Here is a 110,489-nt window from a genome sequence, read left to right as displayed (position 1 = left end):
TGGTCCATCTTCCGACGCCAACACCAAGCCGAAGCCAAGATCAGCCACTACGCCCGACAAGCCCTCACCGAGCCCTGAAACGGATCTCCTGCTGGAGTACTAACTTTCCCCATTGGCCGGTGTTCCCGGGGCTACGCAAGAACCGCGATCGTGGAAGCACCACAAGCGATGTGTCTACGGCTTGGAGTGGGGTCATGCGGCGACAGGTTCGTGGCGGACTACCGACGACCCGAGGCGCGGGAGGAGCGGCATGGACGCCACGAGCGCAACGCTGATCGCCATCAACGCTACCGGGGTCCGTGTCGGCGCTGTACCGGAAGATCTGGTGCTCGTCCGGCGCTCCTGAGGCTCCTGCCCGCTGTCACTGCCGGGGAGGGCGTGGCGGCGGGCAGGCCGAACGTAGCGAGTTCTCCTTGGACGCCGTTCCAGGAAAGGCGGATCGATCCGCCAGCCAACGCGCCGGTAGCTGCGGGGGCTACCTGCCCACCCATCATCTCAGTCCCATTGGAGGTTGCCATGAACAGCCTGCTCGCCGTCAGCAACGACCCGTTCGAACTCGACGTACAGATCGTCACGGAGGGTCCGGTCGCCGCCGCTCTGCTGGGCGACACGGACGACGGCTGCGACACCGTGAGGGGCAGCGACTGCTGACCGAACATCCCCGCTGGTTCCGGCAGGCGATCCCCCGGTCCCTGCCGGAACCAGCACCCCCTATCCAGCCATGTCCTGCAGGCACGCCTCGCGACGGAAGGAGAGCGACTCATGCTTCGGTCGGTCGATGCCGCGACGATCCGCATTGCCGCTCACTCATGGCCCGACGGCCCGGTGCCTTGGCCGGACCGGAGTGATGCCTCCGGTATCGGGGACTGGTTGCAAGCAACGTGGCAGAAGGTCGGCCTGGCCGAGGCTGTCTGGGCCGCGAGCCCTGAGTTCGCTGCTCGCGTGGAAGCGGTCCTCGTCACGGGAGGCGCTACTCCGGACCGAGGGTGGCGGATGGTGCTGGCGTTGGCGCGGTACCTGGTCCGGGCGCAGCGGCGTGCGACGCCCTTCGGGTTGTTCTCGGGCGTGGGAGCCCTGCGGTTCGACACGGTGGCTGCGGTGGTGCGGGCGGGGCAGCCGGCGATCCGGGTACGGGCGGACGCGAGTTGGCTCGCGTCCCTGATCGCGCGCCTTGAAGCTGAGCCTGACGTGCGTCGCCGTCTGCCCTTGCAGGCGAACAATCTGGCGCTGGTGAACGGGCCTCGGATGGTCGTGGCCCGCCGGCCGCACGCCTCTGCATGTACGGAGTCGACCTCGGTCAGGAGCACCGCAGCGGTACGGCTGGCGGTGTCGCTCGCCCGTTCCCCGTTGCCATGGGCTGAGCTGGTCGACACGGTCGCCGCTGCGTTTCCAGGCTTCCCACGCGCGTCCGCTGACACGATGATCGCCGGCCTGGTGGACCACGGCGTGTTGATCTCCGCTTTCCGACCACCATCGACGTGCACAGACCCGATCAGGCATGTCCTGGAAGCCCTCGATGCGGTGTTTGACGGGGCTCCCGAGGGACAGCGAGCTCTTCGGGTCGAGCTGCGCTCGCTCCATGGTCGTCTCGGTGGTACCAGCGCTCGCAGCACGACGTACCTTCGTGGGCTCGCCGACCGCATGCACGGCGTGGCGACGGCCACCCAGCCGCTCGCGGTGGATCTTCAGCTCGCGGATCAGGTCGCCCTGCCGGATCAGGTCGCCGCCGAGATTGCCGCATCGGTGGAGGTGCTGCGACGGCTGACGCCGGATCCGGCGGGGCGGCCGGAGTGGCGTGCGTATCGTGCCCGGTTCGTCGACCGCTACGGGATGGCGGCGGTGGTGCCGCTGGATCGGCTGGTAGATCCGCTCGTCGGGTTGGGCTTCCCCGAGCACTTCGGCGCTGTGGCCGGCGCGCCTGCGGCACCATTGTCCGGCCGTGACGAGCGTCTGCTCGCGATGGCTCAGCAGGCGTTGATCGACGGTGCTCGTGAGGTGGTTCTCGACGACGCGGTCGTCGATTGGCTCGCCGGCCCTGGCGGAGTCGCCGGGCCTGTCAGCCCTCATGTCGACGTCTCGGCGGAGGTCCGCGCGGTGTCGCTGGAGGCGCTGACACAGGGATTGTTCACTGTCGCGCTGACCGGCATGAACCGCTCGGCGATGGCGACGAGCGGGCGTTTCCTCGACGGGCTGCCCTACGCCGATCGGGAGTTGATGTGCCGGGAGTTCGCCCGCCTTCCGGTCGCGGTGGCCGGGGCCATGCCAGCGCAACTGAGCTTCCCGCCGCGCAAGCTACACAGCCAGAACGTGCTCAACTCCCGGCAGGTACTCCCGTGGCTGATCAGCCTGGCCGAGCACCGATCCGTGGCCGAGAAGGTGCTGGGCCTCGACGACCTCGGTGTGACCGCCGGCCGCGATCGGCTGGTGCTGGTGTCGATGTCGCAGCGGCGGGTGGTGGAGCCGACAGTGGCGCACGCCGCCGCCGTACACACGATGCCGCTGCTCGGCCGGTTCCTCCTGGAGTTGCCGCGAGCCACGGATGCCCGGCTGAAACCGTTCGACTGGGGTGCGGCTTCCTGCCTGCCGTTTCGACCCGCGCTGAAGTACGGCCGCGTCCTTCTGACGGCGGCCAGGTGGCGCGTCGATCCGACGGCCCTGCCCGACGCGAACGCAGGCGATGGCGAATGGTTGACCGCCTGGGAGGCGCTGCGGACGAGGCTGCGGCTGCCGGCATGGGTGCAGGTCGGCAACGGTGACCAGCGGCTTCGGCTCAACCTCGATCAGTCCATGGATCGTGCCCTGCTGCGTGCCCACCTGGACGCCAGCGCCGGACCGGTAACCGTCGTGGACGCGGCGAGTCCGGAGGATTTCGGTTGGCTCTCCGGCCGCGCCCACGAGATCGTCGTGCCAGTCGCCTCGACGGTTGCGCCCGCTGCCGCGCCGGCTGCGGTTGGCGCGCGAGGCGCATGGCCTCCGCCCGTTCCCCCCGAGCCGGTCATACCGGGTGCCACTGGCCTGCTGTCCGCTTCGGTAGCCGTCGATCCTTCGACGATGGAGCTGGTCTTGACGCGAGGGCTGCCCGCGCTGTTCGCCGACTGGCCCGAGCCGCCGCTGTGGTGGTTCGTGCGCCTGCGACGCCCCACCCCGCATCTTCGACTACGACTGCACACCGATGACTACGGCGACGCGGCGGTACGGGTCGGGCGGTGGGTCGCCGGGCTCCGACAGCAGCGCCTGGTCGGCGATTGGAGCCTGGACACCTACCATCCCGAGTCCGGTCGCTACGGCTGCGGCACCGCGCTGGCAGCGGCCGAGAAGTTGTTCGCCGCCGACTCCATCGCAGCCCTGGCACAGCTGTTAGCGCTGCCCGAGTCTGGGATCGATCGGCAGGCACTGACCGCCCTGAGCATGGTCGACCTGGCCGCCTCGATGCTCGGCAGCCGCACCAACGGATGCGAGTGGCTGGTGGCGCGCCCCGAGCAGACCGGGCAGGCACCGGTCCAGCGAGACGTGCTGCGCCAAGCGGCCACGCTCGACCCGAGCGAACTTCCGGCGCCCATCCAGCAGGCATGGCAGGAGCGTTCCATGGCCGCAGCCCGGTACGCGGCCGAGCTGTCCGCCATCGCCGGCCCGCTCACCCCCGCTTCGGTGCTCGCGTCCCTGATGCACCTGCACGTCGTTCGCGCTCTCGGCCCGGACGAAGACGCCGAGCAGCTCACGTATCGGTTGGCCCGCCATGTCGCGCTGGCGGCGGTGCGCCGCCGGGTGCGTGCCGTAGGAGGAGCATCCCGATGACCGCAGCACCGCTGAGAACACCGTTGCTGCGGGCAGCAGAGGCGATGGCCGCGTGCATCACCGACACCCTGACCGAGCCGCCATCCCCGGATTTCGCAGCGGACGACTACGGGCCACGCAGCACCCGCTGGTACGCCCAGTCGCTGTCCCGGGGTGCCGCCGGGGTGGCACTCCTGCACGGGGTGCGAGCGCAGACAGGACACGGTGGGTGGGGACCGGTCCATGAATGGCTGCGACGCGCGACCGCTGACCCGCTGAACAGCGGCAGCGGAGCCGGACTCTGGTTCGGCGCACCCGCCGTCACCCACGCGCTGACCATGGCCATGCCGCACTCCCGCCCAGCAGCCCTGGACGCGCTTGATCATGCCTTCGATGACCTGGTGGAACGCCGCCTGGCCGATGCCACGGCACGCCTCGCGGCGCGTGCCCGGCCTTCGCTTTCGGAGTTCGACCTCGTACGTGGGCTGACCGGCCTGGGAGCCCACCTGCTGCGCCGCACCCCGGACGGACCTCTGCTCCGGCGGGTGCTGGCGTACCTGGTCCGGCTCACCGAGCCGGTGCACACCGACGATGAGGCGGGCCGGTTCGCGCCGGGGTGGTGGAGCGCAGACCCCGCCGACCGCGAAGGTTCGGAGCAGGGCGGGCATGCCAACGTCGGCATGGCGCACGGCATCGCCGGCCCAATGGCCCTCCTGGCTCTGGCGATGCGGCAGGACATCCGGGTACCGGGGCACGCGGAGGCGATCCGCCGGATCTGCACGTGGCTCGACCGCTGGCAGCAGACAGGCCCTGCGGGACCGTGGTGGCCGGAGAAGATCACCGTCGCGGAGTTGCACGCCGGGAAACCCTCCTGAGCGGACCGGCAAGGCCGTCCTGGTGCTACGGCACCCCTGGTGTCGCCCGCGCCCAGCAGCTGGCCGGGATCGCTCTCGACGACGCCGCCCGGCAAGAGGCGGCGGAAGAGGCCCTGACCTCCTGCCTGGCCGATCCCCGCCAACTCCGTCGGATCGTCGATCCGTCGCTGTGTCACGGCTGGGCAGGGCTTGCCGCTACGGCCTGGTATGCCGCCGCCGACGCCCGCACCACCAGCCTCCAGAAACAGCTACCCCAAATCGTGCGCCTGCTGATCCAGCACGCCACGGACACCACCCCGGCACGATCCGGCTTGATCACAGGCCCCGCCGGAATCGCCCTAACCCTGCACACCGTCGCGACCGGCACCGACCTCCTCTGGGCCACCAGCCTGCTGATCAACTAGACAAGGAGAGCGTCGTGGATCTCGATTCCGAACCCGACACCGAGCCACCAGGTGTGGCGCCGGTAAGTCGATGGCGCCAGATGAACCTGACCTTCTCGGACTGGCAGACCGCTGAGCAGTTCGCCGCAACGCGGCTCGCCCCCGAGCTCACCGCTGCGGACGACCACCGCGCGATCACAGCCTTCTGGTTCATCCGCAAGAGCGAGACGTGGCGGTTGCGGCTACTGCCGGGCGAACGGCTCGCCCAGGTCTACGCCCTCCTCGCCGCCATCACCGACGACGACCGCATCCGCGGTGTCACCGAGCCCGTCTACCGCCCCGAGGCGTACGCCTTCGGCGGGGACCAGGCCATGACGATCGCCCACACCCTCTTCCACACGGACAGCCGCCGCATCCTCGGCCATCTCGCCACCGCCGGCGGCACCCATCGGCGGGAACTCGGCGTCCTGCTCGCCACTCGCCTCATGCGTGCCGCCGGACTGGAGTTCTCCGAGCAGGGCGACGTCTGGCGGCTTCTCGCCTCGCGCCGGCACCAGCCGAACGCCCCCGCGCCGAGCCCACGGCTCATCGCGGCGGTGCAGCGCCTGCTCACCGCAGCCGAGGACACGGCCGCAAGCCCACTGGCCGTCACCCCGCAATGGCCGAAAGCCCACGAGCAGGCAGGCGCGGACCTCAGCTTCCTCGACCGGGGCCGTCAGCAGCTGTTCTCCTCGCCGGCACCAAGATCGAGGGCCCGTGGGAGCAAGCGGTGCATGGGCTCCTCAAGACCTGGCAGGAGTTGGCCGTGAGGACGGCCGCCGTCGACCACGCTGACCTCATCAATCAGGTGTCAGCCGTACCGCGAACTCCCGGGCTTGCAGTGTTCCGCGTTCGCCTCGGACTGACGGTCCTGGACCTCTCGGTGGGCTTGCCAACCGATGTCGTAGACGACCTGACCAAACAGCTGGTGGCAGATGCGATCCACGACGAGGACGCCAACGCGGCACGTGACCTCATCAACCACCCGGTTGTCACGGACGAACAGCAAGGGACGCTACGCCCGTTGCTGAAGGCGAGCTGGTTAGACCAGGGCTACCTGCCAGCTACGGCGAATGATCCGCTTTCCGTGGCGCTCGATCTGGCCGGGGCCGTAATCGCTATGCGACGTGATCGAGGTCGGGGAGCAGGACTACATGCACGGACGCAGTGATCTGACTCGACAAGTCACCCGTGTCGATGATCAGGCCCGGATGCCCGGCCACGGGTCGTTGAACGGGGAAGTTCTGGCGCTACGGGTAGACGACACGCCGCTCGACCCAAGCTCTCGTCCGGCACTCGTTCAGATGCTCGCCTTGCGCGTTACGCCATCGTCGAGGTCGTTGTGAGCACGACCTATCTCGCGTGACGGTGGGCAGCCCCAGACCACCTACCGCCACGGATGACGCTGCCCCGCCGACGACGGCGGGGCAGCGACCGTTTGCAGTCCTGTGGCACGCACGCCGGGGGCACCACAAGCACAGTCGTGATGAGGTCTATCTCTCCGCGCTCCGCTCGGCAGACGACCGCGACCGGATGCTCAGAGAAGGTCGCGGACCTTGCTGGCGAACGCCCTCGGGTGGGTCAGGTTGCCGTTGTGCCCGCCCGGAAACCGTTCCGCCACGACACCGAGATGCTCCGCGAGGGCGAGCCCGGCCAGATAGTCGAACCCGTCCGGCGGACTGGTCCGCCCGACCACCGGGATGATGCGCGCGTCCGGCGCGACGTCGGCCAGGGTGAGCGTGTCGCGGAGGATGGCGTCGAGGTCGTTCGCGAGGAAGAACTCGAAGTTGGCGGCTCGCTGGTCGGTGAACGGGAACGCGGTGATCCCCGGCTCGACCTGCTGGTCGTGCGGGTTGATCCCGAGCACCCGCGCGACCTGCGCGGCGGCGGCACGCCAGCCGCTGTCCCGGTGCACCTCGACGACGCCGGCCAGTTCCCCACGGGTGGTGGCCGCGTCGCCGGCGTCGAGGAACCCCAGCGCGATCGGCTCGTGGGCGATAAGCGTGCCGACCACGCCCGGGTGCTCGGCCAGCATGTGCAGGCCGATCGCCGCGCCCAGGCTGAGCCCCAGCATCGCCGCCGGCTGGTCGGTGACCTGCCGTAGGACCGCGACCGCGTCGGCCGCGTGCTGCCGCAGGGACACCGGCGCGGAGGGCTCGTCGATGACGCTGCGCGACAGCCCTCGCCTGTCGTAGGTGACGACGGTGAACCGGTCGTCGAGGTGTCCGGCGAGGTCGACCGTGCGGTCCGCGTCGCCCTCCCCGCTCTGCGAGATGAACAGGATCGGCCCCGATCCCTGCATCCGGTAGTGGATGCGGGCGCCGTCGGTCTTCACACATTGCTCCATGCGGACGACTCTAAAGCATCATTTCTGATGCATCAAGTGTGATGTATCGTGTAACCCATGGGACCCGTCGAACTGATCCTGCTGGGCCGCACGCTCATGAAGATCGGTGAGCAGGCGCTGCCGGCTCCCGACTCGGGTGCGCCCCTGGGCGGCGAGCGCACGGTGGTGATCGTCATGGCCGACATCTACGAACACGCCGACACGACGGTCACCGAGGTGTCCCGCCGCACCGGCCTGCCGCAGAGCGCCGTGTCCGGTGCGGTGGCTCGGCTTCGAGAGGCCGGGTCCGTGCTGGCCGTGGCGGACCCCGCCGACCGTCGCCGGCAACTGCTGCGCCGCGATCCGCAAGTGACCCCGCGGCGCCGGAAGGTCGCCGAGGCGGCGATCGGCGAGGCGGTCGCCGCCGCGCTCGGCGCGGACGCACAACCGGCGTTGGACCAGGTGCTGGCGGCGTTGGAACTGCTCAACGGCCACCTCAACCCCGAATCCGTCACCCGGTTGCGAGCCCAGGGAGACAGGTGATGCCGCACCGCGGCGCGTCGGCTCAGCCGGCCTCCCGGCGAGCCCGGGCGCGGCGCTTGCCCTCGTGCATCGCCTGCACCCGCGCCACCGGGATCCCCCGCCCCTCGTCCACCAGCTCCGCCGGCAGCCGCTGCGGCGCGGGCAACGCCTCCGCCCACGGATCCCGGTCCCCCAGCAGCGCGGGCACGGTCCGCACGGTGAAGTCGGCGGGCGTCGCCGATTCCAGGCCATCCCAGCCGATCGGATACGACACAGGCGTGCCGGGCCGGATCCGGGGGCTGTACGCGGCCACCACCGTCGCCCCGTACGCCCGGGTGGAGTCGACGAAGACCCGGCCCCCGCGGTCGGCCACGATGAACGCGGTGGTCGCAAGCGTCGGGTCGAGCCGTTCGGCTCGGGCCGCGAGCGCCCGGGTCGCGGCGGCGGCCTCCTCGGCCGTGGTCGCCGGCTCCACCGGCACGATCACGTGCAGGCCCTTCGCCCCGCTGGTCTTGACCGCTCCGGCCAGCCCGGCGTCGGTGAGCGCCTGCCGCACCAGCAGCGCCACCCGCACCACCGCGCCGAACGCGTCCCCCTCCGGCGGGTCCAGGTCGAGCACCAGGTGGCTCGGGTGTTCCGGCCGACCGGCGTGGGCCAGTGGGGCGTGGTATTCCACCGCCCGCTGGTTGGCGAACCAGAGCAGCGTGCGCCGGTCGTCGCAGAGGGCGTACGAGATGGTCCGGTGCGACGCCTCCGCCCAGACCTCGGCGCGGCGCACCCAGTCCGGCGTGTACTTCGGCAGGTTCTTCTGCATGAACGGCGCCTGGCCGGGCCGGACCCGCAGCACCGACAGCGGCCGGTCGCGCAGCTCCGGCAGGATCCGCCCGTGCAGCGCGTCGAGATAGTCGACCAGGTCGCGCTTGGTCGCGCCGGCGGAGTCGAACAGCGGCTGGTCGAGGTTGGTAAGCGAGACCCCGTCCCGGGTCTCGTCAGCGGCGCCCATCCGCCCACCTTCCCGGCCCGGGCGCGTCCCGGCAACCCCGACACGGCGGTGTACGCCGATGGCGGATGATGGCCACCGTCGGTGGTCGAGCGGAGGAGGCGCGGTGACGTCCGAGGACAACCGGTGCGCGTCCGACCCGGGGGACGCGGCGCGGGCCTGCACGGTCCGGGAGGCGTTGGACCGGGTCGGCGGCAAGTGGAGCATCGGCATCCTGATCGCCGCCTCGGCCGGTCCGGTCCGCTTCACCGAGCTGGAACGGCGGGTGGAGGGGATCAGCCGGCGGATGCTCACGCTGACGCTGCGCCACCTGGAGCGCGACGGGCTGCTGGTCCGGCACGTGTACGCCACCGTGCCGCCGAGGGTGGAGTACACCGCGACCCCGATGGCCCGTGAGCTGTACGAGTCGCTCGTCGCGCTCACCCACTGGGCCGAACGGCATCGCGAGGCGATAAGCGCGGCCCGGGCGGCGTACGACCGAAACCACGCCGGCCCTGTGGCGAAGCCCACGGAATCCTTCTGACCGATCGGTCAGGCACTGACCGATCGGTCAGGCATGCTTGGGGACATGGCACGAGCCACCCCCGCCACCCACGACGAGCTGCTCACCGCGGCGGCCCGTCGGTTCGCCGTCACCGGCTACAAGGGCACCTCACTCCAGGACATCGCCCGCGAGGTGGGCTGTTCCAAGGCCACCGTGCTCTACCACTTCGCCAGCAAGGACGCCCTGCTCTGCGAACTGATGGCCCCCGCCATCACGGTGCTTGAGGAGCTCGACGCCCGGCTCGCCGGCCTCACCGGCGCGCCCGCCCAACAGACCGCCGCCGAGGGCTTCGTCGACCTGGCCGTCCGGTTCCGCCGGGAGATCGCGCTGCTCCGGGGCGAGTTCCCGGACCTGCTCCAGCAGCCGGCGTTCGCGCACATCCAACAGATCTCCGAACGGCTGGTCGCCGCCTTCGCCGGCTTCTCCGACCGGCCGGCGGCCCGCGTCGCCGCGCTCGTCGTGCTCGCCGGCATCGCCGAGACCTGCGGCGAGTTCCTGGACATCAGCGACGAGGAGCTGCGACCCGCGCTGCTCGCCGTCGCGCACCGCGCGCTCGAACCCACCACCTGATCCCACTGTCGCAATCCCGAGGACGAAGGAAGGTCCATGGCGACCCTGCTGTACCGGCTCGGCCGGGCATCCCTGCGCCGGCGGCGACTCGTCGCCGTCATCTGGCTCGTCGTACTCGTCGGTCTCGGCCTGGCCGCGGCCACCCTGAGGGGCCCGACGGCGAGCAACTTCACCATGCCGGGCACCGAGTCGCAGCAGGCGATCGACCTGCTCGCCGACCGGTTCCCGGCCGCCAGCGGCGCCACCGGCACCATCGCCCTGAAGGCACCGCAGGACGGCGCCCTCACCACGCCGGCCGGCCAGGCGGTGGTCAAGCAGGTGACCCAGGAGGCGGCCACGCTGCCCGGGGTGGTCGGCGCGGTCGACCCGTACCAGGCGCAGGCGATCACGCCGGACGGCCGGTACGCGCTGATCCAGGTGCAGTTCGCCGGCCGCGCGGACGACGTCACGACCGAGCAGCGCGACGCGTACGAGAAGGTCGGTCAGCAGGCCGGGGCGCAGGGCTGGCAGATCGCCCCCGGCGGTGAGGTCCTCAACGGCGAGCCGGAGGTCGGCTCGACCGAGGCGCTCGGTGTGCTTGTCGCGGCGATCGTCCTGGTCATCACGTTCGGTTCGCTGGTGGCCGCCGGCATGACCATGCTGAACGCGCTGATCGGCGTCGGCGTCGGCATGGCCGGCCTGTTCGCGCTCAGCGGCGCGGTCGAACTGACAAGCACCGCGCCGATCCTGGCGCTGATGCTCGGCCTCGCGGTCGGCATCGACTACTCCCTGTTCATCACCTCCCGACACCGGCAGAACCTGCTCGACGGGCTCTCCCCCGAGGAGGCGGTCGGCCGCGCGGTCGGCACCGCCGGCTCCGCCGTGGTCTTCGCCGGCGCCACCGTGGTGGTGGCGCTCGCCGGCCTGGCCGTGGTGGGCATCCCGTTCCTCACCGTGATGGGCCTGGCCGCCGCCGGCACCGTCAGCGTGGCCGTGCTGGTGGCGATCACGCTGGCCCCGGCGCTGCTCGGCTTCGCCGGCCGTAAGGTGCTGCCGCGCAAGCTGCGCAACCGCGAGGCGGTCGAGGACTCGGCCGTCGGCTCGGAGGACCGTTCCGGCTTCGGCTTCCGCTGGGCGCGCCTGGTGACCCGCTTCCGGATCCCGGTCATCCTGGTCGGCCTGCTCGGCCTCGGCCTGCTCGCCATCCCGTCCCAGGACATGCGCCTGGCGCTGCCGGACGCCGGCACCGCCGCCGAGGGCAGCCCGGCCCGGGTCAGCAACGACCTGATCCAGGAGGGCTTCGGCCCCGGCTTCACCGGCCGGCTCGCGGTCGTCGTCACCGCCGACTCGCCGCAGGCCACCCAGGCCGCCGTGCCGCAGGTCGTCGCGCTGATCCAGAAGACCGACGGGGTGTTGGCGGTCGCCCCGCCGCAGCTCGACCCGTCCGGCCGGACCGCGCTGCTCGGGGTGATCCCGAAGACCGGGCCGACCGACGAGAAGACCGAGGAGCTGGTGCACGACATCCGCCGGCAGGTCGGCGACGTCCAGAACGCCGAGGTGATGCTCACCGGTGTCACCGCGATCGGCATCGACGTGTCGGAGAAGCTCTCCGACGCCCTGCCGGTCTATCTGCTGCTTGTGGTGGGCCTGTCCGTGCTGCTGCTGATGCTTGTGTTCCGGTCGATCCTGGTGCCGGTCAAGGCGGCCCTCGGCTTCCTGCTCACCGTCGCGGCCACGTTCGGCATCACGGTGGCGGTGTTCCAGCAGGGGCACCTGGCCGGGCTGCTCGGCGTGGACACGCCGGCACCGCTTGTCAGCTTCCTGCCGATCCTGCTCATCGGCATCCTGTTCGGCCTGGCCATGGACTACGAGGTCTTCCTGGTCTCGCGGATGCGGGAGGACTTCGTACACGGCGAAACCGCCCGCGACGCCACCATCAGCGGCATGGGACACGGCGCACGGGTGGTCACCGCCGCGGCGCTCATCATGATCTCGGTGTTCGGCGGCTTCGTCTTCCTGGAGGACCCGATCATCAAGTCGATGGGCTTCGCGCTGGCGATCGGCGTCGCCATCGACGCCTTCGTGGTCCGGATGACGATCGTCCCGGCGGTGATGTCGCTGCTGAACAACGCCGCGTGGTGGCTGCCCCGCTGGCTGAACAAGGCGCTGCCCAACGTGGACGTGGAGGGCGAGGGCCTCCGAGCCCACCTCGCCGAGCGCGAGCCCGCCCAGGTCTGAGGTGTAAGGAGGGGCCCCCGCTTAACGCCTTCTGCATAGGCGGGGGCCCCGCTTAACACCCGGGCTCACACCCCGGCCGGGTACGTCTCCATCTCGCCCGGGGTGACCAGCGCCGGCAGCGGGTGCAGCGCGGTCGTCTCGTCGCACCAGACGAACGCGTCGTACCGCTCCCCCAGCCGCGTCGGCACGTAGTTCCCCCAGGACTCGAAGCTCGGGTCGTACACCACCCCGATGGCCCGGTGGTCCACCTCGCCGGTCACCCACTCCGGCTCGTCCGGGCCGCCGAAGACCAGCACCGCCCGCTCCGGCATCAGCTCGTGCAGCCGGCGCTCGACCGACCCTTCGCGGGCCGGCGGCACCACCATCGCCTCCGCCGGGGAGCCCCAGCGCGGGGCGGCGACCACGGTGCCCCGGTAGCTGCCGAAGCCGATCAACGCCACCGCGTCACGCCCGTACCGCTCCCGGCCGAGCTGACCGATGTTCACCATGCCGTCCGCCGCCATCTCGGTGGCCCGCGCGTCCCCGACGTGCGTGTTGTGCGCCCACACGACGCCCCGCGCGTCCGGCCCGTAGCGGTCCAGCAACCGGTCCAGCGTGTCGGCCATGTGGATGTCGCGCACGTTCCACGAGTCCGGACCGCCGCCGACCATGGCCCGGTAGTACCGCTCCGCGCCGGCCACCACCTCCGCGTTCTGCCAGGCCGAGAAACGGTCCGGGCCGTCGGCGGCGGCCTGTTCCCGGGTACGCGCCAACAGCCGGACCACCTCCTCCTCGCACCGGGCGGAGACGAACCGGCTGGCCATCCCGTACTCCTCGACCCGCTTGCCGTAGGGCTCGAAGCAGCGGTACGCCTCCTGGGCCGCCTCCAGCGAGGCCGGGTCCTCCTCACCCAGGTAGTCGAAGATGGCCTGCATCGACTCCCAGAGGGAGTAGACGTCGAGGCCGTGGAAGCCCGAGCGTTCGGCCTCGGGACGTTCCAGGTTCCAGGCGCGCAGCCAGCGGCAGAAGCGGGCCACCTCGGCGTTCGCCCACATCCAGGTGGGCCAGCGTTCGAACCGTTCCAGCGCGACGAGCGGATCGGCCAGCCCGCCCGGGGCGCCCACCACACTGCGGTGCACCCGGTCGCAGTCCGGCCAGTCCCCCTCCACCGCGACGAAGTCGAAACCCTGTTCGGCGATGAGTCGCCGGGTCAACTGCTCCCGCAGCCGGTAGTAGTCGTAGCTGCCGTGCGTCGCCTCGCCGATCATCACGATGCGGGCGTCCCGAACGCGCTCCAGCAGCGGGTCGAAGTCGCTCGGCGCGCCGAGCCGCTGAACCAGCATGTGCGCGGCTACCCGGGACCCGCCGTGGCAAACCGCAGCCGTACGGGCATGCCCGGGGGCGCAGCGGGTAGCCGCGCGGCATGACCGTCACCGGCGCGCAGTTGCAGGAGTTCCTGGCCGGGCTCGACTATCCGGTCTCCCGGGAGGATCTGGTCCGTTGGGGACAGGAGAACGGTGCCAGCACCGAGGCGCTCCAACGGCTCCGCACGTTACCGGCCGAGGAGTTCGACACCCCGGCCGAGCTCGGCGAGGCCCTGGTCGTCCTGAACGGTTGAGCGGGACCCCGCCCCCATGCCACGTGTTAAGCGGGGCCCCCTCCTCTACCGAATGCGTTAAGCGGGGCCCCCGCCTTTCACCTCAGGTGAGCGCGAACGCCACGAGCGGCGTCATCGTCGGTTGCGCCGAACCGCTCGCCGGCTCCTCGGTCACGCCGAACAGGCCCTTGCCACGCACGCCCGAGAGCAGCTTCGTGCCGCCGCCCTGACCGGCCGGCAACACCCCGGCCGAGGTGGCCGTGGTGCCCTCGATCAGCCAGAGCTGGTAGGCCCGGCCCGGCCCCGGCGCGGCCAGCCCGTCCACCAGGGCCACCCCCTCGTCCCGGCTCGCCGACGCCACCACGGTCACCCGGCCACCGGCCGGCGCGGCGCCGCTGCGCACCACCGCGTCCGGGGCGGCCAGCACCGCCCGGATCCGGCCCGCCTCGTCCCGAGCCGCGCCCGCCTCGGTGCGCGCGTCGCGTACCCGCTGCTCCTGGGTCACCCAGGTGGCCGCGCCCGCGCCGCCGGCCAGCAGCACGGCGGCGGCAGCGACGGCCAGCCGACGCCGCCAGGCCCCGGCCGCGGCGGGCCCGGCGCGGCCCGCGGAACCGCGCCGTTCCTGCCGGGTACGCCGGATCTCCGCCAACACCGCCGTGCGCAGCGCGGGCGGGGGTACGGACCAGGTCGAGTCGGCCAGTCGCGCGGCCGTCTCACGCAGCTCGGCCAGCTCCAGCCCGCAGCTCTCGCAGTCGTCCAGGTGCCTGGCGAACGCGGCCCGCTCGACGTCGTCCACCGCGTCGAGCACGTACGCCCCGGCGAGCGCGTGGATGTCGGTCATCGGGTCAGCTCCACTCCCAGACAGTCGCGCAGACGGATCAACCCGTCCCGCATGCGGCTCTTGACGGTCGGTAGCGCGGTGTCCAGCAGGCCGGCCACCTCGCGGTAGCTGTGCCCGCCGTAGTAGGCGAGCGTGATCGCCTCGCGCTGCACCTCGGTGAGCGCGTCCAGGCAGTGGCGTACCTGCTGCCGTTCCAGCCGGGCCGCCGCCTCCTCGGCCACCTCGTCGTACGGCGTCTCGGCGGATCCGGCGGCGACCCGGCGGGTGCGTTCGGCGCCGGCCTGCTCGGACCGGACCCGGTCCACCGCACGGCGGTGGGCGATGGTGAAGACCCAGGCGGTGGCGGAGCCCTTGGAAGGGTCGAACCGGGCGGCGGTGCGCCACACCTCGACCAGCACCTCCTGGGCGACCTCCTCGGCCTGGGCCGGGTCGCGCAGCACCCGCCGCACCAGCCCGTAGACGCGCGGCGAGACGAGACCGTAGAGCCGCTCGAACGCCGCCTCGTCACCGCGCGCCACCGCCCGCAGCAGGTCGTCGGTCTCCGACCGCTGGTCCCCGGCGGCCGGGGGCACGGCGTGCAACCTCGACCGCCCCGGCACGTCACCGACGCTGTCGGCGTGGGTCATCCGGTCCCGCCTTCCGTCGGCTCCCTCTGCCAGCACGGTAGGCATTCGGAGCCGGCGCCGGCCCGGATGGCCGCGATTTTCCGCCCGCGCGGTTCGACTACACCTCGACCGTGCGCCCCTGCGCCCGGGCGGTCTCCGCGGCGTCGAGCACGGCCACCACCTCCCGGCCGAACCGGACGTCGCAGCGGTGGTCGCGGGTGCCCGCGTCGACCTCCGCCAGCAACTGGTCCAGCGCCGCGCCGAACGCCTGGAGCACACTGCCGTCGCCGGGCGGGACGCTCTCGGTGCCGTTCTCGCCGAAGAAGACGAAGTCGCGGGTGACCGCCTCGGCCGGCGCGTCGAGGGTGAGCGAGAGCGAGCTGGTCGCGCCGCCGTCGTGGGTGAGCAGCAGGTGCACCAGGCCGCTCGGCCCGTCCATCGCGGCGACCCGGGTGACCCGGCCGAGCACCGGCAGGATCAGCGACAGCGCGTGCGGGCCGATGTCCCACAGCGCGCCCCGGTCGCGCCGCCACCGCGAGTCGCCGTACGGGTTCCCGGGCTGGTAGATCGAGGCGAACATGGTGCCCCGGGCGTGCTGCCAGCCGCCGGCCGCCGCGGCCGAGGCGAGGGAGCCGGTGAGGTTCGGGTGGAAGCGCTGGGTGAAGAAGACCACCGAGGCCACCCCGGCGGCCCGGGCGGCGTCGACCACCCGGTCGGCGTCGGCGAGGCCGAGCGCCAGCGGCTTGTCGAGCAGCAGGTGCCGCCCGGCGGTGGCGGCCCGGACGGCGATGTCGGCCTGCACGTCCGGGGGGAGCGCCACGGCGACCGCGTCGCACGCCTCGATCAGCGCGTCCACGTCGGTGAAGGCCGGCACGCCGTGCCGGGTCGCGAGCGCCTCCGCCTTCGCCGGGTCCCGCCCCCACACGCCGGCCAGTTGGGCCCGAGGGTGGGCGTCGATGCCCGCGGCGTGCGTCTGCGCCGCCCAGTGACCGGTGCCGAACAACCCGAACCGCACCCCGGACCCCCTGCCGTCGTCGCCGGCCACCGGCGTACGCCGGGACCGTGATCCACGCTAGTCGCCCGGCCCGGCCGGCGTGCCCCGACCCGGCCGGCGAGCCGCTACTACGCCGGTTAGTAGGCTGGGCGGGTGAACGACACTGCGTCGATGACCAGCGCGGCGGCGGCCGGTTCGCCGGTGGACGGGTTCCTCGCCACGATCGCGATCGTGCTGTCGCTGGCGGTCGCGGTCTGGGCCCTGGTCGCGGCCGTGCGGCAGCGTTCGCCGGACCGGGTCCAGTTCGCCGGCCTGGCCGTGGTGGAGCTGGCGCTGCTGGCGTTGACCGTGGCGGCCCTCGTCGCGCTCGGCGGCGGCGACCGGCCGGGCGAGCCGGGTGCGTTCTTCGGCTATCTGGTGACGCTTGTCTGCCTGCCGCCGCTGGCCTGGGTGCTGGCCCGGATGGAGCCGACCCGCTGGGGCTCGGCCATCGTCTGCGCGGTCTGCCTGGTCACCCCGGTCGTGGTGGTGCGGCTCCAGCAGACCTGGGAGGTCGTCGGTGGCTGAGACCGCCACGCCGGAGCGTGCCACCAACCGCGGGCCGGGCCGGCTGCTGATCGCGGTCTACATTCTCTTCGCCATCGCCGCGACGTCGCGGGCCGGATTGCAGATCGCCACGAAGTTCGACGAGGCGCCGGTGGCGTACCTGCTCTCCGCGCTTGCCGCGCTGATCTACATCGTGGCGGCGGTGGGGTTGGCCCGGGCCGGGCACACCGGCCGTCGGGTCGCGCTCGCGTGCTGCTCGGTCGAGCTGGTCGGGGTGCTCGCGGTCGGGGTGCTGAGCATCGCCGACCGCGAGCTGTTCCCGGACGAGACGGTCTGGTCCGGCTTCGGCAGCGGCTACGGCTACATCCCCCTGGTGCTGCCACTCCTGGGCCTGTTCTGGCTCCACCGCACCCGCCGCACCCGCACCTAGACTGCGGGGCGGGTCAGGACTTCGGGCCGCCGGCTACGTAGATGACCTGGCCGGAGACGAAGGACGCGCCCTCGCTGGCCAGGAACGAGATGGTGTGCGCGACGTCCTCCGGGCGGCCGGTGCGGCGTACCGCGATCTCGGCGGCGGCGTGTTCCTGGAGCGCGGCGAAGTCGACCTTCATCCGGGCCGCGGTGGCCGCGGTCATGTCGGTGACGATGAAGCCGGGCGCGACGGCGTTGACTGTCACCCCGTACGGGCCCAGCTCGATGGCGAGCGTCTTGGTGAAGCCCTGGAGTCCGGCCTTGGCGGCGGAGTAGTTCGCCTGCCCCCGGTTGCCGAGCGCCGAGGTGCTGGAGAGGTTGACGATCCGGCCCCACTTCCGCTCGACCATGTGCTTCTGCGCTGCCTGGCTGAACAGGAACGCGCCGCGCAGGTGCACGGCCAGGACCGTGTCCCAGTCGGCGTCGGCCATCTTGAACAGCAGGTTGTCGCGGAGCACACCGGCGTTGTTGACGAGCACGGTGGGCGCGCCCAGGTCGGCGGCGACCCGCTCGACGGCCGCCTCCACCTGGGCCCGGTCGGCCACGTCGGCGCCGACGCCGAGCGCCCGGCCGCCGGCGGCGGTGATGGCGTCGACGGTCCCGCCGGTCGCGGACTCGTCGATGTCGACCACGGCGACGGCCATGCCGTCGACGGCCAGCCGGCGGGCGGTGGCCGCCCCGATGCCGCGCGCGGCTCCGGTCACGATGGCGACGCGGGGCTCCTCCGACATGATTACCTCCCGGTAACTTGAGCTGATCGAAGGAGCCTAACCCGCCGTCGTGACCGTCAGCGGGCCACTCCCCGGCACAGCCGGATCCACCGGTAGCCGTGACCGGCCAGCTTGAGCCGGTCGAGCTTGCCCACGTCCTCGTAGTTGCGGTCGCTCAACACGTCGATCGGCAGGTCGGCCTCCGGCGCCAGCGTGCTGAGGTCGATTTCCACGTCCTCGGTGCCGAGGTTGTGCAGGAAGACCATGGTCCCGGTCGACCCGTCGGCGCGGTGCGCGAGCACGCCGGCCGGCATCGGCACGTCGATGTGGGTGGTGCTGCCCGAGCCGATCTCCGGGGCCTCCCGCAGGGTGCGGATCATCCGCTCGAACCAGCCCAGCAGCGAGCGCGGGTCCTTGCGCTGCGCGGTGACGTTCACGTGCTGATAACCGTACTCGCCCTTGTCGATCACCGGGCGGATCAGCTTCTCCGGCTCGGCGGTGGAGAAGCCGGCGTTGTCCTTGTAGGACCACTGCATCGGGGTACGGATCGCGTCGCGCCCGTCGAGCGACAGGTCCTCCCCCATCCCGATCTCCTCGCCGTAGCGCAGCACCGGCGTGCCGCGCAGCGAGAACTGCACCGCGTACGCCAGCTCGATGTGCCGGCGGTCGTTGCCGAGCATCGGGGCGAGCCGGCGGCGGATGCCCCGGCCGTAGAGCTGCATGTTCTCGTCCGGGCCGAACTTCGCCAGCACGTCGTTGCGCTGGTCGGCGGTGAGCCGGGACAGGTCGATCTCGTCGTGGTTGCGCAGGAACGTGGCCCACTGGCCGCCGGTGGGCAGCTTCGGGGTGTCCCGCAGCGCGTCGATGATCGCCTCCGGGTCCTCGCGGGCGAACGCGAGCATCAGGCGACCGTTGAGCATGAAGTCGAAGAGCATGTGGATGCGGTTGCCCGAGCCGCCGCCGTCGCCGAAGTAGACGGGCAACTGGTCCGGCTCGACGTTCGCCTCGGCCAGCAGGACCGCGTCGCCGCGCCGCCACTGCACGTGTTGGCGCAGGTCGGTGAGGAACTCGAAGTCCTTTGTCGCGTTCGGGTTGCCCGGCTCGGTCTTCTCGATGATGAACGGCACGGCGTCCATCCGGAACCCGGCGACGCCGAGCTGGAGCCAGAACGAGGTGATCTTCTTGATCTCCGCCCGGACCTTCGGGTTCTCGATGTTGAGGTCCGGCTGGAACTTGTAGAAGCGGTGGTAGAACCATGCCTTGGCGGTCCGGTCGTAGGTCCAGGTCTCGTGCTGCTCGCCCGGGAAGACCATGCCCTGGTGCCGGTCCGTCGGCTCGTGGTCGGCCCAGACGTACCAGTCGCGGTACGGCGAGTCGGGCGAGGACCGGGCGGACTGGAACCACGGGTGCTGGTCCGAGGTGTGGTTGACCACCAGGTCGATGATCACCCGGATGCCGTGGTTCTGCGCCTGGTGCAGCAGCTCCGCGAAGTCGCCGAGGGTTCCCAGTCGCGGGTCGACGTTGTAGAAGTCGGTGGCGTCGTACCCGTCGTCCTGGTTGGGCGAGGGGTGGATCGGGTTGAGCCAGAGGCAGGTCACCCCGAGCCGGGCCAGATAGTCGAGCCGGCCGATCAGCCCCTGGAAGTCACCCACCCCGTCGCCGTCGGAGTCCGCGTACGAGTCCACGTCGAGGCAGTAGACGACCGCCTCCTGATACCACCTGTCACCCATGCGACAACTACTTCTCCGAACACGAGATCCGGCAAACCCGGTACGGTGCCGGGGTGAGCGAGAAGGCTTCCGACTGGTCCGGCGGCGCCTGGCTGAACCCGCCCGAGCGGGCCGAGGCCGTCGACGGCGCCCTGCTTGTCGAGCCGCGGGGCGGCAGCGACTTCTGGCGGCGCACCAGCTACGGCTTCGTGCACGACGACGGCTCCGCGCTGCTCGCGCCGTTCGCGGTGGACAGCGCCGTCGAGGTGTCCTTCCGGCTCGACTACTCCGCCCAGTTCGACCAGGCCGGCGTGCTGGTGCGGGTGGACGAGCGGCGGTGGACCAAGGCCGGGGTCGAGGTGAGCGACGGCTCACCGCAGGTCGGCGCCGTGGTGACAGACGAGTTCTCCGACTGGTCGGTGGCGCCGGTGCCGGAGTGGGTGGGACGGGACGTGACGGTCCGGGTGAGCCGGGCCGGGGACGCGTTGACCGTCCGGGCCCGGGCCGACGACGAGCCGTGGCGGTTGGTGCGGGTCGCGCCGCTCGACCCGGCGGCGGAGGCGACGGCCGGGCCGTACTGCTGCTCGCCCAGCCACGGCGGCCTGCTGGTCCGCTTCACCGGCTGGCGGCGTGGGCCGGCGGACGCGGCGCTGCACCCGGACGGTTAGCCAGGTCACCGGCGGGTGTGAGCCGGACCGGCCCGGGTACTACCTGCGGATCTCCGGCACCCGTGTGGAAGGACCCCCATGGCCCTGGCCCAAGACGTCGATCCGAACCGGTTCACCGGGCTGACCGGCTGGGTGGCGAGCGTGATCGACTCGATGGGCGCGGTCGGCGTCGCGCTGCTGGTGGCGCTGGAGAGCATCATCCCGCCGATCCCGAGCGAGATCGTGCTGGCGATGGCCGGCTACCTCTCCGCCGAGGGCCGGTTCAACGTGGTGGTGATCGTGCTGGCCGCGACCGTCGGCTCGCTGCTCGGCGCGCTTGTGCTCTACTGGCTCGGCGCGGCGCTCGGCGAGGACCGGCTCAAACGGTGGCTTGACCACATCCCGCTCGTCGACCTGGAGGACCTGGAGAAGGCGGACCGCTGGTTCGAGCGGCACGGCCGCTGGGCGGTGCTGATCGGCCGGCTGGTGCCTGTGGTGCGCAGCCTGGTCTCCGTCCCGGCCGGCGCGAACCGCATGCCGATGGGCGAGTTCGTCCTGTTCACCACGCTCGGTAGCGCGGTGTGGAACGGGTTGATCGTCGGCGCGGGTTTCGCCCTGGGCTCGCGCTGGGAGGACGTCGACCGCTACAGCCACTGGTTCAACTACGCGATCTTCGCGATCTTCGGCGTGATGATCGTGAGCTGGGCGGTGAAGAAGGTACGCCGGCGGCGCGCCCGGCAGTCGGTGAGGTGTTAAGCGGGGCCCCCGCCACATCCGAATGCGTTAAGCGGGGCCCCCGCCTTACACCCTCAGCGGCGGAAGGTGAACCAGTTGAGGTTGACGAAGTCCGATGGCTGGCCGCTGCTGAACGTGAGGTAGACGGTGTGCCGGCCGGTCACCGCGCCGACGTTTCCGGGCACCGACCGCCAGGTCTGCCAGCCGCCGGTGTTGCCGACCGCGAAACTGCCGATCGGCGTCGCGGTCGGGCTGTCCACCCGGACCTCCACCAGGCCGCTCACCCCGGACGCCGCGCCGGAGGCGACCCGGGCCACGAAGTCACGCGGCGCTGTCGAACCGAAGTCCACGTTGTCGTAGCGGGCCCAGTCACCGTTGGCCAGGTAGCCGATGTCCTGACCACCTTCGGTGCACGTCTCCACCTGCACGCCGTTCTGCGCGTTGAACGACTCCGCCTCGATGGTGGCGTACGCGTTGCGCACGCCACCCGGCGGCGGCGTGGTCGGGGTCGGCGACGGGTTGCCGCCACCGCCCCGGGAGTAGACCGCCACGTAGTCCACAAGCATCGGCCGGCCGGACACGGTCGCCGAGGTCGGCGTGGCCGAGCCGGCGACCCCGTCCGGGAAGCCGCCGCCCATGGCCACGTTGAGCAGCATGAAGTAGCCGTTGTGGTTGGTCATCTGGCTCCAGTACGGCTCGCCCACCTGGCTCTGGGTGACGGTGTGGAAGAGCTGGCCGTCGACGTACCAGCGCAGTTGCTGCGGGCTCACCGAGGCATCCCACTCGAACCGGTAGGTGTGGAACGCCGACTGGCAGGAGCTGCCCGGGCAGGCCCGGGACGCGCCGCGGCCGTTGAACTCGTCGCACGGGCCGCCCGGCGCGACGCCGCAGTGCAGCACGCCCCAGACCGAGTTGATCCCGTTGACGTTCTCCATCACGTCGAACTCGCCGATGCCCGGCCAGTTCTGGTAGTTGCCCCGGTAGGGCGAGCCGAGCGCCCAGAACGCCGGCCAGTAGCCGGCCGCCGCCGCGCCTGTGACGTTCGGCATCTGGATCCGGCCCTCCATGGCCAGCACGCCGCCGGACGGCGGCTTGAAGTTCGACCGGACCGTCTCGATCCGGGCCGACGTCCAGCGGCCGGCGGAGTCGCGCAGCGGGGTGATGCGCAGGTTGCCCGACCCGTCCTGGGACAGGTTCGCGGTGTTCGAGGTGTAGGTCTGTTTCTCACCGGTGCCCCAGTTGGCGGGACCGCCCGGGTAGCTGGTGCCGGTGTCGACGATCCAGTTGGCCGACGACGGCAGCGTGCCGGCCGCGCCGGTGAAGTCGTCGCTCCACACCAGGTTCCAGCCCGACGGCGGGGACGGGACGGCGGCATGCGCGGTCATCGAGACGGCCGCGAGCGCGGTGGTGCTGGCGACCACGGCGGCGGCCAGCGCGAGCCGGCGGCGGATCCGGGGCACGGTGGAGGAGGCGGCGGGGGCCGCCGATGTCGGGTTCATCCGGGTTGCCTCTCTGCGGGGACGGGGGCGGAGAGCGCTCTCTGAGAGCGAGTTCTACGCGCCCGTCCCCGCCTTTGTCAACGCTTGTCGATGGCGGCAGCCTGCGGTCGCCGGAGCACCCCCTGCTCCAGCGCGGTCCACGCGGTGGTGGTGACCAGGTAGAGCACCGCCGCGAGCGGCACCACGAGCGCCACCAGCACGGTGCCGAACGGCAGCAGCGGCATCAGCCGTCCGAGCACCGCCGCGCCCGCGCCGTCGGCCGGCGTGCCGCCGCCGGTACCAGCGGTGGCGGCGGCCAGCCGGCGTGCCCGCCGGGACGACCACCAGGCAAGCGCCAGCAGCGCGGCCAGCAGCACGCCGAACACTGCCGGCACCGGGCCGGCCAGCCCGTCGGCGAGATGCCACCCCAGCGGTACGCCGGCCAGCCGCTCCCCCAGCAGCTCCGGCGCGCCGTCGCCGGTGGCGAAGAGGCGGTACATGACCATGAAGAACGGCGCCTGCAACAACGCCGGCAGGCAGCCCGCGACCGGGCTGGCCCCGGCGCGCCGGTAGAGCGCGAACAGCTCGCTCTGGAGGCGGGTCGGATCGTCGGCGTACCGGCGCTGGAGATCGCGGACCTCCGGGGCGAGCGCCGCGCGACGCCGCTCCCCGCGAACCTGGGCCAGGGTGAGCGGTGAGATCAGCAGCCGGACCCCGACGGTGAACAGGACGATGGCGGCGGCCGTCGCGGCGCCGCCGGAGAGCGGGGCGAGCGCGTCGGCGAGCCAGGTGACGACGGTCGCGGCGGCCGAGGCCGCGGTGTGCAACGGTGCGAAGGCAAGCATGGGTAGACCCCTCGGTCCGATTCCGGATGCCCTGGGCGCGCGAACGCGCGCCGGAGGACGGATGACGACGGAATCGGCCGCGCAGCCACGCCGGCGGACGCCGGTGCGGTCGGGGGCGTGGCTAGGCGGCCGAGGGACGCCGCCCGGGCGCGCGGGGACGCGGACGACCAGGCGCGTCCGGATCGACCTGCCGGGGCACCTGACGGCTCCGGGCGCGGGCGCGCAGGGCGGCGGCGTGCCGGGTGCCGGGCGGCGTGGGCAGCGCCCGCACCCGCAGCGCGATCATCGTGGCCAGCAGCAGCGTGGCGACCACCGCCGCACCGGCCAGCAACCCGGCCGGCCGGTCCGCGACTAGGGCGAGGGCGTACGCCCACGGCCCGCTCAGCAGCGCCAGCATCCCTGCCACCCGCTCACCCTAGAACGTCGTGTCACCTCCGGCGGCGCGCCCGCAGGCGCCGGAACATGTCCGACACGCCGTCCGGCGCGTTTCCGAGCGCCGACACGGTGGGTAACAGGGCGTCGACCACACGGCACGGTGCCGTGCCCGGTCGGAAGGAGACGGTGGTGGCGATGAGCGGCTCAGTGGCGGAGCGGGAACGGGACGCCGCGCCGGACGGCCGGACCGACCTGCTGACGGTCGGCGTCGAGGAGGAGTTCCTGCTCGCCGACCCGCACACCGGCACCGCCGTACCCGCCGTCGAACTGGTGATGGAGCAGGTGCCGGCCGAGCTGCGGGGCCAGGTGGAGCGCGAGTTCCAGACCAGCCAGATCGAGATCGGCAGTCCGCCGGGGCTGGAGCTGTCCTCGATCCGGCACTCGCTGTCGATGCTGCGCGCCGAGCTGGCCGACGCCGCCGAGCGGGCCGGCGTACGGCTGTTGGCGATCGGCACCGGGCCGGTCGACGGGCCGGTCCCGGCGGTGGTGGACAAGCCCCGCTTCGACCGGATGATCGAGCGCTTCCGGCTGCTGGTGCCCGGCCCCGGCAACAACGGCATGCACGTGCACGTCGGCGTACCGGACCCGGACACCGGCGTGCGGGTGCTCAACCACGTCCGGCCCTGGCTGCCGATCCTCCAGGCGGTCACCGTCAACTCCCCGTTCGCGCGCAGCGCGGACACCGGCTACGCGAGCTGGCGCTCGATCGAGTGGGAACGCTGGCCGTCCGTCGCGCCCACCCCCTACCTGGAGTCGCACGAGCACTACAAGCGACTGATCCGGCAGCTCATCGCCAGCGGCGTGATGCTGGACGAGGGAATGCTCTACTGGTATGCCCGGCTCTCCGCCAAGTACCCGACCGTGGAGATCAGGATCGGTGACGTCTGCCCGTCCGTGGACGACGCGATCCTGGTGGCCGCGCTGGTGCGCGGGCTCGTCGCGACCGCGCTCACCGACATCGCCGCCGGTCGGCCGGCCGTCAACACCGACCACCACCTGCTGGTGGCGGCGCACTGGCGGGCCGCCCACGACGGGCTGGAGGGCGAGGGCGTCGACCTGCACGACGGCGAGCTGCGGCCGGCCTGGGAGCTGCTGGACCGGATGGTCGACCGGATCCGCCCGGAGTTGGAGCGGCACGGCGACCTCGACCGGGTGACCGAACTGCTGGGCGGGCTGCGCCAGCACGGCACCGGCGCGGCCCGGCAGCGGGAGGTGTTCGCGCGTACCGGCAACCTGGCCGACGTGGTCGCGGACGTGGCCCGGCAGACCCGTGGTTGAGCCGGCCCGCGGCGCGGGCCGGGCGTGACAGGATGAGCGGCGTGGCGGAACGGATGATCGTCATCGGCGGCGACGCCGCCGGCATGTCGGCGGCGTCGCAGGCGCGACGCCGCCGCGGCCGGGCCGACCTGGAGATCACCGCCTTCGAGCGGGGGCACTTCACCTCCTACTCGGCCTGCGGCATCCCCTACTGGATCGGCGGCCTGGTCCCGGAGCGTGACCAACTCGTCGCCCGCACCCCGGCGGCCTTCCACGACGAGTACGACATCGACGTCCGGATGCGCCACGAGGTGACCGCCATCGACCTGGGCCGCCGCGAGGTGGTCGCCCGGGACCTGGACGGCGGCGGCGAGGTCCGCGCCGGCTTCGACACCCTGGTGTACGCCACCGGCGCCACCCCGGTGCAGCCGGAGTGGGCGCGCGACGACGTGGCCGGGGTGTTCGGCGTGCAGACCCTCGACGACGGCGAGGCGGTGCGCGACTGGCTGGAACGCGAGCCCCGGCCGCGGCACGCGGTGGTGGTCGGCGGCGGCTACGTCGGCGTCGAGATGGCCGAGGCGCTCGTCTACCGCGGGCTCTCCGTCCAACTGGTCGAGCAGGCCGCGCAGCCGATGGCCACCGTCGACCCGGACATGGGCGAGCTGGTGGCCGAGGCGATGCGCGGCACCGGCATCGGCATCCGCACCGGGCTGACCGTCACCGGCCTGACCGAACGGGACGGGCGGATCGCCGCGGTGGTCACCGACGAGGGGCCGATCCCGGCCGACATCGTGGTGCTGGGTCTCGGCGTACGCCCCAACACCGCGCTCGCCGAGGCCGCCGGGCTGCCGCTCGGGCCGTCCGGCGGGATCCGGGTGGACCGGCGGATGCGGGTGCCCGGGGTGCCCGGCGTGTGGGCGGCCGGCGACTGCGTGGAGAGCCTGCACCGGGTCAGCGGCATGCCCGTGCACATCCCGCTCGGCACGCACGCGAACAAGCAGGGCCGCGTCGCGGGGATCAACATCGGCGGCGGTTACGCCACCTTCCCCGGTGTGATCGGCACCGCGGTCACCAAGGTCTGCGAGCTGGAGGTGGGGCGCACCGGGCTGCGGGAGCGGGACGCCGCCGAGGCCGGTTTCGAGTTCGTCACCGTGCTTGCCGAGTCGACGAACCGGGCCGGCTACTACCCGGGCGCGCGGCAGATGACCGTGAAGCTGATCGCCGAGCGGCCCAGCGGGCGGCTGCTCGGGGCGCAGATCGTCGGCTGGTCCGAGGCGGCCAAGCGGATCGACGCGCTGGCCGTGGCGTTGTGGAACGGCATGACTGTGGACGAGATGACCGCGCTCGACCTGGGTTACGCGCCCCCGTACGCCCCGGTCTGGGATCCGGTGCTGATCGCCGCCCGCAAGGCCGTCGACGCCCTCGCCGGCTCGTAAGGCGGGGCCCCCTGTTAACGCCTCCGGTATAGGCGGGGCCCCCGCTTAACACCCGCTCGACGGTTCGGGTTCAGGCGACAGAAGTGCTGTCGCCGGGCCGGGTCCGGCACCTGCTGGTGAGCGGTCGCTGGCACCGGGTGTGCCGCGGGATCCTGCGAGCCGCGCCGGGCGGCCCGTACACCCGGGAACAGCAGTGGTGGGTCGCGGTGCTGGCGGCGGGCGACGGCGCGGTGCTCGCCGGCCTGGCCGCGGCGCGGGCCGGCGGGCTGCGCGGCGCATGGCGGTACGACGCGGTGGACGTCCTGGTGCCGCACCAGCGCCGCGCGGTCGGCCTGATCCGCCGGCTGCCGCTGGGCCTGCCTGCGGTACGGGTCCGCCGGGCGCGTCACCTGTCCGCCACCGACCGGCAGGTGGGCCGGCCGGATCGTACGAGCATGGCGCGCTCGCTTGTGGACGCGGCCGGCTGGGCGCGTACCGACGACGAGGCGCAGGCGATCGTGGCGGCCGGCTGCCAGCAGCGGCGCGCATCACATGGACGTGCGGCACTGGGCGGCGGACCTGCGCCGGCAGAACCAGGTCTGGATCGAGGGCGACCGCATCCTGCGCTTCACCGCGTTCGACGTCCGGCACCGCCCGGCCGAGGTGGTCGCCCAGCTCCGCGCCGCCCTGACCGCCTCCGGCTGGCACCCCTGACCGCCGCCGGCCGGCGCCGCCCCTCGCCTTTGGGTGCGGTTGTTGCTGCCCTGACGACAACAACTGCACCCAAAGCCGATCGGGCAGGATGGGCGGGTGCGATGGGAGATCCCGGCGGGGCTGCGGTGGACCGAGCGGACAGCGGTGGGGCGGGGGTGGCTGGCGGAGCTGCCCGACCGGCTGGCGGAGTGCGTGGCGCGGTGGGAGCTGACCGCCGTCGGGCCGCCGTTCGACTACGCGTACGCCTCGCTCGCCCTGCCGGCGCAGCTCCCGGACGGCACCCGGGCGGTGCTGAAGTTGCAGTACCCGGACGGCGACAGCGTCCACGAGGCGACCGCGCTGGCGCACTGGGCCGGGCGGGGCGCGATCCGGCTGCTCGCCCACGACGCCGACCGGCGGGCGCTCCTGGTCGAGCGCTGCGACCCGGGCACCCCGCTGCACGCGCTGCCGCTCGATGCCGCGCTCGACGCGGCGGTCGGCCTGCTACCCCGCCTGGGGGTGCCGGCCGGCCCGCCGTTCACGTCGCTCGCCGAGGAGGCCGCCGGCTGGGCCGAACGGATGCCGGTCAAGTGGCGTCGGGCCAACCGCCCGTACGAGCGGAGGCTGCTCGACGCGGCGCTCGGGATGCTCGCCGACCTCGCGCCGGGCCAGGGCGAGCAGGTGCTCGTGAACCAGGACCTACACGCCGGCAACGTGCTGGCCGCCAGGCGCGAGCCGTGGCTGGCCATCGACCCGAAGCCGCTTGTCGGCGAGCGGGAGTTCGCGGTCGTGCCGCTGGTTCGCGGCGCCGAGCTGGGCCACTCCCCGGCGGCGGTGCGGCATCGGCTCGACCGGCTCACCGCCGGGCTGGGCCTGGACCGGGAGCGGGTACGCGGCTGGGCGATCGGGCAGACGCTGGCCTGGAGCATCGACGCCGACCGGGTCTTCCCCGGCAACGTCGAGGCGGCCGGCTGGCTGCTCGACGAGGGGTGAGTCAGCCGGCCTGGCAGGTGGGGCACCAGTAGAGGTTCCGCCCGGCGAGCGAGCCCCGGCTCACCTCGGTTCCGCAGAGGTGGCAGGGCGCGCCCGCTCGCCGGTAGACGTACACCTCGCCGCCGTGCCTGTCGACCCGGGGCGACCGGCCGGTCGCCTCCGGCAGGTCCGCGTCGCGCACGGTGTCGATCCGGCCGCGCTCGACCGCCCGGGCCATCAGCGCCACCAGGTCCGCCCAGAGTTCCGCCCAGCCGGCCGGGGTCAGCTCCCGTCCGGGCAGCAGCGGGGGCACCCCGGCGCGGAACAACGCCTCGGTCACGAAGATCAGGCCGGTGCCGGCCACCACGGACTGGTCCAGCAGCAACGCGGCCAGCGGGGTCGGGCTGCGCCGGATCCGCGCGTACGCCCGGTCCGGGTCGGCGTCGCCGCGTAGCGGGTCGGGGCCGAGCCGGCCGCGCAGCGCCGCCACCTCGGGCGGGGTGAGCAGCTCGCAGGCGGTGGGTCCGCGCAGCTCCAGCCAGTTGCGGTCGCTGTGCAGGCGCAGCCGCACCTGCCCGACCGGGGGCGGCGGCTCCCCCGCCCCGTCCGCGAACTTCCCGTACAACCCCAGGTGTACGTGCAACGTCAGCTCGCCGGCGTAGTGGTGCAGCAGGTGCTTGCCGTACGCCTCGGTGTGGTCCAGGACGGTGCCGGTGAGCCGGGCGGCGCCCTCGGCGAAGCGGCCCTGCGGGCTGTCGGCGTGCACCTTGTCGCCGGCGAACAGCTCGGCGTGCCGGGCGGCGAGCCGGTGGATGGTGTGTCCCTCTGGCACAGGTGCCAAGCATAGACACCAGTGGTCAGACATGCCGACTGGCCTGCGAGAACGTGACCGCCGTCAACCGGTGGCCAGACCTGGCATCTCGTGCCGATGTGGGGCCGATGTGGGGCCGGGTTCGAGGATGGGTCCACTTCCCTCGCGCGCTTGGTTCGGCCAGGTGGGGCCAGGTACGCTCGGTGCCAGCAACACCCCGAGGCTCTGGGACTGCCCTCGGCACGCTGACCTCCCCGCACGGCGGGACGGAACGGCGGCATGAGGCACCGGCACGTCAGAGCCCGCTCGGTTGAGCCGCACCGGGATAGAACGCGGACGAGTTCCGGCGGCAGGTCGTACGCCGTAGGAAGGCCGCGCAGGCTACCGAGTAGCGGTCGCGCGTAACGGTCGATTCGGGGCCGCCTGCCTTGCCGGTGGGCGGCCCCGCGTTGATGGGCAGTGGGAGCCCTCTCATCCGCCGGTGATGGCCTTGACGACCTCCGCCGTGCTCGCGGCCGTAGCGGCGATGGCCTCCGCTCCCTGCGCATGCTCGCCCAGCTTCCCCCACAGCCGGCTGAGCCAGCCGCCGACCTGGGCGCGCTCCTCGCTGTCCGGCTTGGTTGCCCGCACCGCGCCGAACGTCAAGGCGTCCATGGCCTTCTCGACGTTGGCGTATCCGCCGATGCGGACGCTGAGCAGCGCTGTCTCTACGCCCCTCAGACGGTCCACCAGGAGTTCCTTGAGGCCTTCCGGTAGATCGCTGGCGACCACGGCATCAATGACGGATCTGACATCCTCCACGAGTTGGTTGGAGGAGTCCTCGGAGATCATCGGTTCCGCGTGGCCGTTGCGCCGCAACGCTCGCGCGCAGACGCCAACGCTGTAGATCATCTCTCCTGTTACTTGATCGACAAAGTGATTCATATGGACGCTGCCGACGTACAAGAGTCCATCAACAACGTTGCGGATCTGGGGAAGAAACGCCAGAAGATGATCCGGGTCCTCATCCTCCGGTAGAGCGCGGACCTCCGCCTCCATTTGATCAACAAGCCTGGCCAAGTCGGCTGAGCTCTGGAGCACGCCGAGACGGTCAGGCACGCCAAAGATCTCCATCCAGACCTCGATGGCGGCCCTCTTGGGCTGTTGCCTCACCTGCTCCAGGATCACTGCCAGCCTGCTTGCCGAGTTGTCCGCCGCCACGCCCGAGCCCTCTCGTTCAATCCTGACAGCGGAGTCTATGACGGTGAAGCACCTACTGACGCACAGAAGGTGAGGACTACTCCGCTACCGTCTGGAGGATGTCTCCGTGCTCGTACCGGAGCTGCGTCAGTAGCAGGCTCCCGAGGCCGAGCACGCCGAGGGCGTACCGCTTGGCGTCGTCCCGGGTCTGAATCCGGTGCCGGTCGACATTGCTGAGCGCCTGGGCGAAGCCCATCCCGAGGTACCGCCAGCCCTCGCGCTCGCTGGCCTGTCGGCCAAGACGGTAGTCACTGGCGTCGCCGAACACCTCCAGGTAGAGAGCCTTTCCGACGAGGTTGTTGCCGTTCCGATCCTTCGGGTTACCCGCCCACGTCCGGATGTGGTTCTCCACGAAGATGGCCGTCTGGCTGGCGAGCTTGCCCCACTCCCCGTCTTCTACCTCGGTCTTGACGTGCGCCCAGAGGTCGGGGTCGTACGCGTGCTCGTCCACTGGCTCGTCACCGCCCATGAGGCCTAGTTCGTAGATGGCGGCATCGATCAGTGCGACAGCTTGGTTAACTCCACCTCGGAGGGTTTCATCGAAGACAGAGTCCGGCATCCCGCCCCACATCACGCTGGGCGAGTACTGGACTCTGTCGAAACTCTCCACGATGTGGTTGCCCTCGCCGAGAGCGCGAACGAAGATCGTCCGAACTCGGGGCTTCCATGAGTCCAGTCCGGCGGGCTGGCGGAAGAGATCGGCGGTTTGAGCCTCCGCCTTGAGCTTCGTCAGCTCATCGATGGCACGAGCAGGGCGCATGAACGCGAGCCTACTTCTCCCCTGCGACATAGACCCCGCGCCCCGGCTGCCCCACGACAAGATCCCGGTCGTGCAGGAGCGAGACGGCACGGTATGCGGTGGCCACGCTGACGCCGAACTGATCGGCAAGCTCGCTCGTGCTGGGCAGCTTCGTCCCAGGCGTGAGCTCGCCGCTCTTGATCTTCGTGGTCAGTTCGTCGGCAATGCGTCGATATTCAGCAGGTGCAGAGGGCATGGCTTCGTTCCCTTGGTTCGGCCCTGCCATCTGACCATGCGCCAACCATCGTCAGCAAGTGATGCAAGAGAGTCACGCGCTGTGGCTTTACCTACGTCAGATAGTGACGTAGTTTGCTCTGTGGCTGCCCTTGGTTCGGCAAACGAAGGTCAGCCCCGTCAGGGCGGCGTGGATCCCGTCGTCCTGACGGTCCACCGTGGCCTGACCGCCGGGAGTTCTGATGAACCGGATCCGCTATGACGACTACCTGATAGCTACCGCGATGACGCTGGCTCGCCGGCACCGACCGGTCTGGAGTTGGAAGCGTTGGCGCAGGGTGTGCCGCTGCGGCGGGGAACTGCCCTGCCGAGCCCGCCACCGCATCCCGATCAACCGTGGGCACTGGCCGGGTGGTGAGTTGTGATCGAGAGCCGCCAGGTGCCGTTCCTGGTCGAGGTGGCCTGGTTCGTAATCGCTGACTACCGAGTAAAGACCTGTCACCGCTGTTGCCCGGACGGTTGGTGCCCGCGCTACGCGGCAGCGCGTGGCCGGCTGCTGGCTTGGCGGCTGGCCGGTGATCCGCGATGAGCCCGCAGCTACCGAAGGCCGGCGACCTGGTGTACGTGACCCGCGCGGCCAGCGTGCAGTTCATCAAGCCGATCATGTGCCGAGTCATCCGGGTGCTCGACTGGATCACCTACGACGGCTGGTGCTGGCTCGACGTGTACCAACTGAACGACAAGGGCGACGCGGTGGCCCGCCGGTCGATCTTCGTGCAGCCGGCCGGGCTACAGGTACAGCGCCCCGCCCCCACGCCCCGCAAGCCGACGCGGTCGGCTGCCATCCCGAACGTGCGCCAAGATCGCCGCTCCGCCGGGGTGCCGGCCACCCCGCAGCGCCGGGCGACGCAGGCTCGACGTACGGCTGACCACGGGTGAGCACGGGTGTGCACGGGTGGCCAATGTGGGCCCGAGGTGGGGCCGGGCGCGGTCAGCGGCTACAGCCAACGGCCGTTTCTCCTGCTAGACAGCCGATTGTCGGTCCGCATACCGCCTTCTACAGACGGATGGTGTGTCCCTCTGGCACGGACCAAGCGTAGTCAGCCGTCGTCACGCCCGCCGGGCGACCGCCGCCAGGTCGAGCAGGCGGGCCAGGCGGTACCGCAGCACCCGCGCCTGCTCGACCGACAGCAGCAGGCCGGCCTCCGCGCCGCGCAGGCTCACCATCGGCTCGGCGGTGGGATGCAGCGCCCGCACCAGCCCCACCCCTACCCTGAGCGCCGCCGGCTGGTCGGGGCCCGTCCGGCGGGTACGGGAGCGGTGCTGGCCCCGGAGCCGGCAACCGTCCCGGTCGCACCAGCGCGGGTGGTCCAGGTCGTCGGCGAGGGCACCGGTCGGATAGACGTACACGTGCCCGCAGGGCCGCGACACCCCGGGCTCCAGACCCGCCGGGTACGCGGCCAGCCCGGCTCCGCCGAACGCGGCGACGGCGGGCGCGGCATGCGCGTCGCAGGTATACGCGCAGCCGTCCAGGGAGTCCGCCGTGTACAGCTCGATCCGGACGGCCGCCGGGTCCCCGCAGTCGGACAGGGTGGGTAGGGTGAGGTCGTTTCTGACTTGGCCAGTGAGATCATCTAGGGTATGGCCAACCGACTGGCGGATGCGGTACGCGCGTTTCACCTGGCGCAGGCCACCGCCGCTGCCTCTGCCCAGCGCGCAGCCGAAGATCGGGAGAAGGTCGGCGCGGCCCGCGAGCAACTCGCGATAGCCATCGCGGAGGCATCCAGGAGCGGCATGCGGCAGGTCGACATCGTGCGGGTGACCGGCTACACGCGCGAACGCGTGCGTCAGATCCTCCGCTCCCACGGCATCGCGCCCGACTAGCCGCCCAGCACCACCTCTCGCCTCACATCCCCCGCAGGCCACGCCGTGGGACTCCGTTGAATCGACGCCTGTCGAATGACAGACTGACTCCAGTCGCGCTCGGGAGCCGGTGCGAGCCGCTCGATCCAGCAGGAGAGTGACGCGCGGGGTGGTGCGCCACCCGGCGCCGGGCAGTCCCTCTCCGGCAGTCCGCCGTGCCGCCATTCCCGCCGATCACGCCGCGGGGCGGGGCTCTCAGTGCAGGAGAAACAGATGCTTCGTACGCTCGGCGCGGCTCTGGCCGCCGCGCTCACCCTGACCGGCCTGGCCACCTCGGCCGGGGCCGTCCAGCCGCCGACCGTCCAGCCGCCCGCCGTCGCGGCGGCGACGCCGACTCCCGGCGCGACGCCGACGCCCGGCCCGACGCTGACGTGCCCGCCGGCACTGCCGGTCGGCGGCCGGGTGAGCGGTGCCACCATGACCAGCCTCACCATCACCTACTCGCTGATTCTCTTCCCGCCCTGCGGCTACGACGCGCCGATGCTCGTCACCCTCTTCGCCAGCCGGGAGGACGCCACCGCGTGGCGCGATCCGGTGGCCGAGGCCGTCTCCGGGCCGGAGCGCTCCGGGGACGTGACCATCGACGGGCTGACGCCCGGCACCGACTACTGGTTCCGGTTCAGCGACACGCACGGCACGCGGGATCCGTACTTTATCGGCGGCCCGGGCCGGACGCTGTCGACGTGCGCCGCGTCGGCCACGATCGACAATCAGTGGTACGGCGGTTTCATCGCCACGGTCACCGTGCGGAACACCGGGACCGAGCCGACCCGCGGCTGGCTCGTGTCGTGGCGGTGGTCCGGTGACGAGCGCATCCAGACGGTCTGGGGCGGGGTGGCGGAGGGCAGCGGTCAGAACGTCGCGGTCCGCAACGCCTCCTGGAACGGGACGCTGGCCCCGGGCGCCTCGACGTCGTTCGGCCTGTACGTGGCGTCAAGCACGGCGCCCACCGCCATCACGCCGGTCTGCGGCAGGTGACCGGCATGCGGGCGCTACCCAATGCCGGGGACGGTCGGATGAGCAGAAGGGGACGGCTCCTGGCGGTCGGCGTGGCGCTGGCCGTGGCCGTGGCGACGGTGGTCGGGCCACCCACGGGCGCGCTGGCGGCGCCGGTGACCGTCACCAACGGCACGCAGTTCACCGACACGAGCGGCGCCGTGGTGCACGCCCACGGCGGCGGCGTCCTCAAGGTCGACAACTACTACTACTGGTTCGGCGAGAACCGTAATCCGGACAACACCTTCCGGGCGGTGTCCGTCTACCGCTCCACCGACCTGCGCACCTGGGAGTTCCGCAACAACGTCCTCACCCAGTCGTCGGCCACCGAGCTGCAACGATCCAACATCGAGCGGCCGAAGGTCATCTACAACGCGAGCACCGGCCGGTTCGTGATGTGGATGCACAAGGAGAACGGGTCTGACTACAACGAGGCGCGGGCGGCCGTCGCCTCGTCGGCCACGGTGGACGGCAACTACACCTACCACGGCAGCTTCCGGCCGCTCGGGCAGCACATGTCGCGGGACATCACGCTCTACAACGACAACGGCACCGCGTACATGATCTCGGCCGCCAACGAGAACCGCGATCTGCACATCTACCGGCTCACCTCGGACTATCTCAACGTCGCCGGCCTGGTGGGCAACTTCTGGGCCGGCGCGACCCGCGAGGCGCCGGCGATGTTCAAGCGGGGCAGCACCTACTTCCTGCTGACGTCGGCGGCGACCGGCTGGAGCCCGAACCAGGCCAGGTACGCCACCGCGACGAGCATCTCGGGACCGTGGAGCGGCTGGACCGACGTGGGCAACAACACCACCTTCAGCTCCCAGCCGGCCTTCGTGCTGCCGATCCAGGGCACCTCCACCACCAGCTACCTCTATCTGGGTGACAGATGGGCGGGGGCCTGGGGCGGGCCGGCCAACGACTCGCAGTACGTGTGGCTGCCGATCAGCTTCCCGACCGCCACCAGCATGAGCCTGACCTGGTATCCGTCCGTCACGACCGACACGGCCGCCGGGACGGTCACCGGCAGCGCGCCCACCTCCTACCGCGTCACCGCCCGGCACAGCGGCCGGGTGCTGGACGTGATGGACAACTCCACCGCGAACAACGCCGAGGTCAAGCAGTGGGCGTGGAACGGCGGCGGCAACCAGCGGTGGGAGTTCCAGGACGCCGGCGGCGGCTGGTTCCGCCTCGTCAACGCCAACAGTGGCAAGTGTCTCGACGTCGCCAACGCGTCCACCGCCGACGGCGCCAACATCATCCAGTACACCTGCGGCAGCGGCGCCAACCAGCAGTGGCAGTGGGCCGCGCTCGGCAGTTGGTTCCAGCTCCGGGCCCGGCACAGCGGCAAGTGCCTGGACGTGGTCAACTCCGCCACCGGCGACGGCGCGGACGTCCAGCAGTACACCTGTGGGAGCGGCACCAACCAGCAGTGGTCCCGCACCCAGTCCTGACGCTCGGCGGGAGTCGGCACCCGTCCGGGTGTCGACTTCCGCGCGCCGGGGTACCTCCTTTCTGTCATGCGCGGCCGCCGCGCCTGGACAAGGAGGTGCCACCATGAAGATCCTGTCCCGCCGGAACGGCTCGGCGCGAGACGACGTGAACGGCGACGGCGTGGTCGACGACCGCGACCGGACCGCCGACGAGACGACGGCCGGCCCCCCGGTCGCCACCGATCGCGACGCGGAGCGGACCACGTACCGCAGCGCGGCCACGGCCAGCGAGGGCGAGCGCGCCCGGGACGCCGCGACGATGACCGACGACGCACGCACCGCCGCCCCGGCGACGGCGAGCGAGCCGGACGACGACGCGCGGCGGCGCGCGGCCGACCGGGGCGCCGCGGCCCGCGCGCTCACCGGCCACCGCCCGGACACCGACACCCGGACCCCAGGCCCGGCGACCGACAGCCGGACCGAGCGCGCCGACGCCCGCGACGCCGGGACGGTGACCGACACCCGGACCGCCGGGGCCGACACCCGGACCGCCGGAACCGACACCCGGACCACCGGAGCGATGACCGACACCCGGACCGCCGGATCCGACACCCGCGACGCCGGGACAGTGACCGACACCCGGACCGCCGGGGCCGACACCCGGACCGCCGGTACGGTGACCCAGCCGGCCGCGGACCGCACCCTGGACCTGAACCGGGACGGCAGGCCGGACCGTCCGGTCGACCGGGAACCCGGGTTGGACCGGCCGGAGCCGTACACCACCAAGCGACCGCGGGCCAGCCTGCTCGCCACGCTCGGCCTGATCGTGTCCGTGGCCGGTGCGCTCTTCGTGCTCTCCGGCACCCTGGCCGGCTACGGCATCGGGCTCGGCGCGGTCGGCGCGGTGCTCGCCGTGCTGGGTCTGATCGCCACCCGGCGCCGGCACGTGGCCGGCAAGACCGACGCGTTGATCGGCATCGTGGTCGGCCTGGCCGCCGTGGTGCTCGGCGTGGTGGCGATGACCGGGCAGTTCGACTGGCCGACCACGGACGGCGAGTGGGTGAGTCGGTTCCGCGAGTGGCTTGACTCACAGTTTGCCGATCGATTCTGACGGGCACTGTTGCGATCACCGGCAGCGCCGGCAGCCCGACCAACTCCGGTGGTTCACCGGCCGGGCAACACATCTTTCGGGGGCGGCGGTTCGCCGCCCCCGAAGTGTGTCTCCGCCCCACCCGGCTCGCGGCTCGCGGCTCGCGGCTCGCGGCTCGCGGCTCGCGGGAGATCTTGGAAGCGAGCGGCCCCCAGAGGGGCACAATTCTTCCAAGATCTCCGACCATCTCAGCAAGCGGAACAATCATCTCTGCTGGTGGGAGTTTGAGGCGTGGGCGCCAGTTCGCCGGAGTGGCGGCAACCAGAGCGGTCTGATGCCGCCACCTCGCCGAAGTGGCGAGGCCCAACGGGCCCAACCGGCTCGACAAGCGGCGCGAGCCCAGCCAGCCCAACAAGCGGCGCGAGCCCAACCGGCTCGACAAGCGCCGCGAGCCAGCCAGCCCAGCGCGCAGGCCAGCGAGCCAGCCAGCCAGCGAGCCAGCCCAGCGAGCGTAGACGCAATGAACCGTTGGGGCTGGACCCGCACACGCAACGATTCGCTGCTCTACGCAAGTTCTCGCGGTGGATGTCGTCGCACCGGGGCGCATACGGTTGAGCCACGGCGCCAGCCCGTGGGCCGACCGTGGCCGGGCGCGCCCGACCCTGGGAGCACCACATGACGATGGACGCCACCCGCCAGCGCTTTCTGATGTGCCGGCCGACGTACTTCGCCGTCGACTACGCGATCAACCCCTGGATGGATCCCACCGCCCCGGTCGACGCCGCCCTGGCGATCCGGCAGTGGGAGCAGCTCCGGCAGACGTACGTCGACCTGGGCCACGAGGTCGAACTGATCGAACCGGTCGCCGGCCTGCCAGACATGGTCTTCGCGGCCAACGGCGGCACGGTCATCGACGAGAAGGCGATGGCGGTGCAGTTCCGCGACCCGCAGCGCGCCGACGAGGCCCCCGCCTACCGGGCCTGGTTCGAGACCGCCGGCTTCGAGATGTACGACCCGAAGCACGTCAACGAGGGTGAGGGCGACGTCCTGCTGGTCGGTGAGCACCTGCTCGCCGGCACCGGGTTCCGCACCGCGCACGCCTCGCACGCGCAGCTCCAGGAGGTCTTCGGCTATCCGGTGGTGACCATGCAGTTGGTGGACCCCCGCTTCTACCACCTGGACACCGCGCTCACCGTGCTCGACGAGCGGACCGTGGCGTACCTGCCGGAGGCGTTCTCCGCGGGCAGCCGGGCGGTGCTGCGCCGGCTCTTCCCGGACGCCATCCACGCCACCCTTGCCGACGCCGAGGTGCTCGGCCTGAACGCGGTGAGCGACGGCCGGCACGTGGTGCTGCCGGCGCAGGCCACCGACCTGGCCGCGAAGCTGCGTGACCGGGGTTACGAGACGATCGGGATCGACCTGTCCGAGCTGCGTAAGGCCGGCGGCGGACCGAAGTGCTGCACGTTGCGACTCCGTCAGGGAAAGGCGATCAAGTGATCATCGACGACATGCTGCGGACGCCCTCGGCGGTCCGGGACGCGGAGCGCCACACGGCGCACAACTACCACCCGCTGCCCGTGGTGATCTCGTCGGCCGAGGGCGCCTGGCTCACCGACGTGGACGGCCGCCGCTACCTGGACTGCCTGGCCGGCTACTCGGCGCTGAACTTCGGTCACCGGCACCCGACGCTGATCGGGGCCGCGCACGCGCAGCTCGACCGGCTCACGCTTACGAGCCGCGCGTTCATCCACGACCAGTTCGCCGACTTCTGCCGGGAACTCGCCGCGCTCTGCGGCAAGGAGCTGGTGCTGCCGATGAACACCGGCGCCGAGGCGGTGGAGACCGGCATCAAGGTCGCCCGCAAGTGGGGCTACCAGGTCAAGGGCGTCGCCCCGGGCCGGGCCAACATCGTGGTGGCGGAGGGGAACTTCCACGGCCGCACCACCACCATCGTCAGCTTCTCCACCGATGAGGACGCCCGCGCCGACTTCGGGCCGTACACGCCGGGCTTCACCGTGGTTCCCTACGGCGACCTGGCCGCGTTGACGGCGGCGATCGACGAGAACACGGTGGCCGTGCTGCTGGAGCCGATCCAGGGCGAGCAGGGCGTCGTGGTGCCGCCGGCGGGCTACCTGCCCGGCGTGCGCGAGGTCTGCACCGAACGCGACGTGCTGTTCGTCGCCGACGAGATCCAGTCCGGCCTGGGCCGGACCGGCACGACGTTCGCCTGCGACCTGGAGGGCGTCGTCCCGGACATGTACCTGCTGGGCAAGGCGCTCGGCGGCGGCATCGTGCCGGTCTCGGCGGTCGCCGCGAACGCCGACGTGCTCGGGGTGCTCCAGCCGGGCCAGCACGGCTCGACGTTCGGCGGCAACCCGCTCGCGTGCGCGGTCGCCACCGAGGTGGTCCGGCTGCTCGCCACCGGCGAGTTCCAGCGGCGCTCCGCCGAGCTGGGCGAGCGGCTGCGGACCGGCCTGGACGGGCTGCTCGGCAAGGGCCTCGTCGCCGTCCGGGTGCGCGGCCTCTGGGCCGGCGTCGACATCGACCCGGCGCTGATGACCGGCCGGCAGGCGTGCGAGCGGCTGATGGAGCGCGGTGTGCTCGCCAAGGACACCCACGGCTCGACCATCCGGCTCGCTCCGCCGCTGGTGATCACCGCCGACGAGATCGACCACGCGGTGGCGCAGCTCGCCGCCGTCCTGGCCGGCTGATCCCCGTACCTCGAAAAAGGGCGCCGGGACCACGACGGTCCCGGCGCCCTTCGCATCGGGGTCAGGGGCGCGGCAGCCGCATCGCCATGGTCGGCGCCTCGGCCATCACCGAGTTCGGGGCGTACGTCGCGTCGCTCGTCGTCTCGGCGGCCCGGCCCACCTGCACGCCCGGGTAGAGCTCGATCAGGTCGCCCTCGCCGAGCGTCCGGGACTGCTGCGGGGGCAGCGCGATGCGGTCCGTCTCGACCATGGACCCGCCCGGCCGGATGCCGGAGCCGTTGGTGCTGGTGTCGGTGACCACCACCTCGCCTGCGCGCCCCAGGTCGAATCGGACGTGGCTGCGGCTGATCCAGCGCCGGGCCTCGTCGTTGAGCCACTGGCCGAGCTGCACCCCACCGGGGCCGTCAGGCGCCCGCCCGACCGCCACCGGGTCGGCTTCGGTGAGCACGAACCGCTTGCGCACCAGCCCGCCGATCCGCACCGCCAGCACCTCGCTGCGCGGGCGCTGCCCGGCGTCGGAGAGGCGGCTGCCGTGCCGGGGGCAGGTCGGCGCGCCGGTGCGCAGCGTGGGCGGCGGCTGCTCGGACGGGACCCGGTCGATCGCGGCCAGGTCGGCGAAGGCGCCGCCGCCCCCACCGAACAACGCGCACCCCGGCTCGGGGCAGCGCCACTTGCGGGAGAGCAGTTTCACCCCGGCCGGCGAGCGGCTGCCGGTGCTCGGATCCTGGCCGCCGCCGACGTGCGCGATGAACACCGGCCCGCCGGCGCCGGGCACCGGGGCGAGCACCCGGCCGGCCTGGCCGAGCCACGGGTACCTGCCGACGAGCCCGTCCAGCCGGGCCCGGGTCAGCACCGGCAGGCCGAGCAGGTCAGCCACCTCAAGCATCCGGTCCCCGGGCTGGTCGAGCACCTCGACCAGGCCGTCGTCGGCCCAGCGGCGGACCACCATCCGCTCGTTTGAGGTCAGGTCGGCGTCGGACAGCAGCGCCCGGTGCACGATCGCGTAGACCTGGACGCTGTCCTCACCGATCTGCCGGGACAGCGCGTCGATCACCATCCCGAGCCGCAGCAGGCTGGCCGGCCGGCCGCCGTCCAGGTTCTGCCACCGGATCACCTCGGCCAGGTCGACCACGGCCCGGGCCAGCGCGGGATCGGTGCAGACCCGCCCTTCGATGGCGTCAAGCACCTTGCTGATCTCGAATCTCATGCCGCGCTCCGCACCATGTCACGCCCGTCCACCATGCGACGACCCTACCGGCCTGCGCCCACACCGGGCGGGGGTCGTCCCACCGACGCCCCGCCCGGCCCGCCGGGCTCAGCCCGCGCGCAGCGGTCGCCCCACGTCGTGCAGGTGCGCCAACCCCTGCCGGTACGACTCGACGAGCCCGGTCTCCGTGTAGGGGATGCCCTGCTCGGCGCAGTACGCCCGGACCAGCGGCTGGGCCCGGCGCAGGTTGGCCCGGGGCATGTTCGGGAACAGGTGGTGCTCGATCTGGTAGTTCAGGCCGCCGAGCGCCAGGTCGACGAACCGGCCGCCACGTACGTTGCGCGCCGTGAGCACCTGCTTGCGCAGGTAGTCGAGGTCGTCGTCGGCGGTGGGCATCGGCATGCCCTTGTGGTTGGGGGCGAACGCGCAACCCATGTAGAGGCCCCAGAGCCCTTGGTGGACGGCGGCGAAAAGCAGGGCCTTGCCCGGGGACATGACCGCCAGCAGCAGGCCGACGTAGCCGATGCCGTGCGCCACGAGCAGCAGCGCCTCGACGGCCCGGTGCCGCACCGGGACCCGCCACCGGCCGTCCGACTCCCGGCCGGTGAGCGCCCGGACGCTCGCCACGTGCAGCGCCAGCCCTTCCAGCAGGAGCAGCGGGAAGAACAGCCACGCCTGCCGCCGGGCCATCCACCGGCTCAGGCCCCGGGTCGCCGCCGCCTGCTCGTACGTCCAGACAAGCGCGCCGGCGCCGACGTCGGGGTCCTCGTCGGCGTGGTTGGGGTTGGCGTGGTGCCGGTTGTGCTTGTCCACCCACCAGCCGTAGCTGAGCCCCACGGCGAGGTTGCCGGCGACCAGGCCGGCCACTTCGCTGGGCCCGCGCCGACGGAACATCTGCCGGTGCCCCGCGTCGTGCCCGAGGAACGCGACCTGGGTGGTGGCCACCGCCATCACGGCCGCCAGCGGTAGCTGCCACCAGGTGTCGCCGAGCGCCGCCACTAGCGCCCAGCCGGCCAGGAAGGCACCGAGGGTGCCGACGATGCGGACCGCGTACCGGCCGGGGCGTCTGTCGAACAGCCCCGCCTCGGCGACCCGGCGGGACAGGCGCGCGTAGTCGCTGCCCCGCCGGGTGGCCGATGCCGTCAACGTCGAAGAACTCATCCGATGTCGCCCTCCGGTGCCGTGGGTCACACCCGGTGCGCGACCCTCCGTGACCAATCTTGGTACATTCGGTAGCTCTGGGTAATCCCGCCAGCCCCCGGGTCGGGGGTGGTGCTACCCCTACCGGATCGGTCACGATCGGTCAGGACGCCTGCCGGACCCGCATGTCGGCAAGCCACACGTCGGCCAGGTCGCCGAGGGGGACGTCGAGGGCCCGGCTGAGGCAGACCACCGTGCCGAACGCCGGCGCGGGCAGGCGACCCGCCTCGATCTTGCGCAGCGTCTCGGGGGAGATACCGGCCGCCAGGGCCACCTCGACCAGGCTGCGGCCGGCTCGCGCGGACCGGAGGGCGACGCCGAGGCGCTGGCCTGCGGCGACCTGTTCGGCGGTGAGTGGCTGGCGCACCATGGCAGCAGGATAGCCCGCTCCGGGCGGCACGAACGGACGTGGTATAAAAATACCGTGATCGAGCTCAAGTCCACCGATGAGATCGCCCGAATGGCGGTGACCGGCCAGTTCGTCGGCGAACTGCTCGCCGAACTGAGTGGCGTCGCGGCGGTCGGCGTCAACCTGATGGACCTCGAACACCACGCCCGCCGCCGGATCGCCGAGCGCGGCGCCGAGTCCTGCTACTGGGACTACTCCCCCTCGTTCGGCCGCGGCCCGTTCCGCAACGTGCTGTGCCTGTCGGTCAACGACGCGGTCCTGCACGGCCTGCCGCACGACTACGTGCTGCGCGACGGTGACCTGCTCAGCTTCGACATGGCGGTGACCATCAACGGCTGGGCGGCCGACTCCGCGCTCTCGATCGTCGTCGGCACCCCCGACCCGGCCGACCTGAGGCTGATCGAGGCCACCGAGGTCGCCCTGGCGGCCGGCATCGCCGCCGCCCAGCCCGGCGGCCGACTCGGCGACGTCTCCGCCGCGATCGGCGAGGTCGCACACTCCTACGGCTACCGGGTCAACGGCGAGTTCGGCGGCCACGGCATCGGGCGCACCATGCACGAGGCTCCGCACGTGGCGAACAGCGGCCGACCCGGCCGCGGCCTGAAGCTCAGCCCAGGCCTCGCCATCGCCATCGAGCCCTGGCTCTGCCGCACCACCGACGAGATCCGGGTCGACGAGGACGGCTGGACGATCCGCTCCGCCGACGGCTCCCGCACCGCCCACTCCGAACACACGGTCGCCGTCACGGAAGCCGGCCCGCGGGTGCTGACCCGTCGCCCGGCCCTCGCCGACCGCACCGACCGGCCGGTGGCGACCGCGCCCTGAGCGATCCCCGCCCGGCGCGGGGATCCACCGGCCGACCGACGTCAGCCCAGCCGCGCCACCGCCGCACGCAGCCGGGTCAGGTCGCGCCGACGCCGCTCGTACGTGGCCGCCAGGCCGATCAGCAGCAACCCACCGAGCCCGAGGAAGATCCACCGGGGCAGCAGGTCCCATCCGCGGGCCAGCTCGTGCAACGCCAGCGGCACAAGCGTCGCCGCGCCCAGCACCACAGGCGCCTGCCAGCGCCGAACCGCCCCGCCGCACACGGCGCCGAGCGCCGCCACGCCGAGCAGCAGCCGGCGTAGCGGTTGCGGGTCGGGCGCGGCAAGCACCGAGACGAGGCTCGGCAGCAGCGCCGCGCCGAGCCCCGGCCCGAGCGCCAGCCAACTGGTCAACCCGGGTCGGTGCCGCAGCGCCACCAGGCCGGCGCCGAGGGCCAGCGCCGCCGCCGGCACCGTGTACGCCTCCAGCACCGCCACCCCACCGGCGGCCAGCAGCAGCCAACCGCCGAGCAGCTCACTGCCGGCCGCGACCGCCGCGAGCCGGCGCCGCCCGGCCGGCGTCTCCCCCCGGCGCAGCGCCCGCACCGCCACCACCGCGCCCCACAGCACGCAGACCGCCGCCGCGTACCGCAGCGCCCCGCCGGCGAGCAGCAGCGCAAGCAGCGCCACCCCGTGCGCCGCCGCCTCCACCCCCCGCTCCGCCCGCCGCTCCGTCGATCTTGGAGTTGTGGCGCCTGCGATGTCGGGATAGCGAGTTCTGCGAACGACCACAAGTCCAAGATCGACGAGCCGCGGGGTGGCCCGCAGCGCCGGCGCCGCGTGCAGGGTCGCCGCCGCGACGGCCAGCACCGTGAACCCGGCGGTACGCAGCGGCAGGCCGGCGGCCAGCGGCGCGATGACCGCGAAGCCGGTGGCCGCGACCACGGCGCCCAGCCAGCCGGCGAGCCGGACCACGGCCGGGTGGCCGGCCACCCCCACCACGACGCCGGCCACCACAAGCGCCCCCAGCGCGGCAAGCGTCCCGGCGCGGGTGGCCAGCAGCCCAGCGAACCCGAACCCGCCGAGCACCGCCCCCAGCGGCAGCAGCACCGCCGGGACCACCGGGCGGGCCCCGGTCACCGCGGCCGTCAGCACCGCGGCCAACCCGGCCGCGAACGCCGCCGCCGGCACCGCAGGCCAGGGCGTGCCGGCCGCCGCGAGCAGCACCGGCAGGGCCACCGCGACGAACGGCAGCCCGGCCAGCGCCGGCAGCCACCGGCCGACCACCGGAGCGCCGCCCGCCGCCCGCGCGCGGTCCGCCCCGACCTGGGCGTGGCCCGCCGGGACACCGGCCGCCAACCGGGTGTACGCCGCGGCGGCGGCGCCCAGGAGCAGCAACGCCAACCCGGCCCGCGCCGTCTCCGTCGGAGCCGCCGTGCCGGCGGGCGCTCCGGACCAGGGCCGCACCACAAGGCTCCCCAGCACCGCAAGCGCGGCCGGGGCGACGGCCAGCAGCGCCAGGCCGGCCAGCGCGCCGCCGACCGCCCGCACGACGACGGCCGGCCGGGCCCCGCCACCGGCGGCAAGCGCCAGCCACACTCCCGCCACGGCGTAGAGCCCGAGCGGCTCCCGGCCCGCCACGACCAGCGGCCCGAGTCCGATCCCGGCGAGCGCCACCGCGAGCCCCGTCGAGGCGTACCCGCTCAGGTCGGCCCACCGGCGGCGGACCGCGACGACGGCGGCCACCGGCAGCACGACGGCGGCGGCCCCGCCCCGAAGCTGCCACCAGGGCGGCGCGCCCAGGCCGAGCAGCGCGACGACAAGCACCGCCGGTACGGCGAGCAGCGCCACGGCCAGCGCGACCCCGGCGACGACCGGCTGCGCACCCGACCCGCGCCGGCCCAGCCCGGCCACCGTTGCGCCGAGTACGGCGGTCACCGCGAGCGCCGCGCCGGCCCCGGCCGGCGCGGCGCAGCCGACAAGCAGCGCGTGCCCGACCAGCAGCGCGGCGATCGACGCGGCCACCGGCACGGTGACCCACCCCCGGCGCGGCCGGACCACGACGCCCAGCAGCAACGCGGCGGCCACCGCCAGATCGGCCACAAGCACCGCCGGCCAGGGCGTGGTCGCCACCGCCGGCGCGGCGAGGACGGCCAGCCCGGCGGCCACCACCCCGACCAGCGGCCGGGCGGCCCGGGGCACCAGCACCGCCACCGCGCCGGCGACGAGCAGCAGTGCCGGCGACAGTTGCCAGCCCCAGGACGGGACCGGCCAGTCCCGGCCGCCCTGCCAGGCCGGGAACGAGGAGGTCACGCTGGCCGCGCCGACCACGCCGGTCAGCAGCACGGCGATCGGGCCGAAGCCGGCGGCCACCGCCAGGGCGCCCACCCGGGGGCCGGTCCGCACCCGCGTCGGCACCACGCGCACCGCTCCGGCAAGCGCCGCCACCACCAATCCGGCCGCGAGCAGCAGCAGCCCCGGACGGACGGCGGCGACAGGTCGCAGCAACGCGACGGCGAGCACCGGTACCAGCAGCCCGGTGGCCACCGCGCGCAGCACCCGGCCGCCCGCCGCGAACGCGCCCGTGACCAGGACGAGCGCCACCACCAGCAGCGGACCACCGGCCAGCACCGTGGCGCCGGCCGCCCGGCCGACGGCCAGCGGCACCAGCGCGCAGCCGGCCGCCAGGGCCAGCGCCACGCCGTGCCCGAACCAGCCGAGCACCACCCCGGCCCGTGCCGCGGCATCCGCCGCCACGCCACCGGGCCGCGACACCGCACCGGCGATCCGTCGGCGCAGGGCCACCACCACCGCGAGGTCGCCGAGCGCCACCGCGGTCAGGACCATCGCCCAGCCGGCCGCCGACGGCCTCGCCGCCACCGCGGCCAGCGGCAGCACCGGCTGCGCGACAAGCCACGCCGCGAACCACGGCGCGGTGAGCCGGCCGAGCCGCCCGTACCCGGCCGCCACCGCCGCGCTCACCGCCCCGACCAGCGCGGCATACCGGCTGCCCGGCCAGCCGGCCACGCCGAACAGGTTCACCGACCAGGCCGCGTACCCGTCGAGGAGCACCAGGAGCAGCCCGACCGCGGCGATCGTCTCGGCGGTGCCGCGCAGCCCGCGCGCCCGGGCCAGCAGCGGCGCGGCGAGCGCCAGCGCGGTGACGGCCAGCAGGATCAGTGCCCGGCCGGCCACGCCGAACGCGGCCCAGGCGACCGCGGTGAAGACCACCGCGGCGGTGCCGAGCAGCAGTCCACCGAGGACGAAGAGCAGACCCTGCACCGCCCGGGTGGAGGTCTCCGCGCCGCCGGGGCGGACCGGCACGGCGGCGGGCGGCACCTGCCGCACCTGCGGCATCGGTACGGCCGTGGCCGCCGGGCGCGGCGCGGGGATCTCCAGGCGGATCCGGGCGGCAAGCGCCGCCCGCCGCTGCCGGGCCGTGGACAGGTGGCCAGCCAACTCCTGGTACGCGAGGCGGGCCGCGTCCACCCGCGGCGTCAGCGCGGCGATCTCCCGGTCCAGCCGGACCACCTCGGCCGCGGGCGGATAGGGCGGACGGCCGCAGGCGCGGCATCCGGCGACGAGGTCGGCCGGGGCGCCGCAACCGGGACAGGGGTAGCCGGTGATCTCCACCCCGCCAGCTTCGTGCACGGCGGGACGGGCGGACAGAGTAGGCGTACCTAGGGTCGGGTGTGTTCGCGCGCCCACGCGGTGTAGTCGGGGTTGCCGCTGTCCTCCCGGCTCACCAGGATCTCCGGCACCTCGTACGGATGACTGGCGCGGAGCTGGTCGACGAGCGCGTCCACCCGGTCCGGCATGGTCTTGAACCGCACCCACCACTCGGCGGTGGTCTGGATCGCCGACTGCCACCAGTAGGTGCTGTCCACCGGCCCGCCGACCTGGGCACACGCCGCCAGGCGCCCGGCGACGGCCGCAGCCGCCAACACGTCCGCCACCCGACGGGCGTCCACCACCGTCGTCACCACGCAGATCTGGTCCACCAGCGCACCCTACGCGGCGCTCGGGCCGCTCGGCCGGAAGCAGTCGGGAAAGCCGCTCAGGCGTCTGCCGCGCCGTCCCGGTTCGCCGCGATCCACCTGTCGATCCGGGCCCACCAGTCGAACAGCCAGTCGATGCGTTCCTGCTTGCCGGCGGGGATCTCCTCGGGCGGCACGGACCAGAACCGCATCACGATCCGCTTGTCCATCGGCAGTTCCCGCCACACGTCCGCGACCGTCAGCATCTGGTCCAGGCCGGTGTGCGCCACGAAGATCACCCCGGCGTCCGGCGCGGCGTCGAGCGCGGCGAGCAGCCCACCCGGTTGGGGTGCCAGCACGTGCTGCATCCGTTCGGCGCGCAGCGCCATCCGTTCCAGGCCGAGCCGGCGCAGCCGGGCGATCGCGCGCAGCCGGCGGGACGGGGTGAAGTTGCCTCCCTCCGGGAAGATCACGAAGGCGTCGTCGTCGTCGAGGCCGGTGGCCAGGTGCCCGATCTGCCGCACCACCGAGTCCCGACCGTCCGGGCCGGGCGCGATGAACCGGTTGGGCAGCCGGTTGAGCAGCACGTCGATGGCCGGGTCCCACTGGAGGCTCTCCTTGAGCACGATCCGGGGCTCCCGGTGGAACCAGTTCACAAGCGCGTGGATCAGGATGAACGAGTCACCGGGGCCGGCGTGCCGGCAGAGCACCAGCTCGGGGCGGCCGGGCAGCGCGGTGTCCGGGTCGGTGCCGACCACGTCGATGCTCAGCCGCAGCGTCCACCGGGCCTGCCAGAACAGCACCCGCAGGAAGCGGCCGGCGACCACGTAGTGCGCCCGCTGGAAGGCCGGGGACCGTTTGTGCCGGCCGAAGCCGGAGGCCAGCCAGAGCAGGAAGAGGGCGAGCAGGGCCGCGGCGTCCCAGACCAGGTAGACGGTGCCGATCCAGAGCAGCCGCAGCGGACGCAGCCGCCCCGGCACCAGCGGCGAGGCGGCCAGCGCCAGCAGCGCCCAGCCGGGCAGCGTGGTCACCACGGCAACGGCGAGGAGCACGACGCCCGGCGCGAGCAGCAGCCGACGGATCCAGCGGGGTGGCAGTGACATCAGCGCTCCAGCGCGGTGTCCAGGTAGCGGCGGGAGGCGGTGTACGCCCGGCTGATCCGCCGCCCCACCGCCGCCATGTCCCGGTATGCCCACGGGCTGTCGTCGCGCGGATCCAGCCCGCCGGTCGGCAGCACGTGCACCTCGACGCCGTCGGGCAGCGCCGCCATCTCGCGGGCGAACCGGTGCCGGCGGGCGACCTCGAACGCGACCTGGGCGACCTCCCAGGGCCGGCGGGGCGGGCTCAGATCGCGTTCGATCCGGCCCACCTGGAGGACGAAGATCTGCCTCGCCCCGGCCGCCACCGCCTCGCCGACCGGGATCGAGTTGACCACCCCGCCGTCGATGTAGTGCTGCCCGGCGATCTGGGCGGGCGGCAGCAGCCCGGGCACCGAGGCGGACGCGATCACCGCCGGCACCACCGGCCCGGCGGAGAACCAGTGTTCGGCGGCGCGCTCGATGTTGGCGGCGCAGCAGCGGAACGGCACCGTCAGGTCGGCGAACGTGGTCGCCTCGCCCAGCTCGCTCTCCAGCAGCCGGCGCAGCGGGCGCGGCGAGTGCAGGTGGGTACGCGCGGCGAAGCGGCGCAGTTGCCGGGCGACCGAGTCGCCGTACACCTCGCCGGCCTCCGGGGAGGCCCAGAGCCGGACCAGCCGATCGGTGACCGCTTCGGTCGGGTCGGCGGCCACCAGGGCGCCGTTGACCGCGCCGATCGACGTGCCGAGCACCAGGTCGGGCCGGATCCGGGCGCGGAACAGGGCACGCAGCATGCCCACCTCCACCGCCCCCAGCACTCCCCCGCCGCCGAGCACGAACGCCACCGGACCGCCTGCCATGCCGCTCATCCTGGCATGCGGCCGGCCGGACCGCCCGCGTCGTCGGTGCCCGCCACCTCGGTCACGCCTCGCCATTGCGGGCACGCGGGGTGTGACGGCAGTCGGACGCCCGTTGACAGCCCGGACACATTCCCGCAACCTGATAGCGCTCCCGAGCCCAGGCAGGTGCGAGGTGATGGCGACACTCCAGGCCGGCCGCCTGCTGGCCCGGCGTTACCGGCTCATCGACCGGATCGGCGCCGGCGGCATGTCGGTGATCTGGCGGGCCCGCGACGAGGTGCTCGACCGGGTGGTGGCGGTGAAGGTCCTAGCCCCCTCGCTCGCCGCCGACGCCCGGTTCCGCGACATGGTGCGCGAGGAGGCCCGCTCGGCCGCCCAGCTCGACCATCCGCACGTCACAGCCGTGCACGACTACGGCGAGACGGTGGCGCCGGACGGTTCGATCACCTCGTTCGTGGTGATGGAGCTGCTCAGCGGCGAGGAGCTGGAGCACCGGCTGACCGAGGGCCCGCTGCCCTGGCCGGCCGCGGTGGAGACGGGCGCCCAGGTGGCCGAGGCGCTGGCCGCGGCGCACCGGCTCGGCATCGTGCACCGGGACGTCACCCCGGCCAACGTGATGATGACCGGCGTCGGGGCGAAGGTGCTCGACTTCGGCATCGCCACCCGGGTCGGGGCGCCGGACGAGGACGAGGACGGCGGCACGTTCGGCACTCCGGCGTACGTGGCGCCGGAACGCCTCGACGGGGCGCCGGCCCAGCCGGCCACCGACGTCTACTCGTTGGGCGTGCTGCTCTTCGAGACGCTCACCGGCCAGCCGCCGTACCCGGCGGAGACCTGGGAGCAGCTCAGCGCCGCGCTCGCGGAGAGCGCGCCGCCCAGGCTCGACGGCGTACCGGGGCTGCCCCGGCCGGTCGCGGAGATCTGCCTACGCTGCCTGGCCCGCGACCCGCGGCGCCGGCCCACCGCGCACCGGGTGGCGGCCGTGCTCCGCGACCAGCTACTGCCCGCCGACCCGCAGGCCGCCACCATGCTGGCGCCGACCATGACGCTGCCCGCGCTGCCACCCCAGGCGGCCTCGACGCAGCCGGCCCCGCCGCCGCAGTCCGGCCCACCACCGTCCGGCCCAGCGCCGTCCGGCCCAGCGCCGTCCGGCCCACCGCCGTCCGGCCCACCGCCGTCCGGCCCACCGCCGTCCGGCCCACCGCCGTCCGGCCCACCGCCGTCCGGTCCGCCGCCGTCCGAGGCGGGCGCGCCGGGCCGGCGGCGGGTCCTCGCGCTGGCCGGTGCCGGCGTGGTGCTTGTCGCCGCCGCCGCGTTGCTGGTGCCGCTGCTGACACCGGACGAGCCGGTCGCCCCGCGGGTGCTGCCGACCGTCGGGCCGGCGGAGGCGCCCACCACCGCGTCGCCCGAGCCCGAGGCGCCGGCCCCCACGCCGCCGCCCGAGCCGACCGGCCGGCCCACCACCGGCGGCCCGACCGCGCCGGCCGGCGAGCCGGCCGACGCGGCCGAGCGGGTGGACGGGCTGATCGAGGCCGGGCTGACCGACGGTGAGATCCGCAGCGACGTCGGGGTGGACCTGCGCAACCTGCTGCGCAACGCGGTGGCCGCGAGCGACGAGGGCGAGGTGACCGCCGCGGTGGAACGGCTCCGCGGCAAGATCGCCGAACGTCGGCGCGAGGGCAGCATCAGCCCCGGGTACGCGCGGCAGCTCGATGCCGCCGCGGCGACGCTCGTGGCCGGCCGCACCTGACCTGTCACCCGGCGACGAGTCGGGCGACCGCCCGGGGGCCCTCCGCCGTAGCCCGCCCGGCCAGGAAGCCCCGGTACACCGCCTCGTGGTCGACGGCCATCCGCTCCACCGAGAAGCTCTCCGCGACGTGCGCGACACAGTCGGCCGGGTCCAGGTCGGCCGCCGCGCGCAGCGCCGCCGGCAACTCCTCGGCGCGGTCGCAGATGAGCCCGGTGACCCCGGGGCGGACCAGTTCCGGCACCGCGCCCCGGCGCAGCGCCACCACCGGGGTGCCGGTCGCCATGGCCTCCACCATCACCATGCCGAACGGCTCCGCCCACTGGATCGGCATGATCAGGCACCTGGCGTCGAGCAGCAGTCGCAGCACCGCCCCGCGGCCCGCGTTCACCACCAGGCTGACGTCGTCGCCCAACAGCGGCTCCACCACCTGTTCCAGATAGCGGCGCTCGGCCGGCTCGTTGCACTTGCCGGCCAGGGTGAGCGGCAGCCCGGCCGCCCGGCAGGCCCGGATCGCCACGTCGGGGCCCTTGTCCGGGCTGAACCGGGCGAGCCAGAGCACCGGCCCGGCCCCCGGCTCCCGCTTGTGCGGGAAGTCCCGCAGCGGCATCGCGTTGTGCACCGTGCCGACCCAGGGCAGGCCGGGGTTCGCCAGGCGCTGGGCGTGCGAGATCGCGATCAGGCCCACCCCCCGGTCGGTGTTGCTGAGCACCGCCCCGTACTCGCCGACGGGGTTGCCGTGCACGGTGGCCACCGTGGGGACCCGACGCCGGCCGGCCACCATCGGACCGATGGTGCTGTGATCGTGTACGAGGTCGAAGTCGGCCGGGTCCACCAGGCGGTCGACGTGCGCCAGGTGGGCCAACTCGGGCAACGACTCGCCCATCCGGTCGTACTGCAACTCGGGGCCGGTGGAGACGAACTCGGCGGCGGTGCCGTGCTCCGTGCCGGCGCCGAACAGCGTCACCGCGTGACCGCGCTCGACAAGCGCGTCGACCAGGCCGGCCACCACGTTCTCCAGCCCGCCGTAGCCGGGCGGCGGCACCGACAGCCACGGCGGCACCACCATCGCGATCCGGAGGGGTCCGGCTCGCGTGCGCTCCGACGGCGGCTGGTTCACGGTTGCCCGTCCCTCCCCGTTGGTCCCCGGCGTACCCGGCCGGCGACGCGTTCCCGAGCCGGCACCAGGTAAACGGCGGGTGAGTCGTCCCTCACCCGCACCGGGTGAGAAACGAGGAGGGGCGGCGGGCGACGGAGCCAACCCCCTTGGCTCTGTCGCCCGCCGCCCGGGAGGGAGGCAGGTCTTCGGAACTATGACGTTTCGGCGAGCGTCACGGTTGCAGTCTCGTCGGATCCGTTTCGCTTGAACTGGATGTCGACCCGGTCGCCGACCTTGCCGGCCTGCACGGCGCCGACCAGATCGTTGGAGTCGTTGATCGCCTTGTCGCCGAACTTGGTGATCACGTCGCCCCGCTGGAGCCCGGCCTTCTCGGCGGCGCTGCCCGGGGTGACCGCGGCGACAAGCGCGCCGCCGTCCTCGGCGGCGTTCACGCTGACGCCGAGCGACGGGTGGCTGACCTTCTCGCCGCGCTGGAGCTTCTCCGCCACGTCCTTGGCCTTGTTGCTCGGGATGGCGAAGCCGACACCGATGTTGCCGTTGCTGCCCTGACCGGCGGTGGCGATCGCGGTGTTGATGCCGATCACCTCGCCCCGGGTGTTGACGAGCGCGCCGCCGGAGTTGCCCGGGTTGATCGGGGCGTCGGTCTGCAACAGGCCCGAGATCGAGCTGGCGCCCTGCTGCGGGGCCTGCTGCTGGCCGCCCTCGCCGGCGGAGATGGTGCGGTCGCGGGCGCTGAGGATGCCTGCGGTCACCGAGCCCTGAAGGCCGAGCGGGCTGCCGAGCGCGAGCACCTGGTCGCCGACCTGCATGCCGTCACTGTCGCCGAACTTCGCCGCCTTCAGGCCGCTCACGCCGCTGGCCTGGACCACGGCGAGGTCGGTCTTCGGGTCGGTCCCGACGATCTTCGCCGGGGCGTTCTTGCCGTCGGCGAAGACCACCTTCACCGTGTCGCCGCTGGCGGAGGCGACCACGTGGTTGTTTGTCAGCACGTATCCGTCGGCGCTGAGGATCACCCCGGAGCCCTCACCGCTGTCCGTCATGATCGTGACGATGCTGTCCTGTACGGACGCCGCGATCTTGGGCAGGTCGGCGCTGTCGATCACCGGGGCGGCGGAGTAGGTGCGGGTGACGCCGCCGCCGTCGTCGATGGCGAGCGCGAGCGCGCCACCGGCCACGCCGGAACCGAGCATCAGCGCCAGCGCCAGCGCGCCCGCGCCGATGAACTTGCCGGCCCGGCTCGGCCGCGCCGGCTGCTGCGGCTGGCCCCACGGCGGGACCGGCTGCCCGGCCTGGTGCTGGTGCTGCTGCTGATACGGCTGGTGCCCGGGCTGGGCCTGGTAGGTCGGCACGGGCCCGCCGGAGTGCGGCTGCGACGGATAGCCGGTGCCGCCTGCGTGCTGCGGCGACTGGTAGCCGGTGCCGCCCTGCTGCGCCCAGCCGCCGTGCTGCTGCCCCCCGTACCAGGGGTGCTGGCCGGTCGTCGGGTACTGCGGGGCGTACGGGCTGGCCGGTGTCGCGGCGGGCTGGGCGTACGGGCCGGCCGAGGACCCGGACGGCGTCGCGTACGGGCTGGCCGGGGAGTCGGCGTGGGCGTTGGTTCCGGCGGCCGGGGAGTCGGCCGGAACCGACGCGGCGGCCGGGGAGTCGGCCGGAACCGACGCGGCGGCCGGGGTGGAGTCCGATGTCCCGCTCTGGACGCGGGGCAGCTCGGCGGTGTGGTGCGACGGCTCGGCGTCGGCAGGTGCCGGCGACCGCTGCGGCTCGGTCTCGTGGTCGGTCATGCCTACAGCTTTCCCCGTGGCACTGTCACCAGCCTGGAATCCACCTGAATGTTTTCTGTAAGTCACTCGCCCGGCTCGGGCGCCTCGGGCAGCAGCGGCAGCTTCACCCGGAACGTCGCCCCGCCGCCAGGTGTCTCGGCCACCTCCACCGTGCCGTGGTGCGCCGCGACGAGCGCGGCGACGATGGCCAGGCCGAGCCCGGTGCTGATCGGTCCGCCGGCCCGGCGGGTCCGCGCCGCGTCCACCCGGTAGAACCGCTCGAAGACCCGTTCGGCCTGCTCCGGGGTGAGGCCGGGACCACTGTCCGCCACCTCCACGACGGCGAGGTTCCCCGGCTCCGATCGCAGCCGCAGCGTCACCGCGGCGTCCGGCGGGGTGTGGGTGAGCGCGTTCGTCATCAGGTTGCCGATCACCTGCCGCAGCCGGGCGTCGTCACCGAGCACCACGAGCGGGCCCGCGCCCGGCTCCCGCTCCAGCTCGATCCGCCGGTCCGGGTCGACCACCCGGGCCGCCTCCACCGCGTCCGAGGCCAGCACCGGCAACTCCACAGGCGCCAGCGCGATCGGCCGCTCCCGGTCCATCCGCGCCAGCAACAGCAGGTCCTCGACCAGCAGCCCCATCCGGGACGCCTCGTCCTCGATGCGGCGCAGCAGGTCGGCGGTCTGCTCCGGAGCCCGCGCCGCGCCCTGCCGGAACAGCTCCGCGAAGCCCCGGATGGTGGTCAGCGGCGTCCGCAGCTCGTGCGAGGCGTCCGCGATGAACTGCCGCATCCGCTCCTCGGACCGGCGGGCCCGCGCCTCGGACGCCTGCGCGTACGCGGCGGCGTCCCGGGCGCCCGCCTCGGCGCTGCGCGCCGCCGCCTCCGAGGCGGCCCGGGCGGTGAACGCGGCCTCGATCTGCGCCAGCATCGCGTTCAGCGCCCGGGAGAGCCGGCCCAGCTCCGAGTTCGGGCACGGCCGCCCCTCCTCCGGGTCGGGCACCCGCCGGGTCAGGTCACCGCCGGCGATGGCCGCCGCGGTCCGCTCGATCTCCACCAACGGCTTGAGACTGGTACGCACGATGCCCGCGCCCACCGACGCCAGGATGATCAGCACCGCCCCGCCCACCAGAAGGTCGATCCAGAGCAACTGCCGCACAGAAAGATCGACATCGGTGAGGTTCTGCCCGATCACCCGGTACGAGTCCTCGCTGTCCTGCCGGACCATCAGCCGCCAGCGGACCCGCTTGTCGGCGCCCTCCTCGGTGAACGCCTCGCCGTTGGCGTGCCTGTCGTACCAGGACTGGTCCTCGATGCCGGCCGGCAGGTCCTGGTCCTGCAGCGCCTCGTCGCGGAGCGCGGCGCCGCGCTGGGCGGAGCTGCTCCACAGCGCCACCATGTAGTCGGTCGGCAGCGTGGTCGAGTTCTTCTGGCTCACCGTCACGCCGCGGTCGAGCTGGTCGCTCAGCTCGCCGTCGATCCGGCCCACCAGATAGTTGTGCAGGAAGTAGGCGGTGGAGACGCTGATCACGAGCAGGGCGCCGGCCACCAGAGCCAGCACGGCGGTGACCAGCTTCAGCCGGAGCGGAACGCTGCGCACCCACCCCTTCGCGTCGTGGACGGCGTTCACGCCGCCGGCTTGCGCAGCACGTACCCGACCCCGCGCAGGGTGTGGATCAGCCGGGGCTGGGTGTTGTCGACCTTGCGTCGCAGGTAGGAGATGTAGGACTCGACGATGTTGTCGTCACCGCGGAAGTCGTAGTTCCACACGTGGTCGAGGATCTGCGCCTTGCTGAGCACCCGGTTGGCGTTGAGCATCAGATAGCGCAGCAGCTTGAACTCGGTCGGCGAGAGCTGCACCCGCTGGCCGGCCCGGTGCACCTCGTGGGTCTCCTCGTCCAGCTCCAGGTCGGCGAACGTGAGCCGGGACGGGGCCTGCTCGCCGGTCGCGGTGCGCCGCAGCACGGCCCGGATCCGGGCGGTCAGCTCCTCCAGGCTGAACGGCTTGGTGACGTAGTCGTCGCCGCCCAGGGTGAGCCCCCGGATCTTGTCGTCGGTGGCGTCCCGCGCGGTCAGGAACACCACCGGGGTACGCGTACCGCCCTCGCGGAGCATCCGGATGACCTCGAAGCCGTCGAGGTCGGGCAGCATCACGTCGAGCACCACCAGGTCGGGCCGGTGGTCCTTGGCGGCGTGCAGCGCGGCGCTGCCACTTGTCGCGGTGGCCACGTCGAAGCCCGCGAACCGCAGGCTCGCGGAGAGCAGTTCGAGGATGTTGGGATCGTCCTCGACGACGAGCAGTCGGGCCTCGGTCTGGGTAGCCGCCATGGCACCCATCATCCGTGCTCCGGCTGCGGTCACGCTGGGCGGTAGCTGGAAACAACCTGTGAGGCTCAGCGGAGCAGTCGTTGCAGCCCGTCGAGCGCGCCGTCGAGCAGCCGGATCGCGGTGCGGAGCTGGTTGTCGCTGAGCCGTCCGGCCCGGACCAGCGCGCCGACCTCGACGGTGAACGCGGCCAGCCGCTTTTCGAACTCCGCGATCAGCGGCGACTCGGCCGGACGGGCCGCGCCCGCACCGCTCCCACCGCCCCCCTGCCCCCGGTGGCCACCGGGCCGGGTGGTCGGCGGCGTCCAGCGGCCCTGCCGGGTCTGCAGGGTCACCTCGCGCAGCTCCCGCTTCAAGTCGCGGACCGACCCCTTCACCTCGGTGCGGATCTCACCGGCAAGCGCGGAGAGATCCTCGACGGAGGCGCTGATGTCGGCCTCCAGGGTGACCAGTTCCTCGGCTCGCTGCCGCAGCTCGGCGCGGCCCGCCTCGGTGATCTCGTAGACCTTCCGCCCGCCCGCCGCCGTGTGGGTGACCAACTCCTCCACCTCAAGCCGTTGCAGGCGCGGGTAGATGGTGCCGGCGCTCGGCGCGTAGAGCCCGAGGAAGCGCTCCTCCAGCAGGCGGATCAGCTCGTAGCCGTGCTTGGGCCCGTCGTCGAGGAGCTTGAGCAGGTAGAGCCGGAGCCGCCCGTGGCTGAACACGGCGGTCACGGCAGGTCCTCCACGTGGTCGGCGTCCGCGACCGGGCGTGCCAGCAGCGCGATGCTGCCGGACGTCGCGGACGCCCAGAGCTTACCCGCGCCCCCACCGAGCACGCCGTGGCTGTCCTTCACCGCGCCGAAGCCACGCTGCCCAGCGCCGACCTGCGGGAAGCCGCTGGTGATCCGGCCGGAGGTGGTGTGCAGGTGCACGCTGAGGTCGCTGTCCTCGCGGACCCGGACGGTGATGCTGCCGGAGATGGCGCTGAGCCGGATCTCGCTGCCGCGCGGGTTGTCCAGGTCGCAGGTGATCGACCCGGAGACCGCGTGGGCGCGGACCCGGTCGGGCGCGCTGTCGGCCAGGATCAGCTCACCGGAGACCGTCTCCAGGTCGAGGTCGCCGCCGATGCCCATCGCCTCCACCGGGCCGGAGACGACCTTGGCGGTGGTGCGACCGCGCAGCCCCATCAGGGTCACCTGGCCGGAGGTGACGTCGACCCGGGTGTCCCGGCGCAGTCCGGAGGCGACAAGCGTGCCGTCCACCAGGCGCAGGTCGGCCGACGCCTGGGCCGGCACGGCGACTGACACCTCGGCACGGAACCGGCGGTGGAGCTGGCCCAGCCACCAGAGCACGCCAGGCCAGCGGACGGCCCGGTCGTGCCGGACGGTCAGCCGGCCGTCGTGCAGCTCGACCACGAGTGGCCGGCGGCTGACCCGGGTGACGTCGACCCGGGCCGGGCCGTCGGTGCCCACCACGTTGAGCCGGCCGCTGACGAGCCGGACATCCAGCCGGGTGACCGGCTCGTCCAACGTGATCCGCTGCGGGCTGTCGACAGTCCAACCGGCCATGGCGTCCTCCCCTCGATGGCGTGCCGCCGCGGCACGCCGGATAGCACGAGGAGCATAACGCGATACATCGCGACTGAACAAGACTGTGTCGCGTCTCCACCCTCCTGGCCCGACCCCACGCCCTACCCAACCCCACCCCAAGGCGGTGATCATGAAGTTAGCCGGCCGGAGAGCGCTTCCCCGAACCGCCAACTTCATGATCACCGATGAGGACGTGGGGGTTGGCGGGAGTGGGGGTGGGGGTAGGGGTGGGGGTGGGGGTGGGGCGGGCCGGTCAGGCGGCCAGGTCGAGTGTTGGGCCGGTCGGGGACGGCGGCGGGATCGGGAAGCGGTGGGGCGGGGCGCGGTGGGGCGGGGCGCGGTGGATCGCGGCCTCGGCGGCGCGGGCCAGCAGCCGACGGTCCGCCCCGCCGGCCGGGTGCAGGGCGGCGGCCACGGTCACCGCCGCGGTCAGGTCCCGGGCGGCCAGCACCCGGCGGACCGAGGCCCAGAGCGTCTCCTCGCCGAGGAAGGCGGGAAGCGTGCTCGGATCGCCCGCGTACCGGTAGCCGACGCTCAACGGCACCACAGGCGCGCCGGCGGTCACCGCGGCCTCGAACACCGCCGGGCGGAAGCCGCGGGCGGGGCGGCAGTCGGTCGCCGCGCCGCACCAGGTCGTGCCCTCCGGGAACACCGCCACCGGATGCCCGGCACGCAGCGTGTCGGCCACCCGGGCGACCGTGGCCGGCAGGTCGCGTGGCCGGGAGCGGTCCACGAAGACGGTGCCCGCCGCGGCGGCCAGCACGCCCACCACCGGCCAGCTCCGGACCTCCCGCTTGGCGAGCATCCGGGCCGGCGACACCGCGAGCACGGCGAGGATGTCCAGCCAGGAGACGTGGTTGGCGACAAGCAGCGCGCGACGGCGTGGCGGCCGGCCCCGGACCACAAGCCGTACGCCGAAGGCGCGGAGCGTCAAGCGCGCCCAGCCCCGCAGCGCGGCCTGCCGGTCGGCCGCCGGCAGCACCGGCAGCAGCGCGGCCATCCCGGCCCCGACCAGGAGCATTCCGAGTACGCCGAGCAGCCGGCCGGCCCGGCGCGGCAGCGCCACGTCCGGGGCGGCCCGGGGCGGCAGGCACGTCGGGCCGCAGCCGGAGGCGGGCCGCCACAGGCCCTCACCGTGCGGCCGGCGGGCACCGTCGAGCGTCGTCACGGTCCCACCTCACCGAGGAAGTGCCGCAGGTGGCGGGGGTTCATCCGGTCCAGCGAGAAGAGCACGTAGAAGTCGGCGCAGCCGAAGTCCGGGTCGTACGCCGGCTCGCCGGCGACCCAGGCGCCGAGTCGCAGGTAACCGCGGAGCAGCGGCGGCACCAGCGCCCGACGTCGCGCCGGGGTGAGCGCGGCGGGTACGGCGGTGACCGGCGCCTCGGCGAACCAGGGCCGGCGGGGGGTCACCCGCAGCGGCGGCGGGGCGAGGTGCCGGGCGGCGACCTGCGTCCACACCTCGGCGGCGGCGGTCCCGCCGTCGCTGACCGGCACCGAGGCGCAGCCGCCGAGCCAGCGCGAGCCGCGCAGGTGCAGGTAGCGGCAGATGCCCGCCCACATCAGGTTGATCACGGCGCCGGTGCGGTGGTCCGGGTGCACGCACGAGCGGCCGGCCTCGACCAGGTCGCCGCGGAGCGGGTCCAGCGGTCCGAGGTCGAACTCGCCGTCGGCGTACCGGCGGTCGGTGCGGCCGGGCGGCAGCAGGCGGTAGGTGCCGACCACCTCGTCGGTGCCTTCGCGGAGCACCACCAGGTGGTCGCAGTGTGCGTCGAACTCGTCGGTGTCGAGCCCGGCGGTCCCCGGCGTCAGGGTGGCGCCGAGTTCGCCGGCGAACACGTCGTGGCGCAGGCGTTGCGCGGCTGCGACAAGGGTCGGGTCGTCGGCGATCAGCAGGGTGTAACCGCTGGTCGTGAGGGGTGCGCCAGCGGCGTGCAGAACGGCCATGGCTCCTGTGTAGGTGCCCCGGGTTGCCGTACCCGGTGGTGAGGGGTGTCGATCGGGTGAACGCCTGCCGGCGGTGGCGTGCGGGCCGGGGCGGCGCGTGTGCGAGGCTGCCGGACGACCACCGGCGACGGCGTCGGCGTCAGTGGAACCAGGAGGCGCACATGCTTGTCGAGGGCCGCTTCCACGGGCCGGACGGTTCGGGCAACGGCGGCTGGAGCGCCGGGATCTTCGCCGCGCTCGTCGACGACCGCGGCCCGGTGGAGGTCACGCTGCGCCGGCCGCCGCCGCTCGACACCCCGCTGACCGCCGCCGACGGCGAGGTGCGTGATCCGGAGGGCCGGCTGGTCGCCCAGGTACACCGGGTCGAGCCGGTGGACGCGGTGGTGCCGCCGGTGGACCGGGCGACCGCCGAGGTGGCCGCGCGGGCGTACCCCGGTCTGGTGGACCACCCGTTCCCCCGCTGCTACGTCTGCGGCCCGGAACACCCGGATGGCCTGCGGATCTTTCCCGGCCGGCTGCCGGACGGGCGGACCGCCGCGCCGTTCCGCGCCCCGGCCGAGGTGGTGCCCGCGACGGTCTGGGCGGCGCTTGACTGCCCCGGCGGATGGGCGGTGCTCTCCGCCGGCCGCCCGTACGTGCTGGGCCGGATCGCCGCGCAGGTCACGGCGCTGCCGCGCCCCGGCGACGAGTGCGTGGTCACAGGCGTCGCGGTGGGTGTCGAGGGGCGTAGGGCCGAGGTGCACACAAGCCTGTACGGTTCGGACGGCGCGCTTCTGGGTTGGGCGCGGGCCACCTGGGTCGCGCTGCCGACCGCCTGATCTCCTCCCTGAGGAGGACGGCGTGTACGCATCCCGCCTGATTGACCCCCTTGCGCCGGGTTGGAAGGCTGTGCGGGGCGCCCCCGCAACGGCGTCCCACCGGCGTGCGTCAAGCGCGCCGGGGCAGGAGAGGAGAATGATGTCCGACGGGCAGCCACGCCCCAGTGCCGGGACCGGCCAGATCATCGTGTCCGGCTTGACCAAGCAATACAAGAACGTCCGCGCGGTCGACGATCTGTCGTTCACCGTCGAGCCGGGCCGGGTCACCGGCTTCCTCGGCCCGAACGGCGCCGGTAAGACGACCACGCTGCGCATGCTGCTCAACCTGGTCACGCCGACCGCCGGCACGGCCACCATCGGCGGCCACAGGTACGCCGACCTTCCCGATCCGCTGCGCACGGTGGGCGCGGTGCTGGAGGCGTCGAGCGCGCACAAGGGCCGCACCGGGATCAACCACCTGCGGGTGATCTGCGCGGCGGCCGGGCTGCCGAAGGAGCGGGCGGACGAGGCGCTCGCCCTGGTCGGGCTCTCCCCGGCGGCGAAGCGCAAGTTCAAGGGCTACTCGCTGGGCATGAAGCAGCGCCTCGGGATCGCCGCCGCGATGCTCGGCAACCCGCAGGTGCTGATCCTGGACGAGCCGGCCAACGGCCTGGACCCGGAGGGCATCCGCTGGATGCGGGGCTTCCTCAAGGGCCTGGCCGCCGAGGGTCGTACCGTGCTGGTCTCCAGCCACCTGCTCTCCGAGATGCAGCTTCTCGCCGACGACGTGGTGATCATCGCGGCCGGCAAGCTGGTCCGGCAGGGGCCGGTCGACCAGGTGATGGGCTCGATGACGCACGGCGCCCGGGTGCGGGTGCAGACCCCGCAGGCGGACGAGTTGGCCGCGGTGTTGCGGGAGCAGTCCGCCACGGTCGACGCCCAGCCGAACGGCGTGCTGCTCGTCGACGGCGTGGACGCGCCGACGGTGGGCCGGCTCGCGCTGGCCTCGAAGGTCGAGCTGCACGAGCTGACCACCGAACGTCCCGACCTCGAAGGGGTCTTCCTGGAGCTGACGGCCGGAAAGGCGGAGATCCGATGACGCTTGTCCGATCCGAACTGCTCAAGATCCGCACCACGAGCACTTGGTGGATCTTCGGGTTGATCAGCCTGCCGCTGTGGGCGCTCGCGCTGGGCTTCAACTGGTTGCAGACCGATGCCCTGGCCAGCGGCAACGTGGGCGATGTGCCGGCCGACCAGGCCGACCAGATCCAGGCGGTGTCGAGCGCCGCCAGCATCGCCGCCAATCTCTACACGAACGGCCAGTTCTTCGGCCTGCTCATCGTGATGCTGCTCGGCATCGTGGTGGTGACGAGCGAGTTCTTCCACCAGACGGTGACCACCACGTTCCTCACCGCGCCGCACCGCACCGCGGTGATGCTGGCCAAGCTGGCCGCGGCCGGCGTGCTGGCGCTGCTGTTCTGGATCGTCACCACGGCGCTGAACCTGATCTTCGCGCCGCTGATCCTGAACGCCACGGACGTCGACACGCAGCTCGGCAGCGGGGCGGTGTGGCGCGCGGTGGCCCTGAACGGGCTGGCCTACCTGCTCTGGTCGGTGCTCGGCGTCGGGCTCGGCGTGCTGATCCGCAGCCAGATCGGCGCGACCGTGACCGGCATCCTGCTCTACCTGGGTGGCACCATCGGCGCGGCCATCGCCATCGGGCTGTTGGCGTCGCGGTTCGGCGACTGGATCAACGAACTCCAGTTGCTGGTGCCGTCGCTTGCTTCCACGCTGATGGTGAGCGGCGTCGACATCCCGGGCAACCCGCCGCGTTGGGCGGGCGCCGCGGTGTTGATCGGGTACGCGGTGGTGACCGGCGCGATCGGCGTGGCCACCATCCGGCGGCGCGACATCTCCTGACCCACCCCGCTCGACAAGGCTCCGGCCGGTGACTCCGTGTCACCGGCCGGAGCCTTCTCGATAGACGGGTTCTCGCTTACAGAAGTCGGCGGAACACGCTGCGTTTGCCCAACTTGTGGCATCTTCTGTGAAACGGGCCACCAGGCGGAGGCGAGAATGCCTGTGGCAACCGCACGGCGTAGCCTGGGATCCGATCCCTGTGCTCCCGGCGAACCGGGCGCGGGGGCCCACCGCGTGACATTCACAACCGCGTGAAAGAGGCGATTAGCGGCCGTGTCGACCCAGCAGACATCGCAGGAGAACCCACTGGCGGGTTTCGGCCCGAACGAGTGGATCGTCGAGGAGATGTACCAGCGTTACCTCGCCGACCCATCGAGCGTCGACTCGGCCTGGCACGACTTCTTCGCCGACTACCGGCCGGCGCCGGGCGCCGCCACGCCGCGCCCGGACGCGCCGGCCAAGCCGGCCGCCAAGCCGGAGCCGGCCGAACAGCAGGAGGCCGTCGCCACGGTCACCGAGCAGGCCGCCCCGGCCAAGGCCGCGCCCGCGAAGACCAAGCCGGCGGAGAAGCCCGCCACCAGGCCGGCGGCGAAGGCGTCCGAGCCGGCCCCGGCGAAGAAGGCCGCCCCGGCCAAGCCGGCCGCCAAGGCACCGGCGGCGAGCGCCGCGGGCACCACCCCGCTGCGTGGCGTCGCCGCCAAGATCGTCCAGAACATGGACGCCTCGCTCGCCGTCCCGACCGCCACGAGCGTGCGCGCGGTCCCCGCGAAGCTGCTCGTCGACAACCGCATCGTGATCAACAACCACCTGGCCCGCGGTCGCGGCGGCAAGGTCAGCTTCACCCACCTGATCGGGTACGCGATGGTCCGGGCGCTGATCGAGCACCCGGAGATGAACAACTCCTTCGCCGAGGTCGACGGCAAGCCGGCGATGCTCCGCCCGGAGCACGTCAACCTGGGCATCGCCATCGACCTGGCCAAGCCGGACGGTTCCCGCAACCTGGTGGTGCCCTCCATCAAGGGCTGCGAGCAGATGGACTTCCGGCAGTTCTGGCAGGCGTACGAGGACGTGGTCCGGCGCGCCCGCCGCAACGAGCTGACCATGGAGGACTACTCCGGCACCACCATCTCGCTCACCAACCCGGGCGGCATCGGCACGGTGCACTCGATCCCGCGCCTGATGCAGGGGCAGAGCGCCATCATCGGCGTCGGCGCGATGGAATACCCGGCGCCCTACCAGGGCATGAGCGAGGCCACCCTGGCCGAGAACGCGGTCAGCAAGGTCATCACGCTGACCAGCACGTACGACCACCGGATCATCCAGGGCGCCCAGTCCGGCGAGTTCCTGAAGGTCATGCACGAGCTGATGCTCGGCGAGCGCGGCTTCTACGACGAGATCTTCACCTCGCTGCGCATCCCGTACGAGCCGGTGCGCTGGATGCGGGACGTGGCCGTCGACAGCGAAGGCCAGATCAACAAGACCGCGCGGGTGCACGAGCTGATCCACGCCTACCGGGTGCGCGGCCACCTGATGGCCGACACCGACCCGCTCGAGTTCGAGATCCGCAAGCACCCCGACCTGGACGTGCTCCAGCACGGCCTGACGCTGTGGGACCTGGACCGGGTCTTCCCGGTCAACGGCTTCGCCGGCCAGCAGCGGATGAAGCTGCGCTCGATCCTCGGCGTGCTGCGTGACTCCTACTGCCGCCGGGTCGGCATCGAGTACATGCACATCCAGGACCCGGAGGAGCGGCGCTGGATCCAGGAGCGGGTCGAGCGCAAGTACGAGAAGCCGGGCACCGACGAGCAGAAGCACGTGCTCAACCGGCTCAACGCGGCCGAGGCGTTCGAGACGTTCCTCCAGACGAAATACGTGGGCCAGAAGCGCTTCTCGCTTGAGGGCGGCGAGTCGCTGATCCCGTTGCTCGGCGAGGTGCTGGAATCCTCCGCCGAGGCCGGGCTGGACGAGGTCGTCATCGGCATGGCCCACCGTGGCCGGCTCAACGTGCTGGCGAACATCGTCGGCAAGCCGTACGAGAAAATCTTCTCCGAGTTCGAGGGGCACCTCGACCCGCGGTCCACGCAGGGCTCGGGCGACGTGAAATACCACCTCGGCCAGAACGGCAAGTTCACCACCCCGGACGGCGAGCACGCGGTCAAGGTGTCGGTGGTGGCGAACCCGTCGCACCTGGAGGCCGTGGACCCGGTGCTGGAGGGCATCGTCCGGGCCAAGCAGGACCGGATCGACCTCAAGCTGGAGGGCTACACCGTGCTGCCGCTCGCGGTGCACGGCGACGCCGCCTTCGCCGGGCAGGGCGTGGTCGCCGAGACGCTCAACCTGTCCCAGCTACGCGGCTACCGCACCGGCGGCACCGTGCACGTGGTGGTCAACAACCAGGTCGGCTTCACCACCGCCCCGGAATACAGCCGGTCCAGCCTCTACAGCACCGACGTGGCCCGGATGATCCAGGCGCCGATCTTCCACGTGAACGGCGACGACCCGGAGGCGGTCGTGCGGGTGGCCCGGCTCGCCTTCGAATACCGTCAGGCGTTCAACAAGGACGTCGTGATCGACCTGGTCTGCTACCGCCGGCGCGGGCACAACGAGGGCGACGACCCGTCGATGTCCAACCCGCAGATGTACAAGATCATTGACTCGAAGCGGTCGGTCCGCAAGCTCTACACCGAGGAGCTGATCGGGCGCGGCGACATCACCGTGGAGGACGCCGAGGAGCTGCTGCGCGACTACCAGGCGCAGCTCGAACGGGTCTTCAAGGCCACCCGGGACGCGGCCACCACGCCGCGCCAGCTCGGCCGGCCGAAGCGCGCGGACGAGCCCGAGCCGCAGGTCGACACCGCCACCGACGCCGCAGTGGTCAAGGCGATCGGCGAGGCGCACGTCAACCTGCCGGAGGGCTTCACCCCGCACAAGCGGATCCAGCAGTTGCTGGAGCGGCGCCGGAAGATGTCCGTCGAGGGCAACATCGACTGGGGCTTCGGCGAGATCATCGCGTTCGGCGCGCTGCTGCACGACGGCGTGACCGTCCGGCTCGCCGGGCAGGACTCGCGCCGTGGCACGTTCGTCCAGCGGCACGCCTCGGTGGTCGACGCCCGCACCGGCGACGACTACCTGCCGCTGAAGACGTTCACCGCCGACGGCGAGCGGTCCCGCTTCTTCGTCCACGACTCGCTGCTCTCCGAATACGCGGCGATGGGCTTCGAGTACGGCTACTCGGTGGAGAACGTCAACGCGCTCGTGGCCTGGGAGGCCCAGTTCGGTGACTTCGTCAACGGCGCCCAGTCGGTGATCGACGAGTTCATCTCCTCCGGCGAGGTGAAGTGGGGCCAGCGCTCCGCGGTCACCCTGCTGCTGCCGCACGGTCACGAGGGCCAGGGGCCGGACCACACCTCCGGCCGCCCGGAGCGGTTCCTCCAGCTCTGCGCCGAGGACAACATGCGGGTGGCCATCCCGACCACCCCGGCGAGCTACTTCCACCTCCTGCGCCGCCAGGCGCTGTCGCCCAAGCGCAAGCCGCTCGTGGTGTTCACGCCGAAGTCGCTGCTGCGGCACAAGCTCTGCGTCTCGCCGGTGGAGGACTTCACCACGGGCACCTTCCAGCCGGTGCTCGCCGACACCGGCGCCCCGGCGCCGGAGCAGGTCAAGCGGGTGCTGCTCTGCTCGGGCAAGGTCTACTACGACCTGTTCCAGGCCCGGCAGGAGCGGGGCGTCACCGACACCGTGATCCTGCGGATGGAGCAGCTCTACCCGCTGCCCGTCGAGGAGGTCCGGTCCGCGCTTGCGCAGTACCCGAACGCCGAGGACTTCGCCTGGGTCCAGGAGGAGCCGGCCAACCAGGGCGCCTGGTCGTTCGTGGCGCTCAACCTGCTGGAGCACCTGCCCGAGGTGCGGCTGCGTCGCATCTCCCGCCCGTCCGCCGCCGCCCCGGCGGTCGGCTCGGCGAAGATGCACGAGGTCGAGCAGAACGCGCTGATCGAGGCGGCGCTGCCCCGCCCGTGACACCACCGGCAGCGGCCCGTCCCGGCATCGGGGCGGGCCGCTGCCGTCCGACGAGAGGATGAGGCGTGTACTTCACCGACCGTGGCATCGAGGAACTTGTCGAGCGCCGGGGCGACGAGCAGGTAAGCCTGGAGTGGCTGGGTGAGCGCCTGCGCGACTTCGTCGACCTGAACCCGGAGTTCGAGACCCCGGTCGAGCGGTTCGCCACCTGGCTGGCCCGCCTCGACGACGAGGATGACGAGTGACCTGCGTGATCGGCCGTCAGGCGACGCCGCGCTGCGCGGCCACGTCGAGATTTCCGGTACGCCGCAGCTTCTGCCAGCCGAGCCGGCCCCCGGTCAACGCGGTGACCACCGACTGGAGCAGAACCAGGTACATCAACTGCCGGTAGACGAACTGCTGGAGGGGCAGCACCCAGAGCACCCCGAGCTTCTCCCGGTCCAGCCGGAAGGCCACCACCGCGGTGACGAACTGCACCGCGAGCATCGCCAGCCAGGCCACCACCGTCTCCGTCCGGTCGAGGAAGAACAACCCGTACAGGGCCAGCAGGTCGATCACCGGGGCGGCAAGCGGCAGCAGCACGCCGAACAGGGTCAGGAAGGCGAGGCAGCGGCGGGTGAACCGGCCGGACGAGCCACTGTCGAGGACCGCCCGCCGGTGCTTCCACATCGCCTGCATGGTGCCGTAGCTCCACCGGTACCGCTGCTTCCAGAGCTGGCCGAGCGTGGCGGGGGCCTCGGTCCAGGCGCGGGCGCTCTCCTCGTACACGATGTGCCAGCCGGCCCGGCCCAGCGCCATGGTGATGTCGGTGTCCTCGGCGAGGGTCTCGTCGGTCATCCCGCCCACCTGGGCCAGTGCCTCCCGGCGGAACCCGCCGATCGCCCCGGGCACGGTGGGCATGCAGTGCAACGTCTCGTAGAGGCGGCGGTCCAGGTTGAAGCCGATGACGTACTCGATGTGCTGCCACTTGGCGATCAGGCTCCGGCGGTTGCCGACCTTGACGTTGCCGGCGACCACGCCCACCCGCGGGTCCGCGAAGGGCTGGACCAGGCGGCGGACCGCGTCGGACTCGAAGACCGTGTCACCGTCGACCATGACGATGAGTTCGTGCCGGGCCAGCGCGACGCCTGTGTTCAACGCGCTCGGCTTGCCGCCGTTGGGCTTGCGCACCACCCGGACGTTCGGCAGGCCGAGCGCCGCCACGATGTCGGCGGTGCCGTCGGTGGAACCGTCGTCGACGACCACCACCTCGATGCCGCCGGGGTGGTCGCCGCCGGCGAGGGAACGGACGGCCGCGGCGATGCCCTCCTTCTCGTTGTACGCCGGCACGATCACCGAGACCGGATCGGTGACAGGTGGACCCCAGGACCAGTCGGAGCGGCGACGGCGGGCCGCGTGCCGCAGGGCCAGCACGAAGAGCAGCAGGGCGCGGCCGATGGTGAGCGCCCCGACGAGGATGAAGAAGACGCCGAACACTTCGAACATGTGGTCGGCCACGCTCACCGCGCCGACGAGCACGGCGCCCCGCCACCTGTCGGCGCGCGGAGCGGCCACCTGCGCACCCGACGGGCCTGTCACTCCGGCCGCGGCGAAGGTGCGGTTGAGTCCCTCGCTGATCGTGGTGAAGGTGTACCCGCGCTGCTGCATCATCGGGATGTACCGGTCCAGCGCGGCCACGGTGCCGGACCGGTCGCCGCCCGCGTCGTGCCACAACGCGACGGTGCCGGCTTCGCCGGCCGGGGTGGCGTTGGCGAGCATCTTGTCGATCGTGGGCTTTTCCCAGTCCCGGCTGTCGACGTCGTTCACCACGGTCAGGTAGCCCAGCTCACCGGCCTGCCGGAGCAACGGCCAGTCCCGGTCGGTGTAGGCGTCGGCGCTCGACGAGTACGGGAAGCGCAGCAGCGACGTCCGGATCCCGGTGGCGCTGGCGATGGCGAGTTGGGTCTGCGCGTACTCCAGCTCCCGCCGCCATCCGGGCAGGACCGCGAGGTCGGGGTGGGTGAACGTGTGCACACCCAGCTCATGGCCCTCGGTCACCATGCGGTTGGCCAGTTCGCGGTTGCGCACCACCTGCGTGCCGATGACGAAGAAGGTCGCCTTCACCTGGTATTTCTCAAGCACCCGCAGCACCTCGGGCGTCCATCGCGAGTCCGGGCCGTCGTCGAAGGTGAGCGCGACGGTACGCGGCGGCAGCGCGTGCGACTGGGTCCGGCCCTCCGCGCCGACGTTGACGATCGGGCCGCCCTCGATCACCGAGGTGGGCACCTCCCGCTGGGTGCCCGGCGCGGTGCGTTCGCCGGGCACGAACGCGGAGTTGGCGTACGCCTCGACGAAGAGCAGGCCGCCCAGGATGACGAAGACCATCGTGAGGACCAGCCAGCTCGGTCGCGGCACGATGCGCCGGCTGCGGGACCGGCGGGCGACGGCGATCTGCCGGGCGTCCAGGGCGACGGTCGGCGCGGTCCGGGCGGCGGACGACCGTCGCCCGGCGCGCTGCCGGCGGGCGGCGGCGACGCGCCGCGGGTCCAGTCGGGTGGTGGGGTCCTCACTCACCGGCGGTCCGGCCCGGCTCGGTGAGCAGGCCGGGCAGGTCGGGCAGGTCGATCAAGGGGGGTGGACCGGTGGTGGTCGGCGGGGTGGTGGTCGGCGTCGACGTGGGTGGCGCGGTGGTGGCCGGTGGCCTGGTCGTCCGCGACGGCGAAGGGCTCACGGTCGGCCGGGGGGACGCGGTGGCGCTGCGGCTGGCGCTGCTGGACGCGCCGCCGGGGGTGGCCGAGGTGGCCGCCGGCCGCGACGGAGCGGGACGGGCGGGAGGTGGCGCGACCGTCACCGCCGTCGTGGGCGGCGGGACCGCTGTCGTCGTCGGTGGCGCCGGCGGGGTGGACGGCGGCTGCTCCTCCTCCGCGGACGCCTCGACGAACGGGATGACGGACTCGGGGGCGACCGGCCCGCCGGCGAAGCTGACCCCCACCAACACGGTGTAGAGCACCCCGGCCGCGCCGGCGCAGTAGGCGAGCCGACGCAGCCGCCGACGCCTCCGGCCGGTCGAGTCGACGAAGACGGGAGGCGGCTCGGGGGCGACGGGAATGAGTTCGGTCGGGCCTTCCACCTGGATTATTGTAGATAAGAAAAAAATAAGCTTCACCTCCGGGGGTGGACCTGACCAGCCACAATAGAACCCAGCGCTCTAATGATCTTGGGCATTCGGGCCCGGGTCGAAGGACCCGGGCGGGGTTTCGGGCGATCTTGTAGCGTGAGGTCGTGGCGCGCAGCGTGTACCTCACCGGAGTGGGGTCGGGCGGGGGAAAATCGACCGTGGCACTCGGCCTGGCCGAGTTGCTCTCCCGGCAGGTCGAGCGGATCGGCGTGTTCCGGCCGCTCGTCGCCGGCGACGGCCCGGACCCGATCCTGGCCCTGCTCACCGAGCGCTACCGGGTGGAGTCGCCGGTCGACGAGCTGCACGGCGCCACGTACGCCGAGGCCACCGAACTGGTCGCGAACGGCCGGCGGGAAGAACTGATCTCGACGATCGTGGCCCGCTACCGGGAGGTGGAGCGGCGCTGCCCCGCCGTCGTGGTGGTGGGCAGCGACTTCGCCGACGGCGACGGCGCCGGCCCACGCGAGCTGGCCTTCAATGCCCGCCTGGCGACCGAGTTCGGAAGCGTCGTGGTGCCCGTGGTGGACGGGTTCGGGCAGCCGCCCGAGGCGATCGCGGCGGCGATGCGTGGCGCGTACCACGACCTGGCCGACCTCGGCACGACAGTGGTGGCGGTGGTCGCCAACCGGGTGCCCGGGCCGATGACGCTGCCCGAGCTGCCGGTCCCCGCGTACGCGATCCCGGAGGTGCCGACCGTGTCGGCGCCGACGGTGGCCGAGGTGGCGGCGGCCCTGGGCGCCACCCGACTCACCGGCGACCCGGCCGCGCTGGACCGCGACGTGCTCGACTACGTGGTCGGCGCGGCACACGTGCCGACCCTGCTCGACCATCTCACCGACGGCGCCCTGGTGATCACCCCCGGAGACCGGGCCGACCTGCTGGTGGCGGCCGGCGCCGCGCACGTGGCCGGGCAGGTGTCACTGGCCGGGTTGGTGCTCACCCTCGGCGAGCAGCCCGACCCGCGGGCCATGCGGCTCGTCGAACGGATGAACACCGGGCTGGCCGTGCTGTCGGTGACAAGCGACAGCTACGACACGGTCGAGGCGTCCAGCCGGATCGAGGGCCGCCCCAGCACCGCCAACCCCCGCAAGGTCGAGGCCGCGCTCGGCGCGTTCGAACGCTGCGTGGACACCGACGACCTGGCCCGCCGGCTCCGGGTCACCCGCTCCGCGCGGGTCACCCCGCTGATGTTCTCCAACGACCTGATCGACCGCGCCCGGGCCCGCCGCCGCCGGCTGGTGCTGCCCGAAGGCACCGAGGAACGGATCCTGCGCGCGGCGGAAGTCCTGCTGCGCCGCGGCGTCGCCGAGCTGACCCTGCTCGGACGCCCGGACGAGGTCGTCCGGCGCAGCCGGGAGCTGGGCCTCGACGTCGGCGACGCCCAGGTGGTCGACCCGGCGACGAGCGAGTGGCGGGACGAGTTCGCCGCCGAGTACGCGAAACTGCGCGCGCACCGGGGCATGACGACCGAGCTGGCGCACGACACCATGGCACAACCCAACTACTTCGGCACGATGATGGTGCGGGCCGGCCGAGCCGACGGGATGGTCTCCGGGGCCACCCACACCACGGCCGCCACCATCCGCCCCGCCTTCGAGATCATCCGCACCGTGCCCGGCGTCTCGGTCGCGTCAAGCGTCTTCTTCATGCTGCTCGCCGACCGGGTGCTGGTCTACGGCGACTGCGCGGTGAACCCCGACCCGGACGCCGCCCAACTCGCCGACATCGCCATCTCGTCGGCCGACACCGCGGCCCGGTTCGGCATCGAGCCACGGGTGGCGATGCTGTCGTACTCGACCGGCAGCTCCGGCGCCGGCACCGACGTGGAGAAGGTCGCGGCGGCCACCGCGCTCGTCCGCGAGCGCCGGCCGGACCTGCTCGTCGAAGGGCCGATCCAGTACGACGCGGCGATCGACCCGCAGGTCGCGGCCACCAAGCTGCCGGACAGCCCGGTGGCGGGACGGGCCACCGTGTTCATCTTCCCGGACCTGAACACCGGCAACAACACGTACAAGGCGGTGCAACGCTCGGCCGGCGCGGTGGCGGTCGGCCCGGTCATGCAGGGCCTACGCCGGCCGGTGAACGACCTGTCCCGAGGAGCCACCGTGCCGGACATCGTCAACACGGTGGCGATCACCGCCATCCAGGCCGCCGCGGAGGCGTCGGAATGAGCCGCATCCTGGTCCTCAACAGCGGATCCTCGTCCGTCAAATACCTGCTGTACGACGGCGACCAGGTCCTCGACAAGGGCACCGTCGAGCGGATCGGTGAGCCGGGCGGCGGGCCGGCCGACCACGAGAGCGCCGTCCGGGAGATCCTCGACCGGCTCGACCTCACCGGGCTCGCCGGCGTCGGGCACCGGGTGGTGCACGGCGGGCGACGGTTCAGCACCCCGGTGCGCATCGACGACGCCGTCGTCACCGCGATCGAGGAACTCGTCCCGCTCGCCCCGCTGCACAACCCGGCCAACCTCGCCGGCATCCGGGTCGCCCGGGAGGCGCTGCCGGACACCCCGCAGGTCGCGGTCTTCGACACCGCGTTCCACCACACGCTGCCCGAGGCCGCCGCCACCTACGCCATCGACCGGGCCACCGCCGACCGCTACGACATCCGCCGGTACGGCTTCCACGGCACCTCGCACGCGTACGTGTCGCGGCGTACCGCCGAACTGCTCGGCCGGCCGTACGCCGAGCTGAACACCATCACGCTGCACCTGGGCAACGGGGCGAGCGCGTGCGCGGTGCGGGGCGGCCGGAGCGTGGCCACCTCGATGGGCATGTCCCCACTGGAAGGGTTGGTGATGGGCACCCGCAGCGGCGACCTCGACCCGACGATCATCTTCCACCTGCGCCGCGAGGGCGGAATGGGCGTGGACGAGATCGACGACCTGCTCAACCACCGCAGCGGCCTGCTCGGGCTGACCGGCGTCAACGACATGCGGGAGGTGCTGGCCCGCCGGGACGCCGGCGACCCGGACGCGGCGCTGGCGTTCGATGTCTACTGCCGCCGGATCACCGGCTACGTGGGCGCGTACTACGCGCTGCTCGGCCGGGTCGACGCGGTCGCCTTCACCGCCGGGGTCGGCGAACACGCCGCGGCGGTGCGGGCCACGTCGTTGGCCGGGCTCGACCGGCTCGGCATCGCGGTCGATCCGGCCCGCAACGACGGTACGGGCGACCGGGTCGTCTCCCCCGCCGGCGCGGAGGTCACCGTGCTGGTGGTCGGCACCGACGAGGAGCGCGAGATCGCCCGCGAGACCCGCGACGTGCTCGCCGCCTGACTCTGCGTGACCGAACCGTTCCGCCGGGGTGGCGGACGCCGCCCGGCTTGATCGGCGCGTTCCGCCCGGCGTGATCGGCACGTTCCGCCCGGCGTGATCGACACCACTTCGCCGACCTGGCGGTATCGCTGCCGGGCCGATGCCGCCACCTCGGCGTACCGGTGTGGGTCGAGACGGTCCCGGGGCTCAGCCGAACGCGAGCCAGGCGACCAGGGCGACGACGACCACGACGGCCACGCCGAGGCCGGCGAACAGCGGCAGCCGCGACGGTGCCGGCGCCGGGGCGGCCGACTCGGGCGCGTCCACGAAGGCGCGGAACTGCGCGGTGTTGCCGCTCGGATCGGTGTAGTTCTCAGCCATGCGCGTGACCCTAGCGAAACCGCGCTACCGGCAGCGACCCACCCGGCCGGCGTCGAACCACCCCGTTCTCCGGTTCCGGCGAAACCCGCCCGGCCGGTGGAGACGCGCGCCGTCCGGACGGCGGGCGCGGGTTGCCCGCTCGGTCACCTACCGTGCAGAGGTGAGGGGGATGCGGCAGGTCGCCGTGCTGATGGCGGCGGCGGCGATGTTGGCCGGCTGCGGCTCGGACGTCGCCACGACCGACCCGGTTCCGGCCGGTATGCGCCCCGCGCCCCACCAGCCGTACGCGGTAGGCGTGCGGCACTTCACCGTCGACCCGGACGGCCTCCGGCCGCTGCCGGTCACCGTCTGGTATCCGGTCGACCCAGGGCCGTTGGTCAACGACTCGGCCGTCTCCCCTAGCCCCGCGACCGCCTCCCTCAGCCCCGCCACGGCCCGACCGGCGACGACACCCGGCCCCGCACTCGCGGCGGAGCCCGGGACCACCGGGCCGGTGATCCGCCCCGGTGCGCCGGTGGCCGCCGGCCGGTTCCCGGTGGTCGTACACAGCCACGGGCTGCGCAGCCTGCCCGCGCTGCACGCCCCGCTGACCAGCCGATGGGCCGCCGCCGGATTCGTGGTGGTGGCGCCCACCTATCCGCGTACCAATCTGCGCGCCCGGAACTTCACCCGCGACGACGTCCGCAACCAGCCGGCCGATGCCTGGCGGCTGATCCGATACCTGGTGCGCCTGGGCGCCCGGCCCCGGGATCCGCTCGGCGCGCACCTGGCCGTGGACCGGTTCGCCGCCACCGGGCATTCGGCCGGCGGCTACACCACGTGGGGCATGTTCACCTCGGGTCACCCGGCCCGGCTGCGCGGCGGCATCGTGATCGCCGGCGGCCGGCTTACCGGCAGTTTCGCCCGGCCGCTCGCCCCGCTGCTGTTCGTGCACGGCGCCGCCGACCCGATCGTCCCGGAGTCGGTGGGCCGGGCCGCGTACGCCCGCTGCCTCGGGCCGGCCGCCTTCCTCGGCCTGCCCGGCCAGGGCCACGGCGAATACCTGAATCCCGGCCGGCCCGGATTCGCTCAGGTGCTCGCCACCACGACCGACTTCCTGCGCTGGACGCTCTACGCCGACCGGGCCGCCCTACGCCGCCTCCCCGCCGACGCCGCCGTCCCCGGCCTCACCACCTTCGCGACCCGCGACTTCCCCACCTGATCCACCCCACCCGCCCCCGCCCGCCCGCCACCCGCCACCCCGCCACCCACGGCGTTAGGCGGGGCCCCCGCTTAACAGGTGGGTGTTAAGCGGGGCCCCCGCCTCTACCGCAGGCGTTAAGAGGGGCCCCCGCCTTACCCCCATCGAGCGGTAGCGTTGGCCCGGTGGACGGGCTGGAGCAGCGGCAACTGGGTGCGATCCGGGAGGTCGTGGAGCTGGCCGGTGCGGCCGGGATTCAGGTATGGCTGCGGGGCGGCTGGGCGATGGACTTCCACCTCGGCACGGTGAGCCGCCCCCACGTCGACGTCGACTGGTACTGCTGGCGGCATGACGCCGACCGGTTGGCCGTCCAGCTCGGCGGGCAGGGCTGGCGCCCCGACCCACGGATGCCGGCGACCAAGCAGCTTGACCTGCTTCGCGGCGACATCGAGCTTAGCTTCGCCTACCTGGACCAGGATCCGGCCGGCCGGGTGGTCGTCGGCGCCGGGCCGTGGGCGGGCACGCCCCTGCCGGACGGGATGCTCGACGCGCCGCCGGGCCGGATCGGGTCACTCGTGGCGCCGGTGATCAGTGTCACCGCGCAGATCGAGTTCAAGGAGATGTTCCCGGTCTGGATGCCCGAGCGCTCTCGACGCGCCAAGGATGCCGCCGACCTGGCCCGCCTCCGGTCCTCGATCGGCGACCGCCCGACGGGCTGACCCGCCCCACCGCACCACCACCCCGCCGCCCGCCCAGGGTGTTAATAGGGGGCCCCGCCTCTACCGCAGGCGTTAACAGGGGCCCCTCCTTAAACCGCGAGGCACAATCGGGTTCATGCGCCGTCGTCCCGTTGCCCTGGTCACCGCCGCCCTGCTCGGCGCCGGTCTGTCCGGCTGTTCGGAGCCGACCGCCCCGACCGGGCGGCCCGCCCCCGATGCCCCACCGCAGGCCACCACGCCCGCGCCGCGGGTCGCCGCCGGCAAGGCGCCCACGAAGAGCTTCGCGGTCGGCGTACGCCAGCTGAAGCTGAACCGCGACGGCGAGCGGCCGTTGCCGGTGACGCTCTGGTATCCGGCGACGGGCGCGGCCGGCGGCACCGCCGAGCGGTCCGCCCGCGCGGCCGACGGGCGGTTTCCGGTGGTGCTGTTCAGCCACGGCCTCAATGCCCGGCCGGAGGACTACCAGGTGTTGCTGACGCGCTGGGCGGCGGCCGGGTTCGTGGTGGCCGCGCCGCGGTTCCCGCACACCGCGCGGGGTGGTGACGGCAACCCGCTGGACGTGCTCAACCAGCCGGCCGACGTGTCGTACGTGTTGACCCGGCTGCTCGCGCTCGGCGAAACGGCGGGCGATCCGCTGCACGGCCGGTTGGATCCGGAGCGGGTGGCCGCGACCGGGCACAGCGCCGGTGGCGTGACCACCATCGGGCTGTTCACCACCGGCCGGGACGAGCGGCTGGACGCCGGGATCGTGTTCGCCGGTACGGCGCTCGGCGTGGGCACCGGGTTCGCCGGCGCCGCCGCGCCGCAGTTGTTCGTGCACGGCGAGGCGGACGAGGTGGTGTCGTACGCGGCGGGCCGGGCGGTGTTCGACGCGGTGCCGTGGCCGAAGGCGATGCTCAGCCTGCCGAAGGGTGATCACGGCCGGGCGCTGCTCGGTGACGGGAAGGCGTTGCGGGTGGTCGCCGACACCACTGTCGAGTTCCTCCGCTGGTCGCTCTACGGCGACCCGTCGGCGAAGACCCGCCTCCCCACCGACGCCGCCCGGGGTGGCATCGCCACCCTCGACGACCACCTGTAAGGCGGGGTCCCCGCTTAACGCCTGCGGTAGAGGAGGGGCCCCGCTTAACACGCCGGCCTCACGCCGTGTGGTCGACGACCACCTTGCCGAAGACCTCGCCCGAGTGCAGCCGGGCGAACGCATCGGGGATGCGGCTGAACGGCACGATCCGGTCCACCACCGGCCGGACCCTGTGCTCGGCGCAGAACGCCAGCAGTTCGGCAAGCTCGCCCGGGGTGCCCATGGAGGTGCCGAGGATCTCCAGTTGCATGGCGAAGATCCGGCGCAGGTTGATCTTGGGCTCGTGCCCGGCGGTCGCGCCGGAGACCACGATCCGGGCCATCGGCGCGGCGGACTTCAGCGAGTGGTCGAACGTGGCCGCGCCGACCGTCTCGACCACCACGTCGACCCGCTCCGGCAGGCGTGCGCCGGGCTCCAGCGCGGTGGCGCCGAGCTCGGCGATCCGCTCCCGTTTGGCGGCGTCGCGGCTGGTCGCGTACACCCGTTTGCCGAGCGCGACGCCGAGCGCGACCGCCGCGGTGGCCACGCCGCCGCCGGCGCCCTGGACCAGCACCGACTCGCCGTCGGCGACCCGACCCCGGGTGGTGAGCATCCGCCACGCGGTGAGCCAGGCCGTGGGCAGGCACGCCGCGTCGGTGGCCGACAGGCCGTCGGGCAGCGGCAGCAGGTTCATCCGGGGTACGGCGACCAGCTCGGCGAACGTGCCCGGGAAGCGCTCGGAAAGGATGGAGACCCCGCGGGGGTCGCCCGGGGTGGGCACCACCGGGTAGATGACCACCTCGTTGCCGTCCGGGCCGGTGCCGACCGCGTCGCAGCCGAGGATCATCGGGAGTTGGTCGGCGGTCAGGCCGACGCCGCGCAGCGACCAGAGGTCGTGGTGGTTGAGCGAGCTGGCCCGCACCCGCACGGTCACCCAGTCGTCCTGCGGGTGGGTCGGCTCGGGCCGGTCGCCGACGGTGAGCGCGGCGAGCGGGTTGTCGGCGTCGAAGGCCGAGGCATAGGCAGCACGCATGATCCGCACGGTAACAAGCTGAGCGGCCGTTAAGAAGGGGCCCTTCCTATGCAAAAGGCGATAAGAAGGGCCCCCTCCTTACACCCTCAGCGGCGCGCTACCCCGTCGCGGCGGGCGGCTTCGGCGACCGCTTCCGCCACCGCGGGGGCGACCCGCGGGTCGAGCGGCGACGGCACGATCGCGTCCGCGGTCAGCGACTCGGCCACCACGCCGGCGATGGCATCGGCGGCGGCCACCTTCATCCCCTCGGTGATCCGGGTGGCGCCGGCGTCGAGCGCGCCGCGGAACACGCCCGGGAAGGCGAGCACGTTGTTGATCTGGTTCGGGTAGTCGCTGCGCCCGGTGGCGACCACCGCGACGTGCCGGGCGGCCACCTCGGGGTGCACCTCCGGAGTGGGGTTGGCAAGCGCGAAGACGATGCCGCCGGGGGCCATGCCGGCCACCGCCGTCTCGGGGATCTGGCCGCCGGAGACGCCGACGAGCACGTCCGCGCCGCGCAGCGCCTCGGTGACGTCACCCTGGCGACCTTCGGCGTTCGTGAGTTCGGCCAGTTCGGCCTTGGTGCCGGTGAGGTCGCGGTGTCGGCCGATGATGCCGCGTGAGTCGCACACCACCACCCGGGCCGGGTCGACGCCCCCGGCGATCAGCATCTTGGTGACCGCCACCCCGGCCGCGCCGGCCCCGCTGACCGCCACCCGCAGGTCACCGAGCTTGCGGTTGAGCAACGTCGCGGCGTTGCGCAGCGCGGCCAGCACCACGATCGCGGTGCCGTGCTGGTCGTCGTGGAAGACCGGGATGGGCAGCGCCTCGTCCAGCCGACGCTCCACCTCGAAGCAGCGTGGCGCGCTGATGTCCTCCAGGTTGATCCCGCCGAACGAGGGCGCGATCGCCCGTACCGCCGCGACGATCTCGTCCACGTCCTGGGTGTCCAGGCAGACCGGCACCGCGTCCACGCCGGCGAACTGCTTGAACAGCACCGCCTTGCCCTCCATCACGGGCAGCGCGGCGCGTGGGCCGATGTTGCCCAGACCGAGTACGGCGGAGCCGTCGGTGACCACGGCGACGGTGTGCGACACCCACGTGTAGGTGTCGGCGAGGTCGGGATCGGCGGCGATCGCCTCGCAGACCCGGGCAACCCCCGGGGTGTACGCGAGGGAGAGATCTTCCCGGCTGGTCAGCGGCACGGTCGAGGCGACTGCCATCTTGCCGCCGACGTGCAGTCGGAAGACGGGATCAGCGGGGTCCGGGGTGGACGCAGACATGGTGACTCCAGGATCTGTCGAGCAGACGGACCGGCCGGCGCGGTCGGCGATGGTCAGCGACCGGCGGGGCGGCGGTGCGGGGGGTCACCCGGGCACTTTCCGAGCATAGTCACGCGCCCACTCCCACGATGTGAGCGGGGTCATATCCATCGTCACCCCTGCCGACCTCTGATCCGACCGGGTCGGGGCCACCAGCGGGCCACCACCCGGCCGCGCACGTCGGCCACCCCGTACGCCCGGGAGTCGTCGGTGACCAGGGCATTGTCGCCGCGCAGCCACCAGCCGCCGTCGCGCGGCTCGACCGCGCGCTTCACCACGAGCAGGTCGGGGCGGCTGCGGAAGACCGCGACCACCACGTCGCCGGGACGGATCGGGCGGCCACCGGTGCGGACCAGCACCGCGTCGCCGTGCCGCAGCGTCGGGGACATGGACGGGCCGGTTATCAGGACGGGCTCCACGGGTTTCACCTCCCGCCCGCTGGAAAGCATCTCCAGGAGTAATGTCGTCTTCGATCATCGCAAACATCCCATGGAGGACCCTGATGCGCCTTCCTCGCATCCTCACGCCCCGGGTGACCGCCAGCGCCCACTGTGACCTGCCCTGCGGCGTCTACGACCCGGCCCAGGCCCGGATCGAGGCCGAGTCCGTCAAAATGATCTGCGAGAAATACCAGGCGAACACCGACCCGGAGTTCCGCACCCGCGCCATCCTGATCAAGGAGCAGCGGGCCGACCTGGTCAAGCACCACCTGTGGGTGCTCTGGACGGACTACTTCAAGCCGCCGCACTTCGAGAAGTACCCGCACCTGCACCAGCTCTTCAACGAGGCCACCAAGCTGGCCGGCGCGGCCGGCGCCAAGGGCGGGACCGACCCGGCCAAGGCCGACGAGCTGCTCTCGAAGATCGACGAGATCTCCAAGATTTTCTGGGAGACCAAGCAGGCGTGACCTCGCCCGTCACGGCGCCGACGATCCGGCCGGTACGTCCCGAGGACGTGCCGGCCGTCGTCGCCATGGTGCACGAACTCGCCGCGTACGAGCGCGCCCCGGAGCAGTGCCACCTCACCGCCGAGCAGCTCGACGCGGCGCTCTTCGCGACTGTTCCAGGTCGCGGCGCGGCGTCAGACGCGCCGAGCTGGAGCGGTCGACAGGCCACGCCGGCGCTGTTCGGGCACGTAGCGGTGGATGCGGCGGGCGAGCCGGTGGGCTTCGCCCTCTGGTTCCTCAACTTCTCCACCTGGGCCGGCGTGCACGGCATCTACCTGGAGGATCTCTACGTCCGGCCGGACGCCCGGGGCACCGGCGCCGGCCGGCTGCTGCTTGCCGCCCTGGCCGCGATCTGCGTCGAGCGTGGCTACCAGCGGCTCGAATGGTGGATGATCAACTGGAACCCGGCGGCCCGCTTCTACGCCGCGATCGGCGCCACGCCGATGGACGAGTGGACGCCGTACCGGCTGGCCGGGGCCGCGTTGGGCGATCTTGCCACGCGGGCGACGACCGTACCCACCCGTTCGACCGACCGACCGGGTAGAGTCCCGCACCGGGGGGATGAGGCGTGACTCAACTGACCGGGCATCCGACGACGGACGACGACGTCGTGCACCTCACCGTGCCCGCCGACGGCGGTTACCTCGGTGTGCTCCGCACCGCCACGGCCGGGCTGGCGGCCCGGCTCCAGTTCGCGCTCGACGAGATCGAGGATCTGCGCATCGCGGTCGACGAGGCGTGCGCCATGCTGCTCGCCATCGCCACCCGCGACGCCGAGCTGGAGTGCCGCTTCGCGGTCACCGAGGACGCGCTCACCGTCGAGGTGACAGTGCCGACCGTGCGGGGCGCCACGCTCCCGTCCGAGTCGTCCTTCGCCTGGAAGGTGCTCACCGCGTTGACCACCGGGGCCGGCGCGCGGGCCGCCGACGGCCGGGCCACCATCTCGCTGCTGACCCGCCGCTCCGGCGGCTTCTGACCGGTCCGGGTCGCGCGTCGCGCGACACCGGCGAACGGGCCGGCGACTACCGGCCGGCCGGGTCGCCGAAGCCGAGCGCCCGGTTGGTCGGGCCGCTGACCAGCAGCCCGACGACGCCGATCCCGAGCGCCATCAGCGGCAGCCCGAGCCAGCCCATGCCGCCGGAGAACATGTACCACCCGATGGGCAGCAGCATGAGTTGGAGCACGATCGCCGGCGCGCGGGCGCCCGACCGCCGCCGGGACAGCGCGCCGCCGAGCGCCCAGAGCGCGACCGCCCCGGCGACCGCGAAGGCGGTCACCAGCAGCGCCGAGGTCAGGTCGGCGCGCTCGGCGGTGAGGTCGGACCAGATCAGCCACAGCGCGACAAGTCCGAGCGCCACCGCCTCGGCGCGCAGCACGAGCACCGCCGCGCGGAGCGGGACGGGGACCGGGTCCGAGTCGATCGTCACGGGCGCCACGATACCGGTGGGTAGGCGCGGTATTGTGCCGCCCATGCGGGCCGTCCTGGTGGTCAATCCGAAGGCCACCACCACAAGCGAGCGCAGCCGGGACGTGCTGGTCCGGGCCCTGCGCAGTGAAGTCGACCTCTCGGTGCGCTACACCCGCCGACGGGGCCATGCCATGGATCTGGCGCGGGAGGCGGCCCAGGAGGGCGTCGACCTGGTCGTCACGCTCGGCGGCGACGGCACGGTCAACGAGGTGGTCAACGGGCTGATGGCGGCCGAGCCGCCGACGTTCCGCACCGGGCCGACCTCGGCCGAGCGGCTGCCGGCGCTTGCCACCGTGCCGGGTGGCTCGACGAACGTCTTCGCCCGGGCGCTCGGGTTGCCGCGGGAGTGGCCGGACGGCACCAGCATGATCCTTGAGGGGCTGCGCCTGGGGCGGTCGCGCACGATCGGGCTGGGCCGGGCGGACGACAGGTACTTCACGTTCTGCGCCGGCTTCGGGCTCGACGCGGCGGTCATCCGCCGGGTGGAGCAGGCCCGCAAGCGGGGCCGGGTGTCCACCCCGGCCCTCTACTTCCGGTCCACGGCCAGCCAGTACTTCGTGGGCTCGGACCGCCGCCATCCGCCGATCACGTTGGAGCGCCCGGGTGAGGCGCCGGCGACCGAGCTGGCCACCGCGATCATCCAGAACACCGCGCCCTGGACCTATCTCGGTGACCGGGAGATCAACCCGAACCCGGAGGCGTCGTTCGATCTCGGGCTCGATGTGCTCGCCATCCGGCAGCTCAAGGTGGCCAGCACCGCACGGACAGTGACCCAGTTCTTCTCCCGGAAGCCCGATCCGCACGGCAAGCAGGTGCTCCGACTGCACGATGTGGAGGAGTTCACGCTGGTCGCGGCCCGCCCGCTGCCGTTCCAGCTGGATGGGGACTATCTCGGCGAGCGGGAAAAAGTCAGATTCACATCCGTACCCGCCGCACTGAGAGTAATCTGCTAGGTCTCGGGTATCCCCGTCGGTTGACGCGGACCCCCGCCCGCACAGGGGTGAGTGGCCGCCACGCCGAGGAAGGGTGCCGGAAATGTCAGCATCGTCACGCAGACCGTACTATATTGATCCTCGACTGTGGCACGCCGGGTAACGAGAGCCCTCGCAAACCGGGACAAATGGGTGGTGAGCCCGCTCACTGTTCGGAGTTTTTCCGAGCGTCACCCTTGACATCGCTGTAGTTCGTGAAAGTATTCACAAGCGAACTCGTGTTACCGGGACATCGCCTGGATATGCTCGTCCGGTTGAGCTGTTCCAGCAGGTCCACGGGCCCACAGCCTGCTCACGCAGCGCCGAATTGATGGAAGCTGACCGTCACCTTTCGGCAATGCGGATGCATATAGGAATAGCAACAAAGCGTTATCTGGCCATCCACTAAAATGAGGAGTGTTGCCGCCATGGACTGGCGCCACGATTCGGTCTGCCGCGACGAGGACCCGGAGCTGTTCTTCCCGATCGGGACGTCCGGTCCGGCCCTCCTGCAGGTGGAGCAGGCGAAGGCCGTCTGCCGGCGCTGCCCCGTGACCGACCAGTGCCTGCAGTGGGCGCTGGAGTCCGGTCAGGACGCCGGCGTCTGGGGCGGGATGAGCGAGGAGGAACGCCGCGCGGTGAAGCGCCGCGGCGGTCTCCGGGTGTTGCGCGCTCACTCCGCCTGACCCACACACACGCGGAACGCCCCGGCCGGGATCCCGGCCGGGGCGTTCCGCTGTCCGGACCGTGGTCAGCCCGCCGCCGCGTCCACCCGTCGGCGCACCAGATCGGCGAGTTCCGGCAGGTCGGTGAGCGGGTCGGCGACCGCCACCGCGCCGGCCGAGCGGGCCGCCGCGCGTACCCCGTCGTGGAACCGGCCCGGTGCCAGGAAGTAGGCGGCCACCGCGACCCGGCGGGCGCCCGTCGCGCGCAGCCGCGCCACCGCGCCACCGACCTCCGGAGGCGCGGCCGAGGCGTACGAGACCCGGCAGCGCACGCCCAGTCCGGCGCCGAGCGCCGCGGCGACCCGGCCCACCGAGGCACGCGCGGCGGGATCACGGGTGCCGGCCGCGGCCAGCACCACGGCGTCCGCGTCCTCCCCGGCGGCCTCGGCCAGCCGGCGCCGCAGGGCGGCCAGCAACCGCCCGTCCACCGCGCCGCCGGTCGGCCCCAGCACCTCCGTCACCCGCACGTCGAGGTCCGCGCCGGCCGCCGCGACCGCCGCCGGGATGTCCACCTTCCGGTGGTACGCGGCGGTCAGCAACAACGGCACCAGCACCACCCGCCGGTGCCCGGCGGCGGCCAACTGCCGCAGCACGTCAGCCGGCCCGGGCTCGGTGTGGTCGAGCCAGCTCGGCAGCACCGGCCGGCCCGGACCGGTGGCCGCCACCGCCCGGGCCAACGCCCGCGTCGCCTCGGCCGCCCGCGGATCACGACTGCCGTGCGCCACAAGCACCACCGGCGCGCCGCCCGTCAGAGGTGCAGGCCGCACTCGGTCTTCTCGAACATCGCCCAGCGACCGGCCCGCGGGTCCTCCCCCGCCTTCGTCCGGCGGGTGCACGGCCAGCAGCCGATCGAGCCGTAACCCCGGGCGAACAGCTCGTTGACCGGGATGTCGTGGCGGGCCACGTACGCGTCCACCTCGCGCTGCGTCCAGGCGGCGATCGGGTTCACCTTGACCTTGCCGCGCCGCGCGTCGAAGCCCACCACAGGCGTGTTGGCCCGGGTCGGCGACTCGTCCCGGCGCAGCCCGGCAGCCCACGCGTCGTAGCCGGCGAGCGCCCGCTCCAACGGCTCCACCTTGCGTAGCTGGCAGCACTCGTCCGGGGACCTGTTGAACAGGCGCGGCCCGTACTGGCCGTCCTGCTGGCCGACAGTCATCCGGGGGCGGATCGAGCGGACCCGCACCGGCATCCGCCGGGCCACCTCGTCGCGGACCCGCAGCGTCTCCGGGAAGTGCAGGCCGGTGTCCAGGAACACCACGTCGACGCCGCGCGCGACCCGGGAGACCAGGTGCGCCACCACGCCGTCGGCCATCGAGCTGGTCACGCAGAACCGTTCGCCGAACGTCTCCGCCGCCCACCTGGCGATCTCCAGCGCGGGCGCGTCCGCCAACTCCCGCCCGGCCTCCTCGGCCAGCGCCCGCAACTCCTCCGGATCCCGCCGGGCCGGGTCCGCCGGGCTGGCCTCGCCGGCGCCGACCAGACCCAGGCCGGCGGCGGAGAGCAGGCCGGTCATCGGTTCACCGCCCGGCTGAGCAGGCCGGTGAACTTCACCGAGAACACCCGCGCGCAGGCGTGGCACTCCCAGGCGCCGTGCCCGGCCTCGTGCGGTCGCAGGTCCTCCTCGCCGCAGTACGGGCAGTAGAGAGGCGCAGATCGAGCGTCACTCATCGAAGCTCCTCCTCATCGACTCTGATCACCCAGTTGGCGAAGCTCTCGCCGTCGGTCCGGCCGGCCAGGTAGCGGCGGGCCAGCCGTTCCACGTACTCCGGAAGCGCGTCAGCGGTGGTCTTCAGGCCGCGCAGCTTGCGGCCGAAGCCGGCGGTCTGCCCCGCGGCCATGCCGAGGCCGCCGCCGAGGTGCACCTGGAAGCCCTCGACCTGCCGGCCGTCCGGGCCGACCACGAGCTGGCCCTTGAGCCCGATGTCCGCGACCTGGGTGCGGGCGCAGGCGTTCGGGCAGCCGTTGAGGTGGATGGAGATGTCCGCGTCGAAGTCGCGCAGCCGCTCCTCCAGCCGCGCGACAAGCTCCTCGCCGCGCCGCTTGGTCTCCACGATGGCAAGCTTGCAGAACTCGATGCCGGTGCAGGCCATCGTGCTGCGCCGCCAGGCCGACGGCCTGGCCTCCAGGCCGATCTCGCGCAACGCGGTCACCAGCTCCTCGGTCCGCTCCGGCGCCACATCCAGAACCAGGAGCTTCTGGTACGGCGTGAGCCGCACCCGGTCGCTGCCGTGCGCCTCGGCCACGTCCGCCAACCGGGCGAGCTGGGTGCCGGACACGCGGCCCACCACCGGGGCCGCACCCACATAGTTGGCGCCGTCGCGCTGCGGGTGCACGCCGATGTGGTCGACCGGCTTCGCCGGCAGCTCCGCGGCCGGCCCGTCGAGCAGCGTCCGGCCCAGGTATTCCTTCTCCAGCACCTCCCGGAAGCGCTCCACGCCCCAGTCGGCGACCAGGAACTTCAGCCGGGCCCGGTTACGCAGCCGGCGGTAGCCGTAGTCGCGGAAGATGCCCACCACGCCGGCCCACACGTCCGGCACCTCGTGCAACGGCACCCAGACACCGAGCCGCTTGGCAAGCATCGGGTTGGTGGAGAGCCCGCCGCCCACCCAGACGTCGAAGCCGGGGCCGTGCTCCGGGTGCTCGACGCCGAGCAACGCGATGTCGTTCGCCTCGTACGGGGTGTCGACAAGCCAGGAGATCGAGGTCTTGAACTTGCGGGGCAGGTTCGAGAACTGCTTGTCGCCGACGTACCGGCGGACGATCTCGTCGATCGCCGGGGTGGGATCGACGACCTCGTCCCGGGCCACCCCGGCGACCGGGCTGCCGAGCACGATCCGCGGACAGTCGCCGCACGCCTCGGTGGTCTGCAGGCCGACCGCCTCCAGCCGGCGCCAGATCTCCGGCATGTCCTCGACCCGGATCCAGTGGTACTGGATGTTCTGCCGGTCGGTGATGTCGGCGGTGTCCCGGGCGAACTCCCGGGAGATCTCCGCGACGACCCGGAGCTGGGCCAGGCTGAGCTGACCGCCGTCGACCCGGACCCGGAGCATGAAGAACTCGTCCTCCAGCTCGTGCGGCTCCAGCACGGCGGTGCGCCCGCCGTCGATGCCGGCCTTACGCTGGGTGTAGAGGCCCCACCAGCGGAACCGGCCACGCAGGTCCTGCGGGTCGATCGAGGCGAAGCCCCGGTGGGCGTAGATGTTCTCGATCCGGTCCCGCACGTTCAGCGGATCGTCGTCCTTCTTGATCCGCTCGTTGGGGTTGAGCGGCTCACGGTGCCCGAGCGCCCACTGGCCCTCGCCACGCGGCCGACGGGGCGCCCGGGCGGCGGGAGCCGGCTGGTCCGAGCGGGTCGGGGTGCTACTGACCGCCATCGCGGCGTCCTCCGTTTGTCTGCTGCGGTGCCTGGGAGCGCGGGCGCGGCCGGCCCTTCAGGAGGGCCGAGGACGGCGGTGTCGATGACGGCCGGCGCGGAACGCGCCCGAGACGGATGGGTCGGGCGTCGTCAGTGGGCCGGACAGATCGCGCTGCGCACGCGGCCGTAGTCGACGTGGCGGCGGGCCACGAAGCGGCGGACGACAGCGGCGGTCATGTGCCTCATGCTGCCACATCACTGGGTCCCCGGCCACCGAGCGGCACTGTGATCCCACATCACGGGCCTCCCGCCGAGATCGACGTCCATCCACCCCCCACCTTTTGTGACCTGCCCCACCCCGCCCCGGTGTCCGGGTGAGGCGGAATGCCGCCGACAACGCGGGTACGCCGCCCCGTGGTCGAGGCCGGCCGTCTGCCACGTGGCACGACCCTCGCCCGCCCGGCGCTCCCCGACCCACCCTCGTCCGACCGGACCGGACCGGACACCAAGCCCATCCCAGCGACAAGCTCAGGGCACGGCCGTGATCAAGGGGTCAACGAAAGCCCCCCACCCCCACCGCCGACGCAAACCCTTGATCAACCCACGTCGCAGGGAGATCTTGGTACCAATTGGCCCCTCCAGGGGCGGAACTCTTCCAAGATCTCCCGGACGCCCCGTCGATCATGAGGTTGGCGGCGACAAAGCGGAGTGTCAGTGCCGCCAACCTCATGATCGACGGGTGAGAGGGGAGCTAGGGGCGGGCCGGGGCGGGGGAAGTTGGCGGAGCGGGGTGGGAGGGTGGGGGTGGCGTGTGAGGCTGCGAAGTGTGAGCGCGCCTGCCGAGCCTGCGCCGTCCCGCGTCCGGGGGTGGGCGGTCTGGGCGGTCCCCGGCCTCCTCACGCTTGTGGTCACGCTGGTTGGGATCGGGCACGCGCAGCCGTGGCGGGACGAACTGGCGACCTGGAGCGCCGCCACCCGCCCGCTGCCGGACCTGGTCCGGCTGACCCACACCATCGACGCCGCCACCGGACCGTACTACCTGCTCATGCACGGTTGGACCGCGCTGGCCGGCACCTCGCCGGCGGCGCTGCGGCTGCCCTCGGCGCTGGCCATGGCAGCCACCGCCGCGCTGACCGCACGCCTCGGCGCCCGGTTGCTGGGCCACCGGCCCGGACTGCTGGCCGGCCTGCTGTTCGCCGTGCTGCCGAGCACCTCGCGCTACGGCCAGGAGGCCCGCCCGTACGCGCTCGCGACGCTGCTCGCCGTGCTCGCCACACTGCTGCTGGTCGAGACGCTGCGTCGGCCGACGTGGCGGCGGTGGGCCGGGTACGCCGTCGTCGTCGCCGCGCTCGGACTGCTCCATCTGATCGCGCTCACCATCCTCGCCGCGCACGCCATCGCGGTGCTGCTGACCGCCGCGCACGGCCCGGCCGCCGCCGGCGTCGACCCGCCCGGCACACCCCGGCCCGACGCACCCCGATCGGGCGCATCCCGATCCGGCGCGCTTGACGAGCCCCCGCCCGGCGAGCCTGAAGCAGAACGGAGGGGGGCAGCCGGCGAGGGTCGGGCGGTGCCGGCGCCAGGGCGGGTGCTCGCGCGGTGGCTTGTGGCACTGGTGCCGGCCATCGTGCTCGTCACCCCGCTGGCGCTGGTCGCCCGGGGGCAGCGCGGCCGGCAACTCGACTGGGTGGACCCGGCCCGACTGGCGGATCTGGCGTCGGTGCCCGGTGGGCTGGCGCAGAGCGCGGTGGTGGGTGGGTTCGTGCTGGCGCTCGCGGCGCTCGGCGCGGCCCGGCTCGGCCGGTGGGCGGTGCTGCCCGGGGCCGCGGTGCTGCTGCCGGTGCTGCTGCTCTTCGTCGCCGGCATGGTGGTGCCGCTCTGGGTGACCCGCTACCTGATCTTCACGGTGCCGTTCGCCTGCCTGCTGGCCGGCGCGGCCCTGACCCGACCAACGCCAGCCCCGACCCGACCGACCCCGACCCCGACCGGACCAACGCCGGCAACGGCAGCGTCGGCCGCGAGCGCACCGGACAAACCCACACCGGACAGAACCGCACCGGGCAGGACCACACCAACGGGGGTACGGCTCGGGCCGGCGCTGGCCGTGGTGGTCCTGGCCGGGTTGCTCGGGCTGCCCGACCAGGCGGCGCTGCGCCGGACCCACGAGTGGCCCCGCAGCGCCCCGGTCGACTACGCGGGCGTGGCCGGGATCATCGCCGCCGGACAGCGGCCGGGCGACGCGGTCGTCTACTCACCCCGGGACGGCTGGCTCTTTCCCGATCTCGGCCTGGCGTACCACCTGGGGTCGCGGCTGCCGCGTGACGTGCTCGCGGTCCGCGACCAGCGGGCGGACGCGAGCCTCTGGGCCGTCGAGTGCGGCGACCCGGCCCGCTGCCTGGCCGGCGTGGACCGGATCTGGCTCGTGGTCGCCGGACGCCGGACGGATCCGCTGGCGAAGGTGCCCGGCGCCAAGGGCGAGGCGCTGCGCGACGGCTTCACGGTCCGTCAGGTGTGGCCCCGCCCGGGCCTCACGGTGGCCCTGCTCGCCCGGTGAGGCGGTCGGTGGTGCCTCGGGCCAGTGGTACGACGAGGACCGCCTCGGTGCCGCCGGCTGTCCCGTTGCGCAGTTCGATGGTGCCGCGCAGTTCGCCGGTGACCAACGCCCGGACGATCTGGAGACCGAGGTTGCCGCCGCGGTCGGCGTCGAACTGCCCGGGCAGGCCGCGGCCGTTGTCGGCGACCGAGACGTGCAACTGCTTGCGGAGCCGGTGCACCGAGACGACCACTTCGGGTCGCGGCGTGTCCGCCGGGGTGGGGATGGTTTCCTCGTCGACAGGTGGGAAGCCGTGTTCCACGGCGTTGAGCAGCAGCTCGTTGAGGACCATGACGAGCGAGGTGGCGATCTCGGCCGGCAGGATGCCGAAGCTGCCCCGGCGACGCATGCCGACGGTTACCTCGGTGGCGGCCACCTCGGTCGCGGCGCTTGCCACCCGGTCCACGATGCCGTCGAACTCGACCGCCTCGTCGCTCGACAGCGAGAGCGTCTCGTGCACGAGCGCGATCGAGGCGACCCGGCGTACCGACTCCTCGAGCGCGACCCGGGCCTCCGGCATGGACACCCGGCGGGCCTGGAGGCGCAGCAGCGCGGCGACTGTCTGCAGGTTGTTCTTCACCCGGTGGTGGATCTCCCGGATGGTGGCGTCCTTGGTGATCAGGGCGCGGTCGCGGCGGCGTACCTCGGTGATGTCGCGGACCAGCACCAGCGCGCCGATCGGCACGCCGGCGGGCATCAGCGGAAGCGCCCGGGTCAGCATGGTGGCGCCCCGGGCGTCGATCTCCCGCCGGGGTGGGGCCTCGCCGCGCAGCGCGGCGAGCACCGCGTTGCCCGCGTCGGTGCCTTCGAGGGGGTCTCCGGCGAGCCTGCGGTGCAGCTTGGCCAGGTCCTCGCCGACCAGGTGGGAGGCGTAGCCGAGCCGGCGGTACGCGGACTGCGCGTTGGGGCTGGCGTAGGTGACCTTGCCGTTGGCGTCGAGCCGCACCAGGCCGTCGCCGACCCGGGGCGCCGAGGTGGTCTCGCCCGGGTGCCGGGGCGGTGGGAAGGTGCCGTCGGCGATCATCTGGGCCAGGTCGTCGGCGGTGGTGAGGTAGTTCAGTTCGAGCTGGCTCGGGGTGCGCGCGGTGGAGAGGTTGGTGTCCCGTCCGACCACGGCGATGACCTCGCCGTGCTCCCCGTCCCCGGTGCGCAGCCGCACCGGGATGGCCTCGTGCCGGGCCGGTACGTCGCCGTACCAGACCGGGTCGCCCTCCCGCCAGATCCGGCCCTGCCGGTGCGCGACCTCCAGGTGCGCCACCTCGGGACCGCCGACGATGCGGCCTACCTGGTCGTCCAGGTAGGCGGTCGGGGCGGTGGTCGGGCGGACCTGGGCGACGCAGAGGAACGTGCCGTCGCCGTCCACCGGCACCCAGAGCAGCAGGTCGGCGAAGGACAGGTCGGAGAGGAGCTGCCAGTCACCGGCGACCCGGTGGAGGTGGTCGATGTCGGCCGGCCGGAGCGCGGTGTGCTCCTCGGCGAGGTCACGGAGGGTGGACACGCCCCACAGCGTGCCACGCCTGGCTCACATCGTCGCCGTGACCTTCTTCAAACCACGTGGCGCGTCCGGGTTCTCGCCACGGGCCAGGGCCAGCGCCAGGGCCAGTCGTTGCAGCGGCAGGATGTCGAGCAGCGGCGCGTACCGCTCGTCGACCTCCGGCACCGCCATCCGGGTGCCGCCGACGTCTGCGGAGCCGACCACCACCACGTCGGCCCGGCGTTCGCCGAGCCGGGGCAGCACCTCGCGCATCGACGTGCCGCCGGGGCCGGAGCCGACCACGGCGAGCACCGGCACGTCCGGGTCGGTCATGGCGAGCGGGCCGTGCAGCAGGTCGGCGCCGGAGAAGGCGAGCGCCGGCAGGTAGGACGTCTCCATCAGCTTCAGCGCCGCTTCCCGGGCCGTCGGGTACGCGTAGCCCCGGCCGGTGGTGACGAGCTGGGCGGCGAACCGGTAGCGCGGGGCGAGCCGGGCCGGGGTGTCGTCGGCGAGCGTCCGCGCGGCCAGCTCGGGCAGGCGGGCCAGCGCGTCCCGCTCCGGCGCGGGCAGCACGCCGCCGCCGGCGCGTACCCCCTCGACAAGCATGAGCAGCGCGAGCAGCTCGGCGGTGTAGGTCTTGGTGGCGGCGACCGCCCGCTCGTGGCCGGCGGCCACGTCGACGCTCAGCTCGGCGGTTTCCACGAGCGGCGAGTCGGGGTTGTTGGTGACCGCCAGGGTGAGCGCGCCGGAGGCCCGGGCCACCCGGAGCACCTCGGTCAGGTCGGGTGAGCCGCCGCTCTGGCTGACGCCGACGACAAGCGCGTCGGAGAGGTCGGGGCGGGCGCCGAAGACGGTGATCGCGCTGGGTGAGGCCAGCCCGGCGGGGAGGCCGAGGCGGATCTCGGTGAGGTAGGCCGCGTAGAGCGCGGCGTGGTCGGAGGTGCCCCGGGCGGTGAAGACCACGTGGCGGGGTCGCCGCTCCGCGACGACGGCCGCTACCTGGGCGATCGCGGTGGCGTGCGCGGTGGAGAGCAGGCGCTCGTAGCCGGCCGGCTGCTCGTCGATGTCGGCGGCCATCCCGGCCCCTGGTCGCGTCACCACGCACCCCCTTCTGCGCGATTGCCGCGCGTTCGATGCTCAGTCTTGCACGTTTGGGCCGGAATCAACAATGCAACGAGCAGCAGTGCGCACCGGATCACCACACGGCGGCAAGATCCCCTAGGCTTGCCCGGCTGACCGACCGACCAGCCCGGCGAGGGAAGGATGACGTGCCCGAGGACGACGCCGCGCTCTCCGCGGAGGAGGAACTCGCGCTGGCCCGGCTGGCGCTGGGCGAGGGCGATCTCCGGCACGCCGCGGACCACGTCGCCGCCGCGCTTGTCCGCTCCCCCACCCTCCCCGAGGCGCACGAGACGCTCGCCCGGCTCGCCGCCGCCAGCGGCGGTGACGTCGAACTCTTCCCGCTCGGCCAGCACGCCTTCGTCGGCGCCGTGGTGGCCCGGGCGCACCTGCTCGCCGCCGCCGGCCGTCCCGCCGAGGGTCTCGACCTGCTGGCCGCCGCCACCGGCTACGCACCTGGTGCGCCATGGGCCGCCGTACCCTGGGTGACCGCCGCCGACCTGCCGGAACGGCTCGATCCGGAGCGCACCGCGCGAATCCTCATGCAGGTCTGCGCCGCCGCGCCCGACCCGGTTCCGCGCCGGCTGCGCGAGCCGCTGCTGCCCTACCTGACGCTGGCCCGCAACGCGATCACCGTGCATCCGGACCACCCGCTCCTGCTGGGCGCGGCGTCCGCGCTGGCCCGGCGCCTCGGCGAGGTCGCCCTCGCGGTCGAGTGGGCCACCCGGGGGGTACGCGCGATGCCCAGCAAACTCGGCGAGGTGTGGCTCGGGTACGCGTACCGCAGCGCCGGCCGGACCGCCGACGCGCTCGCCGCGCTGGAGCGTGCGGTCGCGCTCGACCCCGACGACCTGGCGATCTACGCGGACATCGCCGGCACGCTCGCCGACCACGGCCGGCTCGACGCGGCGCTGGGCTGGATCGACCGGGCGCTGGCGAAGGACCCGACGTTCGACTGCGCCGTGCACACCGCGCACCGGCTGCGCTTCCAGCGCGACGGGAACGTCGACCACCTGGTGGCGCTCGCCGACTTCGTCCGCGACCACCCGGACGACACGCACGAGCACGGCGACCTCGCCGAGTGCTGCCGCGGGCGCCCGTGGCTCGGCCAGGTAACCCCGGCCGACGCGGACCAGTTCCCCGCGCCGCCCCCGAACACCGCCCGCCCGTCGGCGAACGCGGTGCGGCGGCTCCAGCAACTGGCCCACCCGGCCTGGGCGCACCCGCCGGCCGCGTACGACGCCGCGGTCCGACTCGCCACGCTGGACCTGGCCGACCTGCTCGGCCTGCTGGCGTACCCACCGGAGGCGCCGTCCACGGCGCTGGGCCGGGTGCTCGGCGATCAGGACCCCGCGCTCTGGGCGCGCTGCGCGCAGGTCTGGGCCTGTCTCGGCCTGCTGCACCACCGCACCGACGAGCCGTGGGCGGAGTCGACCCGCCGCCGAGTGCTGCGGGACCTGGCCGGGGGCGAGCCGGGGCCGGTGGCCGAGGCGGCACTGTTCGCCCTGGTCACCGCCGCCTGGGTGGACCCGGCCGTACGCGCCGACGTGGCCGATCTCGTGGCCGGGCGGCTCGCCGAGGTGGCGACCGGCCCCGCCCGGCGCACCCCGGAGGCGGTGTCGCTCGCGCACCTGGCCCGGGCCACCCCGGCTCTCGACCCGGCCGCCCGCGCGACGGCCGACGCGCTCGTCGCCGACGCCGGGGCCGGCGCGCTGCGTCGTCTCTGGCGGCGCCTCACCGCCCTGTTCCGCCGCGCCTGAGCGCGCCCCTGGTGGTGTTAAGAAGGGGCCCCGGTACAACGCCAGGCGTTAACCGGGGCCCCTTCCTTACGTCAGACGGGGGCTTTGCCGAGCGCGACCTCGGCCTCGTCCTCCGGGGTGGTGTCGGCGGGTGGGACGTCGTTCGTCGCGCGCAACGGCACCTCCTTGACGAACCAGGCGAGCACCGGGACCGCCACGGTGAAGAAGAGCGCCCAGAGGAAGACGTGCGAGATGGCGTTGGAGAGCGCGCCGAGCACCAGCTCCCGCGTCGCGCCGGTGAGCTGCTTGAGGTTCTCCAGGTCCATCGCGCCGCCCTCGCCGCCGCCCTTGCCGGCGAGCGCCGGACCGGCGGGCGAGTCGGCCAACCGGTTGGCGAAGATGGCGCCGAACAGCGAGACGCCGAACGAGCCGCCGATGGACCGGAAGAAGGTGGTCGCGCCGCTCGCCGCGCCCAGGTCCTTCTGCTCGACGCTGTTCTGCGCGATGAGCATCGAGGTCTGCATGAGGAAGCCCATGCCGACGCCGAGCACGACCATGTAGAGCGAGGACTCGGTCTTGCCGGTGCCGAGGTCGAGTCGGCTGAGCAGCCACATGCCGATGACCATCACCACGCCGCCGATGATCGGGAAGGCCCGGTAGCGCCCGGTCTTCGTGATCGTCCGGCCTACCACGAGCGACACCACGAGCATGCCGAACATCAGCGGGAGCAGGAGCAGGCCGCTGTTGGTGGCCGAGGCGCCCTGCACGGTCTGCTGGTAGAGCGGCAGGAAGTTCATCGCGCCGAACATGGCGAAGCCGAGCAGGAAGCCGATCACCGAGATGAGGGCGAAGTTGCGGTTGGCGAACAGGCCCAGCGGCAGGATCGGTTCCGGTGCCCGCCGCTCCACGAACGCGAACACGCCCAACGCGGCCACCGCCAGCACGGTCAGGCCGAGGATCTGCGGCGAACCCCAGTCGTACTGCTTGCCGCCCCAGGTGGTGACAAGCACGAGCGCGGTGATGCCGACGGAGAGCAGCGCCGCGCCCAGCCAGTCGATCTTGTGCTCGGTGCGGTACTTCGGCAGGTGCATGGTGGCGGCCAGGAGGAGCAGCGCCACACCGCCGAGGGGCAGGTTCACGTAGAACGCCCAGCGCCAGGAGAGGTTGTCGGTGATGAAGCCGCCGACAAGCGGGCCGGCCACCATGGCGATGGCCATGATGGCGGCGATCATGCCCTGGTAGCGGCCCCGCTCGCGGGGCGGGACCAGGTCCCCGATGATCGCCATGACGCCGACCATCAGGCCGCCCGCGCCGAGGCCCTGGACCGCGCGGAACGCGATCAGCTCGACCATGCCGGTGTCGGCGCCGCCGAAGACACCGGAACCGGACATGCCGCAGAGCGCGGAGCCGATCAGGAAGACGACCACCGAGGTGAGGAAGACCGCCTTGCGGCCGTAGAGGTCGCCCAGCTTGCCCCAGATCGGGGTGGAGACGGTGGTGCCCAGCACGTAGGCGGTGACCACCCAGGTGAAGTGATCGGCGCCGCCGAACTCGAAGACGATGCGCGGCAGCGCGGTGCTGACGATCATGTTATCGAGCATCGCGAGTGTCATCGCGGTCATCAGGCCGAACAGGATGACGCGGACGTTTGGCTTCGCGGTGACCGGGGCTTGTTGACTCATGGGTAGGCTCCCCCGCAGATCGGTGATCGACTTACTTGCCGCCCGGCTAGTTAACTTACTAGCCGCACGGTAAGCTCGACACGGGGACAACGTCAAGCGGATTGGAAGGTGTCGGTCGGGTGAGCGAGAGCACAGGCGGCACGCGCCAGCGCATCCAGGCCGTCGCGCTGGAGCTCTTCACCGAGCAGGGGTACGAGAAGACCTCGCTCCGGGAGATCGCCGAACGCCTCAACGTGACCAAGGCGGCCCTCTACTACCACTTCAAGAGCAAGGACGAGATCGTCAGCAGCTTCGTCGACGACCGGCTGCGCCGGATGGACGAGCTGATCGCCTGGGCCGCCGACCAGCCGGCCACGCTGGAGACCCGGCGCACCCTGATCGCCAGCTACGCGGACACCATGTTCTCCGGCGAACTACCCCGGGTGATGCGGTTCTTCGAACAGAACCAGACCGTGCTGAAGAGCCTCGTCGCCGGCCAGCAGATGCGCGACCGGATGATGCGACTCGCCGGCGAGCTGAGCCGCGGCGACGAGTCCCCGGCCGCCCAGCTACGCGCCTCGCTCACCCTGTTCGCCGTGCACAGCAGTTGGTTCGCGGTGCGCACCCCGGGCATCACCGACGACGAGCGGCGGAAGATCGCCCTCGAGGTGGCCGACGAGTTACTGGCGAAGATCGGCGACGGCGCCTGAGGCGGTGAGGGGCAGGCGCAGGCCGAGCAGGTCGATCCCGGGCATCGGAGCCCAGTCCTTCTCCGGCGCCCGGACGAACCCGAGCCGGTCGTAGAGCCGCCGCGCGCTCGCCGCCATGCCGGCCCGCACGCAGATCACCACCGCCGCGCACCCCAGCTCGACGGCGCGCGCCACGCACGCCTCAGCCAGCGCCGCGCCCGCGCCCCGGCCCTGCGCGGCCGGGTCGACCGCGAGCATCCGGAACTCGGCCTCACCGGGCCCGGCGAGTTCGGCGTACGGGGTTCCCGGCAGCACGAACGTCACCGCGCCGAGCACCGCGCCGGTGGCCTCGTCCACGGCGACCAGCACCTCCCCGGTCCCCGCCCGGCCGGCCACGTCGGCGAGCACCGGAGCGTACCCGGTCTCGCCCTTGAGCTGGCCGTCCCCCTCGTACGCGGCCACCGTCAGGCGGGCCACCGCCGGGAAGTCCGCCGGCTGGGCGCGGCGGACGAGCAGGCCGGTCAACCGATCACCGCGATCAGGTCGCCGTCCTGCACCACGTCACCCTCGTTGACCGCCAACTGCTGCACCACGCCGTCGGACTCGGCGACCACCGGGATCTCCATCTTCATCGACTCCAGGATGACAAGCGTGTCCCCCTCGGACACCGTGTCCCCGGCCGACGCGACGACCTTCCAGACGTTCGCCACCATCTCGGCGCGGATCTCCTCGGCCATCTCCCGGCCCTCCCTCTCCCCGACAATCATGCGAACGGTATCCAATCATGACGCCGGTCACGTCCGATCTCTGACCACCGGCCCGGGACGCGCCCCACCGCACCCGGCGCGGCACCGGCGGCACTAGCATCGTGCGGGTCGGCGCCCGGCGGACCGGGGGCCGTACGCGACATCCGCCGCGCTCACCCGTGGCCGGACCGTGACCAGCACAGGGAGGCAGAGAATGGCGAAGAAGGCCCGGAAGAAGAAGGCCCGGAAGAAGAGCAGCGCCAACCACGGCAAGCGCCCCAACTCCTGATCACCGATCAGCGGCGCCCGGCCCTCCGGGGCCGGACACACCTGTGGCCCGGATCCACACGGACCCGGGCCACAGGTGTCTGATCAGTCGGCCAGCTCGCGGGACTCGGAGGTCTCGAAGACCACCAGCTCGCTCAGCCGCAGCCGCAGCCGCTCACGCAGCTTCTCAGGCGCCGCCTCGTTGCCGCAGCACCGGGCCACGAGCGCCTTGACCTCCTGCTCGATGCCGTACTCGCGCAGGCAGGGCCCGCACTCCTCAAGGTGGTGCCGGATCAGCACCCGGCGCTCCTCGCCGCACTCCAGGTCGAGGTAGAGGTAGACCTCGGCGAGCACTTCGTGGCAGTCCGTCTCGTGCGGTCGTCCACAGCTCACGGTCACACCTCCCGGCTGGCGGCGGCGGTCGAACCCTTCGACGGGGCGGCGCTGAAACCCCGCTCCGCCGCGTACCGCTCCAGCAGCTTCCGCAGGTTGCGTCGGCCCCGGTGCAGGCGGGACATCACGGTGCCGATCGGCGTACCCATGATGTCGGCGACCTCCTTGTAGGAGAAGCCCTCGACGTCGGTCAGGTAGACCGCCAGGCGGAACTCCTCCGGCAACTGCTGGAGGGCCTCCTTGACGTCGCTGTCCGGGAGCCGGTCGAGCGCCTCGGTCTCGGCCGAACGCAGACCGCTTGACGTGTGCGACTCCGCCTCGGCGAGCTGCCAGTCGGTGATCTCGTCCGTCGGCGCCTGGATGGGCTGGCGCTGCCGCTTCCGGTAGGAGTTGATGTAGGTGTTGGTCAGGATCCGGTAGAGCCAGGCCTTCAGGTTGGTGCCCTGCTCGAACTGGTGGAAGGCGGCGTACGCCTTCAGGTAGGTCTCCTGGACCAGGTCCTCGGCATCCGCCGGGTTGCGGGTCATCCGCAGCCCGGCAGCGTAGAGCTGATCGACGAAGGGCATCGCGTCCCGCTCGAAGCGGGCCCTGCGCTCGTCCGTCTTCTCGGTGGTCAACCGCACATCCCCTCGCGTCGGATGCTTTCCCGCCGAGGATACGCGTACCCGCCTGGCGGCAGATTCACTTCCCGAGTGTGTGCCGATGCTCACGGTCGACGCCGACGCCTGCCACTCCGGCGCGTCGAGCAGCCGCCGGAGCTGGCGTTCGTCCCGTTCGTCCCGTTCCCGGCTCCGAGTCTCGGTCGGCACCGGTCACCCCCCTCGCGCTGGCAATGTCGTTCCCAACGGGTGTCAACGCGATAGTCGCCCCCCAACATTCCACCCACGCGGACTCCCGCCAGCGGGTGCAGCGCGTTCGCCAGCGCCGCGATCATGAAGTTGGCCGCACAATCCGTCCGATATGCCCACGCCAACCTCATGATCGACGGAGGATGGGGCCGTTCGGACCAAGATCTCGGGGTCACACCCGCTCCTGGTCCCAGCTCGGCCGCGACCGATGCTGGGACCAGGAAGGGCCTGGGAGGGTGACTCCGATCACGCCCGTGCCGGGCGGCCGGCGCCAACCGGTGCAACGACCGCCCGCCGGAGACGGTCACGCACGCACGGGCAGCCAACCCCGGATCGCCAGCCAGCCGCGCACCACCTCGGCCGTGCCGATCGGATCCCTGCGCAGGTCGTGCCGCTCCCCCGGCCGGACCATCACCTCGACGCCGGGCGCGGGATCGGGCACGCCGAACGGGTCCCGGTCGCCGTTGACCACAAGCGTGGGCAGGCCGGTGCCCAGCTCGTCGGCCCGGGACCGTTCCGGCCGCCCGGGCGGGTGCAGCGGGAACGCCAGCGCCACCACACCGGCCGCCCCGACGATGCCCGCGGTGCGGCAGGCCACCCGGGCGCCACTGGACCGGCCGCCCACCACCCAGTGGCGGGTGTGCGGCAGGCGACGGCGCAGCTCGGCAAGCACCGCCGTCCACGCCTCGTCGAGGTGCCCGGCCGGCGCGGGCGCGCGGCGGCCGGCGACCCGGTACGGCTGGGTCACCAGCGCCACCCCGGCCCCGGCGGCACGAACCACGTCGCGGACCGCCACGAGATCCGGCGCGTCCACGTCGCCGCCCGCGCCGTGACCCAGCACGAGCACGGTGCCGCCGGTCGCCGTCGGTGGGTCGAGCCGGACGCGCGCCGGCCCCCGTGGCGTGTCGATCTCGTCGTCGTGCCGCACCGGCCCATTCTGCGCACGGCGGCCCGCCCGGCGACGGCCGGGCGCGGAACACCGGCGTCGGGCCGGGCTCAGCTCAGCGGCACCAGCGTGAGCAGACGGTCGCGCACCGGCGGACCGGGTTCATCGACCGCGTCCGGATCCGGCTGCACCTCACTGCGCCAGGCGACGAGCATGGCTCGCCGCTCACGCGGTGTGGTGCCGCCCCAGACGCCGTGGCAGTCGCCCACCTCCAGAGCCCAGGCCAGGCAGGAGCCTTGGACGTCGCAGGTGCGGCAGAGCGCCACCGCCGCGTCCGCCGGTTCGTTTGGCGCCGGAAAGAACGTCTCCGGATCGACGCTCTGGCAGGTTCCCCTGGTGCGCCACGCCTCGTCCTGTCGCCGTTCGCGCAAGGCTCGCAGCAGCCGCGGATCGCGCCGCGCCGCTGCCACCTCGTGCGGGCGGGGCATGCGTGCCCGTGTCATTACACCCACCTCCCCCGTGGGGCCGGCGAAGATCTTCCTAAAAGATCGATGGATGTCATTCGCCCCGTGCGAACGGACGCCCATCACCGGCGCTGTGTTCTATCGCACTCGCGCACGCCGAGACAAGAGCCTCCGGCAAACATGACTGAACGTCCGGGCGACTTTTCAGGCGCAACCCCGGCAAATCAGCACTCGACAATGTGCTGAACGTGATCAGAACAACGTCGGTTCCCGGTCCGCCTCCACAGCCGCCGGGACGATCCGGGCGATCAACTCCGGGCCGTCGTTGCGGACGTCGCCGACCGCCGGTGAGACCGGCCGGATCTCCAGCGCGGCGAGCTGCCCGGCGTCCGGCGGGACGAGCAGCGCGGCGGGCTCGTCGGTCGGATCGAGCCAGGAGGCCCAGCGGTCCCGCGGCAGCAGCAGCGGCATCCGGTCGTGCACCTCGGCCAGCTCGCCGAGCGCCGCGGTGGTCAGCACACTGAACGTGAGCCGGGGCGTTCCCGCCGCCTCCCAGAGCGACCAGATGCCCGCGAAGGCCAGCACCGAGCCGTCCCGCGGGGTCATGAAGTAGGGCTGCCGGCCACCGTCCGGACGGCGGACCCACTCGTACCACCCGTCGGCCGGGACCAGGCAGCGGCGACGGGCGAAGCACGGTGCGTACGCCCGACTGGTGGCGACCGTCTCGGCCCGCGCGTTGATCATCCGGGCGGCGCCGGCGGCGCTGCGGGACCAGGGCGGGAGCAGCCCCCAACGGCCGAGCGAGAGCAGTCGGTGCCCCTCCGGCGCGAGCCGGACCAGCGGCGCGGAATCGGTCGGGGCGACGTTGAAGTCGGGCTCGACCTCGCCGGTGGAGTCGGTCGACTCGAACAGCGCGCTCAGGTCGCCCGCGTTCCTGGTCGTCGCGTACCTCCCGCACATGGCGCCCACGCTAGCCCCAGCGGGCCGTTTCGGCTGTCCCGCCCACCGGGAGCAGGCCCGGAGGGCGGCCCGACGGGGCCGCCGGCTTGGCAGAATGTGAGCGTGGGGAATCTGACCGCTACCCGTCCGCCACAGCCGTGGACCGCGCCGACCGCGAGCGACCCGGTCGCCGCGACGCTGCGCCTGCCCGGCTCCAAGTCGATGACCGCCCGGGCCCTGGTGCTCGCCGCGCTGGCCGGCGGGCCGTCGACGCTCGACCGGCCGCTGCGCGCCCGGGACACCGAGCTGATGGCCGGCGGCCTGCGTGAGCTGGGTTCGCACATGTCGATCTCCGACGACGACCGCTGGCTGGTCCGGCCGCACCCGCTCGTCGGCCCGGCGCACGTCGACGTCGGCCTGGCCGGCACCGTGATGCGCTTCCTGCCCCCGGTGGCCGGGCTCGCCGCCGGCCGGGTCACGTTCGACGGCGACCCGCACGCCCGCACCCGCCCGCTCGGCCCGCTGATCGGCGCGCTGCGCGCCCTCGGCGTCCGGGTCGACGCCCCGCCGGCCGGCAGCCTGCCGCTCGTCGTCCTCGGCGCCGGCCGGGTGACAGGTGGCGAGGTCGTGATCGACGCCTCGGCGTCCAGCCAACTGGTGTCCGGGCTGCTGCTTGCCGCACCCCGCTTCGACCGGGGCGTGGTGGTCCGGCACGAGGGGCCACCGGTGCCGTCCGCGCCGCACGTGCGGATGACCGTGCAGATGCTGCGCGCCGCCGGGGCCGCCGTGGACGACGCCACGCCCGACGTCTGGGTGGTCGAGCCGGGCCCGCTCACCGGGCGCGGCTGGGACATCGAGCCCGACCTCTCCGGCGCCGCGCCGTTCTTCGCCGCCGCGCTTGTCACCGGCGGTGAGGTCACCCTCCAGGGCTGGCCGCACAGCAGCCTCCAGCCGGTCGAGCGGCTGCGCGAGCTGCTGCACCGGATGGGCGGCGAGGTGACGCTCGGCACCGACGGGCTGCGGGTGCGGGGCACCGGCGCGATGCGCGGGGTGGACGCCGACCTGTCCGACGTCGGCGAGCTGACCCCGGTGCTGACCGCGCTCGCCCTGCTTGCCGACACCCCGTCCCGGCTGACCGGCATCGGTCACATCCGGGGCCACGAGACCGACCGGGTCACCGCGCTGGCCAAGGAGTTCACCGCGCTGGGCGCCGACATCACCGAGACCCGCGACGGCCTGGAGATCCGGCCCCGCCCGCTGCGCGGCGGCACCTTCCGGACGTACGCCGACCACCGGATGGCGCACGCCGCGGCGGTGGCCGGGCTGGTCGTCCCCGGCATCGAGGTCGACGACGTGACGTGCACCTCGAAGACCATGCCGGAGTTCCCGGCACTATGGTCGGGCATGGTGACCGGCAAGAACTGACAGCGGGGGGACGTCCTGACGACCAGGCGGCGGGAGTACGACGAGGACGACGTCCGGGTCCGTCCCGGCAGATCGTCGCGGCCCCGCACCCGCACCCGGCCCCGGCACGCCGACGCGGTCGACGGGTTCGTGATCGCGGTCGACCGGGGGCGCTACACCTGCGTCCGCCCCGAGGCCGGCCCCGACGACCCGGTCGTCACCGCCATGCGCGCCCGCGAGCTGGGCCGCAAGTCGGTGGTGGTGGGCGATCGGGTGGGGCTTGTCGGTGACGTCTCCGGCGCACCTGGCGCGCTGGCCCGCATCGTGCGCATCGCCGAGCGCACCTCCGTGCTGCGGCGCACCGCCGACGACGACGACACCACCGCCGAGGGGCGGCTGGAGCGGGTGGTGGTGGCAAACGCCGACCAACTGGTGATCGTCAGCGCGCTCGCCGACCCGCCGCCGCGCACCGGGTTCATCGACCGCTGCCTGGTGGCCGCGTACGACGCCGACATCGAGCCGCTGCTCTGCCTCACCAAGGCCGACCTGGGCGGCCCGGAGGCGGTGCTCGGCTACTACACCGAACTGGAGCTGCCGTACGTGCTGATCCGCCCGGGCGCCGACCTGGCCGGGTTGCGCACGCTGCTCGCCGGCCGGGTCTCGGTGTTGGTGGGCCACTCCGGCGTGGGCAAGTCGACGCTCGTCAACCGGCTCGTGCCGGCGGCGGAACGGGCCGTCGGCACGGTAAGCGCGATCGGCCGGGGCCGGCACACCTCGACGAGCGCGGTGGCGCTGCGCCTGCCGCCCGACCCGAGCGCCGGTGGCGATCCGGGCTGGATCGTCGACACCCCCGGCATCCGCAGCTTCGGGCTGGCACACGTCTCCGCGGAGAGCCTGCTGCACGGTTTTTCCGACCTGGTCGAGGCGACCGTGGACTGCCCGCCCAACTGCCCGCACACCGCCGACGAGGCGGACTGCGCGCTCGACGCCTGGGTGGCCGCCGGCAAGGCCGACCCGCGCCGGCTCGCCTCGTACCGGCGGTTGCTCGCCTCCCGCAGCGGCGAGGGCGACGCGCGCGAGCCCGAGCGCAACCCCGGCGACCCGCTCGCCGGGTCCTGACCGGCGGACGGGCGGCCACCCGCCGGGGCCTGCCGCGTGGGCGGCGCTAGCGTGTGGACCATGACCGGGTACGCCGACGACCTCGCCCTCGCCCATGTGCTCGCCGACGCCGCCGACGCCGTCTCCACGGCCCGGTTCCGCGCCCTCGACCTGCGGGTCGAGTCGAAGCCGGACCTGACCCCGGTCTCCGACGCGGACACCGCCGTGGAGCGGGAGATCCGCGCCCTGCTCGCCACCCACCGCCCCACCGACGGCCTGCTCGGCGAGGAGTACGGGGAGCAGCCGGCCGCCGGTCCGGACGGGCGGCGCTGGGTGGTCGACCCGATCGACGGGACGAAGAACTTCGTCCGGGGCGTACCCGTCTGGGCCACGCTTGTCGCGCTGCTGGAGCAGGACCGGCCGGTGCTCGGCCTGGTCTCCGCGCCGGCGCTGGGCCGGCGCTGGTGGGGCGCGCGCGGCGCGGGCGCGTTCGCCGGCACCGGTCCGGCGGACGGCGCGCCGATCCGGGTCTCCGGCGTCACGGCGCTTGCCGACGCCAGCGTCTGCTACTCCTCGCTCACCGGTTGGGAACAGGCCGGCCGCTTGGACGCGATGCTCCAGCTCATGCGGGACAGCTGGCGGAACCGGGCGTACGGCGACTTCTACGGCTACATGCTGTTGGCCGAGGGGGCGCTTGACGTGATGGTGGAGCCGGAGCTGTCGCTGTGGGACATCGCCGCGCTGGTGCCGATCGTCGTCGAGGCGGGTGGCCGGTTCACCGACCTGGCCGGGCGACCCGCGCCGGCCGGCGTCGACTCCGCCGACATCAGCGCGGTGGCGAGCAACGGCCGACTGCACGACGACATCCTGGGCCGGCTGGGCCGGCCGGCCGAGCGCTGACCCGGCCCGAGCCTTATCCTCGCGAGGTGGTCTCCTCCGGTTGGTGTTTCCTCGCGGCGATGATCGTCGCGTATGGCTTCGCCAACCTCCTCCAGTCGGTCGCCGCCGCGCGGACCACCGTGCACCACACGTTCGACCCGGGGCTGCTGCTGCGGCTGGCCGGTCACCGGACGTACCTGATCGGCCTGGGCTGCCAGGTGGTCGGGTTCGTGTTCGCCTTCCTGGCCCGCCGGGACCTGCCGCTGTTCCTGGTCCAGGCCAGCGTGGCGGCCGGGCTGGGGGTGACCGCAGTGCTCGGTGTGGTGGTGCTCAAGTGGCGTCTGCCGGCCGCCGAGGTGGTGCTGCTGGTGCTGCTGTTCGGCGGGATCACCGCGCTTGTGCTGTCCGCCGAGCCGGCGCAATCCCGGCAACTCGGCACCGCCGGGCTGGTCGGCCTGGTGGCGGCGCTCGGCGTGATCGCCGGGTCGGGCTTCTTCGCGGCCCGGCTGCACGGCGCGCTCGGGTCGGTGGTGCTGGGCTCCCTTGCCGGGATGGCGTTCTCCGCCGCCGCGGTGGCCGCCCGCCCGCTCGCCTCCGCCGACTCGACCGAGGCGTTCCTCCGGGATCCCCTGCTCTACCTGCTGATCGTCCACTCGGTGGTCGGCCAGTTGCTGCTCGGCCTGGCGATGCAACGCGGGTCGACCACGGCGGCGGTGGCGGCGATGGACGCGGCCGGCGCGGTGCCCGCGGCGATCGTCGGGTTGCTGCTGCTCAACGACAAGATCTGGCCCGGGCGGGAGTGGCTGGCCGGGCTCGGCTTCCTGGTCACCCTCGCGGCCGTGGTGGGCCTGACCCGGTACGCCGAGCCGCAGCACCACCACGCGACCGTCCGGAGCCGGGAGCCGGCGAGGGTCGGTGCCGGGGTGCTGCCGGCTCAGGCCGCTTCGAGCGGCCCGCGTTCGGAGACGGTCACCTCGACCCCGACCGGAGGCGTCGTCGGGTCCGCCGGGATGGCCGGCCGGCGACGCCCGATCACCCGCTCGTAGAGTCGCTCCAGCGCCGCTGCCGTCCGTTCCCAGCTGTAGCTGCACCGCACCCGGTCCACCGCCGCGTGCCCGTACGCGAACCGGCCGGCGTTGTCGGTGAGCATCCGGCGCAGGGTGACGCCGAGGGTGCGCACGTCGCCCGGCGGCACCAGCTTGCCGGTCACCTCGTCGACGACGGCGTCCGCGATGCCGCCCATGGCGTAGCCGACCACAGGCACGCCGCAGGCCATCGCCTCAAGTGACACCCGCCCGGCGGACGAGTAGTGCGGGGTGCAGGCCACCACGTCCGCGGAGCGGTACCAGGTGGCCATCTGGTCGTGCGGGACCGCGCCGACGAGTTGGATCCGCTCCGCCACGCCGGCCCGCTCGGCCAGCTCACGCAGCCGGCGCGCCTCCGCGTGCCGGGCCAGCCGCTCGGCCGGCGGACCACCGGCGATCACCAGTTCCGCGTCCCCGACGAGCCGCATCGCCCGGATCAGGTCGTCCTGGCCGTGCCCGGGCGCGAGCCCGCCCACGGAGAGGATCCGGGGTCGCTGGTCCCGTGGGGCCGCTTCGCCGTCGGGGTGGAACTGCCCGGTGTCCACGCCCGTCGGCACCATCGCCACCGCGGTGCGTTGCAGGCCCATCCGGGTCAGCTCGTCGACCTCGTCGTTGCACTGGGCGACCGCGACGTCGACCGCCCGGGTCAGCGCCCGTTCGAGCGGGATCCGCTGGCCCGGCCCGGTGTAGCCACGGCCGAGGTGGCGGAGCTGCTCGACGCCGAGCGAGTGGAAGGTCTGCACCACCGGGATGTTCGTGGCGCGGACCGCCTGGGCGGCGGCCAGCCCGCCGACCCAGTAGTGGCCGTGCACCACCTCGGGCGCCCAGTCGCCGGACCACTCGTCGGCCAGCCACCTGCCGAACTCGGCGACGTACGGCACCAGCTCGGCGGTGGGCAGCGGATCGGGCGGTCCGACCGGAACCCGATCCAGGCGGTAGCCGTCGAGTTCCGCCAGGGCCGGCTGGACGGCCGCGTCCCGGCGTTCGTACACCCGGACCTCATGGCCCCGGGCGGCGAGTTCAGCCGCCACGCGCGCAATGTGCTCCTGAGTCCCGACGATGGGACCATCGGTGGACGAGCCGGCGTGCGCGCATACAAGGCCGACGCGCATGGTGCACCTCCATGCGTTGCTCGGTAGCTGGTTCTCCCGGTAGAGCGTCCCATTAACCCGGCGCTGATGGCCCCAAACCTGGCAGATCAGCAGGGTGGCGAGCGTCCCATGGGCGGGACACCGGTTCGGACCGAACCCGATCAGCGCGGGAGTCGTCGGCATGACCGGCCGGCTCCGGGGTACCGCCTGGGAATGGCGCTCACCCGAGATCTCGCCGACGCCACGGTCGTCATCACCGGCGCTTCCAGCGGCATCGGCGCGGCCACCGCGTACGCCCTGGCCGGTCGGGGGGCGGCAGTGGTGCTGGCCGCCCGGACCGAGGCGGCGCTCGACCGCGTCGCCGCGCACTGCCGGGAACTCGGCGGGCAGGCCCTCGTGGTGCCCACCGACATGACCGATCCGGACGCGGTGGACCGGCTGGCGGCGCGTGCGGCGACCGAGTACGGACATCTCGACGCCTGGATCAACAACGCGGCGGTGGGCACCGTCGGGCTGTTCGACGAGATCCCGGTGGCCGAGTTCCGGCGGGTGGTCGAGGTGAACCTGCTCGGCACCGTGCACGGGACACGGGCCGCGCTGCCCTGGCTCGTGGCGGCCGGCGGCGGGGTGCTGATCAACAACGCTTCCGTGCTGGCCGAGGTGGCGATGCCGTACCAGTCGGCGTACAACGCCACCAAGCACGCCATCCGCGGACTGTCCGACACGGTCCGGCAGGAACTGCGGGTGACCGGCCGCGGGAACGTCTCGCTCTGCACCGTGCTGCCGGCAAGCATCGACACGCCGTTCTTCCGGCACGCCGCGAACCACACCGGGCGGGAACTGACCCCGCCTCCGCCGGTCTACCCGCCGGAGATGGTGGCCGAGACGATGGTCCGGCTGCTGCGCCGGCCGCGCCGGGAGGCGTACGCGGGCGGCGCGGCCCGGCTGATGGGGCTCCAGTGGCGGCTGGCCCCGGCGCTTGCCGAGCGGGCGCTCGGCTGGTACACCGCGCGCACCCAGTTCGGCCCCGGCGTACGCCTGGACGCCACCGGCAACGTCTTCACCCCGGACGGGGAGGGGATGCGGACCGACGGCTGGTCCGGCCGGCGCGGCCAGTTGCTGCGGTTGTCGGCGGCCTTCGGGCTGGCCGCCGGCACCGCGGCCGGCACCGTCGCGGCGTTCAGCCGACGTTCCCGGTCCGGTCGCCCGTGAGTCCCGTCGAGCGGACCGATGCGCGTCCGGGGGCCGGCGTGCACAATGGGACGATCATGTCGACGGACGCGCGTTGCCTGGTGGAGACCGACGATTCCGCGACGGTCCGGCTGACCGGTGTGCTCGACCGGGCCGGGGTCGGGGCCGTACGCGGCGCGCTGCTCGCCCGGCTCTGGCAGCGGCCGGGCCCGGTGCGGGTCGACCTGTCCGGGCTGCGGATCCCCGACCCGGCCGCCCGCGACGTGCTCGACGAGGTCCTTCTCGCGGTCGCCGACTGGCCGGCCGCCGAACTGCGGCTCGACCCGGCCGACGCACCGTCACCCGCGCCGGCCGACCGGCTCGACGCCGACCTGCTCGACGCCGACCTGCCCCCGGTGGCCGAGTCCGCCCGCGAGGCCCGGTCGCTCGTCGCCGACGGGTGCCTCCGGTGGGGCCTGCCGGAGCTGGCCGAGCCGGGCTGCATCGCGGTCACCGAAATGGTCAACAACGTGGTCGCGCACGCGGCGACCCCGATGACGCTCCGGCTGGCGCCGCGCGACGACGCCCTGCACATGGCCGTCCGGGACCATGCCGGCGGGCGGCCCGCGTACGCCGGGCCGGCCCCGGTCGACTCCGTCGGCGGTCGGGGGTTGCTGCTCATCGACACGGTGGCCCGGCGCTGGGGCAGCACCCCGCTGCCCGACGGCAAGGTGGTGTGGTGCGTGCTGTACGCCGAGGACGAGGCCGCGTTCCGCAACTGAGGTGCGGTTTCGCCCTGTTGCTCCCGATCCACCCGGGCGTTCGCGGTTAACGCGGTCAACGCAGTGGGTAGTTCACCCCCATGCGCGACGACGAGTTCCCCACCCCCGTGTCCGACCCCGAGGCGGAGGGCCTGCCCGACACCGCCGACGACGACTCCACCGCCAACGACGACGTGCTGACCGGGCGCGAGGCGGACGGCCCGGAGCCGGCCCAGATCCCCGGCGACCGCACGCCGGTCGCCGTGGACCGGTTCGGCACCACGGCCGAGGAGCAGCTCGACGGCGAGTCGCTCGACGACAAGCTCGACCGCGAGCGGTACGAGCGTCCCGCCGACGACCCGCTCGCCGGCCCGGTCGACCCGGCGATCGCCGCCGAGGCGGACAGCGAGGAGGCCGCCGCGCAGGCCCAGCTCGACGCGGACGTGATCGACCCGGGCCCGGTCTCCGACCCGAACTCACCGGTCTCGATCTACGACCACGGTCAGCTCGGCACGGTCGCCGACCACGAGGTGGGCCGGCTGGTCGAGCCGGACGAGGGCGCGCACACCGACCTGGAGACCGACAACGTCGCCCACGACGCCGGCGCCGCCGGGGGCGGGGCGACCGCCGAGGAACTGGCGGTGCACGAGACCCAGCCCCCGCCGGCGCACTGAGTCACTCGTCCAGACCCCGCTCGATGGCGTACCGGGTCAGCTCGACCCGGTTGTGCAGTTGGAGCTTGCCCAGGGTGTTCTGCACGTGGTTCTGCACGGTCCGGTGGGACAGCCGGAGCCGCTCGGCGATCTGCTTGTAGGACAGCCCCTTGGCGACCAGACGCAGCACCTCGGTCTCCCGTTCGGTGAGCCGGGGTGCGTCGTCGTTCGGGGCCGGCGGCGCGGCGGCCAGCCGGCGGTATTCGCCGAGCACCAGGCCGGCCAGTCCGGGGGTGAACACCGGCTCACCTGCCGCGGTGCGGCGGATCGCGTCGAGGAACTCGGCCGGGGCGGCCGACTTGACCAGATAGCCGGTCGCGCCGGCCTTGACCGCGTCCAGCACGCTCTGCGGCTCGCCGCTGGCCGAGAGCATCAGCACCCGCACCTCGGGCAGCGCCGCGCGCAGCCCCCGGACCACCTCGACCCCGGAGACGTCCGGCAGTTGCAGGTCGAGCACGACCAGGTCGGGACGGACCGCCGCGGCCACCCGGACCGCCTGCCGCCCCTCGCCGCTCGTCGCCACCACCTGGAGGCCGGCCTCGGTCAGGTCGCGGGCCACCCCCTCCCGCCACATCGGGTGGTCGTCGACCACCATCACCCGGATGCTCACCGCCGCCGGCTCCTCGGCACGGTCAGCTCGATCTCGGTCCCGGCGCCGAGTGCGGAGACGATCCGGACGTCGCCGCCCAGATCCGTCACCCGACCACGGATGGACTGGGCCACCCCGAGCCGGCCCTGCGCCGCGGCCTCCGCCAGCCGTCCGTCCGGAATACCGGGCCCCTCGTCGCGTACCGAGACGGTCACCGTCTCCTCCTCGTCCTCGATCAGCACCCAGGCCCGCCCACCGGCGTGCCGGGTCACGTTGTCAAGCGCCGCGCCGACCGCCGCGGCCAGTTCCCCGGCGGCCCGCGCGGGCAGCGGCACCGGGGTGGCCGGCGCGGCCACCTGGACCTGGCCCGAGGCGTACCGGTCGAGCAGGTCGCGCAGGTCCCGGTCGTCCCCGGCCCGCTCCGGCGCCGCGCCCGCCCGGCCGATCAACGACCGCAGCGCGGCCTCCTGCTCGCCGGCCAGCCGGGCCAGCTCGGCCGCCTCGCCGTCCAGGTCGGCGCCGCGCCGCCGGACCAGCGCCAGCACCTGGAGCACCGAGTCGTGGATGTCCCGGGCCAGCCGTTCCCGCTCGCGGGTGGCCGCCTCCAGCTCCACCGCCCGCTGCAACCGGGCCTCCGCCTCGACCGCGAGCCGGGCCACGTGCCCGACCACCACGCCGGCTAGCAGCAGGAGGATCGCCCCGGTGAACGCGGACGGGTTGATCGGATCCCTGGTGGCCAGGTCGGCGCCGCCGAGCACGAGCGCGGCCACCGTGCCCCACCGCCGCCCGCCGGCGACCGCCCACGCCAGCACCGGCCCGGCGAGCCAGGCCGAGGTCAGGACCGGCACGCCGGCGGCGAGCGCCGGCCGGCCGACCACCCACGGCGTGGCCAGGATGATCGCCAGCACCACGAGGAGGTCGGCCAGGAGCAGCGGCGGACGCCGCCCGGCCGGGCGGCGGTAGCCGGCCGTCGTCACGCCGCTCCAGGCCAGCATGCCGAGCAGGACTCCACCGGCCGCCACCGGGTGCGCGTACTGGCCGCCGTCGCGCAGCACGAGCACCCCGACGTACGCCAGGGAGGCGAACCGGAACACCGCGAGGGAGCGCCAGAGCGGGCCTTCCAGGCCGGAGGACGACGGCATGGCCGTCACCCTGCCACAGCCGGTCACCGGGGGGCCTCCGGGAGCGGTCCGATAAACCCTGACGTACGGTGGAAAAGCCGCGAAGTCGTCGGGAACCATCGTCGGGACGGGTCATGACAAACGCAGAACTCCCCGCACCGCGTACGGTTGTGCCCATCGAAACCTCCCTCCTGATCGCCGAGGCCTTCGACCAGGCCCAGGTGACCGAGCTTCGGCACTCGGTCACCTCCTGCGCGCGTGCCGTGGGTCTCGCCGGCCAGCGGCTCGACGACTTCGTGCTTGCGGTCAACGAGCTGATCACCAACGCCGTCCGGCACGGCGGCGGGCAGGGCCGGCTCCGGCTCTGGCTCCGGACCGGCCAACTGGTCTGCGAGGTGGCCGACCACGGCTCCGGGATCAGCGAACAACGGCTGCGCGACCGCGACCGGCCGGCCCCGGAGACCGCCGGCGGTTGGGGCCTCTGGCTGGCCCGGGAGCTGAGCGACACCATGGAGGTCGAGACCGGCGACGCCGGCACGGTGGTCCGGATCACCGCGACGTTGACCAGCCGACAGCCCGCCGCCGGCCCGCTCGACGGCTGACACCCCGCTCCCCGGCGGGCCGCCCGACCCTCACCCGAAGAGCGCGCTCACCGACTCGCCGTTGTGGATCCGCCGCATCGCCTCGGCCAGAGCCGGCGCCACCGAGAGCACCTCCAGCTTCGGCACCCGCTTCTCCGCCGGGATCGGCACGGTGTTGGTGCAGACGATCTCCAGAACGCCGTCCTGCGCGCTCAGCCGCTCCAGCGCGCCGCTGGAGAAGAGCCCGTGCGTGCAGGCCAGCCGGATCGAGCGGACCCGCCGCCCACGCAGGTGCGAGATCAGCTCGACCACCGTGCTGCCCTTCGCGATCTCGTCGTCAAGCACGATCACGTCCCGGTCCGCCACGTCCCCGATGATCGTGCTGATCTGCACCCGGTCGTCGCTGAACCGCTGCTTCGCGCCGGCCGCCACAGGCGTGCCGAGCATCCGGGCGAACGCCGCGGCCTCCTTCGCGTTGCCCAGGTCCGGCGAGACCACCACCGCGTTCCCCAGGTCGTACCCGCGGAAGTGCGCGGCCA

Annotated in this window: 108 protein-coding genes and 2 pseudogenes (1 of these 110 running past the window's edge); 55 read left to right on the top strand and 55 right to left on the bottom strand. The window is 73.1% G+C overall.

What is annotated here, in order from left to right; genetic code table 11:
- The first annotated feature begins 516 nt into the window (after nucleotides 1-516).
- The 5 genes and pseudogenes from SM450_RS17350 to SM450_RS17330 all read left to right on the top strand — a co-directional run bounded on the left by SM450_RS17350 (nucleotide 517) and on the right by SM450_RS17330 (nucleotide 6,242).
- The gene (locus tag SM450_RS17350; RefSeq protein ID WP_474620743.1) at nucleotides 517-651 is read left to right on the top strand and encodes an FxLD family lanthipeptide; all 135 of its coding nucleotides are present in this window, start codon (nucleotides 517-519) and stop codon (nucleotides 649-651) included.
- Nucleotides 652-762: 111 nt separating this feature from the next.
- Complete coding sequence (locus SM450_RS17345; protein WP_474620742.1) at nucleotides 763-3,795, top strand: lantibiotic dehydratase; 3,033 nt, start codon at nucleotides 763-765, stop codon at nucleotides 3,793-3,795.
- Nucleotides 3,792-5,053: pseudogene (locus SM450_RS17340) on the top strand (lanthionine synthetase C family protein). The gene SM450_RS17345 and the pseudogene SM450_RS17340 overlap by 4 nt, the downstream one beginning before the upstream one ends.
- Nucleotides 5,054-5,067: 14 nt before the next feature.
- A complete protein-coding gene (locus SM450_RS17335; protein WP_474620741.1) occupies nucleotides 5,068-5,841 on the top strand; it encodes a thiopeptide-type bacteriocin biosynthesis protein in 774 nt (257 codons plus the stop codon).
- Nucleotides 5,838-6,242 carry a hypothetical protein gene (locus SM450_RS17330; protein WP_474620740.1) on the top strand — a complete coding sequence of 135 codons (405 nt, stop codon included), beginning with the start codon at nucleotides 5,838-5,840 and terminating at the stop codon, nucleotides 6,240-6,242. The genes SM450_RS17335 and SM450_RS17330 overlap by 4 nt, the downstream gene beginning before the upstream one ends.
- 366 nt (nucleotides 6,243-6,608) lie before the next feature.
- Here SM450_RS17330 and SM450_RS17325 read toward each other — a convergent pair whose 3' ends face one another.
- Nucleotides 6,609-7,418 (bottom strand): alpha/beta fold hydrolase, encoded by an 810-nt coding sequence (locus SM450_RS17325; protein ID WP_474620739.1) that lies wholly within the window; start codon nucleotides 7,416-7,418, stop codon nucleotides 6,609-6,611.
- 57 nt (nucleotides 7,419-7,475) lie between these two features.
- On the opposite strand from SM450_RS17325, the gene SM450_RS17320 reads away from it, so the two are divergent.
- Nucleotides 7,476-7,940, top strand: a complete 465-nt coding sequence (locus SM450_RS17320; protein WP_474620738.1) for a MarR family transcriptional regulator — start codon at nucleotides 7,476-7,478, stop codon at nucleotides 7,938-7,940.
- 22 nt (nucleotides 7,941-7,962) lie between these two features.
- On the opposite strand, the gene ligD is transcribed toward SM450_RS17320, so the two are convergent.
- Nucleotides 7,963-8,922, bottom strand: coding sequence for a non-homologous end-joining DNA ligase (gene ligD, locus SM450_RS17315; RefSeq protein ID WP_474620737.1), 960 nt, complete (start codon nucleotides 8,920-8,922; stop codon nucleotides 7,963-7,965).
- A 58-nt stretch (nucleotides 8,923-8,980) separates the two neighbouring features.
- On the opposite strand from ligD, the gene SM450_RS17310 reads away from it, so the two are divergent.
- The 3 genes from SM450_RS17310 to SM450_RS17300 are packed head-to-tail and all read left to right on the top strand — an operon-like array spanning nucleotide 8,981 to nucleotide 12,250.
- Nucleotides 8,981-9,442: a winged helix-turn-helix transcriptional regulator gene (locus tag SM450_RS17310; RefSeq protein WP_474620736.1), complete on the top strand. Its 462-nt coding sequence runs from the start codon at nucleotides 8,981-8,983 to the stop codon at nucleotides 9,440-9,442.
- Nucleotides 9,443-9,487: 45 nt separating this feature from the next.
- Nucleotides 9,488-10,033: a TetR/AcrR family transcriptional regulator gene (locus SM450_RS17305; RefSeq protein WP_474620735.1), complete on the top strand. Its 546-nt coding sequence runs from the start codon at nucleotides 9,488-9,490 to the stop codon at nucleotides 10,031-10,033.
- A 36-nt stretch (nucleotides 10,034-10,069) separates the two neighbouring features.
- The gene (locus SM450_RS17300; RefSeq protein WP_474620734.1) at nucleotides 10,070-12,250 is read left to right on the top strand and encodes an MMPL family transporter; all 2,181 of its coding nucleotides are present in this window, start codon (nucleotides 10,070-10,072) and stop codon (nucleotides 12,248-12,250) included.
- A gap of 65 nt (nucleotides 12,251-12,315) precedes the next feature.
- On the opposite strand, the gene SM450_RS17295 is transcribed toward SM450_RS17300, so the two are convergent.
- Nucleotides 12,316-13,572, bottom strand: coding sequence for an erythromycin esterase family protein (locus tag SM450_RS17295; RefSeq protein WP_474620733.1), 1,257 nt, complete (start codon nucleotides 13,570-13,572; stop codon nucleotides 12,316-12,318).
- A gap of 80 nt (nucleotides 13,573-13,652) precedes the next feature.
- Between SM450_RS17295 and SM450_RS17290 the strand changes: the two genes are divergently transcribed.
- A complete protein-coding gene (locus SM450_RS17290) occupies nucleotides 13,653-13,847 on the top strand; it encodes a DUF2795 domain-containing protein (protein WP_474620732.1) in 195 nt (64 codons plus the stop codon).
- Between the two features lie 82 nt (nucleotides 13,848-13,929).
- Here the strand turns inward: SM450_RS17290 and SM450_RS17285 are convergent, their stop codons facing one another.
- The 3 genes from SM450_RS17285 to SM450_RS17275 all read right to left on the bottom strand — a co-directional run bounded on the left by SM450_RS17285 (nucleotide 13,930) and on the right by SM450_RS17275 (nucleotide 16,287).
- On the bottom strand, nucleotides 13,930-14,667 hold the full coding sequence (locus SM450_RS17285) for an anti-sigma factor (RefSeq protein ID WP_474620731.1): 738 nt from the start codon (nucleotides 14,665-14,667) through the stop codon (nucleotides 13,930-13,932).
- Entirely contained in the window at nucleotides 14,664-15,293 is a 630-nt protein-coding gene (sigK, locus tag SM450_RS17280; RefSeq protein ID WP_474620730.1) for an ECF RNA polymerase sigma factor SigK, read from the bottom strand. The genes SM450_RS17285 and sigK overlap by 4 nt, the downstream gene beginning before the upstream one ends.
- A gap of 97 nt (nucleotides 15,294-15,390) precedes the next feature.
- The gene (locus SM450_RS17275; RefSeq protein WP_474620729.1) at nucleotides 15,391-16,287 is read right to left on the bottom strand and encodes a Gfo/Idh/MocA family protein; all 897 of its coding nucleotides are present in this window, start codon (nucleotides 16,285-16,287) and stop codon (nucleotides 15,391-15,393) included.
- Between the two features lie 150 nt (nucleotides 16,288-16,437).
- On the opposite strand from SM450_RS17275, the gene SM450_RS17270 reads away from it, so the two are divergent.
- Together SM450_RS17270 and SM450_RS17265 are read left to right on the top strand one after the other, a co-directional pair.
- Nucleotides 16,438-16,833 (top strand): hypothetical protein, encoded by a 396-nt coding sequence (locus tag SM450_RS17270; protein WP_474620766.1) that lies wholly within the window; start codon nucleotides 16,438-16,440, stop codon nucleotides 16,831-16,833.
- Nucleotides 16,826-17,283: pseudogene (locus SM450_RS17265) on the top strand (hypothetical protein). The gene SM450_RS17270 and the pseudogene SM450_RS17265 overlap by 8 nt, the downstream one beginning before the upstream one ends.
- Here SM450_RS17265 and fabG read toward each other — a convergent pair.
- Both fabG and SM450_RS17255 read right to left on the bottom strand, forming a co-directional pair.
- The gene (gene fabG, locus SM450_RS17260) at nucleotides 17,256-18,014 is read right to left on the bottom strand and encodes a 3-oxoacyl-ACP reductase FabG (RefSeq protein ID WP_474620728.1); all 759 of its coding nucleotides are present in this window, start codon (nucleotides 18,012-18,014) and stop codon (nucleotides 17,256-17,258) included. The pseudogene SM450_RS17265 and the gene fabG overlap by 28 nt on opposite strands.
- 56 nt (nucleotides 18,015-18,070) lie before the next feature.
- The gene (locus SM450_RS17255) at nucleotides 18,071-19,723 is read right to left on the bottom strand and encodes an alpha-amylase family protein (protein WP_474620727.1); all 1,653 of its coding nucleotides are present in this window, start codon (nucleotides 19,721-19,723) and stop codon (nucleotides 18,071-18,073) included.
- 53 nt (nucleotides 19,724-19,776) lie between these two features.
- Between SM450_RS17255 and SM450_RS17250 the strand changes: the two genes are divergently transcribed.
- Both SM450_RS17250 and SM450_RS17245 read left to right on the top strand, forming a co-directional pair.
- Nucleotides 19,777-20,370, top strand: coding sequence for a DUF1349 domain-containing protein (locus SM450_RS17250; protein WP_474620726.1), 594 nt, complete (start codon nucleotides 19,777-19,779; stop codon nucleotides 20,368-20,370).
- A gap of 78 nt (nucleotides 20,371-20,448) precedes the next feature.
- A complete protein-coding gene (locus SM450_RS17245; protein WP_474620725.1) occupies nucleotides 20,449-21,105 on the top strand; it encodes a DedA family protein in 657 nt (218 codons plus the stop codon).
- Between the two features lie 53 nt (nucleotides 21,106-21,158).
- Here SM450_RS17245 and SM450_RS17240 read toward each other — a convergent pair whose 3' ends face one another.
- The 3 genes from SM450_RS17240 to SM450_RS17230 form a co-directional block, all read right to left on the bottom strand.
- Nucleotides 21,159-22,583 carry a carbohydrate-binding protein gene (locus tag SM450_RS17240; RefSeq protein ID WP_474620724.1) on the bottom strand — a complete coding sequence of 475 codons (1,425 nt, stop codon included), beginning with the start codon at nucleotides 22,581-22,583 and terminating at the stop codon, nucleotides 21,159-21,161.
- 77 nt (nucleotides 22,584-22,660) lie between these two features.
- Entirely contained in the window at nucleotides 22,661-23,407 is a 747-nt protein-coding gene (locus SM450_RS17235; RefSeq protein ID WP_474620723.1) for a YidC/Oxa1 family membrane protein insertase, read from the bottom strand.
- A 121-nt stretch (nucleotides 23,408-23,528) separates the two neighbouring features.
- Nucleotides 23,529-23,804: a DUF6412 domain-containing protein gene (locus SM450_RS17230; protein WP_474620765.1), complete on the bottom strand. Its 276-nt coding sequence runs from the start codon at nucleotides 23,802-23,804 to the stop codon at nucleotides 23,529-23,531.
- A 164-nt stretch (nucleotides 23,805-23,968) separates the two neighbouring features.
- Here SM450_RS17230 and SM450_RS17225 point away from each other — a divergent pair, with 164 nt between their 5' ends.
- The 4 genes from SM450_RS17225 (at nucleotide 23,969) to SM450_RS17210 (ending at nucleotide 28,200) form a co-directional block, all read left to right on the top strand.
- Complete coding sequence (locus SM450_RS17225) at nucleotides 23,969-25,120, top strand: carboxylate-amine ligase (protein ID WP_474620764.1); 1,152 nt, start codon at nucleotides 23,969-23,971, stop codon at nucleotides 25,118-25,120.
- Nucleotides 25,121-25,161: 41 nt separating this feature from the next.
- Nucleotides 25,162-26,535, top strand: a complete 1,374-nt coding sequence (locus SM450_RS17220) for an FAD-dependent oxidoreductase (RefSeq protein WP_474620722.1) — start codon at nucleotides 25,162-25,164, stop codon at nucleotides 26,533-26,535.
- Between the two features lie 531 nt (nucleotides 26,536-27,066).
- Nucleotides 27,067-27,228 (top strand): hypothetical protein, encoded by a 162-nt coding sequence (locus SM450_RS17215; RefSeq protein WP_474620721.1) that lies wholly within the window; start codon nucleotides 27,067-27,069, stop codon nucleotides 27,226-27,228.
- A 96-nt stretch (nucleotides 27,229-27,324) separates the two neighbouring features.
- Nucleotides 27,325-28,200: an aminoglycoside phosphotransferase family protein gene (locus SM450_RS17210; RefSeq protein WP_474620720.1), complete on the top strand. Its 876-nt coding sequence runs from the start codon at nucleotides 27,325-27,327 to the stop codon at nucleotides 28,198-28,200.
- A 1-nt stretch (nucleotide 28,201) separates the two neighbouring features.
- Here SM450_RS17210 and SM450_RS17205 read toward each other — a convergent pair whose 3' ends face one another.
- The 4 genes from SM450_RS17205 to SM450_RS17190 all read right to left on the bottom strand — a co-directional run bounded on the left by SM450_RS17205 (nucleotide 28,202) and on the right by SM450_RS17190 (nucleotide 31,224).
- On the bottom strand, nucleotides 28,202-29,011 hold the full coding sequence (locus SM450_RS17205) for an Fpg/Nei family DNA glycosylase (protein ID WP_474620719.1): 810 nt from the start codon (nucleotides 29,009-29,011) through the stop codon (nucleotides 28,202-28,204).
- Between the two features lie 450 nt (nucleotides 29,012-29,461).
- Nucleotides 29,462-30,190: a hypothetical protein gene (locus SM450_RS17200; protein WP_474620718.1), complete on the bottom strand. Its 729-nt coding sequence runs from the start codon at nucleotides 30,188-30,190 to the stop codon at nucleotides 29,462-29,464.
- Nucleotides 30,191-30,266: 76 nt separating this feature from the next.
- The gene (locus SM450_RS17195) at nucleotides 30,267-30,989 is read right to left on the bottom strand and encodes a TIGR02391 family protein (RefSeq protein ID WP_474620717.1); all 723 of its coding nucleotides are present in this window, start codon (nucleotides 30,987-30,989) and stop codon (nucleotides 30,267-30,269) included.
- A gap of 10 nt (nucleotides 30,990-30,999) precedes the next feature.
- The gene (locus SM450_RS17190; RefSeq protein WP_405430002.1) at nucleotides 31,000-31,224 is read right to left on the bottom strand and encodes a GntR family transcriptional regulator; all 225 of its coding nucleotides are present in this window, start codon (nucleotides 31,222-31,224) and stop codon (nucleotides 31,000-31,002) included.
- Nucleotides 31,225-31,787: 563 nt separating this feature from the next.
- Between SM450_RS17190 and SM450_RS17185 the strand changes: the two genes are divergently transcribed.
- A complete protein-coding gene (locus SM450_RS17185; RefSeq protein WP_474620716.1) occupies nucleotides 31,788-32,141 on the top strand; it encodes a hypothetical protein in 354 nt (117 codons plus the stop codon).
- Between the two features lie 171 nt (nucleotides 32,142-32,312).
- Here the strand turns inward: SM450_RS17185 and SM450_RS17180 are convergent, their stop codons facing one another.
- Nucleotides 32,313-32,633: a hypothetical protein gene (locus SM450_RS17180; RefSeq protein WP_474620715.1), complete on the bottom strand. Its 321-nt coding sequence runs from the start codon at nucleotides 32,631-32,633 to the stop codon at nucleotides 32,313-32,315.
- A gap of 210 nt (nucleotides 32,634-32,843) precedes the next feature.
- Here SM450_RS17180 and SM450_RS17175 point away from each other — a divergent pair, with 210 nt between their 5' ends.
- From SM450_RS17175 to rocD, 6 genes are all read left to right on the top strand, one after another.
- A complete protein-coding gene (locus tag SM450_RS17175) occupies nucleotides 32,844-33,086 on the top strand; it encodes a hypothetical protein (RefSeq protein ID WP_474620714.1) in 243 nt (80 codons plus the stop codon).
- Between the two features lie 252 nt (nucleotides 33,087-33,338).
- Complete coding sequence (locus SM450_RS17170; protein ID WP_474620713.1) at nucleotides 33,339-34,103, top strand: cellulose binding domain-containing protein; 765 nt, start codon at nucleotides 33,339-33,341, stop codon at nucleotides 34,101-34,103.
- A gap of 38 nt (nucleotides 34,104-34,141) precedes the next feature.
- Nucleotides 34,142-35,578: an RICIN domain-containing protein gene (locus SM450_RS17165; RefSeq protein WP_474620712.1), complete on the top strand. Its 1,437-nt coding sequence runs from the start codon at nucleotides 34,142-34,144 to the stop codon at nucleotides 35,576-35,578.
- Nucleotides 35,579-35,681: 103 nt separating this feature from the next.
- A complete protein-coding gene (locus SM450_RS17160) occupies nucleotides 35,682-36,668 on the top strand; it encodes a thrombospondin (RefSeq protein ID WP_474620711.1) in 987 nt (328 codons plus the stop codon).
- 660 nt (nucleotides 36,669-37,328) lie between these two features.
- Nucleotides 37,329-38,144: a dimethylargininase gene (gene ddaH, locus SM450_RS17155; protein ID WP_474620763.1), complete on the top strand. Its 816-nt coding sequence runs from the start codon at nucleotides 37,329-37,331 to the stop codon at nucleotides 38,142-38,144.
- Nucleotides 38,144-39,358 (top strand): ornithine--oxo-acid transaminase, encoded by a 1,215-nt coding sequence (gene rocD / locus SM450_RS17150; protein WP_474620762.1) that lies wholly within the window; start codon nucleotides 38,144-38,146, stop codon nucleotides 39,356-39,358. The genes ddaH and rocD overlap by 1 nt, the downstream gene beginning before the upstream one ends.
- A gap of 61 nt (nucleotides 39,359-39,419) precedes the next feature.
- Here rocD and SM450_RS17145 read toward each other — a convergent pair whose 3' ends face one another.
- From SM450_RS17145 to SM450_RS17135, 3 genes are all read right to left on the bottom strand, one after another.
- A complete protein-coding gene (locus SM450_RS17145) occupies nucleotides 39,420-40,565 on the bottom strand; it encodes an FHA domain-containing protein (protein ID WP_474620710.1) in 1,146 nt (381 codons plus the stop codon).
- A gap of 108 nt (nucleotides 40,566-40,673) precedes the next feature.
- Nucleotides 40,674-41,726, bottom strand: coding sequence for a fatty acid desaturase family protein (locus SM450_RS17140; protein WP_474620709.1), 1,053 nt, complete (start codon nucleotides 41,724-41,726; stop codon nucleotides 40,674-40,676).
- A 142-nt stretch (nucleotides 41,727-41,868) separates the two neighbouring features.
- Nucleotides 41,869-42,135 carry a helix-turn-helix domain-containing protein gene (locus SM450_RS17135; RefSeq protein WP_474620708.1) on the bottom strand — a complete coding sequence of 89 codons (267 nt, stop codon included), beginning with the start codon at nucleotides 42,133-42,135 and terminating at the stop codon, nucleotides 41,869-41,871.
- A gap of 54 nt (nucleotides 42,136-42,189) precedes the next feature.
- Between SM450_RS17135 and map the strand changes: the two genes are divergently transcribed.
- Nucleotides 42,190-42,999 carry a type I methionyl aminopeptidase gene (gene map / locus SM450_RS17130; protein WP_474620707.1) on the top strand — a complete coding sequence of 270 codons (810 nt, stop codon included), beginning with the start codon at nucleotides 42,190-42,192 and terminating at the stop codon, nucleotides 42,997-42,999.
- A gap of 41 nt (nucleotides 43,000-43,040) precedes the next feature.
- On the opposite strand, the gene SM450_RS17125 is transcribed toward map, so the two are convergent.
- Genes SM450_RS17125 through SM450_RS17110 form a run of 4 tightly spaced genes read right to left on the bottom strand, consistent with a single transcriptional unit; the run spans nucleotide 43,041 to nucleotide 48,890 of the window.
- Nucleotides 43,041-46,610: an SCO7613 C-terminal domain-containing membrane protein gene (locus tag SM450_RS17125; RefSeq protein WP_474620761.1), complete on the bottom strand. Its 3,570-nt coding sequence runs from the start codon at nucleotides 46,608-46,610 to the stop codon at nucleotides 43,041-43,043.
- A 47-nt stretch (nucleotides 46,611-46,657) separates the two neighbouring features.
- Nucleotides 46,658-46,978 carry a divalent-cation tolerance protein CutA gene (gene cutA / locus SM450_RS17120; RefSeq protein ID WP_474620706.1) on the bottom strand — a complete coding sequence of 107 codons (321 nt, stop codon included), beginning with the start codon at nucleotides 46,976-46,978 and terminating at the stop codon, nucleotides 46,658-46,660.
- Nucleotides 46,979-47,034: 56 nt separating this feature from the next.
- Nucleotides 47,035-48,057, bottom strand: coding sequence for a 1-acyl-sn-glycerol-3-phosphate acyltransferase (locus tag SM450_RS17115; RefSeq protein ID WP_474620705.1), 1,023 nt, complete (start codon nucleotides 48,055-48,057; stop codon nucleotides 47,035-47,037).
- Nucleotides 48,057-48,890, bottom strand: coding sequence for a patatin-like phospholipase family protein (locus tag SM450_RS17110; protein WP_474620704.1), 834 nt, complete (start codon nucleotides 48,888-48,890; stop codon nucleotides 48,057-48,059). Before SM450_RS17110 ends, SM450_RS17115 begins: the two co-directional genes overlap by 1 nt.
- 175 nt (nucleotides 48,891-49,065) lie before the next feature.
- Here SM450_RS17110 and SM450_RS17105 point away from each other — a divergent pair, with 175 nt between their 5' ends.
- Nucleotides 49,066-50,640: a serine/threonine-protein kinase gene (locus tag SM450_RS17105; RefSeq protein WP_474620703.1), complete on the top strand. Its 1,575-nt coding sequence runs from the start codon at nucleotides 49,066-49,068 to the stop codon at nucleotides 50,638-50,640.
- Between the two features lie 4 nt (nucleotides 50,641-50,644).
- Here the strand turns inward: SM450_RS17105 and SM450_RS17100 are convergent, their stop codons facing one another.
- The 8 genes from SM450_RS17100 to SM450_RS17065 form a co-directional block, all read right to left on the bottom strand.
- Entirely contained in the window at nucleotides 50,645-51,706 is a 1,062-nt protein-coding gene (locus SM450_RS17100) for a glycosyltransferase family 4 protein (RefSeq protein WP_474620760.1), read from the bottom strand.
- Between the two features lie 242 nt (nucleotides 51,707-51,948).
- Nucleotides 51,949-53,538: a S1C family serine protease gene (locus SM450_RS17095; protein ID WP_474620702.1), complete on the bottom strand. Its 1,590-nt coding sequence runs from the start codon at nucleotides 53,536-53,538 to the stop codon at nucleotides 51,949-51,951.
- Nucleotides 53,539-53,600: 62 nt separating this feature from the next.
- Entirely contained in the window at nucleotides 53,601-55,145 is a 1,545-nt protein-coding gene (locus SM450_RS17090; RefSeq protein ID WP_474620701.1) for a sensor histidine kinase, read from the bottom strand.
- On the bottom strand, nucleotides 55,142-55,843 hold the full coding sequence (locus SM450_RS17085) for a response regulator transcription factor (protein WP_091068807.1): 702 nt from the start codon (nucleotides 55,841-55,843) through the stop codon (nucleotides 55,142-55,144). Before SM450_RS17085 ends, SM450_RS17090 begins: the two co-directional genes overlap by 4 nt.
- Before the next feature lie 65 nt (nucleotides 55,844-55,908).
- On the bottom strand, nucleotides 55,909-56,553 hold the full coding sequence (locus tag SM450_RS17080; protein WP_474620700.1) for a PadR family transcriptional regulator: 645 nt from the start codon (nucleotides 56,551-56,553) through the stop codon (nucleotides 55,909-55,911).
- Nucleotides 56,550-57,389, bottom strand: a complete 840-nt coding sequence (locus SM450_RS17075; protein ID WP_474620699.1) for a DUF4097 family beta strand repeat-containing protein — start codon at nucleotides 57,387-57,389, stop codon at nucleotides 56,550-56,552. Before SM450_RS17075 ends, SM450_RS17080 begins: the two co-directional genes overlap by 4 nt.
- A 274-nt stretch (nucleotides 57,390-57,663) precedes the next feature.
- A complete protein-coding gene (locus tag SM450_RS17070) occupies nucleotides 57,664-58,578 on the bottom strand; it encodes a lysophospholipid acyltransferase family protein (RefSeq protein WP_474620698.1) in 915 nt (304 codons plus the stop codon).
- On the bottom strand, nucleotides 58,575-59,354 hold the full coding sequence (locus tag SM450_RS17065) for a GNAT family N-acetyltransferase (protein ID WP_474620697.1): 780 nt from the start codon (nucleotides 59,352-59,354) through the stop codon (nucleotides 58,575-58,577). The genes SM450_RS17070 and SM450_RS17065 overlap by 4 nt, the downstream gene beginning before the upstream one ends.
- Before the next feature lie 161 nt (nucleotides 59,355-59,515).
- On the opposite strand from SM450_RS17065, the gene SM450_RS17060 reads away from it, so the two are divergent.
- The 5 genes from SM450_RS17060 (at nucleotide 59,516) to SM450_RS17040 (ending at nucleotide 66,333) form a co-directional block, all read left to right on the top strand.
- Nucleotides 59,516-60,172, top strand: a complete 657-nt coding sequence (locus SM450_RS17060; protein WP_474620696.1) for a hypothetical protein — start codon at nucleotides 59,516-59,518, stop codon at nucleotides 60,170-60,172.
- A gap of 136 nt (nucleotides 60,173-60,308) precedes the next feature.
- Nucleotides 60,309-61,250 carry an ABC transporter ATP-binding protein gene (locus tag SM450_RS17055; protein WP_474620695.1) on the top strand — a complete coding sequence of 314 codons (942 nt, stop codon included), beginning with the start codon at nucleotides 60,309-60,311 and terminating at the stop codon, nucleotides 61,248-61,250.
- The gene (locus tag SM450_RS17050) at nucleotides 61,247-62,071 is read left to right on the top strand and encodes an ABC transporter permease (RefSeq protein WP_474620694.1); all 825 of its coding nucleotides are present in this window, start codon (nucleotides 61,247-61,249) and stop codon (nucleotides 62,069-62,071) included. Before SM450_RS17055 ends, SM450_RS17050 begins: the two co-directional genes overlap by 4 nt.
- A 273-nt stretch (nucleotides 62,072-62,344) precedes the next feature.
- Complete coding sequence (locus SM450_RS17045) at nucleotides 62,345-66,088, top strand: multifunctional oxoglutarate decarboxylase/oxoglutarate dehydrogenase thiamine pyrophosphate-binding subunit/dihydrolipoyllysine-residue succinyltransferase subunit (protein WP_474620693.1); 3,744 nt, start codon at nucleotides 62,345-62,347, stop codon at nucleotides 66,086-66,088.
- 65 nt (nucleotides 66,089-66,153) lie between these two features.
- Entirely contained in the window at nucleotides 66,154-66,333 is a 180-nt protein-coding gene (locus SM450_RS17040) for a DUF6104 family protein (protein ID WP_091068787.1), read from the top strand.
- A gap of 16 nt (nucleotides 66,334-66,349) precedes the next feature.
- On the opposite strand, the gene SM450_RS17035 is transcribed toward SM450_RS17040, so the two are convergent.
- Nucleotides 66,350-68,452, bottom strand: a complete 2,103-nt coding sequence (locus SM450_RS17035) for a bifunctional polysaccharide deacetylase/glycosyltransferase family 2 protein (protein ID WP_474620759.1) — start codon at nucleotides 68,450-68,452, stop codon at nucleotides 66,350-66,352.
- A gap of 257 nt (nucleotides 68,453-68,709) precedes the next feature.
- On the opposite strand from SM450_RS17035, the gene SM450_RS17030 reads away from it, so the two are divergent.
- The 3 genes from SM450_RS17030 (at nucleotide 68,710) to SM450_RS17020 (ending at nucleotide 72,525) form a co-directional block, all read left to right on the top strand.
- Nucleotides 68,710-69,072 (top strand): GTPase, encoded by a 363-nt coding sequence (locus SM450_RS17030; protein ID WP_474620692.1) that lies wholly within the window; start codon nucleotides 68,710-68,712, stop codon nucleotides 69,070-69,072.
- 277 nt (nucleotides 69,073-69,349) lie between these two features.
- Nucleotides 69,350-71,416 (top strand): phosphate acetyltransferase, encoded by a 2,067-nt coding sequence (pta, locus tag SM450_RS17025; RefSeq protein ID WP_474620691.1) that lies wholly within the window; start codon nucleotides 69,350-69,352, stop codon nucleotides 71,414-71,416.
- Nucleotides 71,413-72,525, top strand: coding sequence for an acetate/propionate family kinase (locus SM450_RS17020; protein WP_474620690.1), 1,113 nt, complete (start codon nucleotides 71,413-71,415; stop codon nucleotides 72,523-72,525). The genes pta and SM450_RS17020 overlap by 4 nt, the downstream gene beginning before the upstream one ends.
- Before the next feature lie 186 nt (nucleotides 72,526-72,711).
- Here SM450_RS17020 and SM450_RS17015 read toward each other — a convergent pair whose 3' ends face one another.
- Nucleotides 72,712-72,885 (bottom strand): hypothetical protein, encoded by a 174-nt coding sequence (locus tag SM450_RS17015; protein WP_474620689.1) that lies wholly within the window; start codon nucleotides 72,883-72,885, stop codon nucleotides 72,712-72,714.
- 160 nt (nucleotides 72,886-73,045) lie between these two features.
- Here SM450_RS17015 and SM450_RS17010 point away from each other — a divergent pair, with 160 nt between their 5' ends.
- The 3 genes from SM450_RS17010 (at nucleotide 73,046) to SM450_RS17000 (ending at nucleotide 75,862) form a co-directional block, all read left to right on the top strand.
- The gene (locus SM450_RS17010) at nucleotides 73,046-74,086 is read left to right on the top strand and encodes an alpha/beta hydrolase family protein (protein WP_474620688.1); all 1,041 of its coding nucleotides are present in this window, start codon (nucleotides 73,046-73,048) and stop codon (nucleotides 74,084-74,086) included.
- 164 nt (nucleotides 74,087-74,250) lie between these two features.
- On the top strand, nucleotides 74,251-74,784 hold the full coding sequence (locus SM450_RS17005; protein ID WP_474620687.1) for a nucleotidyltransferase domain-containing protein: 534 nt from the start codon (nucleotides 74,251-74,253) through the stop codon (nucleotides 74,782-74,784).
- Between the two features lie 115 nt (nucleotides 74,785-74,899).
- Entirely contained in the window at nucleotides 74,900-75,862 is a 963-nt protein-coding gene (locus SM450_RS17000) for an alpha/beta hydrolase family protein (RefSeq protein ID WP_474620686.1), read from the top strand.
- A 58-nt stretch (nucleotides 75,863-75,920) separates the two neighbouring features.
- Here the strand turns inward: SM450_RS17000 and SM450_RS16995 are convergent, their stop codons facing one another.
- The 3 genes from SM450_RS16995 to SM450_RS16985 all read right to left on the bottom strand — a co-directional run bounded on the left by SM450_RS16995 (nucleotide 75,921) and on the right by SM450_RS16985 (nucleotide 78,624).
- Nucleotides 75,921-76,883, bottom strand: a complete 963-nt coding sequence (locus SM450_RS16995; protein ID WP_474620685.1) for a zinc-binding dehydrogenase — start codon at nucleotides 76,881-76,883, stop codon at nucleotides 75,921-75,923.
- 77 nt (nucleotides 76,884-76,960) lie between these two features.
- Nucleotides 76,961-78,136, bottom strand: coding sequence for an NAD(P)-dependent malic enzyme (locus SM450_RS16990; protein WP_474620684.1), 1,176 nt, complete (start codon nucleotides 78,134-78,136; stop codon nucleotides 76,961-76,963).
- A gap of 152 nt (nucleotides 78,137-78,288) precedes the next feature.
- The gene (locus SM450_RS16985; RefSeq protein WP_474620683.1) at nucleotides 78,289-78,624 is read right to left on the bottom strand and encodes a S26 family signal peptidase; all 336 of its coding nucleotides are present in this window, start codon (nucleotides 78,622-78,624) and stop codon (nucleotides 78,289-78,291) included.
- A 53-nt stretch (nucleotides 78,625-78,677) separates the two neighbouring features.
- On the opposite strand from SM450_RS16985, the gene sodN reads away from it, so the two are divergent.
- The 3 genes from sodN to SM450_RS16970 are packed head-to-tail and all read left to right on the top strand — an operon-like array spanning nucleotide 78,678 to nucleotide 80,097.
- Nucleotides 78,678-79,082: a superoxide dismutase, Ni gene (gene sodN / locus SM450_RS16980; RefSeq protein ID WP_396777918.1), complete on the top strand. Its 405-nt coding sequence runs from the start codon at nucleotides 78,678-78,680 to the stop codon at nucleotides 79,080-79,082.
- Nucleotides 79,079-79,693 carry an N-acetyltransferase family protein gene (locus SM450_RS16975; protein WP_474620682.1) on the top strand — a complete coding sequence of 205 codons (615 nt, stop codon included), beginning with the start codon at nucleotides 79,079-79,081 and terminating at the stop codon, nucleotides 79,691-79,693. The genes sodN and SM450_RS16975 overlap by 4 nt, the downstream gene beginning before the upstream one ends.
- Nucleotides 79,690-80,097, top strand: coding sequence for an ATP-binding protein (locus SM450_RS16970; protein WP_474620681.1), 408 nt, complete (start codon nucleotides 79,690-79,692; stop codon nucleotides 80,095-80,097). The genes SM450_RS16975 and SM450_RS16970 overlap by 4 nt, the downstream gene beginning before the upstream one ends.
- A gap of 46 nt (nucleotides 80,098-80,143) precedes the next feature.
- On the opposite strand, the gene SM450_RS16965 is transcribed toward SM450_RS16970, so the two are convergent.
- Complete coding sequence (locus SM450_RS16965) at nucleotides 80,144-80,548, bottom strand: hypothetical protein (RefSeq protein ID WP_474620680.1); 405 nt, start codon at nucleotides 80,546-80,548, stop codon at nucleotides 80,144-80,146.
- Between the two features lie 43 nt (nucleotides 80,549-80,591).
- Between SM450_RS16965 and SM450_RS16960 the strand changes: the two genes are divergently transcribed.
- Nucleotides 80,592-81,542, top strand: a complete 951-nt coding sequence (locus SM450_RS16960; protein ID WP_474620679.1) for a diacylglycerol/lipid kinase family protein — start codon at nucleotides 80,592-80,594, stop codon at nucleotides 81,540-81,542.
- A 446-nt stretch (nucleotides 81,543-81,988) separates the two neighbouring features.
- Nucleotides 81,989-82,246, top strand: coding sequence for a WhiB family transcriptional regulator (locus SM450_RS16955; RefSeq protein ID WP_013288358.1), 258 nt, complete (start codon nucleotides 81,989-81,991; stop codon nucleotides 82,244-82,246).
- A 65-nt stretch (nucleotides 82,247-82,311) separates the two neighbouring features.
- On the opposite strand, the gene SM450_RS16950 is transcribed toward SM450_RS16955, so the two are convergent.
- From SM450_RS16950 to SM450_RS16935, 4 genes are read right to left on the bottom strand one after another with little or no spacing between them, the layout of a single operon-like run.
- Nucleotides 82,312-83,052, bottom strand: coding sequence for a sirohydrochlorin chelatase (locus tag SM450_RS16950; RefSeq protein WP_474620678.1), 741 nt, complete (start codon nucleotides 83,050-83,052; stop codon nucleotides 82,312-82,314).
- Complete coding sequence (locus SM450_RS16945; RefSeq protein ID WP_474620677.1) at nucleotides 83,034-83,798, bottom strand: phosphoadenylyl-sulfate reductase; 765 nt, start codon at nucleotides 83,796-83,798, stop codon at nucleotides 83,034-83,036. The genes SM450_RS16950 and SM450_RS16945 overlap by 19 nt, the downstream gene beginning before the upstream one ends.
- Nucleotides 83,795-83,953 carry an IS1 family transposase gene (locus SM450_RS16940; protein ID WP_139128717.1) on the bottom strand — a complete coding sequence of 53 codons (159 nt, stop codon included), beginning with the start codon at nucleotides 83,951-83,953 and terminating at the stop codon, nucleotides 83,795-83,797. The genes SM450_RS16945 and SM450_RS16940 overlap by 4 nt, the downstream gene beginning before the upstream one ends.
- Nucleotides 83,950-85,659, bottom strand: a complete 1,710-nt coding sequence (locus SM450_RS16935; RefSeq protein ID WP_474620676.1) for a nitrite/sulfite reductase — start codon at nucleotides 85,657-85,659, stop codon at nucleotides 83,950-83,952. Before SM450_RS16935 ends, SM450_RS16940 begins: the two co-directional genes overlap by 4 nt.
- 807 nt (nucleotides 85,660-86,466) lie before the next feature.
- Here SM450_RS16935 and SM450_RS16930 point away from each other — a divergent pair.
- Entirely contained in the window at nucleotides 86,467-88,194 is a 1,728-nt protein-coding gene (locus SM450_RS16930; protein ID WP_474620675.1) for a glycosyltransferase family 39 protein, read from the top strand.
- Here the strand turns inward: SM450_RS16930 and SM450_RS16925 are convergent.
- Complete coding sequence (locus SM450_RS16925; protein WP_474620674.1) at nucleotides 88,169-89,731, bottom strand: histidine kinase N-terminal domain-containing protein; 1,563 nt, start codon at nucleotides 89,729-89,731, stop codon at nucleotides 88,169-88,171. The genes SM450_RS16930 and SM450_RS16925 overlap by 26 nt on opposite strands.
- A 24-nt stretch (nucleotides 89,732-89,755) precedes the next feature.
- Nucleotides 89,756-90,784 carry an SIS domain-containing protein gene (locus tag SM450_RS16920; protein WP_474620758.1) on the bottom strand — a complete coding sequence of 343 codons (1,029 nt, stop codon included), beginning with the start codon at nucleotides 90,782-90,784 and terminating at the stop codon, nucleotides 89,756-89,758.
- Nucleotides 90,785-90,975: 191 nt separating this feature from the next.
- Between SM450_RS16920 and SM450_RS16915 the strand changes: the two genes are divergently transcribed.
- Nucleotides 90,976-92,586 (top strand): tetratricopeptide repeat protein, encoded by a 1,611-nt coding sequence (locus SM450_RS16915; RefSeq protein ID WP_474620673.1) that lies wholly within the window; start codon nucleotides 90,976-90,978, stop codon nucleotides 92,584-92,586.
- A gap of 71 nt (nucleotides 92,587-92,657) precedes the next feature.
- Here the strand turns inward: SM450_RS16915 and SM450_RS16910 are convergent, their stop codons facing one another.
- Nucleotides 92,658-94,247: an MDR family MFS transporter gene (locus SM450_RS16910; protein WP_474620672.1), complete on the bottom strand. Its 1,590-nt coding sequence runs from the start codon at nucleotides 94,245-94,247 to the stop codon at nucleotides 92,658-92,660.
- Between the two features lie 119 nt (nucleotides 94,248-94,366).
- Here SM450_RS16910 and SM450_RS16905 point away from each other — a divergent pair, with 119 nt between their 5' ends.
- Nucleotides 94,367-94,936 (top strand): TetR/AcrR family transcriptional regulator, encoded by a 570-nt coding sequence (locus SM450_RS16905; protein ID WP_474620671.1) that lies wholly within the window; start codon nucleotides 94,367-94,369, stop codon nucleotides 94,934-94,936.
- On the opposite strand, the gene SM450_RS16900 is transcribed toward SM450_RS16905, so the two are convergent.
- Together SM450_RS16900 and SM450_RS16895 are read right to left on the bottom strand one after the other, a co-directional pair.
- Nucleotides 94,907-95,440, bottom strand: a complete 534-nt coding sequence (locus tag SM450_RS16900) for a GNAT family N-acetyltransferase (RefSeq protein ID WP_474620670.1) — start codon at nucleotides 95,438-95,440, stop codon at nucleotides 94,907-94,909. The two genes, SM450_RS16905 and SM450_RS16900, sit on opposite strands and share 30 nt — an antisense overlap.
- Nucleotides 95,437-95,652 carry a biotin/lipoyl-binding carrier protein gene (locus SM450_RS16895; RefSeq protein WP_091068708.1) on the bottom strand — a complete coding sequence of 72 codons (216 nt, stop codon included), beginning with the start codon at nucleotides 95,650-95,652 and terminating at the stop codon, nucleotides 95,437-95,439. Before SM450_RS16895 ends, SM450_RS16900 begins: the two co-directional genes overlap by 4 nt.
- Before the next feature lie 223 nt (nucleotides 95,653-95,875).
- Between SM450_RS16895 and SM450_RS16890 the strand changes: the two genes are divergently transcribed.
- Entirely contained in the window at nucleotides 95,876-95,950 is a 75-nt protein-coding gene (locus tag SM450_RS16890; RefSeq protein WP_369752275.1) for a 50S ribosomal protein bL37, read from the top strand.
- 83 nt (nucleotides 95,951-96,033) lie between these two features.
- Here SM450_RS16890 and rsrA read toward each other — a convergent pair whose 3' ends face one another.
- From rsrA to SM450_RS16865, 5 genes are all read right to left on the bottom strand, one after another.
- Nucleotides 96,034-96,321 (bottom strand): mycothiol system anti-sigma-R factor, encoded by a 288-nt coding sequence (gene rsrA, locus SM450_RS16885; protein ID WP_474620669.1) that lies wholly within the window; start codon nucleotides 96,319-96,321, stop codon nucleotides 96,034-96,036.
- A gap of 2 nt (nucleotides 96,322-96,323) precedes the next feature.
- Nucleotides 96,324-97,130, bottom strand: coding sequence for a sigma-70 family RNA polymerase sigma factor (locus tag SM450_RS16880; RefSeq protein WP_474620668.1), 807 nt, complete (start codon nucleotides 97,128-97,130; stop codon nucleotides 96,324-96,326).
- Nucleotides 97,131-97,473: 343 nt separating this feature from the next.
- Nucleotides 97,474-98,097: an alpha/beta hydrolase family protein gene (locus SM450_RS16875; RefSeq protein WP_474620667.1), complete on the bottom strand. Its 624-nt coding sequence runs from the start codon at nucleotides 98,095-98,097 to the stop codon at nucleotides 97,474-97,476.
- Nucleotides 98,098-98,165: 68 nt separating this feature from the next.
- Nucleotides 98,166-98,558 carry a WhiB family transcriptional regulator gene (locus SM450_RS16870; RefSeq protein ID WP_091068696.1) on the bottom strand — a complete coding sequence of 131 codons (393 nt, stop codon included), beginning with the start codon at nucleotides 98,556-98,558 and terminating at the stop codon, nucleotides 98,166-98,168.
- Between the two features lie 213 nt (nucleotides 98,559-98,771).
- Nucleotides 98,772-99,479 (bottom strand): SOS response-associated peptidase, encoded by a 708-nt coding sequence (locus SM450_RS16865; protein WP_474620666.1) that lies wholly within the window; start codon nucleotides 99,477-99,479, stop codon nucleotides 98,772-98,774.
- 102 nt (nucleotides 99,480-99,581) lie between these two features.
- Here SM450_RS16865 and aroA point away from each other — a divergent pair, with 102 nt between their 5' ends.
- The 4 genes from aroA to SM450_RS16845 all read left to right on the top strand — a co-directional run bounded on the left by aroA (nucleotide 99,582) and on the right by SM450_RS16845 (nucleotide 103,885).
- Nucleotides 99,582-100,883, top strand: a complete 1,302-nt coding sequence (gene aroA, locus SM450_RS16860; protein ID WP_474620665.1) for a 3-phosphoshikimate 1-carboxyvinyltransferase — start codon at nucleotides 99,582-99,584, stop codon at nucleotides 100,881-100,883.
- A 204-nt stretch (nucleotides 100,884-101,087) separates the two neighbouring features.
- Nucleotides 101,088-101,981, top strand: a complete 894-nt coding sequence (gene rsgA / locus SM450_RS16855) for a ribosome small subunit-dependent GTPase A (RefSeq protein WP_474620757.1) — start codon at nucleotides 101,088-101,090, stop codon at nucleotides 101,979-101,981.
- A 60-nt stretch (nucleotides 101,982-102,041) separates the two neighbouring features.
- The gene (hisN, locus tag SM450_RS16850; protein ID WP_474620664.1) at nucleotides 102,042-102,860 is read left to right on the top strand and encodes a histidinol-phosphatase; all 819 of its coding nucleotides are present in this window, start codon (nucleotides 102,042-102,044) and stop codon (nucleotides 102,858-102,860) included.
- A gap of 59 nt (nucleotides 102,861-102,919) precedes the next feature.
- Nucleotides 102,920-103,885 (top strand): hypothetical protein, encoded by a 966-nt coding sequence (locus tag SM450_RS16845; RefSeq protein ID WP_474620756.1) that lies wholly within the window; start codon nucleotides 102,920-102,922, stop codon nucleotides 103,883-103,885.
- On the opposite strand, the gene SM450_RS16840 is transcribed toward SM450_RS16845, so the two are convergent.
- Nucleotides 103,774-105,036, bottom strand: a complete 1,263-nt coding sequence (locus tag SM450_RS16840; RefSeq protein WP_474620663.1) for a glycosyltransferase — start codon at nucleotides 105,034-105,036, stop codon at nucleotides 103,774-103,776. The genes SM450_RS16845 and SM450_RS16840 overlap by 112 nt on opposite strands.
- Nucleotides 105,037-105,228: 192 nt before the next feature.
- On the opposite strand from SM450_RS16840, the gene SM450_RS16835 reads away from it, so the two are divergent.
- The 3 genes from SM450_RS16835 to SM450_RS16825 all read left to right on the top strand — a co-directional run bounded on the left by SM450_RS16835 (nucleotide 105,229) and on the right by SM450_RS16825 (nucleotide 107,620).
- Nucleotides 105,229-106,227, top strand: a complete 999-nt coding sequence (locus SM450_RS16835) for an SDR family oxidoreductase (RefSeq protein WP_474620662.1) — start codon at nucleotides 105,229-105,231, stop codon at nucleotides 106,225-106,227.
- 56 nt (nucleotides 106,228-106,283) lie between these two features.
- Nucleotides 106,284-106,967, top strand: coding sequence for an ATP-binding protein (locus SM450_RS16830; RefSeq protein WP_474620661.1), 684 nt, complete (start codon nucleotides 106,284-106,286; stop codon nucleotides 106,965-106,967).
- Nucleotides 106,968-107,047: 80 nt separating this feature from the next.
- Entirely contained in the window at nucleotides 107,048-107,620 is a 573-nt protein-coding gene (locus SM450_RS16825; RefSeq protein WP_474620660.1) for a DUF5709 domain-containing protein, read from the top strand.
- 1 nt (nucleotide 107,621) lies between these two features.
- On the opposite strand, the gene SM450_RS16820 is transcribed toward SM450_RS16825, so the two are convergent.
- Both SM450_RS16820 and macS read right to left on the bottom strand, forming a co-directional pair.
- A complete protein-coding gene (locus SM450_RS16820; RefSeq protein WP_474620755.1) occupies nucleotides 107,622-108,254 on the bottom strand; it encodes a response regulator in 633 nt (210 codons plus the stop codon).
- Between the two features lie 11 nt (nucleotides 108,255-108,265).
- The gene (gene macS, locus SM450_RS16815; protein ID WP_474620659.1) at nucleotides 108,266-109,390 is read right to left on the bottom strand and encodes a MacS family sensor histidine kinase; all 1,125 of its coding nucleotides are present in this window, start codon (nucleotides 109,388-109,390) and stop codon (nucleotides 108,266-108,268) included.
- A 113-nt stretch (nucleotides 109,391-109,503) separates the two neighbouring features.
- Here macS and SM450_RS16810 point away from each other — a divergent pair, with 113 nt between their 5' ends.
- Nucleotides 109,504-109,971: an ATP-binding protein gene (locus SM450_RS16810; RefSeq protein WP_474620658.1), complete on the top strand. Its 468-nt coding sequence runs from the start codon at nucleotides 109,504-109,506 to the stop codon at nucleotides 109,969-109,971.
- A gap of 30 nt (nucleotides 109,972-110,001) precedes the next feature.
- Here the strand turns inward: SM450_RS16810 and SM450_RS16805 are convergent, their stop codons facing one another.
- Nucleotides 110,002-110,489: the 3' portion of a ribose-phosphate diphosphokinase gene (locus SM450_RS16805; protein ID WP_474620657.1), read on the bottom strand. The gene runs 451 nt beyond the window's last position; the window shows 488 of its 939 coding nt (coding positions 452-939); the start codon falls outside the window, past its right edge; its stop codon occupies nucleotides 110,002-110,004.

This window comes from Micromonospora marincola (assembly GCF_056150385.1).
The sequence above is the reverse complement of the archived record's forward strand: the minus strand, read 5'-3'. Positions and strand labels throughout refer to the sequence as shown.

Coding starts and splice junctions, on each gene's coding strand:
- SM450_RS17350 (WP_474620743.1), top strand. CDS start 517: ATGAACAGCCTGCTCGCCGTCAGCAACGACCCGTTCGAACTCGACGTA.
- SM450_RS17345 (WP_474620742.1), top strand. CDS start 763: ATGCTTCGGTCGGTCGATGCCGCGACGATCCGCATTGCCGCTCACTCA.
- SM450_RS17325 (WP_474620739.1), bottom strand. CDS start 7,418: ATGGAGCAATGTGTGAAGACCGACGGCGCCCGCATCCACTACCGGATG.
- SM450_RS17320 (WP_474620738.1), top strand. CDS start 7,476: ATGGGACCCGTCGAACTGATCCTGCTGGGCCGCACGCTCATGAAGATC.
- ligD (WP_474620737.1), bottom strand. CDS start 8,922: ATGGGCGCCGCTGACGAGACCCGGGACGGGGTCTCGCTTACCAACCTC.
- SM450_RS17310 (WP_474620736.1), top strand. CDS start 8,981: ATGGCGGATGATGGCCACCGTCGGTGGTCGAGCGGAGGAGGCGCGGTG.
- SM450_RS17305 (WP_474620735.1), top strand. CDS start 9,488: ATGGCACGAGCCACCCCCGCCACCCACGACGAGCTGCTCACCGCGGCG.
- SM450_RS17300 (WP_474620734.1), top strand. CDS start 10,070: ATGGCGACCCTGCTGTACCGGCTCGGCCGGGCATCCCTGCGCCGGCGG.
- SM450_RS17295 (WP_474620733.1), bottom strand. CDS start 13,572: ATGCTGGTTCAGCGGCTCGGCGCGCCGAGCGACTTCGACCCGCTGCTG.
- SM450_RS17290 (WP_474620732.1), top strand. CDS start 13,653: ATGACCGTCACCGGCGCGCAGTTGCAGGAGTTCCTGGCCGGGCTCGAC.
- SM450_RS17285 (WP_474620731.1), bottom strand. CDS start 14,667: ATGACCGACATCCACGCGCTCGCCGGGGCGTACGTGCTCGACGCGGTG.
- sigK (WP_474620730.1), bottom strand. CDS start 15,293: ATGACCCACGCCGACAGCGTCGGTGACGTGCCGGGGCGGTCGAGGTTG.
- SM450_RS17270 (WP_474620766.1), top strand. CDS start 16,438: ATGACCAGCGCGGCGGCGGCCGGTTCGCCGGTGGACGGGTTCCTCGCC.
- fabG (WP_474620728.1), bottom strand. CDS start 18,014: ATGTCGGAGGAGCCCCGCGTCGCCATCGTGACCGGAGCCGCGCGCGGC.
- SM450_RS17255 (WP_474620727.1), bottom strand. CDS start 19,723: ATGGGTGACAGGTGGTATCAGGAGGCGGTCGTCTACTGCCTCGACGTG.
- SM450_RS17245 (WP_474620725.1), top strand. CDS start 20,449: ATGGCCCTGGCCCAAGACGTCGATCCGAACCGGTTCACCGGGCTGACC.
- SM450_RS17240 (WP_474620724.1), bottom strand. CDS start 22,583: ATGAACCCGACATCGGCGGCCCCCGCCGCCTCCTCCACCGTGCCCCGG.
- SM450_RS17235 (WP_474620723.1), bottom strand. CDS start 23,407: ATGCTTGCCTTCGCACCGTTGCACACCGCGGCCTCGGCCGCCGCGACC.
- SM450_RS17230 (WP_474620765.1), bottom strand. CDS start 23,804: ATGCTGGCGCTGCTGAGCGGGCCGTGGGCGTACGCCCTCGCCCTAGTC.
- SM450_RS17215 (WP_474620721.1), top strand. CDS start 27,067: ATGGACGTGCGGCACTGGGCGGCGGACCTGCGCCGGCAGAACCAGGTC.
- SM450_RS17195 (WP_474620717.1), bottom strand. CDS start 30,989: ATGCGCCCTGCTCGTGCCATCGATGAGCTGACGAAGCTCAAGGCGGAG.
- SM450_RS17190 (WP_405430002.1), bottom strand. CDS start 31,224: ATGCCCTCTGCACCTGCTGAATATCGACGCATTGCCGACGAACTGACC.
- SM450_RS17185 (WP_474620716.1), top strand. CDS start 31,788: ATGAGCCCGCAGCTACCGAAGGCCGGCGACCTGGTGTACGTGACCCGC.
- SM450_RS17175 (WP_474620714.1), top strand. CDS start 32,844: ATGGCCAACCGACTGGCGGATGCGGTACGCGCGTTTCACCTGGCGCAG.
- SM450_RS17170 (WP_474620713.1), top strand. CDS start 33,339: ATGCTTCGTACGCTCGGCGCGGCTCTGGCCGCCGCGCTCACCCTGACC.
- SM450_RS17165 (WP_474620712.1), top strand. CDS start 34,142: ATGAGCAGAAGGGGACGGCTCCTGGCGGTCGGCGTGGCGCTGGCCGTG.
- SM450_RS17160 (WP_474620711.1), top strand. CDS start 35,682: ATGAAGATCCTGTCCCGCCGGAACGGCTCGGCGCGAGACGACGTGAAC.
- ddaH (WP_474620763.1), top strand. CDS start 37,329: ATGGACGCCACCCGCCAGCGCTTTCTGATGTGCCGGCCGACGTACTTC.
- SM450_RS17145 (WP_474620710.1), bottom strand. CDS start 40,565: ATGAGATTCGAGATCAGCAAGGTGCTTGACGCCATCGAAGGGCGGGTC.
- SM450_RS17140 (WP_474620709.1), bottom strand. CDS start 41,726: ATGAGTTCTTCGACGTTGACGGCATCGGCCACCCGGCGGGGCAGCGAC.
- SM450_RS17135 (WP_474620708.1), bottom strand. CDS start 42,135: ATGGTGCGCCAGCCACTCACCGCCGAACAGGTCGCCGCAGGCCAGCGC.
- SM450_RS17115 (WP_474620705.1), bottom strand. CDS start 48,057: ATGTCACTGCCACCCCGCTGGATCCGTCGGCTGCTGCTCGCGCCGGGC.
- SM450_RS17110 (WP_474620704.1), bottom strand. CDS start 48,890: ATGGCAGGCGGTCCGGTGGCGTTCGTGCTCGGCGGCGGGGGAGTGCTG.
- SM450_RS17105 (WP_474620703.1), top strand. CDS start 49,066: ATGGCGACACTCCAGGCCGGCCGCCTGCTGGCCCGGCGTTACCGGCTC.
- SM450_RS17100 (WP_474620760.1), bottom strand. CDS start 51,706: ATGGTGGTGCCGCCGTGGCTGTCGGTGCCGCCGCCCGGCTACGGCGGG.
- SM450_RS17095 (WP_474620702.1), bottom strand. CDS start 53,538: ATGACCGACCACGAGACCGAGCCGCAGCGGTCGCCGGCACCTGCCGAC.
- SM450_RS17085 (WP_091068807.1), bottom strand. CDS start 55,843: ATGGCGGCTACCCAGACCGAGGCCCGACTGCTCGTCGTCGAGGACGAT.
- SM450_RS17075 (WP_474620699.1), bottom strand. CDS start 57,389: ATGGCCGGTTGGACTGTCGACAGCCCGCAGCGGATCACGTTGGACGAG.
- SM450_RS17065 (WP_474620697.1), bottom strand. CDS start 59,354: ATGGCCGTTCTGCACGCCGCTGGCGCACCCCTCACGACCAGCGGTTAC.
- SM450_RS17060 (WP_474620696.1), top strand. CDS start 59,516: ATGCTTGTCGAGGGCCGCTTCCACGGGCCGGACGGTTCGGGCAACGGC.
- SM450_RS17055 (WP_474620695.1), top strand. CDS start 60,309: ATGATGTCCGACGGGCAGCCACGCCCCAGTGCCGGGACCGGCCAGATC.
- SM450_RS17050 (WP_474620694.1), top strand. CDS start 61,247: ATGACGCTTGTCCGATCCGAACTGCTCAAGATCCGCACCACGAGCACT.
- SM450_RS17035 (WP_474620759.1), bottom strand. CDS start 68,452: ATGGTCTTCGTCATCCTGGGCGGCCTGCTCTTCGTCGAGGCGTACGCC.
- SM450_RS17020 (WP_474620690.1), top strand. CDS start 71,413: ATGAGCCGCATCCTGGTCCTCAACAGCGGATCCTCGTCCGTCAAATAC.
- SM450_RS17015 (WP_474620689.1), bottom strand. CDS start 72,885: ATGGCTGAGAACTACACCGATCCGAGCGGCAACACCGCGCAGTTCCGC.
- SM450_RS17000 (WP_474620686.1), top strand. CDS start 74,900: ATGCGCCGTCGTCCCGTTGCCCTGGTCACCGCCGCCCTGCTCGGCGCC.
- SM450_RS16990 (WP_474620684.1), bottom strand. CDS start 78,136: ATGTCTGCGTCCACCCCGGACCCCGCTGATCCCGTCTTCCGACTGCAC.
- SM450_RS16985 (WP_474620683.1), bottom strand. CDS start 78,624: ATGCTTTCCAGCGGGCGGGAGGTGAAACCCGTGGAGCCCGTCCTGATA.
- sodN (WP_396777918.1), top strand. CDS start 78,678: ATGCGCCTTCCTCGCATCCTCACGCCCCGGGTGACCGCCAGCGCCCAC.
- SM450_RS16960 (WP_474620679.1), top strand. CDS start 80,592: ATGCGGGCCGTCCTGGTGGTCAATCCGAAGGCCACCACCACAAGCGAG.
- SM450_RS16955 (WP_013288358.1), top strand. CDS start 81,989: ATGGACTGGCGCCACGATTCGGTCTGCCGCGACGAGGACCCGGAGCTG.
- SM450_RS16945 (WP_474620677.1), bottom strand. CDS start 83,798: ATGACCGGCCTGCTCTCCGCCGCCGGCCTGGGTCTGGTCGGCGCCGGC.
- SM450_RS16940 (WP_139128717.1), bottom strand. CDS start 83,953: ATGAGTGACGCTCGATCTGCGCCTCTCTACTGCCCGTACTGCGGCGAG.
- SM450_RS16935 (WP_474620676.1), bottom strand. CDS start 85,659: ATGGCGGTCAGTAGCACCCCGACCCGCTCGGACCAGCCGGCTCCCGCC.
- SM450_RS16920 (WP_474620758.1), bottom strand. CDS start 90,784: ATGGCCGCCGACATCGACGAGCAGCCGGCCGGCTACGAGCGCCTGCTC.
- SM450_RS16910 (WP_474620672.1), bottom strand. CDS start 94,247: ATGAGTCAACAAGCCCCGGTCACCGCGAAGCCAAACGTCCGCGTCATC.
- SM450_RS16895 (WP_091068708.1), bottom strand. CDS start 95,652: ATGGCCGAGGAGATCCGCGCCGAGATGGTGGCGAACGTCTGGAAGGTC.
- SM450_RS16870 (WP_091068696.1), bottom strand. CDS start 98,558: ATGACACGGGCACGCATGCCCCGCCCGCACGAGGTGGCAGCGGCGCGG.
- SM450_RS16865 (WP_474620666.1), bottom strand. CDS start 99,479: ATGTGCGGGAGGTACGCGACGACCAGGAACGCGGGCGACCTGAGCGCG.
- rsgA (WP_474620757.1), top strand. CDS start 101,088: ATGCGCGCCCGCGAGCTGGGCCGCAAGTCGGTGGTGGTGGGCGATCGG.
- hisN (WP_474620664.1), top strand. CDS start 102,042: ATGACCGGGTACGCCGACGACCTCGCCCTCGCCCATGTGCTCGCCGAC.
- SM450_RS16845 (WP_474620756.1), top strand. CDS start 102,920: ATGATCGTCGCGTATGGCTTCGCCAACCTCCTCCAGTCGGTCGCCGCC.
- SM450_RS16840 (WP_474620663.1), bottom strand. CDS start 105,036: ATGCGCGTCGGCCTTGTATGCGCGCACGCCGGCTCGTCCACCGATGGT.
- SM450_RS16835 (WP_474620662.1), top strand. CDS start 105,229: ATGGCGCTCACCCGAGATCTCGCCGACGCCACGGTCGTCATCACCGGC.
- SM450_RS16830 (WP_474620661.1), top strand. CDS start 106,284: ATGTCGACGGACGCGCGTTGCCTGGTGGAGACCGACGATTCCGCGACG.
- SM450_RS16825 (WP_474620660.1), top strand. CDS start 107,048: ATGCGCGACGACGAGTTCCCCACCCCCGTGTCCGACCCCGAGGCGGAG.
- SM450_RS16820 (WP_474620755.1), bottom strand. CDS start 108,254: ATGGTGGTCGACGACCACCCGATGTGGCGGGAGGGGGTGGCCCGCGAC.
- macS (WP_474620659.1), bottom strand. CDS start 109,390: ATGCCGTCGTCCTCCGGCCTGGAAGGCCCGCTCTGGCGCTCCCTCGCG.
- SM450_RS16810 (WP_474620658.1), top strand. CDS start 109,504: ATGACAAACGCAGAACTCCCCGCACCGCGTACGGTTGTGCCCATCGAA.